Source organism: Candidatus Izimaplasma bacterium HR1, assembly GCA_000755705.1.
Lineage (GTDB): Bacteria > Bacillota_I > Bacilli_A > Izemoplasmatales > Izemoplasmataceae > Xianfuyuplasma.
In genome coordinates this window covers 576,715-692,057 of record CP009415.1, presented here as the reverse complement: position 1 = coordinate 692,057, position 115,343 = coordinate 576,715, and the positions used below count along the sequence as shown (strand labels likewise).

Below are 115,343 nucleotides of genomic sequence, written 5' to 3'. Positions count from 1 at the left end.
TTTTTAAGCATACTATTTCTAAGTGTTACTATGTAACAAATAAATAAAATACTTTAATATTGACAATAGTGTATGCCATACAGTATAATGAAGTTGAGGTGATTGACATGCCAGAAAAAACAGAAATAATTAAAAATCTAAAACTAGAACTTCGTAAAGGCACATTAGTTTTAGCTGTCTTATCACAGCTAAAAAATAAGCATTATGGTTATAGTCTTGTAGAAACCCTTAATAAAAGAGGATTAAAGATAGATCAAAACACCTTATATCCTCTTTTAAGAAGATTAGATAAACAAGGTATTTTAGAAAGCACTTGGGAAGTGGTTGAACCACGTCCCCGAAAATACTACCAGTTAAACGACAATGGTATTGAGATACTTGAAGAGTTAGCTAGTGAATATAAATCAAATTACCAAGTAATAAGTGATTTACTTAAGGAGGATTAAAATGGAATTATTAGATCGATATTTAAAACAAATAGAAAGATACTTACCTTTTAAAGATAGAAAAGAAACAATCAAAGAACTAAGAAGTTTGATTTTAGATCAAGTTGATGAGTTAGTAAGCCAAGGTTTAGACCAAGAGAAAGTGTTATTTAATGTTATAACCGATATGGGAGAACCTCGTGAAGTAGCAAGCAACTATAATGAATCAGGTCCAATGATATCAAAAGAGATGGAACCTATATTGTTACTTGTCTTTAAAATTGTTTCAATAACATTACCACTAGCTGTCTTATTTGCAAATGCATTAGATTTTGTATTTGAATATCCAAACTTTACAATCATGGAATTTTTGTTAGATTCTGCTTATAATATCCCAACAGCGTTATATAGTTTATTAGTTGGGTATGGATTTATCTTTATTATCTTTTATCTAATAGAAAGATTTGTAAAACCCAAGTTTGAAGTTCAAAAAATCGAATTCAACCCAAATCTGTTACCTAAAATACCAGGGAAAGATTTTGAAGTAAGTATTTTTGGAGCGATAATTGGAATCTTAGCAACATGCCTAGCATTATACTTATTCAACTTAAACCCCGGATTGATTGCAATTTACTTTGAAGGAGATAGACTTCCATTATTTAATGATAACTTTGATAAAGTATTAATCTTCATGAACATCGGTTGGTTCACATCTATTATCCTTTATTCTTATTACATATATAAAAGAAGGAAAACAATTACTTCAAAAACAGTAGAATTAATTCACACGATTTATTCTGGAGCAATTATGATTTTACTAGGTTCATCTAATGTCTTTAACACTATAATTGTTGAAGGATATGACTTAACATTTATTCCAAACATATTTAAGATTGTAATGATAATTCTAGGGATAATAGTTATTATAGGTGGTATCGTAGAATTTACAAAAATGTTCATTAATTTGGAAGCAATAGATGAAATCGAAAAAAACAAGTCCTAGCTACGGACTTTTTTTTTAGCGATAAAATGGTAAAATGGAGATAGATGCAAAATAATAAAATATGAGTTTATAACAATTTGCAAACATTTGTACCTATTGGACTAACACCGTATAATGTAGTACTTATGAGCTTTTTTCATACTTTTTGTCTCATAACCGTTCCCGAAAGGGTTTACAGTATTGTAAATCAATACCAGTTCAATGTGCAAACATTTGGTCTTTTGTTTGTACTTCAAATCTTATAAACTAGAGTCAGTGAGGTGTTATTATTGCTTGATTACAAAGACAACTATCTGTTGAACTTATTAATGTCCTCAGATTACAATTTGAACATGTCCGATATCCAAAAATTACTGGGAGTATCACAACGCAGTGCTTACTACAGTATTTCCAAAATTAATGATTTTCTTGAAATGCAAGGTTTACCTAAATTAGTAAACAAACGTCAAGAAGGTATTCATATTGATGCCCTCATCAAAGACAAATTAGCTGATACAGTTAATAAAGGTTTAGGAGATTTATATGTTTGTACTTCACAAGAGAGAATCGTTCTTGAAATACTAGTTTTAATTAGTAAGAAGGATTTTATAAACATTAACTATTTAGAAGAACTGTTTGATGTTAGTCGAAACACAATTGTTAACGACATCAAAGAGATTAGAAAAATGTTAAAGGTTTATAACCTTGCACTAGAGTATGATAACTTCATGGGTTACCAAATTGAAGGATTGCAAATCAGAAAACGATCGGTAATTCTAAATCTAATTTCTAACTACGAGTATTTAGTTAAGATTAAATCATTTGGTTTATATACTGATGAAGTAGTTGCTGAAAATCTTGAGCTTATAAAGATATTGGAGAAAGAACTAAATATTAAGTACGTTAACACAACTCTAAATTATTTAGCTATCGTAATTAGTATTATTAAATTAAATGAATTTGATCCTATTATATTAGGTGAAGAAGATAGAAAAAGTGTTGAAGAATCACAAGAATTTAAAGCTGTTGAGAAAATTGTTGGTGATTACCTTGATGAAAGCGAGTATTACTATTTAGCTCTTCATCTACTAGGATTAAGAATTCAGTTCGCCGAAGAATACGAGCTTGATGAAAATGATTATATTAAAGAAATCGTTGAATTCTTAATTAATGAGTTTTCTAAAACTACACTAATTTATTTTGATGATGATAATGATTTGTTTAATCATTTATATACGCATATGAAACAAGCGATGTTTAGATTAAAATACGGAATAATCTATCAAAACGAATTAAAGGAACAGATTTTAGAATCTTATCCTCAAGTATCACAAGTAACTAGAACAATTTGTCAAAAACTTGAAAAGAAAATTGGGTATCCAATTGGTGATGATGATATATCATTCATCGCAATGCACTTTGGTGGATACTTAAAACGAGAAGAACGAGATATTATCCAGGTAAAAGTATTGTTAGTTTGTTTAAACGGTGTAGCTACTTCGAAACTACTTCGTAAAGAACTAGAGTACTTACTCGGTAATTTAGAAATCATCGATGCTGTAAGTTTAGATGATGTTGGTAAGTATAAAGATGATGTTGATTACATTATCTCAACTATACCTATAAAAGATCGTTCTATTAAAAATAAAACACTACAAGTAAATGCAATACTGACAGAAAAAGATAAGGCTAACTTAATTTCATTTATGGGGTTAGTAAACCCTAGTAAGAGTGAATTTGATTTAAGCGAAAAAATTATAAAAGATATTGTTGATTTTATTCCTCCTGAGAAATTAGAAGAAGTAAGAAAACTTATCCTTAATAGACTAAGTAATAATAGTAAAAAAGTAATCGTTGAAACCGAAGGGAAGAAAAAATATATGCTTAAAGATTTAATTAAAAAAGACAAAATAGTATTTGCACATAGTGTACCAAAATGGGAAGACGCAATTTGGTTAAGTGCAAAACCATTACTAGAAAATAAAACGATAGAAAATAGATATTGTGATAAAGTAATCAGTAACGTTAACGAGTTAGGACCTTATATTTGTATTGCCCCAGAAATTGCAATTTCACACGCAAGACCTGAAGATGGTGCAAATGGTTTAGGTATGACTGTTCTTGTTTTAGAAAAGCCAACGTATTTTGATAAAAAACAAGAACGCCCTGTAAGATTAGTAATTACTCTTGCAGCTCCAGATAATGAACAACACTTACTAGCATTACAACAGTTATCAAGACTTCTTATGGAAGATTTGGAAAACTTACTAAAAGCTACAAGTGAAGATCAAGTATTAAAGTTAGTACAAAAATATTCTGAATAGGGGGTTAATTCATGGAAAAAGTAGTATGTATTTGTGGTAGTGGACTAGGTAGTAGTTTCTTAGTTGAAATGAATGTTAAGACTGTTTTAAAAGACCTAGGTTTATCAGAAATAGAAGTTGAGCACACTGATTTAGGAAGTGCTTGGCCAGGAATCGCAGACTTAATCGTTTGTGGTAATGATTTATATGATAACTTAAAGAAATTCGGAGATACAATTGGTTTAGCTAATATCATGGATAAAGATGAACTAAAAGAAAAATTATCAGTTTATTTAACAGCAAAAGGTGTACTTTAACAAAGGCTAAAAGTTTGTTCTAATTTAGAAGAACATTTTAGATAAAAAAAATTAAACAGAGGAGAGAAAAATTTTATGAGTTCAATTATTCAATTTATTTCAGATTTACTTAGTAGTCCTCAAATCCTTTTAGGGATTATCGTTTTAATCGGGTTACTAGCTCAAAGAAAACCTGCACATGAGGTTATCCGCGGGACATTAAAAGCTGTTCTTGGATTTATCATCATCGGGCAAGGTGCTGGGATCTTAGTTGGTTCGTTAGATTACTTCGGACAATTGTTCCAAGAAGCATTCAATGTAACTGGTGTAGTTCCTAACAATGAGGCAATCGTATCATTAGCATTAAATGATTATGCTACTGCTACAGCTGCAATCATGGTTATCGGGATGGCTGCGAATATCTTAATCGCACGTTTCTCAAGACTTAAATTTATCTTCTTAACAGGTCATCATACTTTATATATGGCTGCATTAATTTCAGTTGTATTAACAGTTGCTGGTTTAGACGGTATCTTATTATTCATCGTTGGTGGTATGGCATTAGGATTAACAATGGTTATTTTCCCTGCTATCGCTCATCCTACAATGAAGAAAATTACTGGATCAGACGAAATTGGTTTCGGTCACTTCTCAAGTATCACTTACTGGTTAAGTGGTGAAGTTGGTAAATTAGTTGGTAAAGGTTCAAAATCAACTGAAGAAATGAACTTCCCTAAATCATTATCATTCTTAAGAGATTCAAGTGTTTCTATCTCATTAACAATGTTATTAATGTATTTAATCGTAACTATCGCTGCTGGACCAGAGTTCGTTAAAACTGGTTTAGGAATCGGAGACAACTACATCGTATTCGCATTCATTCAATCATTAGTATTTGCTGCTGGTGTATATGTAGTATTAGCTGGTGTACGTATGGTTATTAGTGAAATCGTTCCTGCCTTCAAAGGTTGGTCTGACAAAATTGTTCCTAATGCTAAACCTGCATTAGATTGTCCAATCGTATTCCCTTACGCTCCAAACGCAGTATTAATCGGATTCTTAGTTTCATTCTTAGGTGGAATCGTTGGTATGTTAATTTTAATCGCTGCTAATGGTACTGTTATCCTTCCTGGTGTAATTCCTCATTTCTTCGTAGGAGCTACTGCTGGTGTATTCGGTAATGCTACTGGTGGACGTCGTGGTGCTGTTGTTGGTTCATTCGTTAATGGACTTGTAATTACATTCTTACCATTATTATTATTACCTGTATTAGGTAACTTAGAATTTGCTAACACAACATTCAGTGATGCTGACTTTATCGGAGTTGGAATAGTACTTGGTACTGTTGCTGCTTGGGGTAAATGGGCTGTTACTGCAGTAGTTGCTGTAATATTCGCAATTCCATTTATTGATGGATTCCTTGCAAACAAAAAAGCTGCATAATTAAACAACTTTAAAAGGGGAATCTGCTTTTAAGCTTCCCCTTTTATATTGCTTATTTTTACTTAATTGAGAAAATAAAGCTTATATAATAAGCTCTACATAAATTGAAACATAACCAAAAAATCATAAAAAAAATTGGAGAATAACCTATGAGTAAATTCAGTAGTGAAATTAGAATTGAAATTTTGAAAATGTTGAAACAAAGAGGCTTCGGACACTTAGGTGGAAGTATGTCTATCGTTGAAACATTATCTGTATTATACCGAGATATTATGAAAATCGATCCCAAAAACCCCACTTGGGATGATCGTGATTATCTAGTTCTATCCAAAGGCCATGCTGGTCCTGCACTTTATTCCACCCTTGCTTTAAAAGGATACTTTGATAAATCCATTTTATTAACCTTAAATAATAACGGTACGATCCTACCAAGTCATTGTGATCGCAAGCTTACCCCCGGGATCGATATGACAACTGGTAGTTTAGGCCAAGGGATCAGCAGCGCAGTTGGAATTGCGAAAGGGTTAAAAGTCCAAGGTAAAGATAATAAAGTATTTACAGTTATCGGTGATGGAGAATTAAATGAAGGACAATGTTATGAAGCATTAATGTTCTCTTACCATCATCAACTAGATAACTTAATCTTATTTGTCGATGAAAACAAATTACAACTTGATGGTTATACAAAAGACATAGTCGATCAAGGAGATATCGCTAAAAAAATTAGTTCATTCGGATTTAATACTTATCATATAGATGGACATAATGAAGAACTAATTAAAGAAACAATCTTAAAAGCATATGAAGTTAAAAATGTTCCTACATGTATCGTCTTAGATACAGTAAAAGCTAAAGGTTTCGCACCTCTAGTAAATGACATTAGTAACCATCATGCTAGATTCAATGATACATTAAATGCACAAATTGATGCAGTAATTAAAGAACTAGAGGGGGAATTATAATGAGCGTTAAAATATTACCTGAGGCAGTTAATTCACCTGTAGAACTTAGAAACGTATATGCTGAAACATTAAATGAAATTATTGCTGATAACAAAAAAGTAATGGCTTTAGAAGCTGACTTAGTTGGAGCAATTAAAACTGGTCCTGTTGCTGAAAAAAATCCTAACAATTTTATTAACTGTGGGATTATGGAAGCAAACATGGTTGGTGTAGCTAGTGGTTTAAGTGTAAGAGGATTAGTTCCTTATATGCATACATTCGGACCATTCGCAACTAGAAGATGTTACGATCAATTATTCTTATCAATTGGATACAGTGGTTTAAACCTTAAAGTTATCGGTAGTGATGCTGGAGTATCTGCTCAACACAATGGTGGTACACATATGCCATTTGAAGATTTAGGATTAATGAGATTAATTCCTGAAGCTACTGTAATGGTAATGAGTGATCATGTAATGTTTAAAGATATTCTGAAACAAACTTCAAAAATTCATGGTTTACAATATATTAGAATCGTAAGAAAAAATATGGCTCAATTATATGCTGAAGGTTCATCATTTGAAATCGGAAAAGGAATTGTCCTTAAAGAAGGAACTGATGCAACAATCATCGCTAACGGAATCATGTTAGAAGAAGCTTTAGGAGCTAGAGAAATCTTAGCTAAAGAAGGTATTAGTGCTGCTGTTATTGATATGTTTACAATTAAACCTATCGATCAAAGTTTACTATTAGAATATGCTAAAAAAACAAAATTAATTGTAACGGCTGAAAACCATAATGTTATTGGTGGTTTAGGTAGTGCAGTATTAGAAGCATTAGAAACTGAAACAGTTAAAGTTAAACGTATTGGTGTTCAAGATCGATACGGACAAGTAGGTACACAAGATTTCTTACAGAAAGAATATAATCTTACTAAAGAAGATATTGTAAAGGCTGTAAAGGAGAATCTATAATGATTTATATCGTTGATTCAGCTGATACAACATTCATTAAAAAGATGATGGATAAATATGAAATACTAGGTATAACAACCAATCCAACTATCATCACAAAAGAAAATAAGGAGTACATTCCATTACTTGAAGAATTAGATAACTTACTAACAGGAAAAGATCTTCATATTCAACTTGTTGATGAAACTTACGAAGGAATGATTGCTGAAGCTTATAAATTACAAAAAATAATCAAAAGTAAACTTCATATAAAAATCCCTGTATCTGATGCAGGATTTAGAGCAATTAGAACTCTTAGCAAAGATGGTTTCAGTATAACTGCAACTGCTATTTGCTCAGTTAACCAAGGTATTATGGCTGCTATCAATGGCGCTGAATACTTAGCTGTTTACGTAAACCGTATTTCAAATTCAGGGATAGACGGAAATTTAGTAATTAAAGATATCAAAGATACTTTAACTAAATTAAATCTAGACACGAAAGTTGTTGGTGCATCATATAAAAGTGTTCACCAAGTCACTGATTCAATTCGTAATGGAGCAGATCAAGTTACTGTAGGTAAAGACTTATTTGAGAAACTATTCTACTCAGAAATTACCGATAAAAGTATTACACAATTCACAAAAGACTTTAACGACTTATACAACAAATGAGGAGGTAAGTAAAATCGAATCGAAAACTTATATTATAAAAGATGAAGCCGGTTTACATGCTCGCCCTGCATCAATTATTTGTAGTAGAGCTTCAAAGTATCCTGGTGATATTGATATTATTTACAAAGAACAAAGATTCACACTTAAATCAATAATGATTCTTATGTCTTTAGGAGTTCCTCAAGGTGCTGAGATAACTATCGAAGCTAACGGAGAAGGCGAACTAGACATTATTAATGATTTGGATACTATATTAAACGAACACAATTTAGTGTAAATAAAAAGGCGAATTTATTCGCCTTTTTTATTTGTCATAACTTCTTGCCATGATGAACAATAAATCACTTAATCTATTAAGGTATTTACAACTCATTTCTAAATCAGTTCTTTCATTAAGTTCTTTAAACTTAAGAATAGTTCTTTCTACTCTTCTTGCTATAGCTCTTGCTAAATCTAAATAACTACCTTCAACACTTGAATCAGAACCAGGTAAGACAAATACAGGTTTAAGTGGTTTCTTATCAAGGATAGCTTGTTCGATATTTTCTAAATTATTGATATCCTTAATAGCAATTTTGGTTAACTTCTCATATTGTGTAGTATCAAAATTAGTTGCTACCAAAGACATAATATTTTGTAAATCTTTTTGGATGTTTCTTATTTCCATTTTGTATAAATCAGTATGATGGTAACAAACACCTAAACTACTACTTAACTCATCAATGTTACCTAATGTATCAAATAATAAATCAGTCTTTAAGACTGTATCATTTGAGTAGTTTCGCGAATAACCTTTATCACCTGTTTTGGTTGAAATATATTTTAAACTACTAATCTCTTTCATATTATCACTCCTAAATAAAACTACCTACATAATACCATAGGTAGTCTTTTTTTTATATCAAATCGTTACATTCTTTCTAAAATATTCTTAGTTAAAAAGATTAGATCTTTCCTCATTAATTCTTGTTCACGCCATTCTCTTCCATCCCATACTTCTCTAGATAGATCATCTCCACAATATAGAATTTCTGCGAATTCAACATTGCGGTATTGTGCTACAGCACAAAGAGCAGTAAACTCCATTTCGACTGTTAAACAGCCTTCATATAATCTTTGATTAACTTTTTGCTTTGTCTCTCTATAAAAAGCATCAGTTGTCCAAGTTTTCCCAACAATATAATCAATACGCATTTCTGTCATGATATTTTTTACTTTTTCATGAGTATTCTTATTTGCTTTAATAGTTCTAGATGGTTCAACATAATGAAAACTAGTCCCTTCATCTCTAACCCCTTCATTTGGTAGAACTAGGCATCCTAGGTCCTTCTTAATCAATACTCCCGCACCACAACAACATAAGAACTGTCTTCCCCCTAAAGCAATCAATTCTTCAAATAACCCAGCTGCTAAAGGAGCTCCTACACCAAGGGCAAATAAAGCAACATCCTCGTTCATAAACTTATAAACGACATGTTCCCCCATCTCGCTTCTTAATGTGTGTACTTTAGTAGTTTTACAGTCTTCATATAACCTATCCACTTCTTTTTTAAAGAAAGTCAAAACAACCTTTTTGGGCATTTCAGGAAGTTCCTTAATTTGCTCAGAAGGTTCAATCATTGCCCTCTTACTATCGAAGTCTAATAATGGTATCGCTTTCATTTTTACACCACCTCTTTACCTAATTATAAAGAAATAGTCGTTGTTTGAAAAGGATAAATGTAGTTCGCATACTAAAAATAGACCCATAAGGGTCTATTCGTAATAAGTATCTTCTGTTTTTTTATTTGATTCTTTCTTAACTTTACTAACTACTTTTTTAGTTTGCTTAGTGACTTCATCAACTACTTTATCAATGGTGTCATCAATCTTATTACCAGCATTTCTAATTTTATCCATTGTTCCATCAGATTCTAGTTTTTGCTTAACTTCACCAAATTTGTTGACACCCTTTTGAACAAATTCACCAGTTTTCTTACCGATTTTTTTTCCTTGTTCTTCAAAGTTCTTTTCTATTTTGGTTCTTTCATCAACTACTTCTTCTTGTTTTTTCTTTCTTTTGAAAAGTCCCATTATATCACCTCAATTACTATTTTACTAAATAGATGTGTATTAATTATGAATAATTGTAAATCTCAAATTGTCTTCTATTATAAAACCTTACTCTAATCACAGATTCACCCATTCCAAATGATATGTACAAGTCTTTACCATCCACTTCATAATGGTGATCATTATATTTTCTTGCACCTTCTACATTATAGATATCCCCGATAATAGGTAATCTTATTTGTCCTCCATGACTGTGTCCACTAAACATCGCAACACAATCTGTGTTTAATATACTATCAAACGTGTCTGGTTCATGTGATAGAACGAAGTTAATTGCGTTCTCATCAACTTCTCCCAGTACATCAGAATAATTGCTGTCGCCCATCATTAAGTCGTCAAAACCTATAAAATTAAAGGTCTGGTCGTTAATTACGTACGTAATTGATTCATTTATTAGCACAGTAAATCCTGAGTCTTCTAAAATTGTGATTATTCTATTTGTTAATGTAGTACTACCGAAGTAATCATGATTACCAAGAACCGCTAGTTTATAATCAGCGTTTATCTCACTTAGTAAACTTGTTATACTTTCTTCTAGTTCTAAACTAACATCAGTTATTTGAAACATGTCTCCGGTAAATATGAGAAGATCTACTTCTTCATCATTTACTGTGTCAACCATAACATTATAATCTTCTCTAACATACTTGTTATCAAAATGAGTATCTGAGAATTGGGCTATCTTCAAGTCAAAATCTTTATCTATTTCATGGTAGTTAACTTGAATTCCCTGCGATGTCATAAATCCAACAACCACAAATATTATTCCTGATAGGATAATACTTGAAGCAATAATCAATATTCTTTTCCTATTCACTATAACTTAGACTTCGATAACTTCCATACACTTAATAAGTAAAAAACTACCATGAATATAACTAGAGATAAAACCATATGTAAAGTTGTCATTTGATATTCTCCGATAACTACCTCAATACCATTAAACTCAGCATAATCGTCATATACCGATTGTGGTACTCCAGAGAATAGTTTATCAATTGCCCCAGCCATATATACTTTTCTAACCAATGCCACTGCATGAGCAGTTGGCAAACTGTTCATCACCTTACCAAAGAAGCCTTCAAAGAAACCGATTGGCAAGTAGATTCCTCCGAGGAATCCAATAAACGTCCCAACTAGAGTCGATAACATTCCATATGCATTTCTTGTTCTAATGAATAATGATAAGAAGAAAAAGAATGAACTAAATGCCATAATACATAGCAAGACTAAACCAATAAGTTCGAGATATCCTATTAAACTAAGAAATTCTCCACCTTGAGATAAAACATATACTTGTCCAATAACAAGATTAATCATTACCATTATAAAACCAATAACCCAAGCGCTTATTAAATAGCTAAGAGCTAAAGTATTTCTACCTATTGGTGAAGTATAAAAATCATTTAATAAACCATCAGCACGATCATCAATTAAATTACCTACAGCTCCAAGAGGAACTGTAACAGTACTTACAGTAAGAATACCAGCCATAATCCAACTACTAACAAGCCAGTCTCCTCCATCCAAATTTAGAATCTCAACAGGTAAATTACTTCTTGTCATTTTACCTAAGAAAATTATATACAATGCGAGAATGATTATTACACTTAAGAAACTAAAAAATACAGCAGCTTTATCTCGAAGATAAAGTCTGATGTTTCTGAGTACTAATTGATATAAGACTTCCATTATTCATCACCTAACTTTCGACCAGTAATGTTTAAGAATACATCATCCATATCCCCACGTAAAATCTCAAATTCTCTTATATATTTCTCATATTTATTAATTATAGTTAACCCATCAAAACATGAATCTAACTCAATGTTGATGGTATCATTAATAATATAAAAATCTACTTTATCATCTTCCAGTACTTCTACTAAACCATTATTAGGAATAATCTTAACACGATCACTTGAGTACTTAAGCCTTAGTTCCTCACTACTACCTTCAGCAACAATTTTGCCTTGATCTATAACAACTATTTTATTAGCATCAACAACTTCTTCCATATAATGAGTTGTTAAAAATATAGTAATTTCTTTAATCTCTCTAAGTTTTGCTATAAGCATCCAGATATCTTTTCTACTTTTTGGATCTAATCCTGTAGTTGGTTCATCTAAAATTAGCAGTTCTGGCCAGTTTAAAAGCGCTCTGGCAATATCTGCTTTTCGTTTCTGTCCACCACTTAAATCCCCATATCTTTGATCAAAAAATGGCAATACTTCTAAATACTCATTTATTTCCTCAATACGATTATAAAAATCATTTTTTTCTATTCCGTAGAAAGAAGCTCTTACCAGTAAGTTTTCTTTTACAGTCAATAATTTATCCAACATACTGTTTTGAAAAACTACACCGATTCTATTCCTAATTAGATTGTCTTCTTCGCCTAATTTATGACCGAGGACGGTTACTTCACCACTATTCTGTTCTAACAATGTTGAGATAATATTTATTGTAGTACTCTTTCCTGCACCATTAGGTCCTAGAAATGCAAAAAACGAATCTTTTTCAACTGTAAAAGATATCTTCTTTACAGCTTCAATGTCATCATAAGTTTTAATTAAATTCTTTACTTCAATCGCATTCATCCTAGTCACTCCTTTATATTCTTTATAAACTACAAATCAATTATACTACTTTAGGTGTATATACTTCAAGAATATTATTTTATATTATTTATAATTATTTAAACTTTTGAAAAGAGTTCTACAAACGTAGTACTCTTTTACATTCATTATCTCATAATAGTTATCTTGATCGCTCTGTTTATAATTCTTTCAGCTTTTTCATCACATGTTTATATTATACTAAATCACATGAAAATAAAAAACGAAGTACATTTGTACTTCGTTTAAACTAATGGAGACATTATACCAATAAATCCTTCAAATAAACGTTGAACTCTACTTCGTTTCTTCCATTTACTATATAAAACTTCTTTTGATTTTGTTAAATCAATTTTAAAATCTTTAACTAATTCCTTTACACCAGTATTATATAAAAGAGCTGTAACTTCAAAGTTAATTCTAGCACTTCTGTTATCTAGATTATAAGTACCGCATGAAGCAATCATGTCGTCAATAATGAAGACTTTGGCGTGACAAAATGTATTAGTGTAAGTATATATCTTAACACCCTCTTCTAAAAGGTCATTAAAGAAACTTTTCGTAACTTCATAAACTGACTTTTTATCAGGGGTACCTGGGACAATTATCTCAACATTAACTCCACCTCTAGCTGCAATCATTAATGAAGTTACCATTTCACGATCAAGTGCTAAATATGGAGTAATAATTTTGATTGAAACTTTTGCATTGTTGATCATTTTTACATATGTGTTTCTAATTGGTGGATATTTATAATCTGGACCACTTGGAATTATTTCTACCATTCCTTGCGATTCTACTTTTTCAGCGCAGTAATATTTCTTATCTGTTATGAAGTCATTAGTTATATAGTACCAATCTCTAAGGAATAGAGCAGTTAAGGAGTTTATTGCCTTACCTGTTACAGCAATCTGGGTGTCTCTAAATCTTGGGAATCTTTTGCTTCTAGCTTTATTTTGATATTCATCTGCTAAATTCATTCCACCTGTAAACGCTACTTTTCCATCAATTATTACATTCTTACGGTGATTACGGTAATTCATCTTTGTGTCAAAGAATGCAAAGAAGACAGGATCAAATTCCTTAATTTCTACACCGCACTCTTCTATTTTCTTTAAATATCTTTGATTTAAGAATACACTACCAATCGCATCGTATTGAACTTTCACTTCGATACCTTCTAGTGCTTTTTCTTTTAATAAGTCTAATATCATTCTTCCAGTTTTATCTGTTCTTATGATATAGAACTGAAGGAATATAAACTTTTTTGCATTCTTGATTTCCTCTGCTAATCTTATAAAGAAATCTTCTCCGTTATTTATTACTTCAACTTTGGAATCATAAAGATAAGCATGATGCTTTGTCATATTATGTGAGGTCTTATATATATCGGTGATTTCTGAATCTATTGCTTTATATGTTGCTTTATTAAAATTAGTATCAGGTTCATGGGTTAAATACTTACCATTATGGATTTTTGAGTGTCTTCTATAACGAGAACTTTCTCGATAATCTCTACCAAATGTAAGAAATATTGTTAGACCAGTTAACGGCTCAATAATAAGGATAAGCATCCAGGGTAATTTTGATATAGAATAATCACTCTTACCTATAATATGGATAAAAACGATTATCGACATAAACGTTATAAAGTATCTCGCTACTATATTAAATGACTCAGCAAAAGTTACTTCAAGCTCGAATAATCTCAAAGCGTATTCAAATCCATATCTTATTAGAAGCATTACAATAATTATGATTACAACCCAAATATTTCTTTTCAAATTAAATCTCATACAATCACCTACAGTTATTATACTAAAAAAGAACTCTTATTGTAAGAGTTCTTTTAATGTTAAATGTTTGAAATGTCTTCTTGTAATTTCTTATTGATTACTTGAATTGATTCTTTTAGTTTATGATCAGCTTCTTTTATAATGTGTTTTTCCGTAGCTTCTAATTTATCATTTTCCTGAGATATTTTTTTACTTAACTCATTCAAATCATGTTTGAACTCCGACTCTTGTTTTTTAAGATTGTCTTCAAGTTCATTTTGCTTCTCATGATGTTTTTGATTAATAGCCTGATTATTCTTAGAAGTTTTATGTGATTCTTCTTCTAATAATTTATCTGCTTCTTTTTGAATATCATGTTTGCTATTTTCAACATTTTGCTTAAATGATTCTAAATTGCTTTCTTGTTCACTTAGTTTGTTAGTAGCCTCGTTCAATGCAGTTTCTTTTTCCTCTTCTAAGCTTTTTAAAGTTTTATTGTATGAATTGTTAGTAGCTTCTTTTAATTGCTCAAATCTAGAATTTTCCTCATTTACGATATGTTGTTCATATGCTATTTCTGCATCTAAGTATGCTTGGTTTTCTTCTGTGTTCAATGTATTTCTTGAAGCAGCTTTAGTATTGAAGTCTTGAACAGCTGATTCAGTTGATTGATGACGATATTTTGCATCGTCAAGTTCAACAATTTTATTTGAGTTAAGCATATCGATTGCTTTGCTAATGTTTTCTTTCTCATTAACAAATAACTCTTCAGCTTCTACTAATGCAGTTTGATTACGATTCACTGCATAATCAAGTGCTTTTTGATATACTTTAGTTTCTTCATTAATATGTGCTTCTTTTCTTTTTCTATCAAATTCAAAATTCTCTTTAACGCTTGTCAATTTATCTTCGAGTTCAGTTCTTTCACGACGGTCTTTTCGCTCTGTTAGTGGCGCAATTTTATCATTAAGTTCTTGAACTTCTAGATTAAAAGTTTCTTCTAATTGTTCTAATTCCGTTTTTAAATCACCAGCAATTGAATTAATGATTTTTTCAAATGGCGCTCTTTCAACTTCTAGAACAGCGTTGATTTTACCTTTGATAACTTCATAATCTTGTTCAACTAAAACAAGTTGTTTTTCTAAGTATCCTAACTTGATTTGATAACGGTTAGTCAATTCTTGTTCTTCAAATTTAAACATTTCAGAAGCACGAGTCTTGAATAATGGCTCTAAAGCAGATTGATAAGTATAGAACTCATTTTTATTTGCATTTAATCTTTGATTTTCTGCTTTATGGTTTTCAATTTTTTCTTGAAGTTTAAATACTTCTAAATCTCGAGCTTGTTCGTAGTTAAGAATTCCTTGTTCGTTGTTAAGAGTTGATAAATCAACATCTAGAGTATCTTTAGAGATCATTTCATCTTTTTCCTTAATAATAGAAACATCTCTTAAATCTTTCTCTTTTACTTCATTATTCTCATTATGTTTTTGCTCATTGAATTTATTATCTTTATTAAACTCAATTTCCAATTTAATTTGTTTTGCTTCTTCTAACTCAACTTCTAATTCCTGGTCTTTAATAGCTTCTTCTTGTTTTTCTCTAACATCATTAAATGATTTATTATAGTTATCTGTTTCCTCAGCTATTTGCTTCTCAAAATCTAGTTTTGTGTTATCAATATTATTTACAAGTACCGCTTTAAGAACATCAATATCTTTTTGCTTCTCATGTTCGTAATCAGCGAAATCTCTTTCGTAATCTGCTAATTTTTCTAAATTATCTTTTACAAAATTCAGGCGGTAAACAGTTGCTTGTTCACTATCTGTTTTATATGTTTTAGAGAGTAATACTAAATCTCTTTCTGCTTCTTTTCTAAATTTTTCAATATCTTTTTTATGTTGTTTTGCTGAACGATTGTCGTTATCTTTAAGTGCTCTTTGTAAATGTTTTTCTCTAACTACAATCCTTTGGTCTGCAGAAGAACGAATACTTTCCTTTTTAGCATTGAACTCATCATTTTTTTCTTGAATATTTTCTTCAATTTCTTCCAATTCTTCTTCATAGACAGGTTTCAATTGGGCTAGTTTTGTATCTATTTTCTGGCGTTCCTCAGCTAAAATTTCTTCTTGCTTACTCACTTCTTTATTAGAAGCTTCTTCTAACTTAGAAATTTTATCTTGTTCTTTCCTACTTAGTTCAGATACTTTTGCATCTTGTTTTACTTTTATGTCTTCAATTTTTTTGGTTAGAATTGCTTGATCTTTTTCACCCTTTTCATTAATTGAAGTTATTGCTTTTGTAGATGCTTCAACATCTTTTGTGTAATTCTCTAATACTTCATTTATCAAAGTATCATTGTCCAAAGATAACTGAGCGATTTCTTCATTTAATCTCGCTAGTTCTTTTTGAAATGAATCCTCAATTGATTTAATAGCAGATTCATACGTTTTATTAACTTTGGTTTTATTTGCCTCAATTTTGGCATTCTTCTCTTTGGTTGTAGCGTTAATATCTGATACTTTTTTTACAAAGTCAGTTTTTACAGTCTTTTGTTCATCTTGTAATTCTTCTAGTTCAGTTTTTAGGTTTGCACCTAAATCTTTTATTGATTTTGTGAATACTTTATTAACCTCTACATTTTTGTCATAAACACCTAATTCAGCAACTTGTACGGCTTGATAATTCTTTTCTAATAACTTTTGTACTTCTTCTTTAGTTTTTGACATGACACTTCCTCCTTTAATTCCACCTATTATTATAATATCACTTATATGGTTTTTTTATAACAAAATCTTATAAATATATATATATGAAAAGAAAAGTAGTCAAAAAAAAAGAAAAGGAACATGTCCTTTTCTAATTTCAAACAAGAATACCACTCCGATACTTATTCAGGAATCCCCGAATTCTCATATCGTTTAGAGGTGGGGTAAAGTAGTACCCTTGAATCAAATCTGGTTTTAGCTCTTTTGCAATTTCTAATTGGTATTTATTTTCAATACCTTTTGACATAACTTTATAACCCATTAGCCTAGAAAATTTGATCAATGATTCATAAAGATGGTATTCGGTTTCATTACTATCATTGGTAGGTAAACTAGTCCTAGAAAGTTTTAGAGTATCAAAGCCAATATTGATTAGTGATCTTAAGTTTGAGGAACTAGCATAGAAAGCATCGATAGATACTTTATAACCAGCAGCCTTTATTTTTGATATTGCAAGTAATGTTTGATCACTAACAAGGTCTTGTTCACTAATATCAAACTCAATATATTTTCGCTTAATTTTATACTTGTCTGTAAGCGAAATCAACTCATTGATTTGAATTGATTCAAGACTTTGTTTTGCAAGGTTAATTGTCAAAGTAAAGTCTGAATCTATTAGATCTTTTTGCAACCATGATTGATACGATTTAAATGATTTTTCTAGAATAATTCTATCGATAGTTCCAAAGAGATTCTTTTCATTAGCAATATCTTTGAACTTAGCGGCTTCAATGATTCTATATTCATTCTTTTCCCATCTTAGTAAACTTTCGCAACCTACTATTTTCATTTTATTAGTATCAAATATCGGAAGAAAATGAGGGTTAAATTCGTCAAATTCAATACCTTTTTCGATTTCTTGATTAAAGGAATCAATGTCCTCTTTTATTATCCTTGTTTCTTCTGTAGCTACTAAAAGATCTTTATTTTCTTTTTTAGCTTTTAGCATTGAGAAGTGGGCAAGTTTAATAATTGATTCAATAGTAGTTAGTTGATCTCTCATCCCGTTGCTTCCTGTTCCCCCAATAACCTTTGCTTGATAGTATTCTAAGTTGTTGTTTGGGCTGAACCTTAATCGGTTTATGTAGTTGAGTATTTTTTTTGTTTTTTCGATTTGTTCATTTGTTCTAAGCAATTGATTAATTACAGTTTTGTTTTCAAATTCGTTAATGATAACTATTTGATCTGCTGAGTATAAGAAGACATTATTATGAAGTCTCTTTTTAAGTAATTTGTAGGTTTTTTCCATAATATAGTCACTTAAATTAATATCATAAAACTGACTGTAGGTAGATAAGTTTGTGATTTGTAAGAATACGACAAAATAGTTATTTACATCCTTGTTGTTGTATTTTCGATTGATTGCGTTTTTTGCAATAACTAATTTAACGTCTTCATTAACTCGCAGCTGATAAGTTATTAATCCAATCCCAAAAGCACTAAGAAAGGTTACTATATAATCATGCTGAAAAATTGATGATATGATGCTTAGTGCTAATAGAAGGATAATACCAATGTAGATTTGTTTACTTCTAGCCACAGATTAATCTACTGGTTTAACGTAATAGTTTCCGCGGTTTTGAAGTAATACTTTTGTTCCTTCTACGATAGCAGTAAGTGGATTTTTAGCAATGTGTACGTCTAATCCGATTTCTTTAAATAAGAACTCGTCTACACCATCAACTAAAGCACAACCACCGTTTATTAACATACCACTTTGAATGATGTCAGCACTTAATTCTGGAGGTGTGTTTTGTAATACTTTAAGTATTGCGTTAGAGATTGATTTGAAAGGCTCTATAAAGATCTCTCTGATGTCTTCTTGAGCTACTTTTATCTTACGTGGTAATCCTGATACAATGTCCCTTCCGTTGGCGTATGTAAATACGTTTCCTGGTAAGTTTTCTCTAACCGTACCAATCTCTTCTTTAATTCTTTGTGCGGTTTTCTTACCAATAAGAATCCCGTGTTGATATTGTAAGTAGTTAATAATTTCCTGATCAAGATAATTACCAGCGATTCTAATAGATTCACTAACAACGATATCACCAAGTGATAATACACCGATGTCGGTACTACCTCCACCTATATCAATTACCATACTACCTTTTGAATCATAAATATCTAATCCTGCACCGATACCTCCGGCTTTAACTTCTTCTTCAATAAAGACATCTGGGACACCTAAATGATGTGCAAGATCAATCATTGCATCTCTTTCGATTTGGGTAACTTCACTAGGACAACAGATTAGTAAAGTTGAAGCTCTTAAATTAACATCAATTGCTTCTCCTTTTCTTACTGCAATTTCAATTAATTTCTTTGCAGCATCCATATCACTAATTACACCTTGGTTTAATGGACTAACGATTTTGATGCCGTGATGTCCTCTACCAATCATTTTTGCAGCATTAAATCCAACTGCAATTACATCGTTTGTTTCATATTCCATAGCAATTACGCTAGGTTCATTAAAGATAATTCCTTCACCATCAACATATACTAATAAATTTGCCGTACCTAAATCGATTCCAATTTTTATTAGTTTGTGATTGTTTTTCATTTTTCGATCATTTGCCATATTTTTCACCTCTTTATAATTTCAAAGGATTTACTAAATAATCGCCACGATTTTTTAATAAATATTTTGACCCTTCTGCAACACATGTAAGTGGGTTGCTAACTACTTTAACAGGTACTTTGATACGGCTAGATATGAATTCTTCAACACCTTTAATTAATGCTCCACCACCGGTTAATAAAATTCCGTGTTGATATATATCAGCACTTAATTCAGGTGGAGTATCTTTTAATACTGCTGCGATAAGTTTTACAACTTCTTCATATGTTGGGGTAATTACATTATTTACATCTGTACTAGAGATATCTACCCATTTAGGTATACCTTTGACGATGTCTCTACCAGCGTATCTATTCACTTTAACTTTTGCATCTTTTCTTAAATCAGCAAGCTCCATTTTACATCTTTCACTTGTTAATTCTCCGATTTCAACTTTTTCATTTTGCTTAACTTGTTTTGCTAATTCCTTATCTATAAAATTACCAGCCATGCGGATAGTTCTTGATAATACAATGTCTCCAAATGATAGAACACCAACATCTGTTGTTCCTCCACCTATATCAACAATCATTACACCTTTTGATTTAAAGATATCAACATTCGCTCCAAGAGCACCTGCTTTGATTTCTTCATCAATTAGTACATCACTAATTCCCATGTTTACTGCTAATTCTGTAATAATATCTCTCTCTATAGTTGTAACCTCACTAGGACAACACATAACACAAGAGGTATTTGTTAGTTCTTTTTTTGTTAAATTTTCTACTGTTTCTAATACATATTGAAGTAAAGCTTTAGCGGCTTTCATGTCACTAATAACTCCATTTCGTAATGGTTTTATAACACTAATTTTATCGTGGACTTTCCCAAGCATTTTATGTGCATCTTTTCCAGCAGCAACAATTTTACCACTTTCACGATCAAATGCTATTACACTTGGTTCATTAAAGATAATTCCTTTTTTCTCAAGATATACAAGAAGGTTCGCCGTACCTAAATCAATACCTAATCCAATTTTTTCTGCCATAATATCCTCCTAAAACTCTCCAAAATAATGATTTTTGCTCATTTTTAATAGACGTTTAGTACCTTCTACTACTGCAGTCATTGGCGAATGCGAAACATGTACATCTACATGAGTGACTTCTTCTATGTACTCTTTAATACCTTTAATTTGTGCTCCTCCACCTGTTACGATGATACCATTATCTACTAAATCACCAGCTAATTCTGGTGGTGTTGCTTCTAATGTAGCGATTAAAGTAGCTTTAATCGATTCAAAAGAATCTGTCATAATCTTACGTATTTCCTTACCTTTTAGAACTACCATATGTGGTAATCCACTAACTAGATCTCTACCCATTGCATTGAAAGTGATGGCCTTGCCTTCTTCATCTTTCGGGAGTTCTCCAGTTAAACTAGCTAAAGCAACTTTAGCCTTTTCAGCAGTTTGAGGTCCGATTTCCAATTTATGTTCTTCTTTTACATAGTCCATAATTTGCTTATCGAAATAATCTCCTGCAACTTTAATACTTTTAGATAATACTACGTCACCTAGTGATAATACACCAAAGTCTGTAGTACCTCCTCCGATATCAACAACTAAATGTCCACTTGGAGTATAAATATCTACTCCGCTTCCAATTGCTGCTGCTTTTATCTCTTCATCAATTTTGGTATCTTCAATACCCAATTCTGCTCCGAGTTGTAAAATTGCTGCCTTTTCAGTTTCTGTAATCTCACTAGGAATACAGATTAATAATTTGTTGATTTGTTGTGTATTATCCACGAATAATTTATCAAACGTGAACATTAACAGTTCTCTAATCATTGAAATGTCAGAGATGACACCACCTTGTAGTGGTTTAACAACTTTAACTTTGTCGTGTACTTTACCTACTAATTCCGCTGCATCTAAACCAACAGACACTATTTTGCCACTTGCTTTATCTACCGCAATGTATGAAGGTTCATCGAAGATTGTTCCTCGGCCTTCTACATAAATTAGGAGATTTGATGTTCCAAGATCCACGCCGACGTTAAATGTTCCTTTTGGCTTTTCACCCATAAAATCCTCCTTATAAATTTAGTAGTATAAAATAAATAAAAAACGCCCTAAATAGGGCGTTCACGCTTTTCACAATATATTTTTTAGGTTGCAAAAGAGATGTTTTTTGTGCAATTACAAAAAAACTCTTTTAAAATATTGCGGTCCAGCCAGCATGGGATTTCTCCTGTAGCTCTGTGACTTTGCGTCTATATGTTTCCATATATTTGCCCTTTGAATATTTACCTTATACACAATAAATCTATCACAACAAAAATTGCATTGCAAGACATTTTTTGTTAATTTATTCTGAAGTATCTAACCAATTTAGAATAAATTGATAAGTCTCTAATTTATTTGTTTCATTCAAAACTTCATGTTTTGCTTCCTCAACTATTTTGAGTGTAAGTTGTGAATATCCATGTCCATTAAATTGACGATGAACTAACTTAACACCTTCACCTTTTTCACCAACTGGATCTTCAGAACCAGATATAAATAATATAGGTATATGTTTAGTTTGAGAAATAAAATTCGATTTGTTACAAGCAACAATTCCTTTAAAGAACTCAAAATAGAATTGTGGTGTATACGCATACCCACATAATGGGTCTTCTATATATTTATCAACAATTTCATTATCTCTTGATAACCAATCAAATTCAGTACGAGGCATTCCATATTTAGGTTGTAATCTTTTGTTTGTCATATTACCTAGGAATGTACTACGCTTAGCTCCAGAAAACAATCTTAAGACACGGGCTAATAATATTGGAGCAATAGCTGCGGTCAATGACATTGGAGGGAGTGTTCCCATTAAAATTGCTTTTTTTGCAACTAGTGGATACTCGCCTAAGAATCCTCGTGCAATAATACTACCCATAGAATGTCCCAATATGTAAATTTCTTTACCTGGTAAATCCTTTAAAATTCTTCTGCTAACAAAATAAGCATCATCTATTACATCATGCCAAGTATCCTCTTTTACCCACATTCCATGTTCACCTTCATTAAACACACTAGCACCATGTTTACGATGATCGTGGATATATACTGCATAACCATTATCTGCTAAGAACTCCATGAATGGGATATATCTCTCTTTTTTCTCTCCCATACCGTGAAAAATCTGAACAATTGCCTTAGGTTCTTTTTTAGGCAATACTTTTAAGCAAGCTAATTCTAAACTATGTCTACCCTTAATCTTAAATTCCATAACTTCCATTTGTACCCTACCTTTCTCTTTCTAAAGAACTGCTTTTATAATCTCTATTACTCCCTGATAAATTATTTCAATTGGTAATGAAAAGACATCTACATTTGGTTTTGATTCATCTGAATACGGTACATGGACAAATCCTGCTTTTATATTCAGATTATTTTGGTCAATGTAATTCAATACTTTATACATAATATTATTGCACACATACAAACCTGCTGAATTACTAATTTTAACTGGAATATTATAAATCTTTAGATTCTTTTCGATTTCACGTAAAGGCAAACCAGAAAAGAATGCATTTTTGCCATTTATATCTATAATTTCATCTACTGGCATATATCCAATATTATCAGGGCCAGTAGTATCTTTCATATTGATAGCCACTCTTTCAGGAGTAATCGCTTTTCTACCTCCTGCTAAACCTAACATAATAATTACATCTGGATCAATATCTACAATAAACGGTTTTAAATAATCAAAACACTCGTCGAAAATAACTGGTAATTCAATCGGAAATATCTCATTTCCTAAAATAGTTTTAGGTAATAATTTTAATATGTCTTTCGTTGGGTTATTCTCATTATCTAGAAATCTACCAAACCCAGTAACAATAATCTTCATCATCTCACCAAGACTTTCTAGTTCTATTATAGCATAAGCGTAAAAATTCCAAAATAAAAAGAGACAATTGTATCAAATAATTATCTCTTCAATGTTATTAAATATTTTTATACCATTTATTTCTTTTGAGTTCGAGATATCAATAACCTCAGATTCGTTTATATATTTAAGGATTTTGTATGGTTCACCCTTAAATACAATAATCTTATTAGGTAACTCATTAAACCCTTTCATATCTATTAAATTCTTACTTGAAGTTTTAAAATTTATGCCAGATATTCTACCCGTTTTAACTTCCCAAACATATTTTGAGTTAATTGATAAGATGCTGTTTTCATTTACTTGTAGTGTTTTAATATAATAATCTTTATCATCATTACTTAATAAATAATCATAAGGCTTAAAAAATCCTTTGGAAGCTTTCCCATTCGGGAAATATGATTGCAATTTCTTTTTACTCATTAAACAATAATTGTGAAATAATAAATTAGTGTTAGCAGAGCACCGAGTAAAGTACCTGTAAGAGCTTCAATAGGTTCATGGCCAAGTAGTTCTTTTAATTTCGATTCAACTACTTTATCATCACGTTTTCTACCTTTTGATACCTCTTTAACTAATAAATCAAATTCCTCTTTCATTTGGTTTAACACAGTAGCATGCTTTCCTGCTTCTCTTCTAATACCTACAGCATCATGAATAATAACACTAGCGAAAACAAAACTAATTGCGAAGAAAGGACTTGTTACACCCTCTGTCAAAGCAAATGCAAGAGTTAAAGCTGTAACAAAAGCACTATGACTTGAAGGCATTCCACCTGTCGAAAAGATAATAGATGGTGTCCATTTTTTATCAATAATTCTCTGTATTGGTAATTTTACCAATTGAGCAATAATCATTGATATCAAAGCTATTTCTAATGGGAAATTAAATAACATAAAATCACTCCTAAACAAATTAAATATAACATACTATAAAATTAAATCAAAAAAATATCAAGATATCCCTGATATTCTATTTTTTGAATAAGCTTAATAATAATCCTAATGCAATTCCTAAGACCGCAGCAAAGATAACTCGGTATTCAAAAGGAAGCATAAATGTAATGGTATGAGCAGGTATCCAGAATAACGGTAATGTTCTTAGTAAAACAATCTTATAAAAATGAACCCAATTAACTTCTTTAACTGCTGATTCTATTGAATCACTACCATTTAAGTACTGATCACTAACTCTGTGGAAAGCCATCATAGTAGGTGCAAAAATTACGTTCATAAATATTGAAGTAAAGAGCGCTGTAGCAAACAACACATCTTCAAAAGGTAAAATACCTTTTGCCTGTAATTCAATAACACCTGTATTAAATATTGTAAATACTAAAACAATTACAGAACCAATAAGTCCCCATATTGTAGCTTTAAAGAATATTTTTTTAGGCACTTGCCAAAAACTTTGTTTTAAACGTAACCCTATAAAATCTCCTATACTTGCCAAGAAGAAGAATTTTACAAATCCACCAATAATCTTATATTCATCTACAAAACCAAGGAAGAAACTTCTTGTAAAAACAAACACAAATATCACCGTGAGTATTAATACTCCCAGTGATATTACTTTATCATTTTTTTTAGCAAAGTCCATTGATTTTACAAATATCTACTATATATTTTTTATGACTTACAAAAATAACTATGGCTTCTTTTAATAGTTGATATTCTCCTTTATGAAGGTAATAACCATTATGACTTAGATTTTCTACAAATCCTTTTTTAAGCACTTCGTATGACGCATCAGAAATATGTTCTAAAGCACTCTTACCATCTTCTTCAAAATAGTAATCCCACTCATATGTCTTCTCGTCATCAGTGTATTTTAATTCTAAACAATCTTGTTCACTGTCAAAACCTTCGATAATAGTATAGAAAATATGCCCTCTATCCTTGTAACGTAAGCTTTCAGTAACTGATCTATTTCTCATAAAAACACATCCTCTCTTGTTATTTATATTATACTATAAAAAAGTTATATCTCAAAAATTATGAACTATTTTTTAAGTTGATTCAGAAAGTTAACTAAATCATTACCCTCAATATACATTTCCCCTACAACACCATGCTTTGTATCATGTGGAATACCATGATAATCACTACCTGCTGTAATTATTAGATTCTTAGCTTTTGCAATACTACGATACTTGTCTTCATCACCCGATTTATTACGGTAATAGACTGCTTCCAACCCATCGAAATCATGGTTAATAACAGAATCATGAATATTCTCTCTTAATAAAGTCGGGTGTGCTAAAACTACTACACAATTGTTTCTTCTTAAAAGATTGATTCCCTCTTCTACACTAAGTTCACAACTAGGGACATAAGCTTTTGAACTATCTCCAATAAAATTATCAAAAACATAATCATGTCCAAATTCAGGATATTTTACCGTTATCGCCTTCGCTATATGTGGTCTAGCAATAATCCCGTTTGAATATTTAAACACGTCTTGATAAGTTATTTCAATGTTGAAATAACACTTCAAATTCTCAATAAATTTTCGGGCTCTATTTTCTCTATTTTCTTTGATTTCCTTATAGTATGAAGTTAATTCATCAGAATAATAACTATCATCTTTGAAGTAACCTAAAACATGAACAGGTTTCCCTTCATTTACTGTTGATAATTCAATCCCAGGAATATACTTAATTCCATACTTAATCGAATCCTCTTTGTTTTTCTCTACATCCTTAACAATATCATGATCGGTAATTGCGATTATATCGACTTTATTTTTTTTAGCTAGTCTAAATAATTCTTCTGTTGTTTTCAAACCATCAGAATATGTTGAATGCATATGCAAATCTGCCTTCATGTCCTCCACCTCTAATCCATTATAATTATAACAAAGTATCTATTCTATGCAAATTAAATGTTCTTAATATTTCAACAAAAAAAGGAAGTAAAAACTTCCTATAAAATCACATATGTAATAAAGAATTGTAGTACTCCGATAAACATACCCAGAAATAAACCAATAATTTCTACAAAACGTAATTCCTGACTCATTAAGCCAAAGATGATTTTCTCAAATTCAACAAAATCTAATGAATCAATTCTCTCTTTTACAATTTCTCTGATGTTTAAATCATCTAAACCTTTACCTTTAATATCCTCAACTAATCCATCCAAAATACTGTCTCCTTCTTTATCAACAATATTTTTAATAAACTCGTCTGGATTACTCCCTAGAAACATTTTAACCATTGGTGGAATTACATCACCAATTCGAGAAACTAGCGAATCCTTAACCAAAATTTTCAGTTCCTCTATTTTTTCATCATTTAATATTTTATCCATAATGACTTCTTTACTAAGTAGTTCTTTTTCAATTGTATCAGCTAAACTAATAGCCATTTGGTCTTTACGTTTAGGAAAAACACCTTGAATAGTAAAGAATAAAATTTTGATTGGGTTTACTGGTCTAAATAGCATTTTAATCGCGATACGATTAGTTAAATAACCAATTAATCCACCAATAACAACCATTAATAAGAGTCTAATAATATTATCATACATGTAAAACACATCCTTCAGTAAAATATTATATCATATTAAAATAATTCTTTGTCTTCTTTTTTTATAAACTCTTGAATTTCAAAATCATATCCTTCAAAGTCCTTAAAGAAAAACGATTTTAATGGAATCCTTTCAATAATACTCAGTTCACTTATATAGGGTAAATCATATCCTTTAAACTGATTATACAAGTCTTCAACATCATCAACAGTTAAACTAATTAAAGCCCCACCTCTATTTGTTGAATCAATACTTCCTTCGTGTTTCTTCACACAACCAACGAAGGCATTGTCATTTATCTTGTAAACTTTTGCGAACCCTTGATCCATAACTAATTCTAATTCAAGGATATCCTCATAAACCATTTTTGCTTTTTGGAAATCTTTATAGTAAAGAAAGGTAATCAATGAGCTATATTTTTTCATAATATCATCTCCTACCTATATTATACCAAAAAAAAAGAGTAATCGTTATCGATCACTCCTACGTCTTTTATGATTTTTATTTTTTGCCTTATCTAAATACATATTATTGTCAGCTGTTGTAATGATAGATTCCATTGTCCATGATTCAAAGTTTTCGCAAAAAGCAACTCCATAACTGAATTTTTGCGCTTGAGCATAGACACTCTCACTATTTATTAATGCTTGTTCAATCTTGCGGCGGTATAACTGCATATCTCCATCGCTACTACCTTCAACAACAACGAGAAATTCATCACCACCATATCTAGAAACAACTGCTTTATTGACAAATACACTTTTTAGAATTTTTGTCATCTCTATTAACATATCATCCCCGACATGATGACCAAATGTATCATTAATTACTTTGAAGTCATCTAAATCGATCATAACAACTGCAAATTTTCTTCTTCTCTTAAGTAAGGTCTTTATAAATTCTTCTGCTCTCATCCTCGTGTAGGCACCTGTTAAGAAATCTCGACTTGAGGACGTTGTCTCAAATATTAAGTATGAAAAGATTAAAGCTACTGCAGTCGCAGGCCAAATCACTAGCAATCCATAGAACCACAATTGAAACAAAGTAGCAATCATTGGTAACAATAGAAAAATCAATACTCCGTATAGAACATTACTGTTCAAATATCGTCGATTTCTAATAACTATATATAAAGCGTAAATATATAAAATAAATGTCATAGTAATTGAAATCCAGATAAATGGTAGTCTCGAATACACATTTTGATCACTAATCTCAAATAGTACTGGTGTAAAAATATTTACTATACTTAAAATAAAAACAATGATAAATGGTTGAAAGTAATACCATCTTCTTCTAAGTCTTTCCTTATTTTCATAGACGATATAATCAATATAACTAGCCCACAAACATACAACAACAGTATTTAATGCTGTAAAGAAGAAATTAAATGTAAAGTTAAGAATATAAGCGTTTCTAGTCTCTACTCCATCAAACACCCAACTGAATATCTCTAATGCTAGCATAATAATTGTAACTATAATAATCCATCTAAATATTTTTCCTTTAAGCGTAATTAGCTCTTGTTTAAAAAGGACTACTAGTAAAAGCGCAACTAAAAGAACAATCGCAAATATATTTAAATCAAATCGCAATACAAAATTCATAATAATCCTCCTTATCTATATTAGTATTTACTTTGGATAACTCTTAAGAATGAGGTAACGTATTGTTCTACCTTAATTAAGTAATGTTTGTCTTTATAGTTAATGTTGAAGTTTCTTCTTAAAGTTACAATAGGATTTTTTATATCATCAAATGGCATTGTAAGATTAATTGCCCCTGATACAATAAATTTCCTATCTTCATATTTTAATGTAACATTGCCTAAAAACTCGCGAGATAAATTTTCATCGTTAACATCATAGATTGAAGCAGGTGATTCGATAATTTGATTTAGTAAAGCATCATCAAATTTTCTTTGCCAATTATCCCAATCAACAGTATTATCAAATTTCATACCTTCAATAAAGCCATAATCATTAACTTTACCTTTTGCATTACAATGTGAGCAATAAATATGATCGCCTTTAGTACTTAAAGTTCCAAAACTCTCACATTCAGGACAGATATATAATATATTCTCTAGACCTTCTGCCTTGTTTTTCCCCGGATGCTTAATCATTACTTCTTTCTGGTATTCATAATCATTATTGTATAATTCACGATTCACTATTTCATTAATCTCTTCTACAGATAAATCCTTAACTTCATCTTTTCCAATAATAATCTTATATGTGTATTTAGCACTTCTATTTCTTCTTTTACCAGTTGCCCAACGTGGTTTAGATAAATAACCACCTTGTACTTTACAAGCTACAACGTCAATCTTTAATTTCTTAATCAACTTCATAGTTGATTCTTCAATATAGTTTGTTTCACCATTAAAAGTAGTGTTTCCTTCTGGGAAGATACAAATAGGATACCCTCTTCTAACTGCGCCGATAAGATCTTTAGCAGTTCTAATATCACTAGTCCCTTTCGATTTAGGAATAGCATGAGCTACTTCTTCTAATAAAAACTTTAAAGGTTGTTTTGTAAAAAGGTTCTTGTTAGCAACGATAAAAGGAGATCTTCTAAGTCTTAAAGGTACGTGAACTACGTCAAAAACAAATGTATGGTTCGCTAATAAGACATAAGGTTCTTTTCTTTTTCTATCAAAGCCATCTTCAAAGATATATTCACTTCGTCCATCAAAGAACATCCATATCTTAGCAAATTGTCTAATAATCGAAAGAAAAAAATCCTTTCTTTTATCTTTTCTTGTTCTTTTCATATGCTCACCTCGTTATTATGATACTTCAATTGTATCACAGATTATTTTTTATTGTAATAATCACTGATAGCTTTTACATGATCAATGGCATCAATATTTGGTAAATCATGCATATTAAACCATTTCAAGTCTAAAGTTTCTTTCCCATCAATTACCATTTCACCAGAAATAATAACTCCTTGATATATGAAGCATATAATATGTGCTTCATCTCCTCCAGGCCATGATTTATTGAAATTATGGTAATCTCCTAGATAATCAGTAATTTCAATATTATAACCTGTTTCTTCAAATGCCTCTCTTATTGCAGTTTCATTAGGTTTTTCTCCTATTTCCATGATACCTCCTGGCAATCCCCAAAAGTGATCATCACCACGGTGTTGCAGCAAAATCTCATCCTTATCATTATAAATTATGACTGCCCCGGCAGTCATAATTATTTTTTTATTACCAACAAGACTTCTAATGTATTTTACATAATCCATTATAATCTTTCCTTACCAGTTAGATGTTCGATATCTATCTTAACTAATGTTGTTGTATCAAAACTTTTTGCGACATAGTCTTTCCCACTCTTCAAGAACTCTGGGGAGTATTTCTTAATCAACTCCATAAGAATCTTTTTATTTCCAGGTAATAAAGTAGCTTTCCCAAATAAAGTTACACTTTGATATTTAGTTGTGAATTTTTCTTCAATAATCCTAACATTATCATAAACAGTGAAAGAAACTTTAGGATTGTTTATGATATTGTCTATCTTATGTCCTTCTTTAGCACTATGGAAATAAACCTCGTTATTATACAAGACATAATTAACAACTACGGTATATGGATAACCATTACTTGATATTGTACCTAGAACACCTTCCCGGCAGTTCTTTAGTAACTCAATTGCAGATTCATGGTTCATTTGGTTCTTAACTCTTTTTAAGTCTTTAAACATATTATCACCTACAAATTCATTAAATCTTCTCGTAGTGGATCTTCGATATGTTCAAGGGCATATCTAAAGATTAATCTATCGAGATTTCTTACATTATCTCTTAAGTACTGTTCTAGTCTTTCAGGGTATTTAAAATAAGAGCATTTCAAAACCCAACCTACTGCTTTTCTAACATGAATATCTTCATCATTTTTCAGTTTTTCAACTAGAAAAATCATTTTATCAAAATCGTACTCTAATACTAATTTATTCGAAGATTTTATCATTGATACTAATGAGGCTCTTCTAACGTCTTTATTCTCTGAATCGCTCCATTTAAGTAAGTAATCATAATATTCTTCTTTTAATGCAATCATGTAGTTTAGAACACGATAGCAATATTGATCTACTTGATCCCACTCGTTAATATAATTGAATAGGATATCTTCAAAAAATTCCATATTTTCTTCTTTAATAACTTCGGTTCTTCTTTTTAAGAATAATGTGCCAATGCTGAAATAACCTCTTGTATCACACATTAGAAGAATCTTACAAACATTCAAGAAATCTGCTTCATCGTTTGGTAAATAACGATGAAGTTTAGATGCAATCTTTGACACTAATATAGCAGACATCTTATAATGTGTTTTATATTCTATATCAATAAGTTTTAAAGTATCACTAACTGGACTTATTAAATACTCATGTTGAATATCATATGGTTCTAGCGCAAGTAACTCTTTATTAATGTTTTCTGTAATTCTACAACCTCTAGCTAGGTAGAACATTTGAGATTCTTTAGCTGGATGAGTACTAATATACAGTTTCTTAGCACCTCTTTTATATGCCTCTTGTGAGATTAAGTAGAATAAGTAGCTCCCTATCCCATAACCACGATAACCTTTACTAGAGTGAATATACGGTACATTCATATATTCATCAAAGAACATTTTTGTATCTAGAACAGCAAAACCAATAATTTGCTTTTGATCATAAGCTGCGTATAATACTCCACCATTCTTTACTGCGTCCTTTAGGGTTCTACTAACATTGATAAGTTTTTCCTGATCCCAATCTTCTAGAAAGTTATTATTCTTCAGTTTCATTTCATTATCTTCTACATAGTAAACTTCTGTAGTTTCTTGGAATCTGATATATCCATTTAGGAAATGATCTGAAATATGTTTATAATTGATTTTCTTGTAAGTTATCTTATTCATTATTATCACCATATAAATAATATAGTAAAACTGCCAAAGTCTTTGAGTCGGTTATCTTTCCAGAGTTAACTAAAGTTTTCGCTTCAGTTTTCGTAACCTCTAGTAACTCGATGAATTCATCATCGTCTCCGCTTTTAGGATTTTCTAATTTCACACAATCGTGTGCTATGAAAAGTTCTATCATCTCACTACTATAACCAACACAACTGTGGAAATCTTGGAATTTCACTACATTGTTACTGGTATATCCAGTTTCTTCTTCTAACTCTCTAAGAGCACAAACAAGACCATCCTCATGTTTCTCATCCTTTTTACCAGCTGGTATTTCAATAGAAACACCGCTGATTGGATATCGGTATTGTTTAATCAAAACAAGTTTACCTTCTTTTGTAATTGGTAACACCGCGCTAGCACCATCATGCTTAATATAAATCCTTGTGCTAGTTTTGTCATTTGGAAGTAAAACTTTATCCTCGTATAAAGTCATAAAGAAACACTCATAAAGCTTCTTACTATCTAATTTTTTCTCAATCAATTTCATAAATATCACCTCAAAAATTAACCTCATAAATCAGGTATTTATCTATGAAAAATTATAACATAAATCACTTTATTTGTGAATGAAACATGTTTTAGATATAATAATATTAAAGAGGTGATATTCTTATGGAAATCAAAAAAGGAAATAATAAATTTTATATCGGTGAAACTGAAGATAATATGATAGCGAGAATTACTTGGAAAAATGGTGGAAGCAATATTATCGTTATCGATCATACAATAGTTGATCCAAGTTTAAGAGGCCAAGGCATAGCTGGATTACTAATCAAAAAAGTTGTAGAAATGGCGAGACAAGAAAACCTTAAAATTGTTCCTGTATGTTCTTATGCAGTTGCTAAATTGACAAGAACAAATGAATATGAAGATGTTCTTCATAAAGTCTAACTTATGAATTATATATATGTTTTAACACTAATTGAACGATTGATTTCAAAAGATAACTGGACTGCAGAAGACAATGATATAGTTAAGGAACATTTCAATAACCTAGTTAAACTTAAAAAAGAAGGCAAATTGTTACTGGCTGGTAAAACAGCAGGGCAAGATAAAGATACTATGGGCATAGTTATCTTTAAAGCTACTTCCTTTGAAGAAGCAAATGTTCTTATGATCAATGATCCTGCAATTAAAAAGGGTATTATGACAGGTAAACTTTGGGAATATGATATTGCTTTATTAAACTCTGAATATAAAAATGACTAACAAATTGTTAGTCATTTTTTTCATTTCTTAAACTTACTGAATCTTTGCATACCTTTTTCATATGGGGGAGGATTTTCTCCCTCAATTAGAGGTAACGCATACTGGATAAATTCATCTGTAACTCCATTACCATCTTTATTAATCATTGATTTAGGAATTACTCTTTCAATATTGGCTACTTGTTCTAGAGGTTGTTTACCATATTTCACTTTATATGTTTCTCCTTCAAGTCTCTCTATTGTAACCATAACTCCATGTTGTCCTTTAAGGGCATATTGAACAGCTTTTCGTCCAACTTCAATTGCTTCAGTAACATCTGTTAAACTTTGCAAATGTGATGCCGCTCTTTGTGTAGTACCCAACTCAATAGTACGTGAAGAAATTCTCATTTCACTATTCAAGATATTAGCTAATTTACTACTAACTCCACCTAATTGGAAATGTCCAAAGGCATCTCTTAACCCACTACTACTACCGATTAAGATTCCTTCTTCGTCTTTTAGACCTTCACTTACAGCAATTAAACATTGACGATTAGAACCATATGAACTACGAACATCCATTTTAAATTTTTCAATACTAAATGGTACTTCAGGTAAATATATTAAGTCTGGACCATGTCCACTTAAACTTGCTAAACTAGCTGCTGCAGTTAACCATCCAGCATGACGTCCCATAATTTCAACTATTGTTACTTTCCCTTTAGGATAAGCAATCATATCATAAGCAACTTCTTGCATTGTGTTAGCAACATATTTAGCTGCACTACCAAATCCTGGTGTATGATCAGTAAATGGTAAATCATTATCAATAGTTTTTGGGACTCCTACAACTCTAATTTCATATCCGACATGTGCCATATAATCAGCTATCTTATTACAAGTATCCATTGAATCATTACCACCGTTGAACAAAAAGTAACGGATATTATACTTTCTAAAGATATATAATAAGCGGATATAATCAGTTTCATCTTCTCTAAAGTTTGGCATTTTATATCTCACAGTACCAAAAGCACTACCGGGAGAATGTTTAAGTAACTCAATCTCTTCTTTGTCCTGAATACTCATCTGGAAAAAGTCTTCATTTAATGCTCCTTGAATACCATGATGCATTACATAGACTTCTTCAATAATATCTTTATTGCTCAAAGCCTCAGTAATAACTCCATAAGCTGAAGCATTAATAACACTTGTGGGACCTCCACTTTGTCCATATACTAAATTTCCTACTAATTTTTCCATGATTTCAACTCCTATTGAAAATATCTCTATATTTATATTATCACAAATAATGGTGATTATTTCGAATTTTTTTATAGATAAACATTATTTCACAAAAAAAGAGGATTAACTCCTCTTTCTCAAATTATAGATTTCACCAGCTTCACTGAACCCTAACTTTATGGCTAATTTATGCGAGGACTCGTTGGTTCTTTCACAACGCCAAATGATATTTCTCTTAACTTCATTCAAGATTGTTTTACAAACACTTTCGGCATAACCTAATCCTCTATACTCAGGACGAGTAAGGACTCCGATATCACTGAGGTTATCACCCCAGTGCCATAATGAAGCAACACATATTAATTTATTACCTTCGTAACACCCATATACTGTTGGGTCTGCTAAGCTTACCATACCCTGTTCTTTATCTTTATTTGGACAAGATTTATGGAACTCCATAAACTTGTAACTATCTTCTTCAGTTAATTGTCTACAACCATCATGATGTAAAATGTCAGTGAAAAGATGGTCTTCTCGGAACATTACTATAGTTGGATCCAATTTCTGATATAAATCAACATCTTCAACTCTTATATCAGGATGATTATCAGGCATTAAAATCCACTTAAATTCGTCGAAGTCATATAAAACCACTGATTTTCTATCTTGTTTAATTACACTAAATTTACGGATTAGTTCTTCTTTTGATTGAAAGCTGAATAAATCTTCAATCTCGGTTTTGAACATATAATTCCCCCTATTCCATAATATAGATATTGACCATTGTTCTCTATAGAATAATTTTATCACAAAAATATCGAATTATTAATACTTTTCTCAAATTAATTTGAAATTAATAAAAGCCTTTATTAAACAATTTTAGTAAACATAATCCTATTCCAAATACTATGACTGTAAAAATTGACTAATTTTCCAATTATAAATTCAACTCATAATATCTTAAAGTTGACCCCCAATGTTCGACAACTTTGATAAACTTATACCCTATCTTTTCTAAGACTTTTTGACTAGGAATGTTATTTATATCTGCAAGTCCTACTAAATGGTTCAAGCCAAGTGTTTGAGCCACTTCTTTCATCTTAAAAGCAATTTCGGTAGCGTATTTATTTCCAAAAAACTGAGGTTTTAAGAAATACTCAATCTCATTGCAATCATATTCCTTAATATAGCTACATCCCGAATACCCAATAACAGTGTTACTTCCTTTTATTTTGACAATATAGTGAAGGTTCTTTTTTTCAACAATAAAAGTCTTTATGAAGTAATTTAAGATACTCTTTACTTGTCCACTTGAATAAACTTTTTCTCCAGGTAAATACTCACATACTATCTCATTTCCCAAAATATCAAGTAAATCTTGGTAATCATCTTCTTTAAAAGAACTAAATTCTAATCGATCCGATTCTAATCTTTCTATCATAAGTTCTACCTCCTCGATATCTACTTTAACTATATAGTAAGGCTAAAACGCCATCAATATCTATATTTTATAAAAATGTCATAATCTATGATAAAATATTTAAGTAGTAGTACTTAGTAATAAATAAGAATATCACTATATTATTACGGTGTAAATTGTAGTCATTATATTGATTAAATTACGTTGTATTAGCAGCATGAAATGGGGAACTTATATGATTAGCAATTTCAAGAAGCAAGCAAAAGAGAGTTTAAAAGGCAACTGGGGAAATGCAATTGTTGTATTTCTTGGGATATATTTTCTGGGTTCATTCATTAGCAGTATTCCACAGTACTTTGTTATGCCTAGTTATATCAGTATGTTATCAGAATTTGAAAATTTAGAAGTTTTTAATATTGAAGAATTGCTTAGAATTATGGGTGCTTTTATGTCAATTATATTTGCTCTTTCAATGGTAACCTCAATATTTGTTGTAGCAATCTTACAACTAGGACAAAACAGATTCTCAATCAAACTCGCAAGAACTGGAGTCGCAGATGTAGATTGTATGTTTGATGGATTTAAAAAGAATTACTTTTTGAATGTGAAGAGTCTATTTATGGTTGGTATATATTCATTCCTATGGATGATTCCATTTATAGTTTTCACTTTCGGATGGATGTATACTTTTTCAAAAGGGAGCGAAATATATATTTTATTTATAATCTTAAGTTTCGCAGCACAAATATTTGCATATATTAAAATATTAGGCTATTCAGTGCTAAATTATCTTTTAATGGATGATGAGGTTGAGTTCAATACTTCAACAGAATATATAAACGAATCAAAAAGATTAATGAAAGGTAGCAAATGGCAACTAGTATTACTTGGCTTATCATTTATATTATGGATTTTCGTAGTTGTGATTACATTTGGATTCGCAATGATTTACTTAGGACCGTACATGAGCCAATCAATTACTAATTTCTACAACCATATTAGAGAAGAAAAAAACATCGCTTATGAATAGCGATGTTTTTTTTATCCTTTTTTAAGAAATTTCTTATATGTTAAATCAATTCCAATAGCTCCAAGTGGAGCAGTAACAATTATAGCTAAGACTGCTAATGCTAAGATTAACTCCCCATGTTCAACCCCCATTGCTAATGGTATTGCACCAATAGCTGCTTGGACTGTTGCTTTTGGAATATAGCTGATTCCAGTAAAGATTCTTTCTTTTTGATTTAACTTAGTTCCAATTAAGCAGAGTTGAACTCCAGTTATTCTAAACATCAATTCAACCGCTAGAAGAACAAGAGCAAACAATCCAGCATCTAAAGCGATACTGACATCTACGGCTGCCCCAACTAATACAAATAGTACTAGTTCAGCAAAAACCCAAACTTTATCAAATTTATCTCTTAATCTCAATGCTCTTTCTTCACTTTGATTTAAGAAAGTAATACCGATAACCATAACACTTAATAAAGCACTCATCGGAATGAAATCATTAATGAACTCTTCAAACGACAAAACAAAGAATGATACAGCTAATATAATTAGAACTTTGATCGTATCTCTAACTCTAAATACTTTGAAGAATCTACTTAGTATGAATCCAAGTAATGCCCCAACAATAATACCAACTAATATTGCAACAGGTACTAACGCAATAGAACCTAAATTTACCTCTCCTGATTGATACATTGCGATAAACGAGGTAAACAATACAATCACATAAATGTCATCAACACTAGCACTAGCCATAACTAAATGAGGTATTCGTTTTTCATGCCCCCATTTTTCTTTCATTAATTTAATCATTTTAGGTACAACAACTGCTGGACTAACGGCAGCTAATACACTACCTAAAATAGCAGCTTCTATATAACTAATCCCAAACAGCATTGGAGCAAATATAACTACAGCAATAATTTCCAATGTAGCTGGAATAAATGACATCAATATAGCTGGTCTACCAATTTTCTTTAAATCAGATATATCTAGACTAAGACCTGCTCTTAATAAAATAACTACTAAAGCAATTGTCCGTAATTCACTTGATACATTTAGAATATCATCACTAATTAAGCCCAGGACAAATGGTCCAAGGACAATCCCTGTAATAATCATTCCTAAAAATCTTGGTAGTTTAATCTTTCCAAAAATCTCTCCTAATATTAACCCAACAGTAAATATTAGCGCTAAACTCAGTAACATAAAATCTCCTCCTAGAAATAAAAAAGCTGATGGCTACGTCAAAAAATAACGTAGAAGTCATCAGCTTATAGCGGTTTTAGTAAAAATACTAAGGGAGTACTTCATTCCCTAAAAATAATTATACATCAAATCCCATATTATGCAAGTTTGTTTTTGCTCTTAGGTAGCACAAAATAAAACAATATAAGCATAACGCTAACACCAACAACAACACTTAAAAGATAAACTAAGATATTATTTATCGTAAACAAACCAGGTACTGAAACCAATAAACTTGTGTTTTTTAACCCCATAACACTAGCTAATGCACTACCTACAACACTACCAATAATTAATATAGGTAAAACTTTTAAAGGTCTTCTATATCCTACTACAAGTGCCCCTTCAGTTAACCCAAATAAAGAACCAAACAAGGCAATTTTTCTCGACTTGTGATCAATATCATTAAATCTATCTTTAAGTAATAACAATCCAAGAAAAACTCCAAGTGGAGGTAACATTACACTCACTAATACAGGTCCAGTTATATGGAATAAACCTTCAGTATAAAACTGAATGATAAACCCATATGCTATTTTATTAAATGGTCCACCTAAATCTAAAGTAGTAAATAAGGCTAATAAGATAACAATTAATACCGTTTCAGATGGTGAAATACTACTTATCAAATTACTAACACTATCAAGAATTAGTAGTATCCCAGGTTTTGCCATATATAACATCGCAAAGTAAGTAACGATAAATCCTAATATACCTAAACCAAGATACCCAATTACTAAACAAAGTTTTTCATTTTCTATTTTTATCTTAGATGAAATACATCTTACTAAATAACCTAATAATAATCCACCAAGAATACCCCCAAGATATCCAAGTCCCCAAACCCCAAAGAAATAACCCAAGATAAGTCCTGGCACAAATGTGTTCTTCGGACTAATACTATGTGCTATAAAAGCAGTGAGTATTGGCACTAAAACAATAAAGACATACTCGTTAACATCAAAATTTCCAACATTAATATACCCTGCGCCTACAAGCGCACTAAATACTGAATAGATAACAATTAATGGAATTGTATATTTAATCCCATTAACAATATGTTCTCCCATTTCACTTAAAATCTTTTTCATAATAATCCCTTATGTAATCATCAATAGTAATAACTTTGATGTTACTTTCTCTTAATAGTTTTGTTGTTCTACCTTCACCTTTTATTAACTTACCACTAAATGTCCCATCATATATTTCTTTACTCCCACAAGAAGGACTTCTTGCTTGTAGGATAGCTATTTTTATATCATTATCAAGAGCAGTCTTTAAAGTACTATCTGCACCTTTGATATATTCAATTGTTACATCAATACCTTCTTTATTAATCACTTTATCTTTAACAATCTCAGCTGGTACTCTTGGTGTATCTAGTCCTCCTAATACCTCAGGACAAACACTTATAGCTAAACCTTTATCAAATAAAGCTTTAGCAATTTTATCAAAATTATTACCACCATTATACTTACAATTATCACCGATTAAACATGAACTAATTAAATATTTCATTTTACCCTCCTATTAAAAACAGGATTACTCCTGTTTAAAAAACAAAGATTCCAATAACACCTGCAATCACAATATAGAATATTGGATGATGTTTCCATTTATTGGATGCATATAAAAATACTAAGAACATAATGATCTCTTTTATATTAAATACTTTAAAGAAATCCTCGATTCCATTATAAACACTTAAATCAACTAAACTTACTAATGCAATACTTGCTGCTGCTGCTAAAATAATCCCTGTAACAGCTGGTCTTAAACCATAAAATACACCATTAACATATTTATTATCACGATAATGTAATACATATCGTGCAACTAACATAATGATAATAATACTAGGAGCAACTAAACCAATAGTAGCGACAATACTACCTAAAATACCAAATTGCGAGTAACCTACATAAGTAGCAATATTAACCCCAATTGGTCCAGGTGTGGATTCACTTACAGCAATCATATCTGCGAACTGTTGATTAGTTAACCATTCTCTTAATAATACTTCTTCTTGAAGTAAAGGGATCGCAGCTAAACCACCACCGATAGTAAATAATCCTACTTTAAAGAAAATAAAGAATAACTTAATATATTCTACTATCATTCTTTAGCACCTTCTTTCAGAACACTAACAACAATACCAAGTGTCCCTGAAATTACAACGACTAAGAATGCTGGAATTAATTTAAACGCTATTAAAACAAATGCCCCGATAAAGATTAAAACATGTAACCAGTTCTTAAGTGACTTTTTACCCATTCTAATAACTGCATTTAATATCAATACAACTACAACAACTCTTATTCCTGTAAATGCATTTGCAACATATGGATTTTCACTAAACGCTTCAAAGAATTTAGCGATTGATATAATAATAATCCATGATGGTGTAACCATACCTAAAGTCGAGAATAACCCCCCAATAATTCCACCTTTTTTAAAACCAATAAAGGTTGAAGTATTAATAGCGATAATCCCTGGAGTACTTTGCCCAATTGCAAAATAATCGAGCATTTCTTCGTCAGTTGCCCAACCATGTTTTTCAACTACTTCTTTACGTAACATTGGAAGCATTGCATACCCGCCACCGATGGTAAATATACCAACACGGAAAAACGCAACAAATAACTGTAAATAGATGCTTCCTTTTATTCTTTCTGCCATATATAAAACTCCTTATTACAAACTCATAAATATATTATACTATTTACTATTAAATAGCAAACTTCCATTTGTCTAAAATCCACTTATTATAGTACTTCATGACCATTCCACTAGAAACCAAAGTGATCACTGTCCCTACTCCAATATCAGTAATACCACCAGCAAGTAAACCGAAAACTATCGCAAAACAAAATCCAATAGAATAAGCTAAATATGTTCCCTTACTAATACTATGTAATTTCGTCTGTAAAACAGACAAGAATATATCCATAGGATGAACAAAACGGTGCAATCTAATATGTACTGCGATACTAAACATTAAAACAAGCATTCCAAGTATATTGATTAAAAGTAATAAAACAGAACCAAGATTACTTAAATCAGGCATCAAAGTAATAAAGTAATCAGCTAGGAAACTAAATGCAAGCAAGAATACTGTTGATTCCATCATTTCTTTAAGAATGAACTTTCTTCTAAGAAACGTTGCCAAAACATAAAAAATAATCGACAAAACAATAAAGGCTTGTCCAATTGTTAAATTAAAGAAACTAGCTGTATTAGAAGCCCCACTACCCCATGCCGTCATTCCGAGGTTAGTTTCTGCCATAATTGCTGTCCCTAGTGCGTTACCTAAAATTGCTATAAGTAAATAAATAATAGTTCTCATACATATCACCATAACAATATTATACAAGTTTTTGAAAAACATAAAAACAATAATTTTTCAAAAAAAATATCATAAAGATAATGCTTCTAAATTAAAATATAACTAGTGGCAGTTTTTTGTTTTAAATTGGCAAAATCGTTTAACTAGTTTATAATTAAGGTAATATGATTAGGCTACAAACTTTATCTAATTACTAAAAAGAGGAGAATTATAACTATGGACGTAATTAAATTTAACAAATTAACTAAGTTTTATGGTGATGTTAAAGGTTGTGAAAACATTGATTTTAGTGTTAAACAAGGAGAAATAATGGGTTTTATTGGTCCTAATGGAGCCGGTAAAAGTACAACCATTCGAACAATGCTATCTCTAATTTATCCAACAAGTGGAAACACATTGGTCTTTGGAAAGGATTCAATTGAGTTTGGACCTGAGGTAAGAAAAGAAATTGGTTATTTACCAAGTGAAATTTTCTACTACGATAAAATGAAAGTTATTGATTTATTAAAATATAGTGCTAGTTTCTATGGTAAGAATTGTGATGATAGAATTATTGAACTAGCTAAAGTAATGGAATTAGACTTAAATCGTAAGATTCAAGACCTATCTTTAGGTAACAAGAAAAAAGTTGGAATTGTTCAAGGATTATTACATAGTCCTAAGCTAATTGTATTAGATGAACCAACAAGTGGTTTAGATCCGTTAATGCAACAAAAATTCTTTAACCTAATTAGAGAAGAAAATAAAAAAGGTGCTACTGTTTTATTTAGTTCGCACATTTTGGGAGAAGTTCAACAATTGTGTGATCGTGTAGCAATAATTAAAAACGGTGAGATTATAAAAATCCAAGAAATCAAGTCACTACGAGAAGACACATATAAAAAATTCATTATCAAAGGACAAAATCTTAATCATGGAAAATTCAATATTGAGGGTGTTACTAACTTAGAACAAAAAGAAACTGAAGTTAAATTTTTATTTAGAGGTGATGTTAATGACATCATCAAAATAGTTTCATCGTTAAAACTAAAAGACTTGCTAGTAGAAGAACCTTCATTAGAAGAAATCTTCATGCATTATTACGAGTAGGTGATTTTATGAATATGTATAAATTCGAATTAAAGATGTTTAAAAGATCAATCCTTATTTGGGGTTCTGCAATTTCATTTGGGTTAATATTTTATATGATGTTCTTCCCTCTAATTATGGTTGAAAATGATGCTATGGACCAAGTTATGCAAAGTTTCCCTGAAGAGTTCTTAGCATTTTTTGGAATGAATGCTAGTTTAACATTTACCAATGTCATGGGTTATTTTGGTTTAACAATGTCATTCATTTATATCCCAGTAGCTATTCAAGCTGCATTATACGGTATTAGTATCTTAAGTGTAGAAGAACGCGAATTCACTGCTGATTTCTTATTATCCAAACCTGTTTCAAGATCACAAATTTACATTAGTAAATTCTTAGCTGCCTTAACAGCATTAGTTATCGTAAACATAGTTGTCTGGATATCAGGATACTTATCACTCCTATTTTTCAGTTCCGGTTTAGAAGTTGATTATCTAGGTGCTACTCTAGTTCTTTGCTCTCTTATCTTCATCCAGTTATTCTTTTTGACACTTGCGATGCTAATCAGCGTTGTAGTTAAGAAAGTAACTAGCGTTATTGGTTATGCTATGGGTTTAGGTTTTGGGATGTTTATCCTATCTTCATTTGGCCAAATGCTAAGTCTTGACATCTTAAAGTTATTTACTCCGTACAGTCATTTTGAACCAATTTCAATTCTAGTTGATAAAACATTTAATTTCCCTATTGTATTAATAAGTGTTGCAGTAATAATAATTTCTTTTAGTTTAGGTTTCTATCTATACCAAAGAAAAAATATAAAGGCGCTTTAGGAGGTACTTATGAATATTATTATTAGAGAACTAAAAGCAAATTTTAAAGCATTTCTTATTTGGGGCTTATCACTAGTAGGAATTTATTTTATAGCAAGTATTGAGTTTGGAGCATTTGCAGGTGATTTAGCTATTGCTGAAGCCATGGAAAGATTTGAAGCATTGTTTACTGCTTTAGGATCAGCTTCTTCTGATATGACAACAGCTGAAGGATTCCTAAGTATTTTATCAATCTATATTTATCTACCCTTAGCAATCTATTCAGGATTACTTGGTAGTGGTATTATTAGTAAAGAAGAAAAAGATCGAACTGCAGAATACCTATTTACTTTACCCATATCAAGAAAGAAAGTAATTTCATATAAGTTAATTGTAGCGATTTTCTATTCAGTATTAATTAATATTATTGTTATTCTAGGCTGTTACTTTGCATTTAGTAGATTCGACCCAGATCCAGTATTCTATACCTTCTTAAGAAATATGAGTATAGGGGTACTCCTTACACAGTTAATCTTTCTAAGTATAGGTGTTGCTTTATCAAGTATCTTAAGACAGTATAAACTTTCTGGTTCAATTACTATCGCCTTGTTAATCTCAACATTTATGTTAAATATCTTAATCGGATTTGTTGATGAATTAGATTTCCTAAAATACTTTAGTCCTTTCAACTATTTTAACAGCGAGAAAATGTTAATAACTAGTTTTGAGTTTCCATTCTTATTAATCACCTTTGTTATAGTAAGTTTAGGAATTGGTTCATTACTTATATACTATCCAAAAAGAGATTTATATATCTAAATAAAAAAGCGATCAAATCAGATCGCTTTTATTTTGGTTTATTTCTTTTCTAAACTAGTTACCTTCTTTATTTACAACACAATTCTTTCCTTGTGATTTTGCTTGATACAATGCTTCATCTGCACGACTTATAAGTTTCTTGTTAGTATCACCTTCACAAAAGCTAGTGACACCTATACTTACTGTTATCTTAACATTATTGCGTAAATCTAAATTCTCAACATGAAGTCTTATTCTTTCAGCTATTACAATACTATCCTCAGGATTTAGGTGAGAAACAATTACACAGAATTCTTCTCCTCCATAACGAGATATAACATCGTAGTCTCTAGTTGTCTTATTGATTTGTTGTGCTACTTTCCTCAATACTTCATCACCAAATAAATGGCCATGTTCATCATTAACTTTCTTAAAATCATCAAGATCTATCATCATTACATGGAAGAGTTTTTTGTATGTATCATAGTGTTTTATTTCACTGTCTATAACTTCCATAAAATATCTTCTATTGTAAACCCCAGTTAATTGGTCTTTAATTGATAATTCTTTTAACTTATCATTTTGTGTTTCTAATTCCTTCATTAATGAAAAAGTTTTCTCGTGTTCTTTGGTATAACCTCTAAATGTAGAATTTGAAATAACACTAATAACAAGAGAGACACTAATTACTGCAACTATATAATCAATTAATCTTGAGATTTCATCAATATAAGCTACTGGTATATTTGGGTTTTGAAACCCAAATATCATTATCGTTACATAGTAAATTACAAAAAGACTGTTAGTAATAATTAACCTTTTACCTTCCATATAAAATGCCATATAAGCAACAATCATCACAAAGTATATAGGTGTTGGGCCGTAATTTCCTCCACTAGTATAATAGATATACGGAAAATATAAGATACCAACTACATATAGAGCGTATAGCGTTATTTTATCTAAATCATCGGCTAATAACGGGATAATCAAACACATTAACATAACCAATATATTAGGAATAACGTACCAATAAGGCTGAGACATAAATACTGTTGTTAGGAAACCAACTAATGATAAAATGAATCCTGTTAATAAGAAGATTACTGACAATCGACTCCGCAAGTCTTTTTCTTGTAACCTAAAATTCTTTAGTCGATATTTAATATCTCCTCGAACCCTTTCAATCATAAAACCACTCCAGTTATCTTTGTTTTATTAATTCATCAACAATCCCTAGTAATTTTGGAAATTGGATTAAGTCGTTTGTTTTTTCTACTAATGGATAAATTCTTGTTTCCTTAATAATTTTCACACTATCATATTCTCCTATTAAGCTATCTAATAAAAGAAAGTATAGATGGACATATCTATTATCTGAACCATCAAAATTCTTAATATATACATCAAGAATTAGTTGATTATTATCAATTTCCCATTTGAAGTATATATCAAAATAGTCCATCGTTATTCCATCTAAATCAATAATCTGATTCTTTTGATGAAGTCTCGGTCTAAAGGCAACAATATCCCAGGTGGGGATAACTGGTGCACTTTCTACTAATTCTTCAACTATTGGAAATAAAACTTCATCACCATCAGCTGATAATATAAGTATTCTTTTTTCTTTAACCAATTCAAAAGGTATTTCAAATTCTATATCCTCATGAACCTTTTTAACGTGCTCGGTTATTTCTAAAGCAATATCATCAACATTTGTTTCTAATTGGGCATAGATATACTCACTTCTACTAAGAAACCATTCCCAAAATTTTAAATATTTATTCAATAGTTTCTCGTTTTGGACGTGGTCCGTAATATTGGTAATACCATGTTTCGATACGACCATTGTATAGTTTTCTTTTACGATCTGCTTCTTCATGGAAAGCTTTCTCAAATTCTTTATATGAAGTTATGAAGTACTTACTCCATGTATCCATATTTTTAAATTTGTAACTTAGATTGTGATATATCTTTCGCACCCCAGCTTCATCTTCTAATCTTTCTCCGTATGGAGGATTACTAATGATAATACTGTAGTCATTCTCTAACCACATATCTTTGAAGTCACTTACTTTAAAGGTAATGCAATCTTCAACCCCAGCTTCTTGAGCATTTTCTTCAGCACATCTTAAGTTGTTTTCATCTATGTCAGAGGCGAATATCTTTATTTCAGCGTCATGATCAATTGCTTGATATGCTTTTCTAGTTTCTTCTTTCCAAACTTCATTTGGAATTATATCCCAGTGTTTAGAAGCGAAATCACGGTTTAAACCAGGTGCGATATTTCGTCCAATCATTGCTGCTTCGATAGGAATTGTACCACTACCACAAAATAGGTCATATAAGACTCTATCTTTATTCCAGAAACTTAGTAAAATCAACGAAGCTGCTAAAGTTTCTTTTAAAGGTGCAGTAACTGATTTTACACGATAACCTCTTTTATGAAGAGCTCCACCTGATGTATCGATTGTTATTGTTGCGATATCTTTTAGTAATGAAACTTGGCAAGTATAATCTGCTCCTGTTTCTTCTAACCAATCAACACTATATGTTTCTTTTAAACTTTCAACTATTGCCTTTTTAACAATTCTTTGCGAATCAGAGATACTAAATAGTTTAGATTTAATACTCTTACCATTTACAACAAACTTACCATTTTCGGGGATGATTTCACCCCATGGTAAAGCTTTTGTTTGATCAAATAACTCATCAAAAGTAACAGCGCTAAATTCACCTACTTGAATTAGGACTCTGTCCGCTGTTCTTAGCCATAAATTAGCTCTTACTATTCCTTCAACATCGCTTAGAAAAGTAACTTTTCCATTTTCTGTTTTAATAACTTTATATCCTAGAGCTATTAATTCTCTTTTACAGATTGCTTCAATTCCAAATGTTGTTGTTGCTATCATTGTAAATTGTTCCATATTAATCACCTTTGTTTTCTTATTTTTTCCAATCATGACATAACTTAATCATGTGGCCAATATTACCCTCACCCGCGAATTTCTCATAATCAAAGAAATTCTCCTCAATATCTATCCAAAATAACTCGTGTACCTCATCAACTAATTGCACATCATGTTTTAATACTCCAGAAAAGACTTTCATTTCCATATTTATCGGATGCCATGCAAAGTCCATAAATGGCTCCAATGTTATATCTTCTGCTGTAATCCCTGATTCTTCAAAGAGTTCTCGATAAGCACTTTCTAAATAATCTTCCCCGTTTTCAATCTTACCTCCTAAAAGGTTATATTTTCCTTTATAAGGGTTTTTTGACCGAAAACACATTAGTACTCGCTTTTCATCTTTGTCGAAGACTAAGACTAAATTATAGGTCATCTCCATCTCTATTCACTTCCAGTTTATAAAGTTCTTCCACTGCTAGGTGGAATTTAGTAACACTATATGTTTGATCTTTTGGATATATGTAGTATGTATCTTCTAAAGTAGAGAAGCTTACACAATCACCTTTCCCAAAGTAATCATACTCTATATGAACCCCGTAATTAGCAAGAATGCTTTTTTCTAATCTAAAGTCAGGATTCTTTAGAACAAAGCCATTTTTATCATGATTTAGAGTACCATCTTCTAAACGATAAAAGCCTGTACTATTCGGTAACGACTCAATTATAACATCTAACTTAACATTATATTCACCTTTTTTGATTTCTTCTCTTACTTTAGATCTTTGCCATTCAAACCAGTCAGGAATATGGGAAAATAGGGCTTTACCATCCTCTTTGAACAATTGTCCATATTCATTCATTTTGTGAACTGTATTACAATTTTCACACCAAATTATGTTTTTATCGCTTTTCATCTTAAATTCTGTCAAGCAATCTGGACATTGATATAAAGCCTTATGCAAACCTTTAGCACGATCCTCAAAATCAATTTCAATCTTATTATCAAGTTGATATTTATAGTCATCATAAACAAAATTTTCTCTAATGATTTGATTAATTTCATTATATGATTTATCTTTTATCTCTTCTTTAGTAAGAATTTGATTTATTGTAGATTTCGAATTCACTTTCCTCTTAGTTAAATTCCAGAAGGGTTGTCTTAGATGATGACCTTCGGAGATTAATGTAACAACAGGGTATTTTAGCACTTTTACTAGTTTACCTAAACTATCTGGGAGAATAGAGTTAGTTCCAACTAGAGAATAACGAGCTTCGGGATATATTTCACAAATACTTTTATTAACTTCTAAGCAATGTTTAACTTGTCTAAATGTATAAGGATCACTTATGAATTTTCTTTTACCAATTCCCCCGACATTTCTTAAAAGCCATTCTCTACCTATATAGCCATCAACCGCGACAATATAATTAGCTCTTCGTGGAAATATTGCTTTAGTAGCAACTTTGAAATCAAGAAAACTATTGTGATTACACAACAAAATATAAGGTCCTTTTAGACCTTTCATCCTAATTCTAGTAATCTTTGATTTAACTTGGAAGGTTTCTGGGAAACTTAAAATCCAAGACAATAATTGGAGATACCACCGTGCTTTTATTGGTGATTTTTCTAAATCAAATCGAGGCATACAAGATATCTCCTCGTTTGATATCGGTGCAATATCACTAATCTTCATAAATCCGCCTTTCTACTTATCCGCTCCCATAACTTTATTATACAGTAATTACTTATATAGGAATTACTAAAACTTATTATTACATTTGGTTAATATAAAGGGTAAATGCTTCAATAGCTAACTGTCTTTGATCAACTGTGAACAACTCAAGATTAGCATCTTCAATAACATTTTTAACAATACCCTCATTGACAAAGGTATTTAGATAGCCAACAATCACCATATTTTGATATGCTAGTAAAGTACTTATTTGGTTTAAGGAAACACCTTTAACCTTGAACATTAGATTCTGTGACAACTCATAGTACATGTCATGAATCTTTTGATTATTCCTTAAAGCAAAATTATAAGTTTGATTTTCGTCAAGTATAGTACTTTTTATCTTAAGTAAGCGCATAAAAGGAATTCTATGATTTAGCATTCGTTTAAAATAATTTATCATAAACTCTCTAAATTCATCTTTTGTCATTTCATTGTGTTTAATTATTTTCTTATCTAAGTCTTGAAATAGCTTTTCATATTCAATTTCTAACATTTTTAAGAACAACATTTCCTTTGATTCAAAGTACTTAAAAACAATACCTTTTGACATTTTACATAACTTTGCAAGATCATCCATTCTAAAAGCTCTAAAGGACTTACCTTCAAAGAGTTCAAATGCCTTGCCAATAATGGATAGTTCCTTTAATCTTTTTTCATCTTCTGTCAATGCTCTTGGCATAAAATCACCCCACAATGCTTTATAGTCTAATACTATCATTATTATGACTGTAAGTCAATACAGTAATATATCATATTGACTAAAGGTCACTACATAAAAAACTAACTAATAAATCGCTTTATTAGTTAGTTTTAGTTACTTTTATGTTCTTATAGAAATATATATGCTTAGTTATTACTAATACTATGATTAATAATTTTATCACCATGTTTTGTATGCTAACAAATGAAATTAACAACATTAGGTCGACTAGTATAAGTAATGTCCATTTTTGTCTTCTTGTCATTGATTTATGCTCGATAAAATCTTTTAAATACTTAGTGTATAGTTTTGTTCCTTTAAACCAATTTGCATATTTCTCAGATCCTTTAGCAAACAAGAAACCTGTCAAGATTAGAAAAGGTGTTGTAGGAAGGACTGGTAGGATTATTCCTACTACTCCAATCCCAAGTGATAGAAATCCGGAAACAATGAAAAATATTTTCATTATTTAGCGAGTAATCGCTTTTCTCCTTCCAAATCTCTAATTGGTTTAATATTTTGTGATACTTCTAAAGTTCCTAAGAAACTACCTTCTTTGTCTCTAACTGCATAATATCTGATGTGAACAAACATTGGTCCCATTTGAATCCAGAAATCTTCATGTTCTTTTTCTCCAGATTTGAATGATTCAACAATTTCTTCAACTATATGAACGCTTTGTGGTGGATGGCACATGTTTACGTGTCTTCCTAATACTGTATGAGGACGATCAAAGATTCTTTCCTTACCTTGTGTGAAGTATTTAACATTACCGTCTTTATCAACAAAAGTCATATCAACTGGTACTGTATTTAAGATTGCATTAACTTCAATATTTGTAAGTGTCCCAGCATCAAAAGGAATTTCTCCATTGATAATTTCATCTTGTTTCTCTTCTTTATGGTTTTCTTTAGTAGTCCATGAAGCTTTAGGTGCATCTAAGAAATAACCTACTTCATCACTACCTTCATCAGCTAGAATCCAATCATATAAAGATAACTTATCTAATAGCATTGGAATCAAGATGTTATTTTCTTTAGTAATCATATCTATTACTTTAGTTAAGGCTTGATCTAATACTCTATGTGCACTTTCTAAATCATTGTCAATACTATCTAGATTAGCTTTAACACCTTTTAGCATTTTTCTAATCTCGTCATCTACTCCCCACATAACTTTAGGAATTGAAGTTATCCCTCTTTTTTCTAAACCGGGAAAGAATAAATTTTCTTTTCGTTTGTAATGCTTGTCAATTTCTAGTAATCTTTCGACACCGATACGAATCATTAAGTGCGACGATTTATCTAGTTTATTTAAATAGGGGTTTATCTCTTTCTCGATAAGTTCCATTATTTTACTGTTCTCATCGATAAACACCTTCGCAGGATGCCCTTCAATTTGTGTTTGATCTTTAGTTGTATGGATATCACTTATACTACCATCAAAAACAGCAGCATGAACATCACATAAGCTTTGAACTTCTTCTAAAGGCATACCTTCTTCGATTAATGATTGTTCCATTGAAGTGATTTCCTCTGTAGTAACTGATTCAAAATGTTTCTTAAATAAAGCTTTTGCCTCGTCTAAAGGCATACCTTTATGGATTTCCTTAATAATTGCTTTTAATTGCTCTTGTCTATTGTTTATTAGTTCACTCATTATAATTCCTCCTAATTTGAATTCATCCCTATTATTACATATAAAACAAAAACCGTATGTGACTAGAATCACATACGGTTAAATTTATAAATATTTTTATTGATCTCAATCAAATTATCTTTTTGCATACTAGTTAGTCTTCGAGATAACGTTTCTCTTCTAATCCCTACAATACTAGCTAAAGTAGTTTTTGAGAAAGGTAGTTTTAATGTTAATAAATCCCCAGTTGATTTTCCAAATTTAGTTGATAAATACTTTAAAACCTGAAGAATTCTTTCTTCAATATCACTATTTGTGGAGTTGAATAGTTGTGATTGAAATAGATTTGTTCTTGTCATGGCACATGACATGCAAATATCTTTAAACTTGTTGTTAGAACGATAAGCCTGTATAACATCATCTTTCCTTAGCAAATTTAGTTTGACTTCAGTTAAACAAGTTGCAGTAGCGATATATTTATCATCTTCTTTTAACATTGATACTAATGCAATAAAATCATCAGGTCCAAAAATATCAAATATCTTCTCTTCACCATTAATCGTTATTTTACTAATCTTTACAAGTCCTTCAACAATCATAAAACTATAAAGCAATTCGTCTCCTTCTAAGAAGATTACATCCTTCTCGTGGAGTTGTATAGTCTTTGTTGGAAGAGTTGAATAAATACAGGTATTACAGTACTGTTTCATACAATCACCACTTTCAAAGAATATTATAACAACTATTAGTATCCAAACAATTAATATGGTAATTTTTACAAATAAGCACAACGACAAAAAAATATTAAATGTTTATTTTGTAATAAAAATAAAACTGTTATAATGTTTCTAGAGAGAAAGGAATGATTTTATGCCAAAATTAGAACTATTAAAAAAATTCGCTAAACTAGCTGTAGAAACAGGTGCTAATGTTCAAAAAGATCAATTAGTATGGGTTAGAAGTAGCGTTGAATCAAAAGATTTAGCAAGATTAATCGTAGAAGCAGCATACAAAGCTGGAGCAAAAGAAGTTCAAGTACAATGGAACGACCCTTATGTTTCACGTACTGGATATGATTATATGACAGCAGAAACTCTTGAAGAAGTACCTGAGTGGAGTGTTGATAAAGTCAAAGAATTCATAGCAAAAGGTGGATGTGCAATAAGTATTACTTCTCCTGTTCCTGGTTTAAACGCAGGTGTTGATCCTAATAAACTACAAAGAGAAGGAAAAGCAAGATCTAAAAAACTTAAATTCTATAGTGATCATATGATGGGTAACCATACCCAATGGAGTATCGTTGCAGCTCCTAACCAAGTATGGGCAGAAAAAGTATTCCCTGAATTAAAAGGTGAAGAAGCTGTTGAAGCATTATGGGATGCAATCTTAAGTGCATCAAGAGTAACTGAAGATAACAATCCAGTTCAAGAATGGGCTGATCATAATAAAGGTTTATTATCACATAATAAAATATTAAATGATAATAACTTTGAATCACTACATTTTAAAAACAGTTTAGGAACAGATTTAGTTGTTAAACTCGTTGATAACCATGTGTGGGCTGGTGGAGGAGAAAACACTACTAAAGGCGTTTACTTCAATCCAAATATCCCTACAGAAGAGAATTTTACTATGCCCCATAAATATGGCGTAGAAGGACGTGTAGTAGCGACAAAACCTTTAAACTATAATGGTAACCTAATTGAAGATTTCTATTTAGATTTCGAAGAAGGCAAAGTTGTTAGTTATGATGCTAAAAAAGCAAAAGAAACTTTAAAATCATTAATTGAGTTTGATGAAGGTAGTAACCGTTTAGGTGAAGTTGCTTTAATTAGCCATAATTCACCAATTAGTAACTCTGGTATCTTATTCTACAATACTCTGTTTGACGAAAATGCATCTTGTCATTTAGCTCTAGGTAGATCATATCCAATGAATCTAAAAGGTGGAACTACAATGAGCCAAGATGAATTAGATAAAGCTAATTCAAATAATTCAATGGCACATGTTGATTTTATGTTTGGTAGTAAAGATATGAATATCATTGGTACTAAGAAAGATGGTACTACAGTTCAAATCTTTAAAGATGGAGATTTCATTATCTAAAACAAAAAGAGGTTAGCAAACCTCTTTTTTTTATAGCTCAATATCTAGTACTATTGGGCAATGATCACTACCCATAATGTCATTTAGTATTTCTGCTTCTACTACTTTGGCTTTTATATCATTTGATACAACAAAGTAATCAATTCTCCATCCAGAGTTATTCTTTCTCGCATTAAACATATAACTCCACCATGAGTATTTTATTACTTCTGGATAAAGATATCTAAATGTATCTGTAAATCCACTATCTAATAGTTTAGTGAACTTAGTTCTTTCTTCAATAGTAAAACCTGCGTTTCTTTTATTGCTTTTAGGATTCTTTAAATCTATCTCAGTATGAGCTACATTTAAATCACCACATAATATAACTGGTTTAGATTCATTCAACTCCTTATAATATTCTCTAACTCTATCTTCATATACTTGACGATAATCTAAACGAAGTAATTCTCTTTTTGAGTTAGGAACATAAGTATTAACTAAATAGAAGTCATTATACTCTAAAGTAATAATACGACCTTCATCGTTATATCCATCATCAGGTAAACCGTAAATTACATTTAATGGTTCATATTTCGCATAAATCAATGTTCCTGAATAACCTTTTTTTTCAGCATCATTCCAGTATTCACGATATCCTTCAAAAGCAAATTCTTTTTGATTTTCTTGCATTTTAGTTTCTTGGATGCTGAAGAAATCAGCATCTACTTCTCTAAAGAACTCAGCAAACCCTTTTTTCATGCAAGCTCTTAGACCATTTACATTCCATGAGACAAATTTCATCTTACTCTCCTTTATATTCGAAACATACATATACAGTACTGTTTGGATTAGAATGATTAAATTCAGGTGGGTACTCTTCATAATCAAACTCAAAGGCTACAGGTATGTTATTTTCTTGTATATACTTATAAACCTTAGGAATAAATCCTTTAGTTAACTCAACAAATGTTGTTTCAAATCTAATGTATTTACCTGCTTTTAAACGGATAACTCTATTCTGATTTAATCCTTCAGTACTATTAATAGGCATTAGAGCTGAATATGTGAATTTTCTAATCTCTAAAAAGTTATATGGATAAATCTCTAACCCAATGGCAGACCATTCAGGATTAAAATACTTCATATCAAACATCTTAGCTGTTTTATCCCAAATATCTCCAAAAGGAGTGTTTTCATCACTGTTTAAATCGATAACTTCACTAATCCCGTAATATACTCTAGACGGTTCTTCTTTTATATCATATTTCATCTAATCACCTCTATCTTTAGTTTACCATATCTTAGATACCTAGTTTTTAACAATTTTAAAAATAATATATGTTATACTTATTATAGTTTACAGATTCGGGAGGGAAACAAATGAAGATTAAATTTATATACATCTATCTATTAATACTACTGCCAACTACTTTCTTTTTTATCATCGGTACAATTGACAGTATTATGCTTGATGGTGATATCAGAATAAATGAGTATTCTGCAGACATCATTTTTGATAATGATGGTGACATGCATGTTTTTGAAACATGGGATATGAGATATGGTGATGATTATAATGTTAGATTTAGGGATATTGAATATGATAAGTTCCCAAGTAATTATCCATTGCCTTATAATTCAAATAATATAGCTACATTCAACACAGAAACATACAGTGCTGAAATATATAAAGATGGAGTTAATCGTACTGAAGATGCCAGAGTAGGTTATTCATTTAATAATGATCTAGATGAAAGATTTGATCGAGTAGCTTGTCCTAGTGATGCAAGCAGAAACTGTGAGTCATTCTTTATAAATGCAACTTATATTGGTGGTTTAGATGGCCAAACAAAATTTAAATATGAGTATATTATAGAAGATGTTATTACTGAATATTCTGACATTAGTGAACTAAACTGGGTTCTATTTGAGTATGCAGAAGGAAATGTATATGATGGTGAAATCAATATAGTATTACCTAACAATATTTCTGAGTATGATATATTTACCCCAAACATTAGAAATAATGAAGTAACGTTTAATGGTACTAATACAATAACAATAAATTTTGAGAACATGACTAAAAACGATTCTTTAGCTTTTAGACTGTTAGTTCCTACAACTACTTTTTCTGATGTTGCTGAAGTTAATAAATACCTAGAAGCAGATATGAACAAACAAGTAATACTAGATTTTGAGAATAACCTGATTGAAGAGAATAAAATAATAGATTATTTAAGTATCTCCCTATATATAGTTGCAATAGTATTATCATTGCTATCTATTGGAGCTATCAAAGTAGTCAAAAAAGTTTACTTTAAACCTCCAAAAACAGATATAGATGATAAAAATATAGTATCACCACCAACAGATCATTCACCTGCAGTTGTTGGTTACTTGTATCGTGGTATGAAGTTATCATCCGAAGATATAAGTGCAACATTGTTAGATTTAATATACAGGAATTACTTGATAGTTGATGATTCAAAAATATTTGATAGTATCAATTATTCAGTAAAAGACCTAATTGAAGGCGAAAAGGAAAGATTAAACAACGAGAAAAATGCCCTTACAAAATATGATGACTACTCAAATTATTCAAATGATGAGTATAAGAAGTTTGAGGATACTTTTGATATTGATTTAATCTTGAATCAAGAAAAAGACCTTAATGAGTTAAAAGACTTTGAAAAACACTTAATCGATTGGTATATCGATGAAATTGGTGATGGTACAAAGGTTTCCCTAAAAGATTTTGATGACCTTTCAAAAACTACTTTAGAAGCATCTAAATTTGTCAAAAATGAAAATGACTTTGAAAGACAGGTACGTTCTGAAGCTAGAAAATTTAAATTCTATGATAAGTCACAATATTCAAAAAGAAGAAAAGCACAGATAGCTTATATAATTCCAGGATTAGGGTTCACTTTAATTCTTATAGGATTTTTAACAACAAACTATATAAATATGTTTCATTTTGCTCCGTTACTTCTTGGTTTATTCTATTTAATAACAGAAATACCTAAATTAAAACTTAGATCTATCGAAGGACAAGAATTCTATTTATCATGGACTAAGTATAGAGATAACTTAGAAAACTTAAATGTTGTAAAAGATGCTGATATAAATGCTGTAGAATTTTGGGATCACAACTTAATCTATGCTACGGTATTTGGTTTCGCAGATAAAGTATTAGATCAATTACAAGTTAAACTAGCAGATAATAATGAATATCAAACTCAAACTAGTAGATACAATGGGCGACAATACAACTACTATCGTCATAGTTACTTTGTAAGAAGGTTAAGTCACTCTCATAGTGATAACTTCCATAAAGCTAATAACCGTGTTATCCAAAGCAGACGTAGTTCTTCTGGAGGAGGATTCAGCGGTGGTGGAAGCTTCGGTGGTGGTGGTGGCGGTGGCCGCAGCCGCTAAACCTTATATTTTAAAAATACTAATAACCGTGTATAATTAAATTATAAGGAGGAAACAAAATGTATGAAGTAAAGTTTATTAATAGTATGGATGAGTTTTTAGATGCGACACAAATTATATTATTACTTAAAGACCAAATGGAATATATTGGTTCTCCCAAAACGAATGAACAGTTAATGAAGACAATTCAATTAGCTTTCAAACAAGAAAATGCTTATTTACTTGTAATAAGCGATAATTCACATGTTATCGGTTTTGCTTTCTTTAATATCGCTATTGGAATGGAAAGCGCTGGTAAATACTTATGGCTCAATGAAATGCATATACATAAAAACTATCGTTCAAAGGGATATGGAAAAATACTCTTTGAGGAAATGCGCAAATGGTGTGAAGAAAACCAAGTCGTTAGAATTATGGGTATGGCGGATGATAGTGAAGAAAGAACAAAGAATTTCTATAAACAACAAGGTGCAGAAATATATAAACAAGATATAATCTCATTTAAATTAAAAAAATAGGCAAAATTTGCCTATTTTTTATTGGTCTGATAACTGTTCCTTAATTCTTAATCCTAAATTGAGTATATTTGAGAAGTACTTATAGTACTCTTTAAACACTTCATAAGTGAACTCATCATACTTCATAAATTTTGGCGGATGATACCCAAAATGAATCTCTTTTAGATTAGAACCTAAATATACTTTCTTTTTAGATAACTCAATACTATTTAATGAAGACTCAAATATGTTTATATAGTAACTATCAATAATTTCGTTTGATTCAAATGGAACAAATTCACTATATAGTTCACCTTCTTGTTTCGAAAACTTAACACCCTTTAGTTTAGGTCTACCTTTGGTACGCAGTTGAAATGTTTTACTACACATTTTCTTATAGATCATATATATCCCATCAAAGTGAACTGTTGAACTTTTCCCATTACTTGTTACTAGTGTACAGTTCATTATATTGATATCTTCACCAATAATTTGAAATCTAGTAGAAACACTAGCAAGTCTAGTAAACAAACCCATCTCTTTGTTAAAGTTGTTTCTTACTTTAATTTTATCTAAGTAATCGAAATTAGTACTATTCTCGTAATTATAAAGGTTAATTACTTCTTTATTTACAACTTCCTTTACTAACTTACCTTTGTAAACACTAGGTACAATTAAGTGTGTTAATAAAGTAATCAGTGACCCAACACCTATAGGTATAGCATAAAAACCTACTTTCGCAGTAGACAGATACATAATAAGACAAGCAAATAAAGCTGATAAGAAAGCAAAAAGTTCGATACCTCTAATCACTTTTTTGGACTTCGTAATTAATTCACCTTGTTTTTCAACAATATTTCTTAATGCCCCTTGATGACTGGCTCCATTATCATAATAATCCATAGTATCACTCCTGACATAATAATTATATATATCCTAAAGAAAAAAAGCAACCGCAGTTGCTTTTTCATGAAATACAAAAGAGAGAAGACCTGATCAAGGTTTACACAAATACTTTTTCCTTTAATAAATACTAGGTATCTATCAACAGAATTTCTGACTGATCACGTCATTAAGTGTCTTTAGATTTTTATTATAGCTCCGACACTTAATAGATAAATCTATTTAATGATTTGCTAATTTTATTTATTCTAATTTCTCTTATTTCTTTAATCTTTTTACTTTTCTGTTTTCAAGAAGCGAATATAAGTGTGTTTCTTCTCTCCGTATATTAATTAAAACACTTTAATGTGCTAAAGTCAACGATTCTGGAGAAGGTTTTTATCCACATAGTTTTCCACATTTGGAGCGGTCATTAGTTTAATCCCTACGTAGAGAATAGAAAATAGTTTGGAAATTAAACTGGTCGTGGATAACTAATTCATTATTGTGGATAACTAAATAAAAAAGGAGTTTTCACTCCTTTTTGTAGTCTTTAAAGCTTATCTTTACAAAAATAAGTCCTAATACTGAAATGAAACTCATAAGTAAAAAGATTGATCTTAAACCTAGACTCTCCACTAAATACCCACCTATAGAATTACCGAAGATAGCCCCTACACCGTATGCAGTGTACATTAAACCAAAGTTTTTAGAATAGTCTTTTTTACCGAATAATTCAATTGTAGTACTTGGTGCTAGACTCAACCAGCCACCGAAGTTTAGATAGAATAAGATAAAACTAACTATAAAGATAAAATAACTAGTACTAAATGTGTAATGTAGTAACGTTGCGAATATCAAAGTAATAAAAGATATAATAGCACTTTTTTTAAACCCTATACGATCGTGAAGATAACCAAAAAGTGGTCTTCCCAAGCCATTAAATATGGCAAACAACCCGAGTAGAATCGCGATTGCATTTTGATCTATACCTATTAGTTCTTTTCCTATATTACCTGTAAAGCCAATAAATGTTAAACCAATAAATGTCCCTAAAAAGAATAAGATGTAAAGACTTATAAACTTCTTGTTTTTGATTATACTATATTCTAATCTATCTTTATTCTTTGGTTGAGTATCACGACTAGAAAGAACAAGTATAAGAGGAATTGTTAATATCAAATAAGATATACCTAAATAGAGAAAAGTAACGCTTAATCCTTGATTAATGATAAGGGAATTTATAAGTGGTGCAAATACCAAGGGTGAAAGTCCAAATCCTAGTAAGACTATCCCTGTTAATAGTCCAGTATTATGATAATCTAGCTGTGGAACTATTCTTAATGGTAACCCATATAAAATACCAACACCAGTTCCAACAATAACTCCGTAGGTAATAGTTATTAAGAAAATCGAATTAACTTGTGATGATAAAACAAAACCTAAAGAAATTAAAATAACACCAATACTAGCAATTAGTCTCGTGTTAAATCTACTATAAAGTATTCCTCCTATAGCCATAAATAAACTAAAAAAGAATAATGCGATCATATAAGGGACCCCACTAGCAAACTTAGAAATATTTAAAGTGGTTTCTAGCTCTAGCCGAAACATACTGTAACTATATACGATTCCTAGTAACAGCATTAACATTGTTCCAATTACAACATATTGTAGTTGTTTTTTAAGCATATTATCATTCCTATCAAGTAAAAAGTATTCCTTATATATATTATAATAATATACTTTGAACTTCAAGATAAATGAATAAAAATAAAGAACTGATTTCTCAGTTCTTATTTATGTCCTTCTGTCGGGACGATACAAATAAACTTAAATTGACTTTCTCCAGTATTTCTAAATTGGTGAAGTTTGTCGTTTGGTACAAATGCATATGACCCAGATTCTACAGGATAAAATGTATCTTCAATTAAGATTTCACCTTTTCCTTCAATAATATAATTTATATGTGGCCAAGGATGAGAATGCTTAGGTGTGTATCCACCTGGTTCTACTTCTACAACTCTCATAACATGAGAGTCCCAACCTTCTTTTCCTGATACTAATACTTTCATTGCAGCGTCTTTAGCGCTAGGATGATTTACTACATTACCTTGTAAATCCTTAATATTACCAACAACCATTTTTAGCCTCCTATTTAAGTAAATCTCTAATATTTCTCATTTCTTTGTTTGGATCTGTGTACCAATTAGAAGCAAAGACACGGTATAGTTTCCAATTTCTTACTTCTAAGTATTTTTCTTGATGGAAAAGATCTCTTCTTGCGTCTAAATCAATTGGATTAGAAACATCACAAATGATACCAAGACTATAAGCTTTTGTCTCTTCGTTATAAATAGCTAGATTAATACTATAGTTACCAATCCCAATTGATGTTTCTACTTTGTAGTTGTTTCTCTCTAAACGTTTTTGGATATCTTTAACTAGTTCAGGAATGTTATTCTCATCGTCATTAGCCTCTCTAGTGTGAAGTTGATTTAAAACTTCTTTAGCTAAATGAGGTTTTTTATTTGATACATAGTAACAGTATCTCATATAATCTTTCAGTAATTTAGGTCCAGTGCTTTTTAAATCTTCTACTTTGAGTTCTTCTGGGAATAAACTTGAGACAAAGTAGATTTTTCTTTTAGCTCTACTTATAGCTACATTAAGTCTGTTTTGTCCACCATCATTGTTTAACCAACCAAATCTACGACGGACAAACCCTTCTGGGTCTCTTGCATACCCCATTGAGAATATGATTATATCTCGTTCATCACCTTGAACATTTTCAATATTTTTAACAAAGAGACTTTTATCTTCGCCTTCTTCGGTTCTAAATAATTCACTTTCAAATTCTTTTTGATATCTACTTCTTTTAAATAGTTCTTCATCAATGAGATTTTCAATACTATCTCTTTGGGTACTATTAAAAGTAATAACACCGATTGTTTCATTGTTTTCTCGTTCTCTAAAGACTTTTTTAATTAACTTAATAACCGCCTTAGCTTCTTCAGGATTACGTCTATTTTCAAAGACTCCATCTTTGACGTGAACATATTCAATTGGTGGTTTAACACTACTTGTTTGATTAGGGGAAACAATTAGTTTACCCTCGTAAAAAGCATGGTTACTAAATGCTATAAGTTCCTCATATTGGGAACGATAGTGGTAATTAAGAATCGTCTCTTGATACTTATATCTCGCTAAGTCTAAAAGACTTTTCGCATCCATAGAAACATCTCTTAGAACTTGATCTTCATAGAACTCATCTTCATCTTCTAAACGTCCAATACCTAAACTTGAAGGTCTTAACTGTTTTGTGTCACCAGCAATTACAACCTTATTAGCTCTGTAGATACATGGAATACCTTTTTCTACGTACATTTGTGAAGCTTCATCGAATATAACTAGGTCAAACATACCGTATACAAGAGGAATAATTGCACTAACTACTTCAGGTGTCATCATCCAAACTCTAACATTACTCATTAACTCTAACTGGAAGATATCAATAAACGCTTTAACACTTGGTTTTCTAGTGTTTTCTAAGACACGTTTTATATCCATAATACGTTTTGTATTAGCAAAATTAAATGCGTGTTTGTATAATTCCATCTCAAATGATTCAACAGTTACTTGTTTTTTCTCATTCATTAAACCATCTAGTTCGATTAATTTTTCACGATACTTATCAAAGATGTATAAATGTTTTTGATTTTTTGCCTTAAACTCTTCTAAATACCCAGTATAAAATGCATCAAATAAATACTTACGATATTTAGCAATATCATTAAAATCTCTGACTAAACTATGGTTTGCCAACATATGCAAGAAACTATGTTCTGGTTCTGTTAACTTGCTATAAATATTTCTTACTTTATTAAGCTTATTAATATTCTCTAAGATATAATAATGAAGTGTATCATCATCTAGTAATAAACGTAAGTATTTACTCTCTGTAAAGCTCTTCTTAGTTAGAAATAATAAACGTTTCTTATTTTTTTCAATGAACTGTTTTTTTAAGCGGTATCGCTTAATAAACCAAGCATGCTTAGTTTTTTCTTTATATGTTTTATATTCATTTGAAAATTCTTCAAAATCAATAATATTAGATCTACTTATTTTGGTTTCTAATTTACCTAAAACGGGATAGTTAGAAAGCATTTTATCATATATAAGTATATCGGTTAGATTTTGCTTTTTGGTAAATGTTTTTTCAATAGCATCTAAGACTTTAAAATCTGGTTTCTTAAATGTATTTCTAAACATTATATGAACTTTCTTAGGTGTTAGCTCTTTGATAATTTCCTTATCTTTAACGTATCTTCTATACAGTAAACTCATAGGAACATCTTGAATAGATGTATGGTATAACAGTTCTAAAGAACGATCCATAGCAAATAAAATATCTCTTATCTCTTCTTCTAATTTAAAGATATCATTATTTAGAGTTCTTTCTGGTGGAGAAGGTGTTACAAATTCTTTTAGTTTATGATAGAAATCTTGTTTGTTTTCAGCGTCATCAATAAACATAGAATACTTAGATGCACCTTTTAGACGAGAATAGATAACATCAAGTGCTACTTTTTTCTCACTTACTACAAGAACATTTTCTCCTTTTAAAACGCTACTAGCTATTAAACTAGTAATTGTTTGAGATTTACCTGTTCCTGGTGGACCCCAGATAACCAGTTTTTTCTCTTTGTTTAGTAAATCAATTACTTTTTCTTGAGCATAGTTAATCTCATTGATATAAGATAAACGTTTCTCTTCTACTTTATTAGGTTCGATAGCGAAGATAACATCTTTTTCATCCTCATAAAGGTTACTCTCATCGATTAAGCCTTCAAGTAATTCATTATATTTATTTTGATCTAAAATTTTACTCATGTCTTTTTGAATCATTGATGAATATAGCTTATATCTACCAATAGTTATGTTCTCACTAATCTCAAAAACACCAGTTCTTCTTTTTACAAATTTATCTTTAAGTTGCGGTTTAAATAGATCAAAGTCAAAATTGATTTGATTATCAGCGATATTAATTCCATTATTAGCGTAAAAGGGAATTACAATATCTTTTAAAGTTTTAATACTAAAATCATTTATATATGGAGCGTTAGAATCAATATCTGATTGCTCCATTTTAGACGTAGCTAATAATAAGTCACGGTTATATATTATATCTTTGTCTTTATCTTTTTTAATACTGAAATTCCTTTTACTTCTCTCTAGTTTAACAGGGAAGTAAAGCAAAGGAGCACGAATAGCAAAACGGTCTTTTTTGAAGACACCTTCAACATAAGGATAAGCAATATATAAGTCGTAAGATCCTGTTTCTTTCTCTTCTTTATTTGTTTCTCGGTATAAAGTAGTAATGTGTCTTTCTAAGTTTTCACCACTTAAAGTAGATGCAAATTCTAACCTTAATGTAGATACTCTTTTATTAGTTAAAAATTTAATCAGATTGATATCTTGATTTAAGGAAGCTAAATCAAAACTAGATCTTTTGACAGTTTTACCCATATAGAGATTTGGGTTTCTTCTTGAAATATTAGTTAATCTATCTTTGTAATGATCTAATACTTTATATGCATTTTTTGAAACTGTAACTTCTCTTACATTAGCTGTCTGATGTTTCATAACAACTTTTAAAAACTTTGTCGCGTAGTTATCTAGAAATTGACGATTTAATCCGGATATCGCTAAAAAATCGCTTATTTTAAGCGGTTTCTTATTTGATATTTCTTCTAATACATCATCAGTACAAATAATCGGAGCTATTCCTTTTACTTGTTTTTCTTCTTCTCTAATATTCTCTCTTAGAATATATAGGTCTTCTAGTAATTTAGTTTTCCAAAGAGCCATTTTGTTCACCCCATTAAGTCTATTAATAGTTTACCAAAAAATAGTAAAAAAACATAGTTTTAGTTTGTTATTAATTGATTAAATAGGAGTATAATATAAGTATAGATAACAAGAGGGTGATTTGATGAAAGATTTAAGTTGGATAAGAGATGGGTATTTTGCTCATAGAGGATTACATAACAAAGAAATACCAGAAAATACAATGACTGCTTTTTCTAATGCCGTTAGTCATGGCTTTGACATTGAACTGGATATCAGAATGACTAAGGATAAAGAAATAATTGTATTTCATGATAGTTCGTTAGCGAGGTTATGTGGGGAAGAAGTCAAAGTGGATGAATCAAATTATTCTGATATTGAAAATATTAGAGTTCTTAATTCAGATGAAACTATTCCATTACTGAAAAACGTCTTAACGCTACTACCAAACAAGACAGAGTATTTGATTGAGTTAAAACCTAGTATTCACTATAAAGAGTTTGTTAAGTTGTTTATAGAGTTGATGAGTAACTACCAAATAAAGTATGCCATCCACTCATTTGACCCTCGCATAGTTAATGAATTTAGGAAGCAAAGTCCTAATATCATTAGAGGGCAAATAGCTAGTACATTTCCAAATAGGAAAGGATTAATGCGTAAAGCAATAAAACACCTATTAACCAATATATATACAAAACCCGATTTTACAAATTATAATTTCAAAGATTTACCTAGAAAGAAACTAGATAAATTATATAAGAAAGGACATATGGTAATTTCCTATGTAGTTAGAAGCAAAGAAGATCTAGCATTTGTAAGAAAACACTATGATAATGCTGTATTTGAAAACTTTATTCCTGAAATAAAAAAAGAGATGTGAAATCACATCTCTTTTATTCTATACCTCATTTTTATTTCTTCTTTATCCTGATCGTATTTAGTGAATCCGAATTTCAAATATGAGTGATATGCACTTAAGTTCCCTTCCTCTACAGCCAGAAACACATAGTCCTTATTGTACTTGTATTCTCTAACCATAAAGTTAATACCTTCACAAATATACTCATTACTCAATCCTTTTCCAACAAACTTAGGATTGATCGCAAGACCAATTTCAATACCATCATCTTTCAGATAATACTCAAACAACCCAAACAACTCGTCATTTCTAAATACGGCAAAACCATCACAATTTAGAGGTCCTCTCATGTCACCAGTTAAATCATCATAATTGTCAAAATAAGGTTTCATATAAACACCTTTCATAAACCCATCATATTTCCAATTTGCGATTTCACTTGCATAATGTAGTCTCATTCGTTTGAATCTATACATGGAATCACCTCTTTTTGATATTATACCATATAAGGAAAAAAGGCCGCAGCCCTTTTTAATTAAATAGAAGTTATCTTCTAGACATTTTTCTTGAGATCATTTCAGCAGCTTTAATTAGTGGATAAGCGGCCGGAGATGCTGTTAACATTGGTTGTGTTCCAATTTGCGAACATAATAAATCAGTTATTGTCATTTTATTTTGAATGATGAATCCTAATACATTAGTTAATTCACCAGCACTAACACCGCCAATTACTTCACCACCCATAATTAACCCTGATGCTTTATTAGCAACAAGTTTAATACTTTGGTAATGAGGATTATTTAATTTTCCTGGATGTCTATCAATTCCTTTAAATGTTGCACTTAAGATATTGAATCCTTCAGCTTTTGCTCTTTTTTCTGTTAACCCTGCAACTCCGAAAGTTGTTTCTCCAATATTAGTAGAATAGATACTGATAGTTCCATTAAAAGTTTTGATTGTAGCTAAGTCATAAAGATTTAACGCAGCAACTCTAGCTTCAGCACATGCTGTTGAAGCTAACATGATAGGAACAATTCTTCCTGTTATAAAGTCGCGTTTTTGAGCGCAGTCTCCACATGCAAAGATATCTTTTTGATGAGTTCTCATATAAGCATCTACTTTAATAGATCCTTGACTATTTACACTTATACCTGAAGCTTTAGCTAATCCAACGTTTGATGTGTAACCGATTGACAATACTACTGCATCAACATCAATACTTGAACCATCTTTAAATACTAATTTTTCAGCTTTACCATTACCTTCAATAGCAGTGACAGCAACACCGTTTAACATTTTAACTCCACGATTAGTTAAAATGTCTTGAGCTACTAAACTAGTATCATCGTCAAATGCATTTCCTAAAATCGTTTCTTGTAACTCAACTAAAGTTACTTCTTTACCTATTTTATTCAATTCATCTGATAATTCAACACCGATGAATCCTGCTCCCACGACTGCTATTTTTTTACAGTCTTTCAATTTGTCATAAAACGTATCTAGATAGACTTTGTTTTTAGGTACTGTAAATACATTTTCTAAATCAGTTCCTTTTATGCTCTTTGGTACAAATGGTGTAGACCCAGTAGCGACAATTAATTTTTCATAAGAAATAACTGAACCATCTTCTGTTTCTAAAGTGTGTTCCTCTTTATTAATTCTTTCAACAGTATCAACTTTTATATTCACTCCTAAATTAACAAGACCACCATCAGGAAGAATATTACTGTCTGAAGTTCCTAGAGTTCCAAAAATATAAGGGATACCACAAGGAATCATTACTTTTTCTTCTTTTCTTAAAACCATTACATCTTTTTCAGGATAATTTGATTTAGCAGTCATAGCAGCAACTAATCCTGCTGCACTACCACCAATAACTACTATATCCATATCGATTTTCTTCATATATATAATTTCCTTTCATATATAATTTTCACCCTCATTATAGTACTCAAAAATGGGATTTCAAGTAAAATTGCTCTAATTATAAACAGCGACATACCAGAATAAATTAGATTCAGCTACATGATTAGATTTTCTGTTTTTCTTTACACGTTCATTGACATATTCATCAAGAAGTATTAGAGTAATTACAGGAGGTGTATTTATGTATAGATTAAAGAAATTACCTTATAAAAAAGACTATATCACTGTCGATATATATAGATTCTTAAGTAACGCTAATTACACCTTAGGTGAACTAAAAGGGGTTTTAGATTCTACACCCTACTTAGAAGTTATTCTTCGGTTACTAAACATCTATGAAGCAAAAACTTCATCTGAGATAGAAGGGGTAAAATCATCCTTCGAAGACGTCTTCTTGCAAAGTGTAACATCCTTAAAAAAGAATCCACATACTAATGAAGTTATAAATCATCTTCGGGCTATAAATATTATTTATAGAGATATATTAACAAAAAATAAACTATATCTAGAAGACATTAATCGGATACAGGAATTAATTGCACCTGAGCAAAAAGGGATAAGAAGGATTAGAGGGCACAAGATTTATAATAAACTTACTAATAAAGTTATATATATTCCCCCGCAAAACCAGAATGCTATTCTAGATTACCTAGAAAATCTATTAGAATATATTAACCTAAATCACGATAGATATGATCCTTTAATAAGAATGGCTATCATCCATTATCAATTTGAATGCATTCATCCTTATAGAGATGGTAATGGTAGAATTGGTAGGATTATCAATTCTATGTCATTAGTATTATCAAGAAGACTAAATTATCCAATATTAAATTTGAGTAGTTATTTAAATAATACTAAAGAAACATACTTTAAATTACTAGAAAAGTGTCATAATGATATTAATTACTTAGATGAATTTATTATATATATGCTTAAAGGTATAAATGAGACTGGTAAATTCACAGTCACGTTTATAAATCAAATCACAAGATTGATTAATAACTATAAACAGGAAATGCTAAGTAAGTTACCAAAAATATATTCTGAGAGATTATTAGTACACCTATTTAAGTATCCTTATACTAAAAATGAATTGCTAAGAATCGAACTTAATACATCAAGAACAACTTCAACTAAATACTTAAAACTTTTAGAGGAAGCCGGATTTATTGAAAGTTTTAAATATGGCAAAGAAGTAGTTTACAAAAACACTCAACTTATCAACATATTCTTATAAAGTGTTTTCTAGATATAATTTGATATACAATATACTATGGAGGTGTATTTATGAACGTAGCTATATATGGTGCTGGTGGTATGGGAACCGTTCTGGGTGCTTATATAACCAAAGCTGGATATGAAATCGATTTAATAAATCGTAACAAAGATCATATCAAAGTACTTAAAGCAAAAGGTGCTAAGATTATAGGTAAGGTAAATCTTACACAAAAAGTAACGGCGTTATTACCAGAAGAAATGACAAAAAAGTATGACATAATCCTTTTAATGACAAAGCAAAGATTCAACAAGGAGATTGTTGAATTCTTGGTTCCATTCTTAAGTGAGGATGGAGTTATTTGTACAATGCAAAATGGTCTTCCTGAACTTAGTGTTGCAAATATCATTGGTGATGACAGAACAATCGGTTGTACTATGAGCTGGGGTGCAACATTCCTTGGTAAAGGCGTAGTAGAATTAACTAGTGAGCCTTCTAGAGATGTATTAACTTATAGTATTGGTATGTATGGTGAAAATGATCAAAAGCATTTTGATCATATTGTAGAATTATTAGATACTATGGGAGATGTCAAAATCGAAAATAATTTTGTAGGAGCTAGATGGTCCAAACTTCTAGTAAACGCCGCATTTAGTGGTTTGAGTGTTGTAACAAATGCACGTTTTGGTGTAATAACTAAAAATAAAAAGACTAGATTACTAGCCTTAAAAGCAATAAAGGAATGTATTGATGTAGCTAAAGCTTCTAACATTACTATTGAACCTATTCAGGGAAAAGATGTTGTTAAACTAATGGATTACAACAATAAGTTTAGAAGATCAATAAGTATGTTTATTATACCTATAGCAATGAGAAAACATAAGCAAATAAAATCAAGTATGCTCAGAGATATCGAACGTAATAAGAAAACAGAAGTATACGCTATTAACGGTGTTGTGTGTGAACATGGTGATAAAGTTAATATCGATACACCCATAAATGATATGATTGTTAGTATTGTAGAAAAAATCGAGAATAAAGAATTAGAGCCTTGTTGGGATAATCTAAAATATTTTGATAAATTTAAAGGATGACAAATATTGTCATCCTTTTCTTTTAAAATAATTTAACTTTGAAACTTTCATATTCTATACTATTACTCAAATCAGAAATGATAAACTTAGAAATATTTCCTGGAGTGTTTTCTTTAATATGTTCAATAAATGCTGCTAGTACTTCTTCTTCTCCTTGGATAACCACTTGAACAAACCCATTGTACAAGTTTCTAACATATCCAGTTATTGGAAATTTTTTTGCAGCTCTATCTATTGTGAATCTCATTCCAACACCTTGAACTCTTCCTTCAAGAGTTAGCTGCATTGTTTTTTTCAATATGAACACCATCCTTTGATATGATTAATACATACTTATTATATCAAAAAAACACTTCTAAAAATAGAAGTGTTTAATATACGATTTTTTCAGCTAAAACTCCGGTCTCTAATTTATTTAGACACACTCTTAATTCTTTGAAGAAATCTTTGATATAGTTGCTATCACTATAGGTTTCATTAAATCTACTAGTGAATCTTTTACGGTACTTTAATGCTGTAATTTTAAATCGTTCTTTTAATAACTTATTTAAGTATTTCACATCACTAAACCCAGCCATATCGGAAATACTAAGTACACTTAGATTTGTTTCTCTTAATAATCTAAGAGCATACTCAAATCTAATATTAAACAGATATTCTCTAAAGGAAATACCAAACATTTCTTTCATTAGATGTGAAAGCCTAAATGTGCTTATACTTACTTGCTTAGCTACATCGTTTAAGGAAATTTTTTGTAGAAAATTATTATTTATATAATCGATTATTCGGTTTTGACGTTCAATATGAAAGGGAACGTCTTTTTTCTTGATATCTAAGTACTTCTCTTTTAATAACATTGTATATAACTCATAAATAAGCATATTGTAATAGCCGATAATTTTATATCTAATCAATATCGTTTGATTAGGAGATATTAAGAGTTTTATCAATTGGGATATTAAAAGTGGGACTTCTTTATATTTTTTAACTAGTTCCTCCAGTGTGTATACCCTATTAATAAACGCTAAACCTTTGTGCATTTCCACATATTCCTTAATATGTTCTTTTTTAAACCTATATGTGATAATCATCGTTTCAGCAGATGATTTCAATGAATGCATTTGATAAGGGTTTATCATGAATAATGTTTGAGGTGTTAGATCATATTGGATATTATCACAAACTATTGATGCATTACCTCTTAAAACCCAAATAAGTTCAGTTTCATCATGAACTTGAAATTTACTATCAACTTCTTTATTGAAGTATGTTTCGAATGGTAAAGTATAGTGAGAAAAAACGTCAGTACTTGTTTGATTCATAGTATCACCTCTTATTTATAATACCCTTTAAAAGTAGTTTATTCAACTTTTTATGACAATTATGCTATTTAGGTAATAAAGTAATCAACTTATATGACAAACATGCTAAAAACAATGTATTTTTGATATTGCAAAGGTTACACAATCTCCTTAATATAGTAATAGAGATTACAAATTAGGAGGTTTTATCAATGTTAACAACAGTATTAAGTTTTATCGTATCAATGAGTGTTTATATATTATTTTTATTCCTATTTTTAGAGTATACAAGAGAAAAGCAGAGTTTTTATAAATGGTTTTTCATCCTAGCATTAGCTACATTACCATTATGGTTCTATAACTTAGACTCATGGTTTAGATGGGCAAAATCATTTAGTGTTTTAATACCAATCTGTTTTGTGTCATTTGTCAGAATTTCTAATGATGGTAGCCACAAAGATGTCATGATGTCTTTAAAGAAAAAATGGCCTTTATGGATTTTATATTTAGTATTGAATTTAAATATCTTAGAAGCTACAATGCATGATTTTGAGGTAGGAAACATCTTCAATGCAATTTGTGGTTTAATTCTATGTATTACTATCCCACTTCCAACTAAACATTGGAGAATTGGTAAGAATGATGGGAAAAACTCATTCGCTGAGTTAATCGCAGATTTACCACTTGCATGGTGTTTATTATATGTCACTTGGAATGCAGCATTCGTGTATGGAGAAAATACAACTTTCGTTGCTTCAAGTATTTGTATTCTAATTGCACCTGAAATATGGATGTTAGTTAAAAGAAGAACAGATTTATGGTTAATGGGTCGTATTTACACATTAGCTATTCATATCCTAATTAGAGCAAGTTACGATATCTTTACACCTTTAATGGATTCAACATTATGGTTTAATGAATCAGTCCTTTATTATTGGGGACTAGTTAACCTTATATTACATGGGGGATACTTAATCTACTGGGCACTTAAATTAATGAACAAACCTTATGTAATAAAACATTCAGCTGAAGCATATGGTTATTAAAGGAGCATATTAATGAGTATAAAAATTATTGAAATTCAAAAAAGAGTCTATGCAAATAACGATGCTAAAGCAGAAGTTCTTCGAAATGAATTAAAAAGTAACCAAACATTTATGATTAACTTAATGAGTAGTCCTGGTAGTGGTAAAACAACATTTGTTGTTAGTACAATTAACCTGCTAAAAGAAGAATTAAATATTGGTGTTATCGAAGCTGATATTGATAGTGACGTTGATGCTATAACCGTTCAAAAAAGTGGTGCTAGAGTAATGCAACTTCATAGTGGTGGAATGTGTCATATCGACGCAGGAATGACCTCTGAAGGCTTAGAAGCACTAGATTATGAAGATTTAGACTTTGTTATATTGGAAAACATAGGAAATCTTATTTGTCCTGCAAGTTATGATTTAGGACAAGCAAAGAATGTAATGATTTTAAGTGTCCCAGAAGGACATGACAAACCATTGAAATACCCAAAAATGTTTACCAAAGTAGATGCTTTGATAATTAGTAAAGTTGATACAGTAAGTTTATTTGATTTTGATTTTGAAAAAGTTACCGAATACGCTAAAAGCTTAAATCCAGAAATTAACATCTTCCCACTTTCAGCCAAAACAGGTGAGGGTATGGATGCATGGATTAAATATATCAAAAACGAAATTATGGGATGGAGAACATAAACATGGCACAAGTTAAACTACTAGAATTTATCAATATGGTATCTGGTACAAAAATGAAGTCTAAGAAGGGTATTGGGTATGATGATCCAAGGTTCTTACTATTAGAAAAAGTTGTAACTGAAGAAATGGCTGAAGTAGCCTTATGTTTAAAATATCGTGATCACCAAACAATCGAGCAAATAGCTAATAAAGCTGGTAAAGATTTTGATACAACTAAAAAGTTATTATGGGATTTATGTATCGCTGGAGCTGCCAATATTAAACGTGAAGGTGAAATTAATACGTTTTGGTACGAAACATGGGTACCTGGAATCTTCGAAATGGTTGTTAATAATAAAGAAAATGTTCAAAAATATCCTCAAATAGCAAAAGCATTTGATGATTATGGACATTTAAGAAACCCTGTTGCTGCAGGTAACTTTCCAATTGGTACTGGGGTAATGAGAGTTATTCCAATTCAAAGTGCAGTTGATGGAAATACCAAAACAGTACCAAGTGAAGAAATATCTACATATGTAGAAAGCGCATCTTTATTTAGTGTTTCTGATTGTAGTTGTCGTACTTCTCGAGAAGAAAACGGTGAAGGTTGCGGACATTTAAAAGAAGACATGTGTATTCAACTAGATGATGCTGCTGAATATTACATTCGTACAGGTAGAGGTAAAGAAATCACAAAAGAAGAAGCATACGATATTTTAGATAGAGCTGAAAAAGATGGTCTTATGCATCAAATTCCTAATACTGAAGGAGATGGACATACCCATGCAATTTGTAACTGTTGTGGTTGTTCATGTTATGCATTAAGAGCAGCTAGTATGTATCTAAACCCTGATATGGTTAGATCAAACTATGTTTCTAAAGTAGATAAAGACTTATGTACTGGTTGCGGTGAATGTATTGATGTTTGTCCAACTAATGCCATAAAACTAGGTCAAAAACTATGTGTAAAAAATGAAATAGAAATTCCTGTTAGAACTGAATTTCCTCAAGATATGGAGTGGGGTGAAGAACACTGGAATCCTGATTATAGAGATAATAGAAAAGAAACACTTGAAAGTGGTACTTCTCCTTGTAAGACAGAATGTCCATCACATATAAGTATTCCTGCTTATATTAAACTTGCATCTCAAGGTAGATACCACGAAGCATTAGAACTTATAAAAAAAGACAATCCATTCCCTGCTGTTTGCGGAAGAGTTTGTCCTGCATTATGTGAAAGTGCATGTACTCGTGGTGATTTAGATGAAGCTGTTGCAATTGATGAAATCAAAAAATTTATTGCTGAGCAAGACTTAAATGAAGAGAATCGTTTTATCCCTAATATAAAGCATGCCTACGATAAAAACATCGCAATCATCGGTGGTGGTCCATCAGGACTAAGTTGTGCTTACTACTTAGCAATAGAAGGATACAAAGTAACTGTCTTCGAAAAAGAAAAAGCACTAGGTGGAATGTTAACATTTGGTATTCCTAACTTTAGATTAGAGAAAAATGTTATAAATGCTGAAATCGCTATTCTAGGTGAAATGGGTGTTAAGTTCAATTTAGGTGTTGAAGTTGGTACTGATATTACAGTAGAAGAAATGAAAAATAATGGATTTGATGCTTTCTATATTGCTATTGGTGCACAAAAAGGTAGAGCATTAGGAATTAAAAACGAAGATAAAACTAATGTCATTACTGGTGTTGACTTCTTAAGAAATGTAGCCTTAGATAATCAAGAAGATGTTCATGGAAACATTGTTATTATCGGTGGTGGAAATGTTGCAATTGATGTTGCTAGAACTGCAGTACGTAAAGGTGGCAGAAACGTTCAAATGTTCTGTTTAGAGGACAGAGACAACATGCCTGCATTACAGGATGAAGTTCATGAAGCACTAGAAGAAAATATTTCTATCAACAACAGTTATGGTCCAAAAGAATTTATTGTTAAAGATGGAAAAGTTACTCAAGTTGTCTTCCACAAATGCTTAAGTGTCCAAGATGAATCGGGTAGATTTAATCCAAAGTTTGATGAAACAGATTCTATGACAATAGATGCTGATTTTATCTTAACAGCTGTAGGACAACAAATTGATTTCAATAAACTACTAACAGGATTAAACATAGAATTAAACACAAACAATACTATCAAAGTGGATTCACTAACTTTGCAGTCTAGTGAAAAAAATATCTTTGCTGGTGGAGATGTTGTGACTGGACCTAAATATGCAATTGATGCGATTGCCTTGGGTAAAGAGGCAGCTATCAGTATTCATAGATATGTAAACAAAGGCCAAAGCTTAACTTATGGCCGTAAACGTAACTATTATAAAGCCCTAGATAAAAACAATGTAGAATACAAAGGTTACGACTTAACTCAAAGACAAGTATCTAAAGTAGATCATATCAAAAACTTAAAAGGTTCATTTGATGATCCTCGTGGTGTTCTAACTGAAGAGCAAATAAAAATTGAAACATCAAGATGTTTAAGTTGTGGTGTTACAATAGTTGATGAATTCCTATGTGTTGGTTGTGGAGCTTGTACAACAAGATGTAAATTTGATGCTATTAAACTAGAAAAAGTTCATGAGGGATATGGTGTAGATTTCCCAGATCTAAAACCAATAATTATAAAAGCTGCTCTAAAAAGAAAAGCAAGAATCTTCTTCAAAAATATTGGTAAGAAGTTTAAAGTAAGAGGTTAATATGCATGAATTAGGTATAGTTTTAGAAATAGTAAAGCAAGTTGAAGAATACAAAATAAGTAATAGTATTGAAGACATTGAAGCATTAGTTCTCCAAATTGGAGAACTAAGCGGAGTTGTTCCTAGATATATTGAAGATGTATATCCAATGGCTATAGAAAACACATCTCTAAGCAAAACAAAACTAATAATTCAAATAGAACCAGGTATTGGAAAATGCAAGGAATGTGGTTTGAGTTTCAACTTAGTTCAAAATGACAATATATGTCCCTTATGTGGACATACCAAATGGGATATATTAATGGGTACAGAGTTACTCATTAAAGAAATACATGCCAAAGAATAAAGGACTCAATTATTGAGTCCTTTTTTTTGTAATACTAGCAAATTTATCATATTTTACTTTCCACTGATTCTAACTACTAGTTTACGATTTCTAGGTCCATCAAATTCCATAAAGTAAATTGCCTGCCAAATCCCTAGAATCATTTCTCGTTTTGATATCAGTATTGTTTTTTCAACACCAATAACACTAGATTTAATATGTGCGTGCGAGTTTCCTTCGTTATGGATATAATCTTTATCTCTTGGAAAAGTTCTTCTAAGGCCTAATAACATGTCATCCTTAACATCTGGATCAGCATTCTCATTTATAGTAATTGCTGCAGTTGTATGTGGTACAAACAAAATAACTTCTCCCTCGGTAACACCCGAATCTTGAATTAGTCTAGAAACTCTACTTGTTATGTTTATCATCTCATCTTCATTATCACTTCTAACATCTATTATGTGAGTTTTACAAATCATATTAGCACCTGCTTTCCATATATATTATAACACAAGGAAATAACCAAACTTAGCAAATTTAAATAGCATTTCCTTATTTTTATGTTAAGATAGTATATGATATTGCATACATCAAAACAGCAAAGGGGGATGCATTATGAACCACTTAAATCTTATTTCAACTATATGTTTATTACTGTGGATTATCTACATAGTAGTAATGTTAAAGAAATCTGAGAAAATAGTAGATTTGTTCCTTAAAATTCAACTACTAATAGTCCTACTATATAATACAGGAATTATCATTGTTTTCCCTTATAAAGTGCCTGTAGAGTTTTCAACATTGTCTTACTTTGTTGTACCGTTTATAGTTTTATTAAATGTAAAGGAACTACGAATTTGGGCAGCGTATACTGCTCTACTATCAGGTGCAGGATATTATATATCAATGGTCCTGTATGGTAATGATCTTTTTGGTCACTTCCCAGTTTACAGCGTAGTGACTTCACTATTTAATCATGGATCATTATTAGCATACTCAATTATCGTGATTCTAACTTATAACATCAAGAAAAGAGATAAATATATTTTATTGGGTGGAGTGTTTTTCAATATTGTTTGGGCTTTATCTTTAAGACAATTTGTTTTACATCCAGGAAGAATATTTATTTATGAAATATTAGATGCTTATCTTGTTAAGGCTTATTTTCCTAATAGTAATTTTACTGGTGTAATAATATACTTCATAATAGTTTTTTCTCTACTATTCTTATCAATGAAATTAGTATATGTAGCCAATCATATCTATAAGCAAAAAGTATTAATAAAAACGAAATAGATTACTTGTGAAAAATTGTACTTTTTAGATTAATTTATCACATTTATGACCATTCCAGTATATACTGGAAATAGTTAAAAAGGGGTGTTACAAATGGCAAATTATGGTGTAATAATAGATAGTACTGTGTACATGCCAAAACACATTATTGAAGAAAGCAAAATCGAAGTTGTATCTTTAAATGTAACTGTTGAAAATGAAGATACCTATTTAGAAAAAAATATCGATAGAGAATTCATTATCAAAAAAAGAAGTGAAGGAAAAACTTTTAAAACAAGTGCTCCTGGTCCAGGTAAATTCCACGAGAGATATGAGCAGTTACTAGAAACTAATGATCATGTATTTGTAATTGGTTTAAGTAAAGTGTTAAGTGGTACTTATCAAAGTAGTACTGTTGGAAGAACAATGCTAGAAGATCCGGAACAAGTTACAGTGTTTGATACAAATCATTCAGCCTATGGAAATGAAATGCTTGTTTATGAGTTGTTAGATATGATTAAAGCAGATAAATCTGTAAAAAAAATCGAATCTAGAATTAATAAATTAATCAATCAATCGAAACTAATATTTACTTGTGAGAACTTATTTAGTCTTGTTGCAGGTGGTAGACTATCTCCTGCTAAAGCAATGATTGGAACTATTCTTAGAATGAAACCAATAGTTGAAATGATCGATGGAAAACTAATTTTAGTTAAAACAGAAAGAACATATAAAAAAGTATTCGCACTTATTGAGCAAAAAGTAAGAGAAACCACAGAAGGTTTTAAAAATATAAATTTTTATATCACACAGACATATAGTCAAAAAAGTGGCGATGCACTTAAAAGTTTCATTGAAACAACTTTCCCAGAAGCTTCAATTAGATACACCGATTTACTTGGTCCTGTTATGACAGTACACGTTGGTGATAAAGGCTTTGGAATTTCTTGGTTCTACGAATAAAAGTAAAAAGGATTTTTTAATCCTTTTTTTATTTACCTTTAAAAGTACAAATAATCTCTATAAAAAAGAGAAGAAAAATCTTCTCTTATTCTGTTAAGAAATTAGTAATAATCTCGACAACCATATCTTGCTGGATAATGGTTTCTAGTTCAGCATCTCCATCACCCTTTTGCGGACCATACCAACCAAACTGTGCATGGTTTCCACCAACAATATTCACTATTTGATTTTCATCATTCACATATTCTAAACTATCATTAAATGCTTCAGGATCCATACCTAAATCATGTTCTGCAGTAATTAGGAGAGTATCTTTATCACTTATGTCCTTTATAGGGTAACTACCTAGTAAGACAAATGCACTTACTTTATCATTACCATTAAATACCATCGATGCTGTTACACCACCTAAACTATGGCCGATCACTACATTCTCTAAACTATCACTAAGGAACTCTTTTCCAATCCAGGGATTTAGTATTGCCAAATTGAATGGCGCTTTAGCTATAACTACATCATAACCTCTCAAAGCAAGATTAATGGCTAAATACTTATAACTGTCAGGAGTAACAAGTCCTCCAGGTATAAAGATTATATTTAACAAAGGATCAGTTACACTATACCTGATTTCATTATTATCTTCATGAAAGGTAACACTACTATCATCTATCATATTAATAGCGTCATCCATTTCCTCTAAAGCGGTATATGAATTTGATGAATAGATAGTTAATGCAATAACAAGTAGTAATAAAACAGCTATAAACATTAGACCTATTCTTTTTAATATTTTCTTCATTTTAACACCTCATGTTTGTAATTATTTATTATGCAGTTCAAAGACTAATCCTTCAACATTATTCATAACCCTTATAAATCCTATTTTTTCTAGTAATCTTATAGAAGGAATATTTTCTACATCAGTCTCTGCAACAATCTTAACATCTGGATACTTCTCAAATATATATTTGATGAATGCACTTACTATCTCATAGATAAAACCCTTACGAGCATATTTAGGATGAATAGAATATCCAATAAACATCTCTAATTCACTTTTTTCAACATATAAATCACCAATCAATTCATCAGTTTCCTTTAAGCAAAAAGCAAGTTGTGACCCATGATCTATATAAAAAGGAGTAAGAAGAATGTCTCGATATTCTTCTTTTGTTTTACCCTTAAAAGTTTGGTAAATCATCCATTCCTCATTATTCCTATACTCTGTAAAAGTATCTAAATCCTTCTCTTTAAAGTATCTTAATACCAGCCGATTAGTTTCTAAAATTTTACTGTCCATAGTATCACCCGTAATCATTATAACAAATAAAAAGGGTTGGCAAAAGCCAACCCTAAATTATTATAAATTATTTGCTTCTATAACTTCTTGATAACATGGTAAATCAATATACAGTTCTTGTTTTAATGGATTACGTTTAGTTCTTCTAATAGTGATAATTTCATATACTAGAACACCAACATTGAACAGAATAGCAGCAATTGCTAAAACATATTTTGGTGCAGCTGCATGTGTACTAACGATATCAAAATATTGTGTGTTTGAGTAATTAGGAAATGTTAAAGAAAACATTGCCCATAAAGCTAAAGTTTGTGCCCTGTGTTGTAGCCAAAGTCCTTTTGTTCCAACAAAAGCTGCAACCGTACAACTAAAGATTAACGCTACACCTGCATAGAATGCTCTATCAGGAATGCAATTGTAAACATATGACATATTCCATATCCCATATGCAATAATCCAAAACCATAGTTGATCAGCCCATACCATATCTTTTGATTTCGAATTGGCTATCTTGATTCCAACCCAACCTGTTATTGTAATAATACTGATTATTCCCGCAATACCATTAATGATATTCCAAGGTCCACCTTGTAGAAATAAACCATTTTCAATAACTCCAGCTTTTGAGTATACCTCAAAATCTCTGAATACTGCTTCTAGGATATTAACACTCAATATAAGTGCTGGGAATAGTAGAGCCCATTTGTTTGTTTGTAATTTTTTAAAGTATCTGATAGCCATAAAGCCAACAACTCCAGCTAATGCGCTATAAGTCTTAACCCAGGCAAACCAATTTCCATCAGTGTTTTCAGATTCTCCTTTACCCCACAGAAATAAAGTAAACGTTAAAGGAATAGCAATATAGAATACTATAGACAAAATCTTACTTCTTCTTGTTCCCTCATTAATTAGTAATAACCCAAATAAAACTAGTAAAAATATTAAAACATTTGTAATTGTATAATTCTCAAAGAAAAACATACTTTATACTTCCTTTCATTATTGATCTCTCTAGATTCAACTATACTCCTAGTTTTATGTTATTTCTATACTAACTTTAATCTTTCATTAGCAACATTGTCATAAAACAAAAAAGAAGAGCCAATGGCTCTTCTTTACAGTTTTTTGCTCATTAATATAAGACTATAATATTCTCCTGATATTTTTATAGTATCGGGTTCTATACCATACTTAACAAATCCCAGTTTTTGATAAAGAATAAAGGCTTTTTCATTTGAATTAACAACTGATAAATTCATTCTGAAGATACCTTTTCCTTTCGCGGCCTCTTCTGCATGGATAATTAGTTGCCTGCCAATACCTTCGCCACGATGATTCTTCTTTACATACATGCTATGTAATGATGCTATATGTTTAAGTTTACTACGTGGATTAAATACTACAACGCAGATACCTATCATCTCTTCATTGATAAAGGCTCCTATGGTTGTAACATTCTCTTTATCTAAGCGATATTTCCAAAGTTTATCTTCAAATAAACTTTCTTCTTCAAAACTTGAACCAAAGCTTAATGTTTCGTTTTCTAATAATTCTAATCTAATTTTCTTGTAAAGCAAATAATCATCTTGTGTGAGTTCACGAATAATCATAAATACCTCCTAGAAATTTCGATACTTCTCAATCATACTATTTTTTACATCCCATAGTTTTTGAGATAAATCTATATAATACTTATGTGGGAAAGAGAATCTTCTTAATTCAGACCAAAGTTCTTTCAAGTTTTCTTGAGCATAACTCTTAACTTCTTCTAAAGTAGGGATATCGTACACTAGTTTTCCTGCTTTGAAAATTTGAACTTGCATTTCTTTTAGAGTATATTCAGTTACCTCTTTACGTTTCCATGTATGGATTGGATCAAATAGTAGTAGTGGTTTTGAAGTATCAATCACTTCATTGTAAAGAGCTATGTAATCAGCTATAGGTCTTTCTTCCTTACTAAACACACGATAAACCTTTTTATAATGTGGTGTGGTAATTTTTGCCGGATTATCACTAATCTTTATAATTGGTTTAATCGTTCCATCTTCTTCTTTTGCAACGATTTTATAAACAGCTCCAAAAACAGGATCACTTTTCGCTGTAATTAATCTTTCACCAACACCAAAAATATCAATTGGTGCTTTTTGGTTTAATAATGTTTTAATTAAATGTTCATCAAGAGAGTTACTAACAACGATTTTACATTTCTCCACTCCGGCTTCATCTAACATAATTCTTGCTTTCTTAGATAAATATGCTAAATCCCCACTATCAATTCTAATAGCGTAATTCGCTTCAGGATTTTCAATCAATACTTCCTTTATAACTTTAATAGCATTAGGTAATCCACTTTTCAATGTGTTATAAGTATCAACTAAGAGTGTTGTGTTTTCTGGATATGTTTCAGCATAAGATCTAAAAGCTTCATACTCAGTATCAAAAGACTGAACCCATGAATGTGCCATAGTCCCACCAGAAGGAATACCATATAATTGATCTCCTATCACGTTACTAGAACTATCAATACCAGCGATATATGCTGCTCTAGTACCCTCTAAACTACTTGTTAACCCGTGTGCTCTACGAGCACCCATTTCAATAACCATTTTCTCTCCAGCTGCGTATTTAATACGAGCAGCTTTAGTAGCGATTAAACTTTGATGATTGATTATTTGCAGCAAGTACGTTTCAACAAGTTGTGCCTCTAAAAGAGTAGCTCTAATTGTCATTATTGGTTCATTAGGAAATATTACACAACCTTCTCTAAAGGTATAAACATCTCCTGTAAATTTAAATGTTTTTAATATTTCTAAGAATCCATCACTAAAAGTGTTTTTACTTCTTAAAAATTCTATATCCTTATCAGTAAAATGTAAGTCCTTTATATATTCGATTATATGATACAAACCAGCAAATAAGCTAAATCCAGCTTTATCAGGATTAGAACGATAGAAAACATCAAAATAGACTATTTCATTATGCTTTCCTTCTTCAAAATATCCATTAGCCATTGTAAGTTCATAAAAATCTATTAACATTGCACGATTTATTGTATACATCTGTTTAATACCTCCACATGTAATCCTTCTAAAACATCCATTGCTTTTTCATGAAGGATTGGATCAAATGATTTTGTTGCTAGATTATCGACTATGATATGAGCATTTGGTAAAGCACTTTTTGCTATAACAGCATTACTTACAACACAAATATTTGATACTAAACCGCATAACTCAATAACCTCATAATCTTTAGTTTCTAAATAGTTCCCTAGTTCTAATGATGGGAAAGAGTATTTTATAAATTGCTTATCCTCTTCTTTTATTAAAGCTTTAACCTCATCTTTAATCTGATGCCCTTTACTTCCCTCTACACAATGAACAACCGGAAGGTTCTTACCTTCTTCTGTTTCTAAATAATCAGTTTTATGGGTATCTAAAGTGTAAATAACATCATTACCTTCTTGTTTATATTGATTTATTTTAGTTATAATATTCTCAGTGATTTCACTCGCAGTATCAAAACCTAAAGTGCCATCAATAAAATCATTTTGAAAATCTACAACGATTAAACACTTCTTCATACAACCACCTCGCATATATTATAACACCTTTCTATTTTTTTTATGAAAAAATGTTTAATAACAAAGTTTCCCACTTTAGTAAATATTTTCATTTTTATGTGCATCCTTTCTATTCTTGATAGTTATCTATGTAATCAAGTATATTAGTAAGCTGTTAAAAGCAAAATAATAAGTTATTGACAAAATGACAGGGTGTCAACTATAATAAGAAAGTATGCTAGGAGATGATTAACATGAGAAAGTACACAAATACTATATTTACCCATAAGAGAATTTTGTTTGTCCTATTTATAATAATTAACATCTTTGCTTTACTAGGAGTTATCCAAATAAAGCTAGATACAGATTTTGCGAGTTTCTCTCCAGATGAATCTATCTATAAAGATCGATTGGAAGAAATCGAAGATATCTTTGGTGAATTAAATCAACTTATAGTTATAGTCGAAGTAGATGATATCAACCGAGAAAGTCTTGATGACATGAAGGAACTTCAAAGTACATTAAGTTCAATTGATGATATTACATACGTTCAAGGAGCAGCTCCAGAGCAATTAATTATCAACGGAAACGTTATTGAGTATAACGACATACCAGCAGATACTGTAATTAATTACTATTCTAACTTTGGTGATTTTTCACCAATTAAGGAACATATAGAGACAAACTATTTTGTCTTTACATTATTTATAGATAAAGACTTTAGCAACTCTAGCATTACCGATATCGAGGATAGTTTAAATGCCAATGACTATCAATCATATATTTCAGGAGATTCTTATAATCAGTTAAAAATTACTGATTATATTATTAGAATATTATTAATCTTACCACCCTTAGCTATCATTGTAATCTTCTTAGTATTTAGATGGCAAATGGGAGCCATTAAACCAACATTGCTTAGTGTACTACCTGCAGGAATAGGTTCTTTATGGACATTTGGTTTGATTGGTTGGATTGGAAATGAAGTTTCAATCTTAACTGCTGTAGTACCGATATTTATTATCGTTATTGGTAGCGCTGACGGATTACACTTCATGTCCCATTATCAGGATTCCAAAGCAGAAGGAAAAAGCAACCATGAATCCCTTGTTAGTACTTTAAGATTAGTAGGGATACCAATGATTGTGACAACATTAACATCAATGGCTGGTTTCTTATCATTATTAACAATTAGCACTTCAAGTATAAAAGATCTCAGTCTTTACTCAGCAATAGGTATTCTTCTAGCAGGTGTAGCTACTTGGTATGTATTACCATTAATCTTATCTAACGATATGAATGTAGCGAGAAAAAAAGCTGCTAGCAAAAAAATTGATATTGCCAAAGGTTTAAGAAAACTATCGGGTATTCCGAGTATTATACTAGCAGTTCTCATAGTAGTAGTTTCAATTATTAGTTATCCTAAAATTAATACTGAATTCAATATGTTAATGGTTTATAAAGAAAGTACAATAGTTTCAATAAATGCAGAAAAAGCTACTGAAGTAAATGGTGGGAGTATTCCATTATATGTAACCTTAGCTAAAAATGATAATATAATCTCATTAGACACGATGGATGAAGTAGAAACTATAATCAATGAGCTAAATAATTTAGATGAAGTAAATAAAGTAATAAACCCATTTGAATTAATGAATATTGTTTATTCTAATCAGTTTCTAGGTGAAATTCCAAATGATATGGTTCTAAACAATATCTATAATAATCTAAGTAGCGATCCAAATAGTACAATACATGACCTAATATCATATGATGATAACACTGTCAGATTGCTTATATTTCCAAGTGATTTAAATAATGACACTTTGGGTACAATTGAAGAAGCAATTGATAATTTAAATTTAGAAACTAGTGTTACTGGAGTTCAATATTTAATGAAAGACTTAAATGATTCAATTTCACAAATGCAATTGAACAGTATAATTCTGGCTTTAGGAATCGTCTTAATCATGTTAGTGATTACTCTCAAAAGCTTTAAAATTGCCTTCTATAGTTTAATTCCAATCCTAATAACAGTAATTAGTTTATATGGTTTCCTTGGCATTAGCCAAATACCTTTAAATATAACCACAGTTATTATTTTCAGTATTACAATTGGTGTGGGTATAGATTATGCAGTTCATTTCAGTAGTGTATATAAATACTACTTAAAAGAAACAAATAACAATGAAATGGCAATTGATAAAGCTTATAGTAATTCTTCTCGTCCAATCATTGCTAATGCTCTTGGAATTTCTTTAGGATTATCAATAATGGTTTTATCACCACTAACAATTCATTTCAATGTAAGTATGTTAATGTGGGTAAGTATGATTGTTAGTGTTGTCTTAACATTAACTTTATTACCATTCATATTCAAAAAAAGAGGAGGTAAGAAGAATGCCTAAGAAAATGTTTTTTAACATTAAAGAAGATAAGAGAAACATGTTTCTTGATGTCGCTGTTGAAGAGTTTACTACAAAATCGTTTGAGCAAGTTAGTGTTAACACTATAATAAAAAAAGCAAATATATCTAGAGGTTCATTCTATACCTACTTTGATGACCTAGAAGCATTATTTAACTACATAATAAAGGAAGTTATTAATAACCGTTTTGAGTATGCTAAAAAGTTACTACAGAATTGCAATGGTGATTATTTCCTATTTATTAAATCATTATTTGAATACGACTTTGATAGCTATAGCACGTCAGGAAAGTATAGTCTTTTTAGAAACTATATCCATTATATTCAAAGTTCAAAAAAAAGTTCACTTAAAGATGCAATCATTGCAAAGTCACTCCTTGGACTCATTGAGAACAATGACATAAAATCAGTATTCAATTTTGATGAATTAAAAATAAATGAACAAGAATTTATTGATTTACTAGAGATTGTAGTTATCTTGATGATTAACACATTCTTAAAATCAGAAAATGAGAACTTGTCAAAAAAAGAAACAATAAGATTATTTAATAAAAGACTAAGTTTTATTGAATACGGAGTTAGGAAGGAAAATATAGAATGATTACAATACCATTTATTTTAATACTATCTGTATTAGCAATCTACAAAGGAAATTTTATTAGAAAGCACAATGTTAAATTATATATAGGAGCAATAATCTTTGGTATAATAGTATTTGCATTGAGAAACAAAGTTCAGATTACAGAACCATTCAATCAAGGTTATTTAGGATTATCATTCCTTTACATAGTAATGATGACAGGAGCTTTAAGAAATAAATCAAACTTGAGAAAAAAACTTATGAGTGTAAGAAGAGAATATTCAATTATTGGGTTTATTCTAGTTTCACCTCATGCATTAAAGTATATAGTAGAATTTCTACAAGGAGTAAGATCATTTGAATGGCTAGGAGTTATTCCATATGCAATAATGATTCCGTTATTCATCACTTCGTTCATGATTGTTAGGAAAAAATTCAGTTTTGCAACTTGGAAGAAACTTCAACAATTTGCATATATTGTTTATATCTTAATCTTCGTACATTTAATCATTGTTGCCAAAATGCCAAACCTACTTGTCTATATTGTTTTATTTGTACCTTATATAGTAGTGAAACTAAAAAAAGAGTATTTAATATTCAAAAGTAAAAAATAAAAAAAGCATATTTCTGAAATGAACCCAAAAAAGTAGACACTTTAAAAAAAGAGGTCTACTTTTTATTTAACCTACGACGTTTAGTGTTGTAGAAATGTATCCATTCATGTACTAATTGTATATATTCATCTAGTGTTGTGATAGTATTATTATATAGAGTTTCTTTCTTCAGTATTGAATGAAAACTCTCTATAACTGCGTTATCAAGAGGAGTGCCTTTCCTACTCATGGAAGTGACAATACCGTTTGATGCACAGATTATTTTAAATTCAGTTGTAAGATACTGAAAGCCTTGATCTGAATGGAGGATGAGTCCATTCAGATCTTTTGTTTTGGTTATTGCTTTGTTCAACGTATCCATAACTAGCTTTTTATCATTACTTTTACTGATTTGATAGGCTACCACATCTCTTGTTTCTAAATCTATTATTGTACTTAAGTATGCTTTCTTACCGTTCTTAATTAGATGTAAATACGTAATATCTGTAACCCATCCTCTTTGATTAAAGTTTCGTTTTAATAAATCAATACTTGCTTCCTCTTCCGTATATTGATTCACGTAATTCCTTTTTTGCTTTTTAATATACTCCGCTACCACACTGTACTTTTTCATAATCCTTGCTACTTTTTTGTGGTTTATTACTAGTCCATACTCGTCTGTTAATACAGCGTATATTCTTCTGTATCCATATGTTTTCTTGTTCTCATCAAAGATTTCTTTAATCATTATGTAATCATCGTAATCCGGATCCTTTGTCTTCCTGTATTTGTAATATGTTGATGTGCTTATTTCTAGAACTTCACACATCAATTTAATTTTATACTGATTTCGGTATTTCTCGATAAAAGCTATTTTTTCTCGCGATCTACCTCCTCTAAGAATTCCTGGAACTTCTTTAAGATTTCATATTTCTCTTTGTAATTTACCTCTTCATCTTGTACAGGTCTGCCTTTCTTCTGTACGTCTAAAGACCCATCTCTTTTGAAAATTCTCACCCATGTTGCTATTGTTCTCCACTTTACTCCATACTGTTTTTCTAAAAACGCATAACTCTTTCCTTCGTTAATCTTCTCATTTACTATTTGTAGTCTTAATTTGATATCATACTTCTTAAACTTTTGTCCTTTCTTTGCCATACAAAAAACACCTCCATACTATTATTATAGTACAAAGGTGTTTATCTTCTTTTTTTAAAGTGTCCACTAAATGGGGTTCACTCTATTTCTATGCTTTTTTATTTTAGTTTACTTTGATTAGGTCTAATATTTTATGAGTTACTCTGATACCATCTATCGCAGCAGATACAATTCCACCAGCATATCCAGCACCTTCACCGACAGGATATAATCCTTTTGTTGAAAGACTTTCAAATGATTCTTTGTCTCTGACAATTCTTACAGGTGATGAAGATCTTGATTCAACACCAGTTAATAGTGCGTCATCACTATTAAATCCTTTAAGTTTATTACCCATTTTTTCAAATGCTTCTATAAAGGCATCGTTAATTTTTTCTGTGAATACATTTCTTAAATTTGAAAAATTATACCCAATTGAATAACTTGGTAAAACACTACCTAGTTCAGTTGTAGTTTTATTATTGATAAAATCTCCAACTGTTTGGATTGGTGCTTTATAATTACTACCACCAAGTTCAAATGCTTTTCTTTCTAGATTACGCTGGAATTTAATTCCAGCTAAAGGATGAGAACTTTCAAAATCTTTTTCATCAACTGTAATTAGTAATGCACTATTACCATTTACTTTATCTCTTGAGTATTCACTCATTCCGTTAGTAACAACCATACCTTCTTCTGAGGAAGCTGGTACAACTAAACCACCAGGGCACATACAGAATGTATAAACACCTTTACCATCTTTAGTTTGGTGGGTAAGTTTATACTCGGCAGAACCAAGTTTTGGATGATTATGATTTGGACCAAATTGCGCTTTATTAATCATTTCTTGTTTATGTTCGATTCTAAATCCAACCGCAAATGGTTTTTGAACTATATTACATTTGTTGTTATATAACATTTCAATTGTATCTCTACTACTATGTCCAATTGCTAATATTACATAGTCAAAATATTCTACATCTTCGCCTATAGTAATATTTAGACCTTTTTTGTGAGGAAGTATATTTGATACTTTAGAATTAAACTTAATCGTTGAACCAAGTTCAATGATTTCTTTTCTAATATTCTTTACTACTTCAACTAATCTATCTGTTCCAATATGTGGATTGTGGACATAAAGTATTTCTTCAGGTGCTCCTGCTTTTACTAATTCACTAAAAAGCCATTTACCTAGTGGATCTTTTTTTCTATTAGTAAGTTTACCATCAGAGAAAGTACCTGCACCACCTTCACCAAATTGAATATTTGATTCAGTGTTCAAAATTTGGCTCGTACTGAACTCTTCAATTGTTTTGATTCTCTTATCAACTTCTTCACCACGCTCGAATACAGTGACATTTACCCCCGCTTGTGCGAATTTTAAAGCACTAAACATACCTGCAGGTCCAAAACCGATGACAGCAACCTTTTTATCTTTAGCATAATTTAATTTCGTGTAATCAACATCACTGTGTTTAAATACTTGTTTAGAGACATTGGGAATGTTTTTAGAAAGAATTCTTTTCTCTCCCTTAACTTTTACCGATAAAGTATATACAAAAAAGATCATATCTTTTTTTCTAGCATCAACCGATCTTCTTTCAATACGGTAATCTAGAACATCTTCAATACTTACTCTTAATAATTTTGATAATAAAGGCTTAAAATCCTCTATATTATCGCTTATTTCTACTTTTACTTGGTTAACTAACAACATAATTATTCCTCTTTTTTATTAGACATTTGTTTAACTAATTTTTATACAAAGTAAGTATAACACAGAACTAAGTACAATGCTTTTAGATATGGCATTAAAAAAAGAAAGTGTTTTTATAACACTTTCTTTAATTTTTATTCGTTTCCTTGTTTAATTGATTCTACTTCAGTAACTTCTTCAGCATCTTCATCAACTTCTACTTCTTCTTTTGGAGTTGAGATTGATACAACTACATTTTCCATATCTTCTAATATTTTAACACCTTTAGGTGCTTTAATATCGCTTACTAATAATGTATCGTTTGCTTCTAATCCTGTTACATCTAATTCTAACTTAGAAATCCCAGAACCTACATTGTATTCAACTTCAATAGTACTCATAACAGTTTGAACGATTAATCCACGTTTTTCTACTTCACCATGATTTAAGAATACTAAGTTGATTTTTGATGTCATTGTATCATCTTTAGCCACTTTAACTATATCAAAGTGTTTCTTTATATTGTGGTTTTCATAAGTTGATTGAGTTTCTTTAATATAAACAATGTGTTTTTTACCTTCTAAAGTTACTTCAAATGTTTTTGAAGTTCCTTTTGATTTGTACATCTTGTGAAATTCAACAGAATTTGCTTGAACAGGTACCGCTTCAATTCCTTTACCATATAAAACACCAGCTACTAAATTAGTGTTTTTAAGTTTACTGCCTTTAATTGATCTTGGTTCTAATTTCATCTTGCACCATCCTTAATTTCATTTTGTATATATATATTATACCACAAGTTTGAATAGATACAATAAATGGGTAAATCCTCGATACCTCTTACATAAAAATCAGTTATGCATAAAAAAAAATAAGACAAGAATTTCTTGTCTTATTATATTTTTCCTTGTGCCCATTCTTTCATAAATGTATATAGTTCTTCAAACCGAGGGCTTTTTGCATTTCTAACATAGAATCCTGATGTAGACATCCCTGTTAATAATGCTTGATCAGGTTTTAAACCAAGTAATAACCCTAACATAAATCCTGCATTAAAATTATCTCCAGCACCTGTTGACAACTTTGGTTTAGAAATATATGGACCTTCTTCCATATAAAACTCACCATTAACAACACAACATGATCGATCAACTGGATGGATAACTACACAATCTATTCCCAGGAACTTTTGAAGTTCGATATTTAAATCTTCAAGAGGTACTTGCATATTCTTTAATGAAGCATCCTCGAATAAATCCAAAACATTAGCAACGTCGTAAGCTTCCTTTTTATTTAGTCCTAAAACTACAAAAAACTTCTCACTATATTTTCGCAAGATTCCAAGAGCTTTCTTAATTTCCTCATCTTCTCTTTTCTCAGGATCTGCTAAATCAACAAAGAAGTAAGGTTTATTATCTTTTTGCGGAAGAATTGGTAAAATGTCTTTTGCCATTTTTTCCCATAAATCTGTTAAGTTAGGTAACATACTCCAGTTAACGTTGGCAAATAAATTAGTGTTTTTTAGTAAATTAATAAACTCTTCTTTTCCAACCGCTTCTAATAAGTTCTCATAAGTAACATCGTTTAGTGATTGCATCTTCCCAAGCATTAATTTACCATCATCAAATTCTAAAGCATCAGTATGGCCATTTGTTGCAAAAGAATATAGTTTAACTTTATCCTCCATAACCTTAAATACATCATCTATTGAAGGACTACCTAATGCACCCATATAAGTTAAATCAGGATCATGCTTCGCAAGAGCATTACACATGATAGGACCATTACCACCAATCTTTTTAATTGTTGGAACAAGTTCAATATTGGTTGATAACCCACTAGCTTTAACAATACGGTTCCCTAATGCTTCTATAGTATCAATTCGTTTAAAGTTCTCGCTATCTATTCTTTTATCTACTACATGAATAATCTCATCAACGAATCCGTCAAATCCAACAATTATCTTTAATTCTTTGGGATTCTTCTTACTTAGAATTCCTGATGTTTCAATTCGTTTATCCATTTATATACACCTCTTTTTTTATTCTATTACTATTCTATCATATTATAATAAAAAAAAAGAATAAAGTCTGGATGACTTTACTCTTTTAACTTATATTATCCAATCATTATTTCTTCATCAGGGTAAGCCAGATTAGTAGGCATTTGATGACGTTGTGCTAAAGCCATAAACAGTGTTAATGGTCCAATACGCCCAACAAACATTGTAATTGTAAGAACTATTCTACCAATAGTACTTAGTTGTGTAGTAATTCCAAGTGATAACCCAACTGTACCAAATGCACTTACAACTTCAAACAAGATTGTCATAAAGTCTGCATTTTCAGTAATTGATAAAATAAATGTTACCATAATAACCCACATCGCTGCTATACTCAAAATCGCTAAGGCTTTATTAACTAAACCTCGTGGGATTTTACGTTTAAAGCTCTCTGTTTCTTTTCTTCCTTTTAAAGTCGAAACTATCGTTGCAATAATAACACCTACAGTTGTGATTTTTACTCCACCAGCTGTACCTGCACTCCCTGCACCAATAAACATAAAGAGGATTGTTATCACAATTGTCCCCATCATTAGTTGATTCATAGGTAATGTATTAAACCCTGCAGTACGAGGAGTTACAGAGTGGAAAAATCCACTAAGTAATTTACCACCAAATGATAAGTTACCCATTGTATCTGGATTATTAAATTCTAAAGCCATTACAACAATAAATCCAAATACTAATAAGAACGCTGTTAATGATAACGTAATTTTAGAATGTAGGCTTAATCTTTTTAAGTTCTTTTTCTCTAACAGTTCAAATATTACAACAAACCCTAATCCACCAACAATAACTAATAATGCTACTGTTAAAACGATGATAGGATCTTGAACAAACGGTGTTAAACTTTGGAAATTTCCAATCAAATCAAAACCAGCATTACAAAATGCACTAATTGAATGGAATACGCTAAACCATATTCCCTTTCCTAAACCATAAATTGGAATAAATCTTGAAGATAGAATTACTGCTCCTATCCCTTCAACGATAAAGGTCAAGATTAGAATTGATTTAGCTAAACGAACTACACCATTAGCAGTTATTTTATTCATTGCTTCTTTCATTATAACTCTACGACCAAATGTAATTTTACGACCTAAGAGTAAGGCAAATAAGGTTCCCATTGTAATGAACCCTAAACCCCCAATTTGAATTAACATGAGAATTACTACTTGTCCAAATGTGCTCCAGTGAGTAGCAGTGTCAACAACTACAAGTCCTGTAACCGCAACTGCGCTAGCAGCTGTAAATAAAGCATCAACAAAACCAACACTAACTCCACTTTTACTAGCAAATGGTAAAACAAGTAATATTGCACCTATAAATATTACTGCAGCAAAACCAATAGCTATGATTTCAGCAGCATTAAAATGTATTCTTCTTTTTTTACGTATTCTGTCCATATTATGTTCCTCTCTCTTCAGTTAAGGTATAACATACGAAGATTATACGCTTTTTAAGTCATTTTGTCAAAATTAGAAATACTTTGTATTATAGCCCTTAAATAGCCTATATTCTCTTAGCTTCAACAATGCAATAGAATGGCTCTTTTTCAAGTTTTTCGCCAAATAGATTCATATTTATCATTTTTAAGTTACATTCCTCTAAAAATGATGCAACTTTATATCTTGGGTTATCTTTCATATCTAACGCGAACTTCCATGGTTCGCCTTGTTTTGCTATCATATTCATATTTTTAATAGCTATTTTCGATATACTTCCATCTAGAAAAGCTTTTGAATAAAAGTCTTGAGCAATGATACTACCTTTTGTACATAAAGCGGACATTTTCTTTAATGTCTCTTCGACAATTGATCTATCTAAATAAAGTGAAACGCTTTGCCATATAAATAATGTCTTCTTTGTTTTATCAAAACCAGCACTAATTAATTTCTCATCCCAAGATTCTTTATCATAATTTACTGGAATATAAGTAATCCAATCGTAATCAATTTGTGCTTTCTTAAGAGTATCTAACTTCACGTTTAGAGTCTTCTCTTGATCAAGTTCAAATACTTTGACATCTTTATCTTTAGTATACCTTTGAGCTATTAGATCAAAACCAGATCCAGGAAGAACGATTTGATCTACTTCATCAATATATTTTTCAAAAATATAATCAAACTCTAAAACTCTTCTACCTGCTGTAGAATCTAATGTCTCAAACCCGGGTTCAACCAGGTTTCCCAATCTCGTTCTAAAACTAAAAAGTTTTTGAGTAATAATAAACGGTCCCATTACTGCCCATAACCCAAAGTGTGATTCACAAGGAAAATTCTTTGTAAAAGCAACAGATATAGGATCATGTCTAGTCTCAAAATAATGCATTATCCATCGATATTGAAGTGCTTGTACTGCAGAAAATGAAACTTCTAATCTCTTACTTATCACCATTTCTTTATACAATCCAAGACCTAGACCTAGAATTGCGAAAGGGATAAAAACAATTTGAATAGGTATATATATTATAATTTGAAATAATCTGATCAAAAACCTAACAATGATAAATTGTTGTTTTTTATTATATTCATTCATTTTGATACCCTCCTTACCAATTACCCATAGTTCATTATATCATGTAGAGCATTATTTTCGCATATAAAAAAAGGCATTACCTTGAACGGCAATACCTTTACTTAAATGTCTTAACTAGTAATTATACGTTGATTCTTCACTATTAAAAATCTAAAGGTTTTAATAACTTAATCTGTCTTTCCATTCCTGCACCTTCATTTGAAAGGTAATCTGATTTCTTTAAGTCTTTTAAATAACCTCTAATTTTAGCTTCTCCTAGTTCATTACCAAATACAGCTTTACTTATTTCTGAATGTTTAGGATTACAGTATTCTTTACTAGAATCCGCTATTAAATTCTCAATAAACTTATATGTCTTTGCGACATTATCTCGGTAACCACCCAGTATCTTTTCATCTCTTTGTTTACGTAACATATCTAGATTATCTGAAATGTATTTTTTACCCATGATCATTCTCCTTTTACAATTAAATTCTGTCAAGAAGTGTCATATCGAAAACTCCTAATACTTCTTGTACTCCTATACTATACTTATTTTCAAACGCTGTCTATATTTGATTCTAAAGATTTATTCTTTTTTAGATGTATCATCACAGAAATAACTGCTGTTACAACATAAAGAACTAATAACGAAATAAGTAATTCTAAGACTTGTCCAATAAAGAAAGTAACTGTGAAGTTGAAGAGAAAATGCATCCAAAATGCGATAAATAAATTATTGCATTTTTTCATTACTACTCCGATAATTATTGAAAATGATAAGATCAAAGTTAAGAATACTACAATATAGGTAACTAAGTCTATACCACTAAACTCACCTGTTATAAACCATAAAGGTAGATGCCAAAATCCCCATACTAGACCTAAATATATATTACCACGTAGAAAGCCGTACTTAGTTTCCATCTTAGGAAGCAAATAACCTCTCCAGCCAGATTCTTCTCCAGTAGCCCCTTGAATAATTGTAAAGAAGAGATTACCAAATAGTAGTGCTGGTAGAAACTCAATTTGCATTGATAATTCTGTACCCGTAACAATTGCTACTAGTAAAGCAGCAAGAATAAATAATCCAGCCATCACAACTGTAATCATAATTAGTAACTGTATATTAATTTTTTTCTTGAAAGCATTCTTATAAAACTTTTTTATTGTCATTCCTGGGTTTAACTTTTTAAACATAACCAATAAAACAATAGTTGGCGACCAACTACATAAAGCAATGACAAAACGCATAGTTAAATCAGATGCATTAAGAACAATGCTAGCAACTGCGCCAATTCCTAAGACCATTACCCAAAATACAAGATATGTAATGACTACATATTTCCAAATCATACCTTTCTTTTCACTCATAATAATCCCCCTTATTAATATTTTTCTTATCTAATTTCAATTTTATCATTATATAGTTTTAAAATGAAACTTTTTTTTAATTGTACCCTATCCATAAAAAAAAGCCCATAGGGCTTATTTTTTTCGCTTCTCCTTAACCAAGTGCTACATCTAGCATCATCATTACTGTAAATCCAATCATAGCTCCAATTGTTGCTATTTTTGTTGTTTCCAGCATTTGTGATTCTGGGATTAACTCTTCAATTACAACATAGATCATAGCTCCTGCTGCAAAACTTAAACTAAATGGTAATATGCTTTGCATTGTTATTGCTAAAACAGCACCAATCACACCAGCAATAGGTTCTACCATACCACTAAATTGGCCGATAAAGAATGCCTTTCTTCTAGACATACCTTCTCTTCTTAAAGGAATACTTACCGCAGCACCTTCTGGGAAGTTTTGAAGTCCGATCCCAATAGCGAGTGCAATAGCTCCACCGATAGCTGCAGTTGCAGCAACACTACCTTGAGCCAGTGTTGCAGCATAACCAAATGCTACCCCAACTGCTAAACCTTCAGGTATATTATGAAGTGTTATTGCTAAAACTAATAATACACTTCGATGCCATGACGACTTAACACCTTCTTGATGTTTTGTCATTACATGCATATGTGGTAAATATTTATCAATTAATAGAATAAACAATCCTCCACTTAAAAACCCTATTGAAGCTTGCATCCATGGGTTCATACCCATTGATTCAGCTAACTCAATTCCTGGATTTAACAAACTCCAAAACGATGCTGCAATCATAACTCCAGCACTAAAACCTAACATCATATTGAACCATTTTTTTGGTACTTTCTTAAATGGGAATACCAATGCAGCTCCAAGAGCAGTTATGGCCCATGTAAATAATGTTCCTAATAATCCAGCTAATACAGGATTAGCATAAATCCAATCATACATAAAATCACCCTTTCGATAAAGATTTATTTAACATATAAATTATATCACAAGTCACTAAATAACATTGCGAATACACTACGATATTAACCAAAATCACTATAATCAAAAGTCCTTTTAACTATACAATTATAAGGTCTTATCTACCTTTCTTTATTTTTTAAACTTATTTTAATGGGGAAAGTTTACAATCGCTTTTTTATTAGTAGTATAGAAAGAGTGAGTTCAATAATTTAAGAACGAGGTGGTATTATGGATTTTTTATTAGATGAAAGACATCTATTACTAAGAAAGCTCTTTAGAGAGTTTAGTATTAATGATGTGAAGCCTCTTGCAAAAGAGGTTGACGAGTTAGAAAGGTTTCCCTTAGAAACCGTAGAGAAGATGAAAGAATTAAGGATGTTTGGAATTTCTGTAGCTAAAGAATTTAGTGGAAGTGGTGCTGATTACCTAAGTTATATATTAGCTATTATTGAGCTAAGTAAACAATGCGCAACTACCGGAGTAATTCTTAGCGCCCACACTAGTCTGTGTGTAGATCCAATTGCGAAATTCGGAAGTAAGGATCAAAAAGAGAGATATCTACATAAATTAGCAACTGGCGAATACCTAGGAGCTTTTGCTCTTACAGAACCAGATGCTGGTACTGATGCTTCTAGTCAAAAGACAACCGCTATTGATAAAGGTGATTTCTATGAAATCACTGGTAGTAAGATATTTATTACAAATGCAGGATATGCTGATGTATATATCATATTTGCTCTTACAGAACCTAGTTTAGGTACAAAGGGAATTAGTGCATTCATTATTGAAAAAGATATGCCTGGATTCACTATAGGAAAAAAGGAACTTAAAATGGGTATCAAAGGAAGTGCAACTTGTGAATTGCATTTTGAAAAAGTTAAAGTGTCAAAAGAGAATCTATTAGGTAAACTCAATAAAGGATTTGGTGTAGCTCTTACCACTCTTGATGGTGGAAGAATTGGAATTGCAGCTCAGGCAATTGGAATTGCCTTGGGGGCAATTGATGAAACTGTTAAGTACGTCAAAGAAAGAAAGCAATTCGGAAGAAGTATTTCTAAGTTCCAAAATACACAATTTGTTTTGGCAGACTTAAGAACTAAAACAGAAGCTGCTTATCTTCTAGTTCTTAGAGCGGCAATCTTAAAACAAGAAGGTAAACCTTTCTCCAAAGAAAGCGCAATGGCAAAACTAAATGCAGCTGAAGTCGCAATGGAAGTTACTACAAAATGCCTTCAATTATTTGGTGGGTACGGATATACAAGAGAGTATCCCATTGAACGAATGATGCGTGATGCTAAAATCACAGAAATATATGAAGGAACTAGTGAAGTCCAAAAAATGGTTATTAGTTCTTACATGTTGAAGTAGGTGAAGAAATGAATATTATAGTATTGGCTAAACAAGTGCCAAACACAACAGAAATTAAGATCAATAAGGAAACCGGAACTTTAATAAGAGATGGTGTCGAATCAATTATCAATCCTGATGATCTTGCAGGGATTGAAGAAGCATTAAAAATAAAGGATAAACTAGGCGGTTCTATTACAGTAATTACAATGGGTCCTAAAAAAGCTGAATCAATGTTAAGAGAAATATATGGTATGGGTGTAGATAGATGTGTTCTTGTATCAGATAGAGTATTTGCTGGTAGTGATACTTTAGCTACTTCAACAATACTTGCTGAGGCAATCAAACAATTCGAATTTGATTTAATTATTGCTGGTAGACAAGCTATTGATGGAGACACTGCCCAAGTAGGTCCGCAAATAGCTGAACTTCTAGAAGTATCTCAAGTTACTTATATTGAAGAGATTAATCATATCACAGAGAACACAATTACTGTTACCAAGCAAAATGAGGAATACTCATACATTATTGAATGTAAGTTACCTTGTTTAATTACTACTTTAACTGATGCGAACAAACCTCGATATCAGAATGTAACTGATTTATGGGCTAGTTTTGATAAGGATATTATTTCATTATCAAATATAGATCTAAACATCCCCTTAAGTATTATTGGATTAAAAGGATCACCAACAAGAGTAAAGAAAACTTTTACAAAACCTATCACAAAGAAAACTCCAAAACAAGAATTAAATGCTCAAGATGCTGCAAAGGTAATTATTGATGCATTAAATCCACACATGTGAGGTACTCAAATGAATAATGATATATATGTATATATAGAACATGAAAACAACCAAATAAAAGATGTTTCTTTAGAACTTCTTGCCAAAGCAGAAATTCTAAAAGAATCAAGAAAAGACTTTGAAATAAAAGTAACTGCAATATTAATTGGTAAGTCCATTAAAAATCTTGCTAACGAATGTATTTATTTTGGAGCAGACAGAGTAATAACATATCAAAATGAAATTTTAGAAACATATAATACTGCTAATTATGCAAAAGTTGTCTCAGAGATAATCAAAACCTATCAACCTGAAGCATTTCTAATTGGTGGTACGACCACCGGTAGAGACTTAGCACCGAGAATTAGTGCAAAAGTAAAAACAGGATTAACTGCAGATGCTACAAGCATTGAGTTTAACCCAGAAGATACATTGTCAAAAGAACTATGGATTACCAGACCGGCTTTTGGTGGAAACTTATTCGCAACAATCGTATGTCCAAGTCATCGCCCTCAAATGGCGACAATTCGTTCTAATGTATTTGATAAGAATATTAAAAACATGAATCGATTAGGTGAAATTGTTAACTTTGAATATGAGTTCGTACCAAATAATGATATTACATATGTAAAAAGAATATCAAAGAACATAAAAACACAAGACATCACAAAAGCTAGAATTATCGTCTCTGGTGGACGAGGTGTATCAAAAGACCTAACACTACTAGAAGAGACAGCAACGATACTAAAAGGCGAAATAGCTGTTTCTAGAGCACTTGTTGATGAAGGTCTTGCTCCTAAAACCTGTCAAGTTGGACAAACTGGGAAAACAGTAAGACCAATTATATATTTAGCTTGTGGTATATCAGGAGCTGTACAACATACAGCTGGAATGGATAAATCAGAAATGATTATCGCAATAAATAGCGATAAGAATGCCCCAATATTTGATATTGCAGACATTAGTATCGTTGGTTCAGCACAACAAATACTAAGTGAACTAAATACTCAGTTAAGATAAATACATAAAGTTTTATATTATACAAAAAAGAGAAAAATGAGGTAATCATCTTTCTCTTTTTTTAGTTTATTTTTTTATACCCTACTCATATTTACTGATTTCATGTCAATAATTTGAAGACTATCTTTTGTAGTTTTCTCTTTTGCTTCTAGTGCATATTTTTTTACTGACATAGCATCTTTTTTTCGATGAGTTGTTGAACCTGGTCCAGAGATGCAACCACCATGACATACCATTCCTTCTAAGAAATTTCCGGCCATTTTTTTATTCTTGGCAAGTGTCATTTGCTTAATGCAATCTTTAGCACCATTTGCTGCAACAGGATTATATTCTACTGCTATATCTTCACTCTCGATATAATTTTTAATTGAACTTGATACTCCTCCATGAATGGCGAACATCCTACCGTAGTAAGAAGCATTATTTAATGGATCTACCTCAATAGTTTTTAGGTCTATTTCTTTTGCACCAAGTAGTGATCGCAGTTCTTCAAATGTAAGTACATAATCAATAGCATCTTTTACAGGTGTTCTTCTCATTTCCTCTTTTTTAGCCATACACGGACCGATAAAGACATTTGTAGATTCCTGATGCAGTTGTTTAATGAATCTTCCCAATGCGACCATAGGTGAGACTGTTGTAGATATATTTGTAGTTTCCGTAGGGAATTTTTTTTCTACAAGATTAACAAATGATGGACAACATGATGTTGTCATATAATTAGCGTTTTTAATATGATTCTTAAACTCTTTTGTTTCTTCTTGGATTACCATATCTGCTCCTAGTGCTACTTCAATTACATCAGTAAAGCCAATTTGCTTTAAAGCATGGGTAATTTGTCCAATTGTAACAGAATCAAATTGGCTACTTATTGAAGGGGCTATAAGAGCATACATGTTTTTATTTTGTGATAATTTTTCAGCAATACTTTTAATATAAGTTACATCAGTAATTGCTCCAAATGGACAGTTGTATGCACATTGTCCACAAGAAATACATTTTTCATAATCAATTTTTGCAATCTTATTTTCATCCATATCAATCGCATCTACAGGACATGATCTTTTACAGGGTCTTTTTGTATCACTTATTGCATTAAATTGGCAGGCCTCTTCACATCTACCACACTCTACACATTTCTCTTGATTAATATACGCTCGTCCTTGAACAATGCAAATTGCATTTACAGGACAAGCATTTTGACAAGAACGAGCAATACATCCTCGACATGAATTAGTTATTGTATATCTATCAATGGGACATTGATCACAAGCTGGTTCAATAACTTTAATGATGTGTTCATCGTCTTTTTCATTCAATGCATATAGAAGTCTTTCTTTGATGATTGTTCTCTCTTTATATATACAACATCTAAATGTTGGTTTAGGACCGGGGATAATTCCTTCAGCAATTTCATCTCTATTTATATTTTGATTATCGCTAAAGCCAACTAAAGCAGCTTGCTTTAGTACTTCATATTTTAGTTTTTGGATATCCGACTCAAATTTGTAATTCATATTATTCACCTAGTATTTTTTTATTTCTACTGTCTTTCCTAAACTTTCTACTGCTTTAATAAGTGCAGTTGTTGATTTCCACTTAATATTTAGCTCATCAGGGAAAAAGGGGTTTTGATGAGCGGGATTAATTGAGTTTCCAATTAGTATATCTAAGTGTGTACAATCATTGATAATTAACTTGGCAAGTTTACTTGCTCCATTGTCGCGATCAAGTACTCTCGAATCAAATTCAGTTTTGTTTGATTCATTCAGGATTCTAATTGCCTCATTTATCGTTAGAACACCCTCTGTAACTAAATCGATTCCATCGATTTTTGCATACGGTGGAATGCTAGGATCAAAGTATTCAAAGTTTGTTTCTATTTCCTTATTCATTTCACGAGCACATATATTTGCTGCTGTTCCTCCACATATAACTTTTTTTCCTTGTGAATAGACTAAATCATGTATTAAATCACGATCTTTCTCTTTGTCTTTAGGTGGACCTGAGAATAATGATATTTTTTCGATATCACGTATTCTAATAACAACACAAGTTGTGTCATCACCAGGTTCGTAATCACTAAATGTATTACATATATCAATAATTGCTTTTGAAATAGGTTTAGCAGATTTTGATTTTCTAGAAGTTGTCTTAAGTACTTTTACAACCTCTTCCCATTGCCAACCTAAATATATGTATTTCCCAATTCCAGTATGAACTACACCATCACTAAAGATTGATAGTGTGTCGCCTTTTTTATATGTCGTAAACGATTGAATTACTTCTTTTTCCTTAAAGATAATTCTTTGTTCTTCTAGTTTTAGTAATTCCCCATCTCTTATATATACAATGCGTGGATTCCCGTATTCTATTATTTGAACTCTCTTGTCATGATATATTTGAATTATAGAAAATGTAGAATAAGCCAACTCCCTTACTTTACAGATAGGTAGAGTCTTCTCTAACGTCTCTAGTACTTCAATGATATTACTACCTAGTCTGAGCATTGTTGAACAAATATTAGAGGTGAGTGTAGCTAATATGTTAGCTTTTACCCCACTTCCTAAGCCGTCACTTAAAACAATGATTTTTGAGTATTCATTTTCGGTTATTTCAACATGATCTCCACATAATTCCTCTTTATACTTGTTTAATGAATCAACAGCAATATCAATATAATCAAAGTTCTTATACTTGCTCATCAAATAACCTCTTCAATTTTGAAAGTGTAACTTTTGTTTCCGCTGTTGTTTCTCCTAGTAAAGAGGCAATTTCGTGGGCAACCCGCATCTGTTTATCAATAACATTCTGTGCCATATCAAGTGCATCAATACTCATTTCTTTGTGTTTTCTTTTTTGGATTTCCTGTTGTGTTATATCTTTGAATATACCTAGATATAATTTATGGTTTTTGATGTACTTCATCGTCATTATTACTGTCTTCCCTGATTTCTTTAGGGTTTTTGTTAGAGCTGTACTTGGTTTATCATGTCTAACATATCCAAAAACATTTTCACCAATTACTTCTTCAACATGCTTATGCATTGCATTCATTTTTGAAATCATAAAAAGGTTAACACTTGAAGGATTAAACTCCACTATTTGATACTCTTTATCAGCAACAATGATCCCATTTGGTGTGTTTTCAATAATAACAGAACTTACTGCCTCGTTCTTCATTCTCATATATGGTAAACACATTTCTATTTCTGCCATATTGTTTAAAACAGCTTCTGCTTTACTACGACAAGTATTATAACCACAAGCTCCACAATTCAACTCATCCTCTTTTGTATATTTACCTGTTTTATGGAGGATAGATTGAATCTCAGAATCTGAATATTCAGTTTTACTGACTGGATTAAATGTTGTATAGTCAAAAAATGTATCAACTTCAACATAATCATAACTGTTTTGTGTTTCATGATTTATGTAATTGATTACTGTATCTATTTTTTTATGTAGTTTTAATGGACTTTGAGAGTTTCCAAATCCATTAATACATCCTTCTTTACATGCATTCATTTCAATCCATGTATTTGATTCTAGTTCATCTAGACAGTCTAGAAGTTCTACACAAGCTTCCATACCGTCAACTTTCAATACTCTTCTTTCAGATGTATCCTCATTTAAAGAAGCTTTTTCTACTCCCCCACTTAAAGGGTACCATCTTGACAAACTTGGAGAGACAAAATCAAAGTTTGAAGGTTCAAGTTCATTAATATTGATATTCTCTTCAGTTAACCAAAATCTGATGTCATCAAAAGTAATTACTGCATCAATACATGAATCCTTTGAATAGCAAATACTAGTTTCTTCTTTTTTGGATATACATGGTCCGATGAATACTGTGTATACATCATCTTCACGTTTTCTGATGATATTATTGTGCGCCATCATTGGAGATATACATTCACTTAGATATTTTGCTAAATGGGGATAGTATTTTGTTACCATGGTATTTACTGTCGGACAACTTGTTGTAATGATGTGCTTTTTCTCACCATAGTAGTCTTCTCTATATTTTTTTGATACGTTTACTGCTCCGATTGTCGTCTCTTCAATTTGATCAAACCCTAATTCACGTAGGGCACTAATAAACTGTAGAGGATTATCCATTTTGTCATAACTTGGAAACGATGGTGCTAATGATACAACAACTTTTTTGTTTGTTTTGAGCATATCTTTGACAAACTCAACATCTGTTTTTACACTTTTTGCGTTTTGAGGGCAAATGTCAAAACATTCGCCACACCCAACGCATAAATCTGGAACTATTTTTGCTTGTTTATCGTCTATTTTAATTGCCTTTACTTTGCATGTTCTAATACACTTATAACAATTTTGACAATTAGCCTCTTGGAAATTTAAATATTCCATTTGTTTTCTTCCGCCACTTTTTTAAGTAGTGATTTAACTTTATCAACATTCATTGAGATAACTTCTCCATCATTTATTTTTGTCGAAACTGCTTCTGTACAATGATTTAGACAAAATGCTCCTTTAAGGGTGATTTTATCCTCTAATTTGTATTCCTTTAAAAGCTCTTGAAATTCTTTGATTACATCATACGAACCCTTTAAATGACATGCGCTACCAATGCAAACACTTATATCCATTTTACTTATAAGCCTTTACTAGAATCTCTTTTAGTTCTTTGATTAATGGATAACGGGGATTTGTAGTTGTGCATTGATCTTCAAAAGCATTAGTTGCTAATTGAGTTAATCTTTCATTAAATACTGATTCGTCAACACCGGCTTTTTGAAGAGTTCTTGGGATATTTACTTCTTCTAGTAGTTCCTCAACTTTTTTCACTAAAGAGTTTACTCCTTCTTCAACTGTATTAGCTTTTAATCCTAAATATTTTGCTATTTGACAATATTTCTCGTCTGCAATGAATGTTTTATATTTAGGGAAGGCAGCAAATTTAGTTGGCTTTTGGGAATTGTATCTTATTACATAAGGAAGAATTATGGCATTTGCACGACCATGTGGAATATGGAATTCTCCGCCTAGTTTATGTGCTAAAGAATGGTTAATTCCTAGGAAAGCATTCGTAAATGCCATTCCTGCAATTGCTGATGCATTATGCATTTTTTCTCTTGCTTCAAAATCTGTAGCTCCATACTTATATGCACGTGGTAAATAGTTAAAGACCAGTTCGATAGCCTTTAGCGCTAAAGCATCTGTGAAATCACTTGCTAATATTGACACATAAGCTTCAATTGCATGAGTTAATACATCAACACCTGTATCACCTGTTATGTCTTTTGGCATTGTTAGACAGAATTGAGGATCAATAATGGCTACATCAGGTGTTAACTCGTAATCTGCTAATGGGTATTTTATATTATTATTCTCTTTATCCGTAATAACGCTGAATGCTGTTACTTCACTACCTGTACCAGAAGTTGTTGGAACAGCGACAAATTTTGCTTTTTTTCCTAATTTTGGATATGGGAATGATCTTTTTCTAATATCTAGGAACTTAAGTTTAAGACCATCAAACGATGTATTTTCATGTTCATAGAATAACCACATACCTTTCGCAGCGTCAATAACACTACCTCCACCAAGAGCAAGGATACAATCAGGGTTGAATCTTTTCATATCTTCTACCCCTTTGTAGATTGTTTTTGTACTTGGATCTGGTTCTACATCGCTAAATATTTCAATTGCAATTGGATTCTCTCTTTTTCTTAAATAATATAATGCTTTATCAACATATCCTAAGTTAAGCATTACTGGATCAGTAACTATGAAGACTCTTTTGATATCTCTCATTTTTTCAAGATATTGAATTGAGTTATTTTCGAAATAGATTTTTGGTGGTACTTTGAACCATTGCATATTTGTTCTTCTTTTCGCAATTCTTTTTTTATTTATTAGATTTACACTACTAACATTTGATGTAGTAGAATTACGTCCGTAACTCCCACAACCAAGTGTAAGTGATGGCATATTAGTATTGTAAATGTCACCGATTGCTCCTTGAGATGATGGTGAATTAATAATAATTCTTCCTACTTTCATTTCCTCACCATATTTTGTGTATAAAGCTTCATTACTTGTGTGGATTACTGCAGAATGCCCTAATCCACCAATATCTAACATCGTTCTTGCTGCTTTAAAACCTTCTTCAAGTGAGTTCGAAATATAATATGCTAGTACAGGAGATAGCTTCTCCTTTGATAAGGGAGCTTCGTTCCCAAATTTTGTTAGTTTTGCGATAAGAATTTTAGTGTCCTCATCAACTTTAAATCCTGCTTCTTTTGCAATATTATGAGCTGTCATACCGACAACTTTACTATTTAAGTGTTTAGTAGGTAATGGGAACATATACTCTGAAAGTTTTTTTGTTTCATCTTTATTTAAGAAATGACAATTATTTTCTTTCATAAAGTTCTCAAAATCACTCTTGATTTCCTTATCTACAATTACTGCTTGTTCACTAGCACATATCATTCCATTATCAAAGGTTTTTGATAGCATTAAATCTGTACACGCTCTTTTTAAATCTGCTGTCTTCTCGATATAACATGGAACATTTCCTGGTCCTACTCCTAGAGCTGGTTTACCAGCACTATATGCTGCTTTTACCATTGAACTACCTCCAGTTGCTAAGATTAATGATACACTTGGATGATTCATTAATTGGCTAGTTGCTTCAATTGATGGTAACGTAACCCATTGGATGCAATTTTCTGGTGCTCCTTTTTCAAGAGCTGCCTCATAAAGCACTCTTGCTGATTCACTTGAGCAATGTTGTGCTGAAGGATGAAACGCAAAAATGATGGGATTTCTTGTTTTAGCGCTAATTAATGCTTTAAACATTGTTGTTGATGTTGGATTAGTAACAGGTGTTACTCCTGCTACTACTCCAATTGGTTCTGCAATTTCTTCATAGTCTTCTAATTCATTAGTTTCAATTACACCAACAGTCTTTTGTTTCTTTATAGAATGCCAAATATACTCCGTGGCAAATATATTTTTTATTACTTTATCTTCAAACACACCACGTTTTGTTTCCTTAATAGCCTCTTGTGCCAAATACATGTGATTATCGACACCAGCCAGTGTCATTTCGTGAACGATTTCGTCTACACTTTTTTGGTCTAAAAGCATATACTCCTCTAGTGCTTTCTCTGCATTTTTTACTAATTTATTGATCATATTTAAAACTTTTTTATCTTCCATAAATGATGCCTCCTTTTTAAGTTCCCTCACAGTCTACATTATGTAAAACAAGTAAACAATGAAACATTTCCTAATGAAAACGGTTATATTATTTTCATCTCATTTTAGAAAATAAAAAAAGCATAATTAAATGCTTAGTATAGGGCTTTATCTAGAATAAAGAAAATATAAAATCTGTTATAGGAATCTGTCTTTTATTAGAATGGAAATGAGTTTATTTTATTTTTTTAAGTTTTTTTAAAATAAATAATTTGCAACCGTTATATATTAGTATATACTGTATGAGGTGATAAAATGAAACCTTACGATAATACAGATTTACCGGTTAATTTCAAGTTTGATATTGAGATGATGAAACTACTTGTAAAAGCTAGAGAACTTTATACAAAATACAATACAATTATTACTTATCAGGAGATTGATTCGAAACTTATTCTTAAACCCTTTATCCTTCAGGAAAGTTATAAAAGTTGTGAACTTGCTGGTAATCCAGTTTCTCATTCCTCTTTATACTATATCAAATGTCAACCTGATAATATTTATGCAAAGGAAATCCTTAACTATAACTCGATATTGGATAATATTGGGAACTATTTATCTAGTAGTTTTAAATTATCTGTCTGGTACTTAAATAATATCCATAAAGATTTATTTAAGCATCTACCTATTCATCCTTCTAAACTAGGAAAGTACCGTGATGAAGTAACCTGGATTGGCCCTAGAGGTAGTTCAATATATGATGCTGAGTATATTCCCTCTCATCCATTAGATATTCCTGTTCTAATGAGCAATTATATAAAACACTTCAATAAGTCTTATAGTTTAGATAAATTGATTGAGATGGCTATTTCACATGCTCAGTTTGAAAATATTCATCCTTATAAAGATGCAAATGGAAGAATCGGAAGAATTCTTGTACCTATTCAAGCATTCATTGAGACAAATACTCATGTTAGTGTTTTTGTTAGTGAAGTAATTAAGGACAATGAGTATATGTATTACCGAAAGCTTCAAGATACAAGAAATGATAAATGGGAAGGTTATATCAAGTTCTTCTTGGAAATTGTGATTGAGCAGTTGCAAAGAAATATCAAAAGGATAGATGAAATGCTTCTTGTGTATAAGAAAGACCTTCCAAAAGTTATCGCTTTACTAAAAGAGAAAAATGGTAAAAGAGTATACGAATACTTGTTCAGTAATATCACTTCTACTATTAAAGATGCTAGTGATGATCTCCATATCGATTATCAGACAATTAGAAATTACTTTACTCGTTTATTTGATACTGGTTTGATTGCTAAACACAAGATAAATAAAGGGGAATATGTTTACACTTACGTAAAGATGTATAATATTCATGTTCCAGTTAATTGGATATAAAAAAAGCCAAATTAAATTTTGGCTTTTTTATTTACAAATTGATATTTGCTTATACTTCTTCTCTTACGAATACAACTCGGCAAATTCCTTCATCATACGAAATCTCGCACGAATCAAGCAATGTACCTAATGTGTATAAATCAAGCACATGATCTGATTCACCCATTAACTCCCAGCCATATTCCTCTAATCCGGCATCTCTACCACAAACTATATCCTCTTTTAGTTCTTCAACCAAACTAGAGTTATCTGTATATATTTCTATATGAAAGATTGATTCATTTTCTAATGCCTCTAACAATACTGAAACCTTGTGGTATCCTCTATCTAATAAATATACATAAATTTCCTCAATAATCTTTGCATTCTTCGCATTTCTATGTAGAGACATATGAATCACTCCTTCTTATTGTCGATATTATTGTTGTAACTATTACCGCTGTAAATGCAGCGGCAAATCCATTACTATATAAAAGTACACCACCGTGTAACTCTGAAAGTCCTATTGCAACAGGTAGATGTAACATACCTGTCAATATTCCAATAATAAATCCATACTCACCAGAAATTGGTGCTAGACCACTGGCGAATAATATTGCAAGTACTACTGGGATACTTAACTCAACCCCAAATATCCAAGTTACTAACATTACTCCTATCATTGGGGGAAGTACATTTCTTACATGTTTCCCAAAGGCACTGAATCCGATAATAGTTAATAACCCTCCAATAACTGGTCCATTCATATGAACTCCAAGTAATAGGATTAATACTAAAGATGATAGACCAGTAAGACCAATATTAATCATTGTAATTGGTTGATTACTTCTTCGTGTGAAATCGGTAATTGCCTTCCCACTTCTTCTTAATATTGAGTTATACCCTTTTATAGTTCCATCGTTCAAATAGATTCCTATAAGTAAGTACACAACACATATGGCAATAAATATATATGTAAGTAATGCATAATCAGTATTTGTGTATAGAAGGTTTGTCGAGTAATCAACTCCTATCAGTCGAAAAATGCTAAAATAAGCAAAGGACAATATCCCACTCGCAAAACCAACATTATATAAATCATATCCTCGATGAAATGTCATTACATGAGAAGCTAATTCTACTAAGAAGAATCCTGATAAAACTCCAATTAAAATCCCTATTGGTATGCTATATAATAACGGAATTCCCACTCCAAACATAATTAAACTTGATACAGGACTAAGTCCTGTTGAAAAGAAGAAAACAACGATAACACTTTTTAGTTTAATCTTCTTATATTTTGCATAAAGTAACACCCCGGAATAAATAATTGTAACATTGATTAGATTCTTTCCAAAGAATGCAAATCCACCGATAGTTAGTATTCCAGCAAATATTGAACCGGTTACTTTCAACCCAAGTTTCCTGACAATAGCATAAGCTATAAGCATTAGAGTCCCTGAATTAAACAATGCAGGTCCTAATCCTCCAACATGTACATAATCAGTTAACAATATACTCTCACTAAGGAGGATTTCCTTATACCCTTCAAAAAAGACTGAGAGAGGTTGTAAAAATAAAGATATAATAATAAATGCTATAGCTAAATATGGAACTAACATGTTCTCCCGTAATCTGGTTTTCATTCTATCACTCCTTTTGTCAACATTATCATTATACTAGATATTTGAATTAATCAAACTGTTGTTTTAATATATAGCGAGTTTCTTAACTAGCTAAAACTCCATATCAATTAAATGAGAAATTGCTAACCTTTAATCTATAATAAAGCCCCAAAGTTAGATTTGACTTTGGGGCTTTATATTTTATTTATAATACTTGTGATATAGTTCGTTGTACTTCTTTTAGTTGCAACTTTATATGAAATACATGTCAAAAGACAAAAGACCGATTGATTCGGTCTTTTCATTTATGATACGGCTCGTCGTAACACTTTTAGTTGCAACTTATTATATGATTTATATCAAATAGTATTTATAATATTTTCGTAAAATTCATACCTCGAATATCAGTTGACATTTGATACACATCAATTCTATTTCTTGATGCAATTTGCATTAATCTTTTCTTATCAACTTCACTAATTCTACTTCCCATGTAAACTGCACTTGCTTTTACAGTGATTGGAATTCTTTCATCATCATCTGGGTGAGTTGTCATGATTCTCCATTCCTTCTCATAACTCCAATCTGGCTTCTTGAAAATATTAACATATTCTGCTTCTTGTGGCAAAAGTGTATTACTTGCTATTACAGCTCTTACTTCTGCATTAACATGATCCACATCTTGTAATAAATTCTCAAAATATACGTCTATTAGTTTTACAAACAGTTGACTGAAATCAATTACTACATCTTCATAAATAATTGGAAATATAGCTGCGCTTTGTGACTGAATGAGTTGATATGTATCTGTATAATCATATTCAACAATATATCCTTTATAAGTGTCTCCATAATGAGCCCACATTAATTCTGAATTCTTACTCTCTGATAAACAAGAAGCATATATATTTTCCCTATTAGCATTAAAATTCAACTTTATTATCTCTTCAACTGATTCCTTTGTTAGAAATTTACTATACTTACTTTGAGAAATGACTTCTTCAGTAAAGTATTCAAATCTTCCTTCCCATAGATCATTAAATGAACTAATTCTGTTAAGTGATATTAGCCCTTCTTTAAGATTGTCAAAATTGTAGTCCTTACAACTTCTATACTGATACAATTTCCCACCGTTTTTTATGACTCTCTGCCAGCTTGCTCTGATTGATTTCTTAATTTCCTCGATATTCATTTACGGTTGTCCCTCAACATCTTTTATTTCAAATCCACCCTCAATAATGAATTTTCTAAGGAACTCATCCAACTTCATATGAATTCTTGGAGGTGATAGTTTCTTCGATTCCAAGTTTTCAAAATAACTTCTAGTTAGTTTAAAATCAATTGTATTTTTCAAATCATCAAATCTACCATACTCATTTATAGATTCCATAGTAATTCTATTTGTCATAAAAAATCTAAGTTTTACCTCATCAAGTCCAAATATAGAAGCACATAGTGATATCTGATCATTTTTTGCTTTCACTTGATATTCTGTAATATATTCACGTAAATTTTTACCTTCTATTACTTTTACATCACCACGTTCAATATCATGCAGGAAGATATATGCATACTTCTGTTCCTCTTGTGATAATGAAGAAAAAGAACTATGTAATTCATCGAGTGTATTCTTAACATCCTTTTCATTTCCAGTATCTAGTGCTTTTAGATATTTATTAAAATTAGAGTTCATATAATTAGTATCAATCAATCCTGTAGGGATTTCAGTCAAATATCCTTCTATTTCATATGGAGTATCTCCTGATCCCGAACCGTTTGTAGAACCTGATAATTCTTTATATCTTAACGCTAATGTAAGATAGTTTGTTTCATCAAACTTAATTATTAAGTCATCCTTAGATATCTCGTTTGCGACTTTAACATCTTCCCATTTAAATCTCTGTATTTTGGCAGCTTCTAAGCTTTCATTTAATTGTCTGAAAAGTTTAGAAAATTTTGCTTTTGATGCTGGATCATCCGGTAGTTTTGAAAAGTCAAAGTCACCATTACTATTAAATAAGGATTCTATTTGAGTGTAAACAGAATTCATTTTATCTAAATTATCTTTTAATTTCGGAACAAACAGTCCTAGTGGTTTATCCCCCGAGTATAGTTTGATTGAAGTCCTAATATTTCTTTCCATTGTATGTGGTTTTCTGTAATACTTAACCGTACCAAATGGTTTATCTGGTCCAAACAGTCTATTTGTTCTAGAGAAAGCTTGAACTATATGTTCATATTTCATTAGTTTATCAACATATAATGTATTGATCCATTTAGAGTCGTATCCAGTTAACATTTGATCAACAACAATTAGTAAATCGACTTGCTTATCTGGAGTTTTCTCAATACTAATATAAGGTGTTTTATGCGCTAATCTAGATGCAATATCCTTCTTATATTTTCCCCAGTTACCAATAGTGAAAGATTGAGAGTATCTCTCATTATAGTCTTCAAGTAGTTCTACAAGACCATCTTCTTTAAAAGCAGCTCCTCCAACATTATCGATACTCGGATCAAAAAGTCCAACAACTTTCAAGTCCAAATCCAAAACCTTAAACAATCTATAATAGATAATGGCCTCATTAATACTACTAGTAGCTAATATTGAATGAAACTTATAGTTACGACTTAATGTTACCCAATTATCTACTATGTCATTAACAACTTTTGATCTATGTTCATTATTGTCATATTGAACCATTGGGATATAATCTTCAATTCCCTTTATATACTTTCCTGAATCATTATAACTTCCAACCATTGGAACATTATTCATATATTCATAATATTTTATACTTTTAATAGGATCAGATATTGCTTCTGATACGTCTTTTGATTTCGCTTTCTCCAAAGCAACTGCTTGTCTTAAGTCCTTATCTTTAAAAGTAGAAACTTTATATGGATCAAATCCTAATACATTTTTGTCTCTTATTCCATCAGCTATACTATAACGATGGAGTTCATTTCCAAACACATCAGCTGTAGTGCTGTCTTTATGCTCGTTTTCTTCGTGAATAGGAGTTCCTGTGAACCCAAAGAAAATAGCTTGTGAAAAAGTGTTTTTAATAGTATAAAGCATATCTCCAAAAGTGGAACGATGTGCTTCATCAACAATAAAAACAACTCTTTTTGATTTCATTAATTCAATATCTTTTGTTCTTAATCCCTCTTCATCTTCACTGATATTACTCATCTTTTGAATTGATGTAACAATCAATGTATCTTTAGGATTCGTACTTTTTAGTTTTGTAGCTAGTACTTTTGAATTTTCTGTAGCTTGTACATCTTCATTTTCATTAGCGAAATTTCTATATGCTTTTAGTGATTGCGTTCCTAATTCTATTCTATCCACTAAAAAGATTACTTTATCCGCATCTTTTGAAGATGATATTAATTGTGCCGCCTTAAAGCTTGTCATTGTTTTTCCAGATCCAGTAGTATGCCAAATATAACCACCTAGGTTATTTTGAGCACTCCAATCTGTTTTAGCTACTTTATTAGAGATTGAACGAACTGCATAATATTGATAGCTTCTTAGCGCTTTTAGTAATCCATCATTGCTATCAGCAACAGTATAAAATCCAATTAACTGATGTGCCATAGGAATTGAAAGTAATGTTGAAGTTACTATTTTCCAATCATTTATGTGTTCATTATTAAAGTCAGCCCAATGAAAATAATAGTCTGAATTGAACTTGTTATTTTCTCCAGGATTAGCAAAGTAAATTGCATCTTCAGGATTCATAGCAACAAATATTTGAACAAGTGAAAATAATCCTCTAAACACTCCTGCTCGAGAATAGTTTTCAATTTGGTATGCTGCTTGACTTACAGGAATACCAGATTTCTTTAACTCAATATGAATTACAGGCATCCCGTTTATTAGGAGCATGATATCTCCGCGCCTATCATTCAATACACCTGATGTTTTGAATCTAGGTTGACTAACTATTTGATATCTACTTTGTCCTGCTGCTATTTCCATTCTATCGTATATCTTTAAACTTATTTCCTTACCTAAATGAATTGGATCGTTTGGATTATCTCTTTTTATAGAAACAGTTTTACCATTAATGAATCCATTCAATTTAACAGGAGTTCTTAATGTATTGATTTGTTCTAGAATTTGTTGCAGCTCCGAATCAGTTAAAGGTTGATTGTTTAATCGATCTAATTCACGATTATTATCAAATAGAATACCAGCCCAATTTTTTAGTAAATCCTCTTCAGTAGGATTCTTGATTATTTCTTTCTCCCAACCATGATGAGATAATAAGGTTATAAGTTCTTTTTCAAAGGCTAGTTCATTATCAAATGCCATTAATACTCCTCCTTCCTATACAAACATTTTTTCAAGCAATGCTTTTTTTACTTTAATCAAAATATCATATTCTTTTTGGTAATTTGTGATAAGGTGATCCAAACTGAACAACAAAGCGCTTACTTTGACTTGCTCTTCAGTTTCCTTGGGTAGAGTAATTTCTAGTTTTGATATTATTTTCGCATTATAGCTCTGTTGTTTTGTTCCTTGTGTGTATTTCAAACCATACTCCTCACTATTTCGTCTATACCATTGAAATAAAAAGTTATTATCTAGTTTGTAGGGATTATTATAAATTGCCATACATGATTGATTAACAGTTGTATCGATACTCAAAATACCACAATTACCTCTTGTTCCTTTCGCTTCTAATCCAGTAATTGCCATAATAAATGTACCATTAGGAACTATTCTCAAATTTGCATCAATTCTACCTGCTTCGGTTATTTTATCAATTGTAGATGACACTATTCCTCTGTTCAATTCTCCACTGGTTAACCAGTTCAACTCACCATTCCAAAATGACTTATTAAATGTAGCGGGTGTTTGTCCGTTGTACATACCAGTAATTACACTTCCAAGTTGAGTTTGTTCCCATGTATCATTAAATCCTTTAAAACGGATTTTAGGTATATCTGAATCTTTCTCTGGAAACATTTTACATAAAAGTGATTTCTTGATGTTGGTTAGTTTGTTATGTTTTTGCTGAGAAGATGTTATAATGTTATCTAAATTTCTGAAAATTTCTCCTATTTTCTCTTGTTCTTCATTTTTTGGAACACTTAATTCTGTTTTCTTTAAATTCTCACTATTAATAGATGCAAATGTTGAGCCTGTAGATAATTTATTCCAAAACCCAATTTCTTCCAATCTAATTAAGCTCTGAAAAACAAACTCATTTCCCCTAATTGAAGCTACACCTCTTCCTAAAACTACCTTATATGCTGTTTTACCAACGGTTCCAGCAGGAGCCCTGACACTCATTATAATATCACCAGGATTTGCTGTTTTTATAATTTCAGTTGTCCAAACTCGAGGAACAACCCATCCTTTCGACATGTCAGCATTTCCTTGGACTAAAATATGGTCTTCAGGGTTTCTAGTATAGTTAGTACCACTCGGTGATTGTCCCATAGTGATTTTAGCAATAACATCTAATTTAAGTTTCTCCCAATGATAAGTATATCCTTTGAATCTTAGTGAAGGTTTCTCTGAGCTAATTCGCATCTCATTTACCTCTTAATAGCGACTTCAATTCACTTAGACCCTTCATATCAGATTCATTACCTTCTAATTCTTCTATTATTAATGACAGGTTCTTTTGTTCTTTTTCAATTTCATTATCTATTTCTGAAAAAGTTACACTATATTTATCTTTAAATGATTTAATCTTACTTACAAGCTTATTTAATGTCTTCTGAGGAAGTTTTTCAATAGATTCTATTAGAGTATCTATCCATTTTAATTCAAGCATATCTTTTGCTTCTTCGTTTGATAGTGATTCTATTACACTCTTTGTTTTTATGTGTAGTTCTGCCTCTTTAGTTTTGATACTTTTCTTCAATGCTTTTTCTTCGTTTTTTAAAGTAGTATATTGAAATAAATTCAACTTAAGAACTTTTTCACTTTCAATCTCTTCATCCAACACTTTGAGTTGTTCCTTAACGCTTTTCGCATCAAAAGCTGTTCCTGCATCATTTAAAATAAGTTCTTTTTCGTCCTCAGTTAAAGAGTCTAATAATCCTTGGAATTCTGATTGGATATTTACTACTCTTTCTTTTTTGACTTTTAGTATTTCCGTTTCTTCATTTATTAAAGCATTTTGAACCAAATCAAAAGGAATAACTCTACCAACCCATCCTTCTTGAACTTCCTCTTCTTTATTATTCTTTTTCTTTAATAT

Annotated in this window: 117 protein-coding genes and 2 riboswitches (1 of these 119 running past the window's edge); of the genes, 34 read left to right on the top strand and 83 right to left on the bottom strand. The window is 30.9% G+C overall.

Annotation, left to right across the window (positions count from 1 at the left end):
- Nucleotides 1–107 precede the first annotated feature (107 nt).
- From KQ51_RS03540 to KQ51_RS03500, 9 genes are all read left to right on the top strand, one after another.
- Nucleotides 108–446, top strand: coding sequence for a PadR family transcriptional regulator (locus KQ51_RS03540; RefSeq protein ID WP_038468980.1), 339 nt, complete (start codon nucleotides 108–110; stop codon nucleotides 444–446).
- Between the two features lies 1 nt (nucleotide 447).
- Entirely contained in the window at nucleotides 448–1,428 is a 981-nt protein-coding gene (locus KQ51_RS03535; RefSeq protein WP_038468977.1) for an HAAS signaling domain-containing protein, read from the top strand.
- Between the two features lie 269 nt (nucleotides 1,429–1,697).
- A complete protein-coding gene (locus tag KQ51_RS03530) occupies nucleotides 1,698–3,731 on the top strand; it encodes a BglG family transcription antiterminator (protein WP_038468975.1) in 2,034 nt (677 codons plus the stop codon).
- Nucleotides 3,732–3,742: 11 nt separating this feature from the next.
- Nucleotides 3,743–4,027, top strand: a complete 285-nt coding sequence (locus KQ51_RS03525) for a PTS sugar transporter subunit IIB (RefSeq protein ID WP_038468973.1) — start codon at nucleotides 3,743–3,745, stop codon at nucleotides 4,025–4,027.
- A gap of 75 nt (nucleotides 4,028–4,102) precedes the next feature.
- Nucleotides 4,103–5,449 (top strand): PTS ascorbate transporter subunit IIC, encoded by a 1,347-nt coding sequence (locus KQ51_RS03520; protein WP_038468970.1) that lies wholly within the window; start codon nucleotides 4,103–4,105, stop codon nucleotides 5,447–5,449.
- A gap of 149 nt (nucleotides 5,450–5,598) precedes the next feature.
- On the top strand, nucleotides 5,599–6,411 hold the full coding sequence (locus tag KQ51_RS03515; RefSeq protein WP_038468967.1) for a transketolase: 813 nt from the start codon (nucleotides 5,599–5,601) through the stop codon (nucleotides 6,409–6,411).
- Complete coding sequence (locus tag KQ51_RS03510) at nucleotides 6,411–7,364, top strand: transketolase family protein (protein WP_052609134.1); 954 nt, start codon at nucleotides 6,411–6,413, stop codon at nucleotides 7,362–7,364. The genes KQ51_RS03515 and KQ51_RS03510 overlap by 1 nt, the downstream gene beginning before the upstream one ends.
- On the top strand, nucleotides 7,364–8,017 hold the full coding sequence (locus KQ51_RS03505) for a transaldolase family protein (protein WP_038468965.1): 654 nt from the start codon (nucleotides 7,364–7,366) through the stop codon (nucleotides 8,015–8,017). Before KQ51_RS03510 ends, KQ51_RS03505 begins: the two co-directional genes overlap by 1 nt.
- Entirely contained in the window at nucleotides 7,935–8,294 is a 360-nt protein-coding gene (locus KQ51_RS03500) for an HPr family phosphocarrier protein (protein WP_096334938.1), read from the top strand. The genes KQ51_RS03505 and KQ51_RS03500 overlap by 83 nt, the downstream gene beginning before the upstream one ends.
- A gap of 27 nt (nucleotides 8,295–8,321) precedes the next feature.
- Here the strand turns inward: KQ51_RS03500 and KQ51_RS03495 are convergent, their stop codons facing one another.
- From KQ51_RS03495 to KQ51_RS03365, 27 genes are all read right to left on the bottom strand, one after another.
- Entirely contained in the window at nucleotides 8,322–8,861 is a 540-nt protein-coding gene (locus KQ51_RS03495) for a cob(I)yrinic acid a,c-diamide adenosyltransferase (protein ID WP_038468963.1), read from the bottom strand.
- A 65-nt stretch (nucleotides 8,862–8,926) separates the two neighbouring features.
- Nucleotides 8,927–9,679, bottom strand: a complete 753-nt coding sequence (locus KQ51_RS03490) for a nucleoside phosphorylase (protein ID WP_038468961.1) — start codon at nucleotides 9,677–9,679, stop codon at nucleotides 8,927–8,929.
- 93 nt (nucleotides 9,680–9,772) lie between these two features.
- Nucleotides 9,773–10,090 carry a hypothetical protein gene (locus KQ51_RS03485; protein ID WP_038468959.1) on the bottom strand — a complete coding sequence of 106 codons (318 nt, stop codon included), beginning with the start codon at nucleotides 10,088–10,090 and terminating at the stop codon, nucleotides 9,773–9,775.
- A gap of 43 nt (nucleotides 10,091–10,133) precedes the next feature.
- Entirely contained in the window at nucleotides 10,134–10,946 is an 813-nt protein-coding gene (locus tag KQ51_RS03480) for a metallophosphoesterase (protein ID WP_144242080.1), read from the bottom strand.
- Nucleotides 10,946–11,821, bottom strand: coding sequence for an ABC transporter permease (locus tag KQ51_RS03475; protein ID WP_052609132.1), 876 nt, complete (start codon nucleotides 11,819–11,821; stop codon nucleotides 10,946–10,948). Before KQ51_RS03475 ends, KQ51_RS03480 begins: the two co-directional genes overlap by 1 nt.
- Entirely contained in the window at nucleotides 11,821–12,729 is a 909-nt protein-coding gene (locus tag KQ51_RS03470; RefSeq protein WP_038468954.1) for an ABC transporter ATP-binding protein, read from the bottom strand. The genes KQ51_RS03475 and KQ51_RS03470 overlap by 1 nt, the downstream gene beginning before the upstream one ends.
- 263 nt (nucleotides 12,730–12,992) lie before the next feature.
- The gene (cls, locus tag KQ51_RS03465) at nucleotides 12,993–14,543 is read right to left on the bottom strand and encodes a cardiolipin synthase (RefSeq protein WP_038468951.1); all 1,551 of its coding nucleotides are present in this window, start codon (nucleotides 14,541–14,543) and stop codon (nucleotides 12,993–12,995) included.
- 59 nt (nucleotides 14,544–14,602) lie between these two features.
- Nucleotides 14,603–17,251 (bottom strand): hypothetical protein, encoded by a 2,649-nt coding sequence (locus KQ51_RS03460; RefSeq protein ID WP_038468949.1) that lies wholly within the window; start codon nucleotides 17,249–17,251, stop codon nucleotides 14,603–14,605.
- A gap of 136 nt (nucleotides 17,252–17,387) precedes the next feature.
- Nucleotides 17,388–18,830: an EAL domain-containing protein gene (locus KQ51_RS03455; protein WP_038468946.1), complete on the bottom strand. Its 1,443-nt coding sequence runs from the start codon at nucleotides 18,828–18,830 to the stop codon at nucleotides 17,388–17,390.
- A 3-nt stretch (nucleotides 18,831–18,833) separates the two neighbouring features.
- Nucleotides 18,834–19,871: a rod shape-determining protein gene (locus tag KQ51_RS03450; protein WP_096334937.1), complete on the bottom strand. Its 1,038-nt coding sequence runs from the start codon at nucleotides 19,869–19,871 to the stop codon at nucleotides 18,834–18,836.
- Between the two features lie 13 nt (nucleotides 19,872–19,884).
- Nucleotides 19,885–20,898 (bottom strand): rod shape-determining protein, encoded by a 1,014-nt coding sequence (locus KQ51_RS03445; RefSeq protein ID WP_038468944.1) that lies wholly within the window; start codon nucleotides 20,896–20,898, stop codon nucleotides 19,885–19,887.
- A gap of 9 nt (nucleotides 20,899–20,907) precedes the next feature.
- Nucleotides 20,908–21,939 carry a rod shape-determining protein gene (locus tag KQ51_RS03440; protein WP_038468941.1) on the bottom strand — a complete coding sequence of 344 codons (1,032 nt, stop codon included), beginning with the start codon at nucleotides 21,937–21,939 and terminating at the stop codon, nucleotides 20,908–20,910.
- Nucleotides 21,940–22,075: 136 nt separating this feature from the next.
- A riboswitch (cyclic di-GMP riboswitch) is annotated at nucleotides 22,076–22,160 on the bottom strand.
- Between the two features lie 62 nt (nucleotides 22,161–22,222).
- Nucleotides 22,223–23,143, bottom strand: a complete 921-nt coding sequence (locus tag KQ51_RS03435; RefSeq protein WP_038468938.1) for an alpha/beta fold hydrolase — start codon at nucleotides 23,141–23,143, stop codon at nucleotides 22,223–22,225.
- A 21-nt stretch (nucleotides 23,144–23,164) separates the two neighbouring features.
- Nucleotides 23,165–23,764, bottom strand: a complete 600-nt coding sequence (locus tag KQ51_RS03430; RefSeq protein WP_081909894.1) for a pyroglutamyl-peptidase I — start codon at nucleotides 23,762–23,764, stop codon at nucleotides 23,165–23,167.
- Nucleotides 23,765–23,833: 69 nt separating this feature from the next.
- Nucleotides 23,834–24,223, bottom strand: coding sequence for a hypothetical protein (locus tag KQ51_RS03425; protein ID WP_144242079.1), 390 nt, complete (start codon nucleotides 24,221–24,223; stop codon nucleotides 23,834–23,836).
- Nucleotides 24,223–24,696 (bottom strand): divergent PAP2 family protein, encoded by a 474-nt coding sequence (locus KQ51_RS03420; RefSeq protein WP_038468930.1) that lies wholly within the window; start codon nucleotides 24,694–24,696, stop codon nucleotides 24,223–24,225. The genes KQ51_RS03425 and KQ51_RS03420 overlap by 1 nt, the downstream gene beginning before the upstream one ends.
- A 76-nt stretch (nucleotides 24,697–24,772) precedes the next feature.
- The gene (locus KQ51_RS03415; protein WP_081909893.1) at nucleotides 24,773–25,333 is read right to left on the bottom strand and encodes a hypothetical protein; all 561 of its coding nucleotides are present in this window, start codon (nucleotides 25,331–25,333) and stop codon (nucleotides 24,773–24,775) included.
- Nucleotides 25,334–25,385: 52 nt separating this feature from the next.
- Complete coding sequence (locus tag KQ51_RS03410) at nucleotides 25,386–25,736, bottom strand: hypothetical protein (protein ID WP_038468924.1); 351 nt, start codon at nucleotides 25,734–25,736, stop codon at nucleotides 25,386–25,388.
- Nucleotides 25,737–25,801: 65 nt separating this feature from the next.
- A complete protein-coding gene (locus KQ51_RS03405; RefSeq protein WP_038468921.1) occupies nucleotides 25,802–26,626 on the bottom strand; it encodes a PHP domain-containing protein in 825 nt (274 codons plus the stop codon).
- Nucleotides 26,627–26,724: 98 nt separating this feature from the next.
- On the bottom strand, nucleotides 26,725–27,330 hold the full coding sequence (locus KQ51_RS03400) for a DUF445 domain-containing protein (protein ID WP_038468919.1): 606 nt from the start codon (nucleotides 27,328–27,330) through the stop codon (nucleotides 26,725–26,727).
- Nucleotides 27,331–27,365: 35 nt separating this feature from the next.
- Nucleotides 27,366–27,755 carry a VOC family protein gene (locus KQ51_RS03395; protein WP_038468916.1) on the bottom strand — a complete coding sequence of 130 codons (390 nt, stop codon included), beginning with the start codon at nucleotides 27,753–27,755 and terminating at the stop codon, nucleotides 27,366–27,368.
- Nucleotides 27,756–27,800: 45 nt separating this feature from the next.
- Nucleotides 27,801–28,937, bottom strand: a complete 1,137-nt coding sequence (locus tag KQ51_RS03390) for a GGDEF domain-containing protein (RefSeq protein ID WP_038468913.1) — start codon at nucleotides 28,935–28,937, stop codon at nucleotides 27,801–27,803.
- A gap of 20 nt (nucleotides 28,938–28,957) precedes the next feature.
- Nucleotides 28,958–30,106 (bottom strand): lysophospholipid acyltransferase family protein, encoded by a 1,149-nt coding sequence (locus KQ51_RS03385; protein WP_038468911.1) that lies wholly within the window; start codon nucleotides 30,104–30,106, stop codon nucleotides 28,958–28,960.
- 41 nt (nucleotides 30,107–30,147) lie between these two features.
- Nucleotides 30,148–30,591 carry an NUDIX domain-containing protein gene (locus KQ51_RS03380; protein WP_052609130.1) on the bottom strand — a complete coding sequence of 148 codons (444 nt, stop codon included), beginning with the start codon at nucleotides 30,589–30,591 and terminating at the stop codon, nucleotides 30,148–30,150.
- Nucleotides 30,591–31,049, bottom strand: coding sequence for a pyridoxamine 5'-phosphate oxidase family protein (locus KQ51_RS03375; RefSeq protein WP_038468905.1), 459 nt, complete (start codon nucleotides 31,047–31,049; stop codon nucleotides 30,591–30,593). The genes KQ51_RS03380 and KQ51_RS03375 overlap by 1 nt, the downstream gene beginning before the upstream one ends.
- A gap of 8 nt (nucleotides 31,050–31,057) precedes the next feature.
- Complete coding sequence (locus tag KQ51_RS03370) at nucleotides 31,058–32,248, bottom strand: GNAT family N-acetyltransferase (RefSeq protein WP_038468902.1); 1,191 nt, start codon at nucleotides 32,246–32,248, stop codon at nucleotides 31,058–31,060.
- Entirely contained in the window at nucleotides 32,241–32,789 is a 549-nt protein-coding gene (locus tag KQ51_RS03365) for an NUDIX domain-containing protein (RefSeq protein ID WP_052609128.1), read from the bottom strand. The genes KQ51_RS03370 and KQ51_RS03365 overlap by 8 nt, the downstream gene beginning before the upstream one ends.
- Before the next feature lie 125 nt (nucleotides 32,790–32,914).
- Between KQ51_RS03365 and KQ51_RS03360 the strand changes: the two genes are divergently transcribed.
- Together KQ51_RS03360 and KQ51_RS03355 are read left to right on the top strand one after the other, a co-directional pair.
- A complete protein-coding gene (locus tag KQ51_RS03360; protein WP_038468899.1) occupies nucleotides 32,915–33,193 on the top strand; it encodes a GNAT family N-acetyltransferase in 279 nt (92 codons plus the stop codon).
- A 3-nt stretch (nucleotides 33,194–33,196) separates the two neighbouring features.
- Nucleotides 33,197–33,511 (top strand): YciI family protein, encoded by a 315-nt coding sequence (locus KQ51_RS03355; protein WP_038468896.1) that lies wholly within the window; start codon nucleotides 33,197–33,199, stop codon nucleotides 33,509–33,511.
- 20 nt (nucleotides 33,512–33,531) lie between these two features.
- On the opposite strand, the gene KQ51_RS03350 is transcribed toward KQ51_RS03355, so the two are convergent.
- The 3 genes from KQ51_RS03350 to KQ51_RS03340 form a co-directional block, all read right to left on the bottom strand.
- Entirely contained in the window at nucleotides 33,532–34,755 is a 1,224-nt protein-coding gene (locus KQ51_RS03350) for a 6-phosphofructokinase (protein ID WP_038468893.1), read from the bottom strand.
- Between the two features lie 105 nt (nucleotides 34,756–34,860).
- Nucleotides 34,861–35,484: a GNAT family N-acetyltransferase gene (locus KQ51_RS03345; RefSeq protein WP_038468890.1), complete on the bottom strand. Its 624-nt coding sequence runs from the start codon at nucleotides 35,482–35,484 to the stop codon at nucleotides 34,861–34,863.
- A gap of 190 nt (nucleotides 35,485–35,674) precedes the next feature.
- Nucleotides 35,675–36,178: a GNAT family N-acetyltransferase gene (locus KQ51_RS03340; protein ID WP_038468888.1), complete on the bottom strand. Its 504-nt coding sequence runs from the start codon at nucleotides 36,176–36,178 to the stop codon at nucleotides 35,675–35,677.
- 214 nt (nucleotides 36,179–36,392) lie between these two features.
- Between KQ51_RS03340 and KQ51_RS03335 the strand changes: the two genes are divergently transcribed.
- Nucleotides 36,393–37,187, top strand: a complete 795-nt coding sequence (locus KQ51_RS03335) for a DUF975 family protein (RefSeq protein WP_038468885.1) — start codon at nucleotides 36,393–36,395, stop codon at nucleotides 37,185–37,187.
- An 11-nt stretch (nucleotides 37,188–37,198) separates the two neighbouring features.
- On the opposite strand, the gene KQ51_RS03330 is transcribed toward KQ51_RS03335, so the two are convergent.
- The 6 genes from KQ51_RS03330 to KQ51_RS03305 form a co-directional block, all read right to left on the bottom strand.
- Complete coding sequence (locus KQ51_RS03330; protein ID WP_038468883.1) at nucleotides 37,199–38,377, bottom strand: cation:proton antiporter; 1,179 nt, start codon at nucleotides 38,375–38,377, stop codon at nucleotides 37,199–37,201.
- A 44-nt stretch (nucleotides 38,378–38,421) separates the two neighbouring features.
- Nucleotides 38,422–38,495: riboswitch (Fluoride riboswitch) on the bottom strand.
- A 19-nt stretch (nucleotides 38,496–38,514) separates the two neighbouring features.
- Nucleotides 38,515–39,507, bottom strand: a complete 993-nt coding sequence (locus tag KQ51_RS03325; RefSeq protein ID WP_038468880.1) for a hypothetical protein — start codon at nucleotides 39,505–39,507, stop codon at nucleotides 38,515–38,517.
- On the bottom strand, nucleotides 39,488–39,934 hold the full coding sequence (locus KQ51_RS03320) for a DUF523 domain-containing protein (RefSeq protein WP_038468877.1): 447 nt from the start codon (nucleotides 39,932–39,934) through the stop codon (nucleotides 39,488–39,490). The genes KQ51_RS03325 and KQ51_RS03320 overlap by 20 nt, the downstream gene beginning before the upstream one ends.
- A gap of 34 nt (nucleotides 39,935–39,968) precedes the next feature.
- Nucleotides 39,969–40,535, bottom strand: a complete 567-nt coding sequence (locus KQ51_RS03315) for a chromate transporter (protein WP_038468875.1) — start codon at nucleotides 40,533–40,535, stop codon at nucleotides 39,969–39,971.
- Entirely contained in the window at nucleotides 40,532–41,095 is a 564-nt protein-coding gene (locus tag KQ51_RS03310) for a chromate transporter (protein ID WP_038468872.1), read from the bottom strand. The genes KQ51_RS03315 and KQ51_RS03310 overlap by 4 nt, the downstream gene beginning before the upstream one ends.
- 49 nt (nucleotides 41,096–41,144) lie before the next feature.
- Nucleotides 41,145–41,762 carry a hypothetical protein gene (locus KQ51_RS03305; RefSeq protein WP_038468870.1) on the bottom strand — a complete coding sequence of 206 codons (618 nt, stop codon included), beginning with the start codon at nucleotides 41,760–41,762 and terminating at the stop codon, nucleotides 41,145–41,147.
- A gap of 216 nt (nucleotides 41,763–41,978) precedes the next feature.
- On the opposite strand from KQ51_RS03305, the gene KQ51_RS03300 reads away from it, so the two are divergent.
- The 3 genes from KQ51_RS03300 to KQ51_RS03290 are packed head-to-tail and all read left to right on the top strand — an operon-like array spanning nucleotide 41,979 to nucleotide 44,461.
- A complete protein-coding gene (locus KQ51_RS03300; RefSeq protein WP_038468867.1) occupies nucleotides 41,979–42,851 on the top strand; it encodes an ABC transporter ATP-binding protein in 873 nt (290 codons plus the stop codon).
- An 8-nt stretch (nucleotides 42,852–42,859) separates the two neighbouring features.
- Nucleotides 42,860–43,663, top strand: a complete 804-nt coding sequence (locus tag KQ51_RS03295) for an ABC transporter permease subunit (protein WP_038468865.1) — start codon at nucleotides 42,860–42,862, stop codon at nucleotides 43,661–43,663.
- A gap of 9 nt (nucleotides 43,664–43,672) precedes the next feature.
- Nucleotides 43,673–44,461 (top strand): ABC transporter permease subunit, encoded by a 789-nt coding sequence (locus tag KQ51_RS03290; protein WP_038468862.1) that lies wholly within the window; start codon nucleotides 43,673–43,675, stop codon nucleotides 44,459–44,461.
- A gap of 54 nt (nucleotides 44,462–44,515) precedes the next feature.
- Here the strand turns inward: KQ51_RS03290 and KQ51_RS09375 are convergent, their stop codons facing one another.
- From KQ51_RS09375 to KQ51_RS03245, 9 genes are all read right to left on the bottom strand, one after another.
- Entirely contained in the window at nucleotides 44,516–45,631 is a 1,116-nt protein-coding gene (locus tag KQ51_RS09375; protein WP_081909889.1) for a GGDEF domain-containing protein, read from the bottom strand.
- Between the two features lie 13 nt (nucleotides 45,632–45,644).
- A complete protein-coding gene (locus KQ51_RS03280) occupies nucleotides 45,645–46,229 on the bottom strand; it encodes a hypothetical protein (protein ID WP_038468860.1) in 585 nt (194 codons plus the stop codon).
- A complete protein-coding gene (locus tag KQ51_RS03275) occupies nucleotides 46,222–47,367 on the bottom strand; it encodes a THUMP domain-containing class I SAM-dependent RNA methyltransferase (protein WP_038468857.1) in 1,146 nt (381 codons plus the stop codon). The genes KQ51_RS03280 and KQ51_RS03275 overlap by 8 nt, the downstream gene beginning before the upstream one ends.
- Nucleotides 47,368–47,386: 19 nt before the next feature.
- Entirely contained in the window at nucleotides 47,387–47,791 is a 405-nt protein-coding gene (locus tag KQ51_RS03270) for an NUDIX hydrolase (RefSeq protein WP_232958015.1), read from the bottom strand.
- Nucleotides 47,775–49,046, bottom strand: coding sequence for a lysophospholipid acyltransferase family protein (locus KQ51_RS03265; RefSeq protein WP_144242077.1), 1,272 nt, complete (start codon nucleotides 49,044–49,046; stop codon nucleotides 47,775–47,777). The genes KQ51_RS03270 and KQ51_RS03265 overlap by 17 nt, the downstream gene beginning before the upstream one ends.
- 79 nt (nucleotides 49,047–49,125) lie before the next feature.
- The gene (locus KQ51_RS03260; protein ID WP_038468855.1) at nucleotides 49,126–49,767 is read right to left on the bottom strand and encodes a TetR/AcrR family transcriptional regulator; all 642 of its coding nucleotides are present in this window, start codon (nucleotides 49,765–49,767) and stop codon (nucleotides 49,126–49,128) included.
- A 121-nt stretch (nucleotides 49,768–49,888) separates the two neighbouring features.
- Nucleotides 49,889–50,254, bottom strand: a complete 366-nt coding sequence (locus tag KQ51_RS03255) for a YbaN family protein (protein ID WP_038468853.1) — start codon at nucleotides 50,252–50,254, stop codon at nucleotides 49,889–49,891.
- A complete protein-coding gene (locus KQ51_RS03250) occupies nucleotides 50,254–51,447 on the bottom strand; it encodes a DUF438 domain-containing protein (protein WP_038468850.1) in 1,194 nt (397 codons plus the stop codon). Before KQ51_RS03250 ends, KQ51_RS03255 begins: the two co-directional genes overlap by 1 nt.
- Before the next feature lie 68 nt (nucleotides 51,448–51,515).
- Nucleotides 51,516–52,136, bottom strand: coding sequence for a Crp/Fnr family transcriptional regulator (locus KQ51_RS03245; RefSeq protein WP_038468847.1), 621 nt, complete (start codon nucleotides 52,134–52,136; stop codon nucleotides 51,516–51,518).
- A gap of 160 nt (nucleotides 52,137–52,296) precedes the next feature.
- Between KQ51_RS03245 and KQ51_RS03240 the strand changes: the two genes are divergently transcribed.
- Entirely contained in the window at nucleotides 52,297–53,532 is a 1,236-nt protein-coding gene (locus KQ51_RS03240) for an aminopeptidase (protein ID WP_038468845.1), read from the top strand.
- Between the two features lie 30 nt (nucleotides 53,533–53,562).
- Here KQ51_RS03240 and KQ51_RS03235 read toward each other — a convergent pair whose 3' ends face one another.
- Together KQ51_RS03235 and KQ51_RS03230 are read right to left on the bottom strand one after the other, a co-directional pair.
- Nucleotides 53,563–54,315 carry an exodeoxyribonuclease III gene (locus tag KQ51_RS03235; RefSeq protein ID WP_038468842.1) on the bottom strand — a complete coding sequence of 251 codons (753 nt, stop codon included), beginning with the start codon at nucleotides 54,313–54,315 and terminating at the stop codon, nucleotides 53,563–53,565.
- Nucleotide 54,316: 1 nt separating this feature from the next.
- The gene (locus tag KQ51_RS03230; protein WP_038468840.1) at nucleotides 54,317–54,784 is read right to left on the bottom strand and encodes a hypothetical protein; all 468 of its coding nucleotides are present in this window, start codon (nucleotides 54,782–54,784) and stop codon (nucleotides 54,317–54,319) included.
- A 110-nt stretch (nucleotides 54,785–54,894) separates the two neighbouring features.
- On the opposite strand from KQ51_RS03230, the gene KQ51_RS03225 reads away from it, so the two are divergent.
- Nucleotides 54,895–56,952, top strand: coding sequence for a DUF2207 domain-containing protein (locus tag KQ51_RS03225; RefSeq protein WP_038468837.1), 2,058 nt, complete (start codon nucleotides 54,895–54,897; stop codon nucleotides 56,950–56,952).
- Between the two features lie 59 nt (nucleotides 56,953–57,011).
- Nucleotides 57,012–57,470 (top strand): GNAT family N-acetyltransferase, encoded by a 459-nt coding sequence (locus tag KQ51_RS03220; protein WP_038468834.1) that lies wholly within the window; start codon nucleotides 57,012–57,014, stop codon nucleotides 57,468–57,470.
- Nucleotides 57,471–57,488: 18 nt separating this feature from the next.
- On the opposite strand, the gene KQ51_RS03215 is transcribed toward KQ51_RS03220, so the two are convergent.
- The 4 genes from KQ51_RS03215 to KQ51_RS03200 form a co-directional block, all read right to left on the bottom strand.
- Nucleotides 57,489–58,352, bottom strand: coding sequence for a hypothetical protein (locus tag KQ51_RS03215; protein ID WP_038468831.1), 864 nt, complete (start codon nucleotides 58,350–58,352; stop codon nucleotides 57,489–57,491).
- Between the two features lie 513 nt (nucleotides 58,353–58,865).
- Nucleotides 58,866–60,023: an OFA family MFS transporter gene (locus KQ51_RS03210; protein WP_052609122.1), complete on the bottom strand. Its 1,158-nt coding sequence runs from the start codon at nucleotides 60,021–60,023 to the stop codon at nucleotides 58,866–58,868.
- 104 nt (nucleotides 60,024–60,127) lie between these two features.
- Complete coding sequence (locus KQ51_RS03205; protein ID WP_038468828.1) at nucleotides 60,128–60,475, bottom strand: cupin domain-containing protein; 348 nt, start codon at nucleotides 60,473–60,475, stop codon at nucleotides 60,128–60,130.
- Between the two features lie 10 nt (nucleotides 60,476–60,485).
- Nucleotides 60,486–64,202 (bottom strand): AAA domain-containing protein, encoded by a 3,717-nt coding sequence (locus KQ51_RS03200; RefSeq protein ID WP_038468824.1) that lies wholly within the window; start codon nucleotides 64,200–64,202, stop codon nucleotides 60,486–60,488.
- Between the two features lie 124 nt (nucleotides 64,203–64,326).
- On the opposite strand from KQ51_RS03200, the gene KQ51_RS03195 reads away from it, so the two are divergent.
- Nucleotides 64,327–65,061 (top strand): glycerophosphodiester phosphodiesterase family protein, encoded by a 735-nt coding sequence (locus KQ51_RS03195; RefSeq protein ID WP_038468821.1) that lies wholly within the window; start codon nucleotides 64,327–64,329, stop codon nucleotides 65,059–65,061.
- 2 nt (nucleotides 65,062–65,063) lie between these two features.
- Here KQ51_RS03195 and KQ51_RS03190 read toward each other — a convergent pair whose 3' ends face one another.
- Nucleotides 65,064–65,516, bottom strand: coding sequence for a GNAT family N-acetyltransferase (locus tag KQ51_RS03190; RefSeq protein ID WP_038468818.1), 453 nt, complete (start codon nucleotides 65,514–65,516; stop codon nucleotides 65,064–65,066).
- 70 nt (nucleotides 65,517–65,586) lie between these two features.
- The gene (locus KQ51_RS03185; protein WP_038468816.1) at nucleotides 65,587–66,945 is read right to left on the bottom strand and encodes an FAD-dependent oxidoreductase; all 1,359 of its coding nucleotides are present in this window, start codon (nucleotides 66,943–66,945) and stop codon (nucleotides 65,587–65,589) included.
- Nucleotides 66,946–67,147: 202 nt separating this feature from the next.
- On the opposite strand from KQ51_RS03185, the gene KQ51_RS03180 reads away from it, so the two are divergent.
- Together KQ51_RS03180 and KQ51_RS03175 are read left to right on the top strand one after the other, a co-directional pair.
- Nucleotides 67,148–68,206 carry a Fic family protein gene (locus KQ51_RS03180; protein WP_038468813.1) on the top strand — a complete coding sequence of 353 codons (1,059 nt, stop codon included), beginning with the start codon at nucleotides 67,148–67,150 and terminating at the stop codon, nucleotides 68,204–68,206.
- 50 nt (nucleotides 68,207–68,256) lie between these two features.
- Nucleotides 68,257–69,279, top strand: a complete 1,023-nt coding sequence (locus KQ51_RS03175; RefSeq protein WP_038468811.1) for a ketopantoate reductase family protein — start codon at nucleotides 68,257–68,259, stop codon at nucleotides 69,277–69,279.
- A 22-nt stretch (nucleotides 69,280–69,301) separates the two neighbouring features.
- On the opposite strand, the gene KQ51_RS03170 is transcribed toward KQ51_RS03175, so the two are convergent.
- Together KQ51_RS03170 and KQ51_RS03165 are read right to left on the bottom strand one after the other, a co-directional pair.
- Entirely contained in the window at nucleotides 69,302–69,577 is a 276-nt protein-coding gene (locus tag KQ51_RS03170; protein WP_038468808.1) for an acylphosphatase, read from the bottom strand.
- Between the two features lie 73 nt (nucleotides 69,578–69,650).
- On the bottom strand, nucleotides 69,651–70,601 hold the full coding sequence (locus KQ51_RS03165) for an AraC family transcriptional regulator (protein ID WP_038468806.1): 951 nt from the start codon (nucleotides 70,599–70,601) through the stop codon (nucleotides 69,651–69,653).
- Nucleotides 70,602–70,792: 191 nt separating this feature from the next.
- Here KQ51_RS03165 and KQ51_RS03160 point away from each other — a divergent pair, with 191 nt between their 5' ends.
- Genes KQ51_RS03160 through KQ51_RS03145 form a run of 4 tightly spaced genes read left to right on the top strand, consistent with a single transcriptional unit; the run spans nucleotide 70,793 to nucleotide 75,337 of the window.
- A complete protein-coding gene (locus tag KQ51_RS03160) occupies nucleotides 70,793–71,626 on the top strand; it encodes a hypothetical protein (protein WP_038468803.1) in 834 nt (277 codons plus the stop codon).
- A gap of 12 nt (nucleotides 71,627–71,638) precedes the next feature.
- The gene (gene hypB, locus KQ51_RS03155) at nucleotides 71,639–72,304 is read left to right on the top strand and encodes a hydrogenase nickel incorporation protein HypB (protein WP_038468800.1); all 666 of its coding nucleotides are present in this window, start codon (nucleotides 71,639–71,641) and stop codon (nucleotides 72,302–72,304) included.
- 2 nt (nucleotides 72,305–72,306) lie between these two features.
- Nucleotides 72,307–74,991 carry an FAD-dependent oxidoreductase gene (locus tag KQ51_RS03150; RefSeq protein WP_038468797.1) on the top strand — a complete coding sequence of 895 codons (2,685 nt, stop codon included), beginning with the start codon at nucleotides 72,307–72,309 and terminating at the stop codon, nucleotides 74,989–74,991.
- Between the two features lies 1 nt (nucleotide 74,992).
- Nucleotides 74,993–75,337 carry a hydrogenase maturation nickel metallochaperone HypA/HybF gene (locus KQ51_RS03145; protein ID WP_038468794.1) on the top strand — a complete coding sequence of 115 codons (345 nt, stop codon included), beginning with the start codon at nucleotides 74,993–74,995 and terminating at the stop codon, nucleotides 75,335–75,337.
- A gap of 53 nt (nucleotides 75,338–75,390) precedes the next feature.
- Here KQ51_RS03145 and KQ51_RS03140 read toward each other — a convergent pair whose 3' ends face one another.
- On the bottom strand, nucleotides 75,391–75,798 hold the full coding sequence (locus KQ51_RS03140) for a secondary thiamine-phosphate synthase enzyme YjbQ (RefSeq protein ID WP_038468792.1): 408 nt from the start codon (nucleotides 75,796–75,798) through the stop codon (nucleotides 75,391–75,393).
- Nucleotides 75,799–75,934: 136 nt separating this feature from the next.
- Here KQ51_RS03140 and KQ51_RS03135 point away from each other — a divergent pair, with 136 nt between their 5' ends.
- On the top strand, nucleotides 75,935–76,615 hold the full coding sequence (locus KQ51_RS03135; RefSeq protein WP_038468789.1) for a hypothetical protein: 681 nt from the start codon (nucleotides 75,935–75,937) through the stop codon (nucleotides 76,613–76,615).
- Nucleotides 76,616–76,708: 93 nt separating this feature from the next.
- Nucleotides 76,709–77,557, top strand: a complete 849-nt coding sequence (locus KQ51_RS03130; protein ID WP_038468787.1) for a DegV family protein — start codon at nucleotides 76,709–76,711, stop codon at nucleotides 77,555–77,557.
- An 85-nt stretch (nucleotides 77,558–77,642) separates the two neighbouring features.
- Here the strand turns inward: KQ51_RS03130 and KQ51_RS03125 are convergent, their stop codons facing one another.
- From KQ51_RS03125 to KQ51_RS03100, 6 genes are all read right to left on the bottom strand, one after another.
- The gene (locus KQ51_RS03125; RefSeq protein WP_052609120.1) at nucleotides 77,643–78,356 is read right to left on the bottom strand and encodes an alpha/beta hydrolase; all 714 of its coding nucleotides are present in this window, start codon (nucleotides 78,354–78,356) and stop codon (nucleotides 77,643–77,645) included.
- Between the two features lie 21 nt (nucleotides 78,357–78,377).
- Entirely contained in the window at nucleotides 78,378–78,857 is a 480-nt protein-coding gene (locus tag KQ51_RS03120) for a GNAT family N-acetyltransferase (protein ID WP_052609119.1), read from the bottom strand.
- A gap of 60 nt (nucleotides 78,858–78,917) precedes the next feature.
- A complete protein-coding gene (locus KQ51_RS03115; protein ID WP_038468784.1) occupies nucleotides 78,918–79,838 on the bottom strand; it encodes a DUF5692 family protein in 921 nt (306 codons plus the stop codon).
- Between the two features lie 134 nt (nucleotides 79,839–79,972).
- A complete protein-coding gene (locus KQ51_RS03110) occupies nucleotides 79,973–80,467 on the bottom strand; it encodes a GNAT family N-acetyltransferase (RefSeq protein WP_052609117.1) in 495 nt (164 codons plus the stop codon).
- 9 nt (nucleotides 80,468–80,476) lie between these two features.
- Nucleotides 80,477–81,916: a nicotinate phosphoribosyltransferase gene (locus KQ51_RS03105; protein WP_038468782.1), complete on the bottom strand. Its 1,440-nt coding sequence runs from the start codon at nucleotides 81,914–81,916 to the stop codon at nucleotides 80,477–80,479.
- Nucleotides 81,904–82,440, bottom strand: coding sequence for a cysteine hydrolase family protein (locus KQ51_RS03100; protein ID WP_038468779.1), 537 nt, complete (start codon nucleotides 82,438–82,440; stop codon nucleotides 81,904–81,906). Before KQ51_RS03100 ends, KQ51_RS03105 begins: the two co-directional genes overlap by 13 nt.
- 233 nt (nucleotides 82,441–82,673) lie before the next feature.
- On the opposite strand from KQ51_RS03100, the gene KQ51_RS03095 reads away from it, so the two are divergent.
- The 3 genes from KQ51_RS03095 to KQ51_RS03085 are packed head-to-tail and all read left to right on the top strand — an operon-like array spanning nucleotide 82,674 to nucleotide 86,039.
- Complete coding sequence (locus tag KQ51_RS03095; RefSeq protein ID WP_038468776.1) at nucleotides 82,674–84,827, top strand: efflux RND transporter permease subunit; 2,154 nt, start codon at nucleotides 82,674–82,676, stop codon at nucleotides 84,825–84,827.
- The gene (locus KQ51_RS09370) at nucleotides 84,820–85,446 is read left to right on the top strand and encodes a TetR/AcrR family transcriptional regulator (protein WP_052609115.1); all 627 of its coding nucleotides are present in this window, start codon (nucleotides 84,820–84,822) and stop codon (nucleotides 85,444–85,446) included. The genes KQ51_RS03095 and KQ51_RS09370 overlap by 8 nt, the downstream gene beginning before the upstream one ends.
- Nucleotides 85,443–86,039, top strand: a complete 597-nt coding sequence (locus KQ51_RS03085; protein WP_038468773.1) for a ferric reductase-like transmembrane domain-containing protein — start codon at nucleotides 85,443–85,445, stop codon at nucleotides 86,037–86,039. Before KQ51_RS09370 ends, KQ51_RS03085 begins: the two co-directional genes overlap by 4 nt.
- 55 nt (nucleotides 86,040–86,094) lie before the next feature.
- Here KQ51_RS03085 and KQ51_RS03080 read toward each other — a convergent pair whose 3' ends face one another.
- The 10 genes from KQ51_RS03080 to KQ51_RS03035 all read right to left on the bottom strand — a co-directional run bounded on the left by KQ51_RS03080 (nucleotide 86,095) and on the right by KQ51_RS03035 (nucleotide 95,756).
- On the bottom strand, nucleotides 86,095–86,883 hold the full coding sequence (locus tag KQ51_RS03080) for an IS3 family transposase (protein ID WP_232958019.1): 789 nt from the start codon (nucleotides 86,881–86,883) through the stop codon (nucleotides 86,095–86,097).
- A gap of 5 nt (nucleotides 86,884–86,888) precedes the next feature.
- Complete coding sequence (locus tag KQ51_RS03075; RefSeq protein WP_038467988.1) at nucleotides 86,889–87,176, bottom strand: helix-turn-helix domain-containing protein; 288 nt, start codon at nucleotides 87,174–87,176, stop codon at nucleotides 86,889–86,891.
- Nucleotides 87,177–87,279: 103 nt separating this feature from the next.
- Nucleotides 87,280–88,872 (bottom strand): NAD(P)/FAD-dependent oxidoreductase, encoded by a 1,593-nt coding sequence (locus tag KQ51_RS03070; protein WP_038468771.1) that lies wholly within the window; start codon nucleotides 88,870–88,872, stop codon nucleotides 87,280–87,282.
- Between the two features lie 134 nt (nucleotides 88,873–89,006).
- Nucleotides 89,007–89,603 carry a 50S ribosomal protein L25 gene (locus tag KQ51_RS03065; RefSeq protein ID WP_038468768.1) on the bottom strand — a complete coding sequence of 199 codons (597 nt, stop codon included), beginning with the start codon at nucleotides 89,601–89,603 and terminating at the stop codon, nucleotides 89,007–89,009.
- A gap of 143 nt (nucleotides 89,604–89,746) precedes the next feature.
- A complete protein-coding gene (locus KQ51_RS03060; protein WP_038468764.1) occupies nucleotides 89,747–90,874 on the bottom strand; it encodes a hypothetical protein in 1,128 nt (375 codons plus the stop codon).
- A gap of 95 nt (nucleotides 90,875–90,969) precedes the next feature.
- Nucleotides 90,970–92,319: a TrkH family potassium uptake protein gene (locus tag KQ51_RS03055; protein ID WP_052609113.1), complete on the bottom strand. Its 1,350-nt coding sequence runs from the start codon at nucleotides 92,317–92,319 to the stop codon at nucleotides 90,970–90,972.
- 106 nt (nucleotides 92,320–92,425) lie between these two features.
- Entirely contained in the window at nucleotides 92,426–93,451 is a 1,026-nt protein-coding gene (locus KQ51_RS03050; protein ID WP_038468761.1) for a class I SAM-dependent methyltransferase, read from the bottom strand.
- A gap of 142 nt (nucleotides 93,452–93,593) precedes the next feature.
- On the bottom strand, nucleotides 93,594–93,899 hold the full coding sequence (locus KQ51_RS03045) for a hypothetical protein (RefSeq protein ID WP_038468759.1): 306 nt from the start codon (nucleotides 93,897–93,899) through the stop codon (nucleotides 93,594–93,596).
- 89 nt (nucleotides 93,900–93,988) lie between these two features.
- Nucleotides 93,989–94,804: a CPBP family intramembrane glutamic endopeptidase gene (locus tag KQ51_RS03040; RefSeq protein ID WP_038468756.1), complete on the bottom strand. Its 816-nt coding sequence runs from the start codon at nucleotides 94,802–94,804 to the stop codon at nucleotides 93,989–93,991.
- Nucleotides 94,805–94,937: 133 nt separating this feature from the next.
- On the bottom strand, nucleotides 94,938–95,756 hold the full coding sequence (locus KQ51_RS03035) for a ZIP family metal transporter (RefSeq protein WP_038468754.1): 819 nt from the start codon (nucleotides 95,754–95,756) through the stop codon (nucleotides 94,938–94,940).
- Nucleotides 95,757–96,005: 249 nt separating this feature from the next.
- On the opposite strand from KQ51_RS03035, the gene KQ51_RS03030 reads away from it, so the two are divergent.
- The 3 genes from KQ51_RS03030 to KQ51_RS03020 are packed head-to-tail and all read left to right on the top strand — an operon-like array spanning nucleotide 96,006 to nucleotide 98,929.
- Entirely contained in the window at nucleotides 96,006–97,145 is a 1,140-nt protein-coding gene (locus tag KQ51_RS03030) for an acyl-CoA dehydrogenase (RefSeq protein WP_038468751.1), read from the top strand.
- A gap of 8 nt (nucleotides 97,146–97,153) precedes the next feature.
- Nucleotides 97,154–97,930 (top strand): electron transfer flavoprotein subunit beta/FixA family protein, encoded by a 777-nt coding sequence (locus tag KQ51_RS03025; protein WP_038468748.1) that lies wholly within the window; start codon nucleotides 97,154–97,156, stop codon nucleotides 97,928–97,930.
- A gap of 9 nt (nucleotides 97,931–97,939) precedes the next feature.
- Entirely contained in the window at nucleotides 97,940–98,929 is a 990-nt protein-coding gene (locus KQ51_RS03020; protein ID WP_038468745.1) for an electron transfer flavoprotein subunit alpha/FixB family protein, read from the top strand.
- A 74-nt stretch (nucleotides 98,930–99,003) separates the two neighbouring features.
- Here KQ51_RS03020 and KQ51_RS03015 read toward each other — a convergent pair whose 3' ends face one another.
- Genes KQ51_RS03015 through adhE form a run of 5 tightly spaced genes read right to left on the bottom strand, consistent with a single transcriptional unit; the run spans nucleotide 99,004 to nucleotide 106,132 of the window.
- Nucleotides 99,004–100,446, bottom strand: coding sequence for a 4Fe-4S dicluster domain-containing protein (locus tag KQ51_RS03015; protein WP_038468743.1), 1,443 nt, complete (start codon nucleotides 100,444–100,446; stop codon nucleotides 99,004–99,006).
- A gap of 9 nt (nucleotides 100,447–100,455) precedes the next feature.
- Nucleotides 100,456–101,634 carry a SpoIIE family protein phosphatase gene (locus KQ51_RS03010; protein ID WP_038468740.1) on the bottom strand — a complete coding sequence of 393 codons (1,179 nt, stop codon included), beginning with the start codon at nucleotides 101,632–101,634 and terminating at the stop codon, nucleotides 100,456–100,458.
- Nucleotides 101,621–103,312 (bottom strand): [Fe-Fe] hydrogenase large subunit C-terminal domain-containing protein, encoded by a 1,692-nt coding sequence (locus KQ51_RS03005; RefSeq protein ID WP_038468738.1) that lies wholly within the window; start codon nucleotides 103,310–103,312, stop codon nucleotides 101,621–101,623. The genes KQ51_RS03010 and KQ51_RS03005 overlap by 14 nt, the downstream gene beginning before the upstream one ends.
- Nucleotides 103,300–103,551: a (2Fe-2S) ferredoxin domain-containing protein gene (locus KQ51_RS03000; protein WP_038468735.1), complete on the bottom strand. Its 252-nt coding sequence runs from the start codon at nucleotides 103,549–103,551 to the stop codon at nucleotides 103,300–103,302. Before KQ51_RS03000 ends, KQ51_RS03005 begins: the two co-directional genes overlap by 13 nt.
- 1 nt (nucleotide 103,552) lies before the next feature.
- A complete protein-coding gene (gene adhE, locus KQ51_RS02995; protein WP_038468732.1) occupies nucleotides 103,553–106,132 on the bottom strand; it encodes a bifunctional acetaldehyde-CoA/alcohol dehydrogenase in 2,580 nt (859 codons plus the stop codon).
- Nucleotides 106,133–106,426: 294 nt separating this feature from the next.
- Here adhE and KQ51_RS02990 point away from each other — a divergent pair, with 294 nt between their 5' ends.
- Nucleotides 106,427–107,512 (top strand): Fic family protein, encoded by a 1,086-nt coding sequence (locus tag KQ51_RS02990; protein WP_038468730.1) that lies wholly within the window; start codon nucleotides 106,427–106,429, stop codon nucleotides 107,510–107,512.
- Between the two features lie 49 nt (nucleotides 107,513–107,561).
- Here KQ51_RS02990 and KQ51_RS02985 read toward each other — a convergent pair whose 3' ends face one another.
- The 6 genes from KQ51_RS02985 to KQ51_RS02960 all read right to left on the bottom strand — a co-directional run.
- On the bottom strand, nucleotides 107,562–107,903 hold the full coding sequence (locus KQ51_RS02985) for a hypothetical protein (RefSeq protein WP_038468727.1): 342 nt from the start codon (nucleotides 107,901–107,903) through the stop codon (nucleotides 107,562–107,564).
- Complete coding sequence (locus tag KQ51_RS02980) at nucleotides 107,890–109,137, bottom strand: DUF1576 domain-containing protein (RefSeq protein ID WP_052609111.1); 1,248 nt, start codon at nucleotides 109,135–109,137, stop codon at nucleotides 107,890–107,892. Before KQ51_RS02980 ends, KQ51_RS02985 begins: the two co-directional genes overlap by 14 nt.
- Before the next feature lie 349 nt (nucleotides 109,138–109,486).
- A complete protein-coding gene (locus tag KQ51_RS02975) occupies nucleotides 109,487–110,308 on the bottom strand; it encodes a DUF2971 domain-containing protein (RefSeq protein WP_038468724.1) in 822 nt (273 codons plus the stop codon).
- The gene (locus KQ51_RS02970; protein WP_038468719.1) at nucleotides 110,309–113,440 is read right to left on the bottom strand and encodes a type I restriction endonuclease subunit R, EcoR124 family; all 3,132 of its coding nucleotides are present in this window, start codon (nucleotides 113,438–113,440) and stop codon (nucleotides 110,309–110,311) included.
- 15 nt (nucleotides 113,441–113,455) lie between these two features.
- The gene (locus KQ51_RS09735) at nucleotides 113,456–114,667 is read right to left on the bottom strand and encodes a restriction endonuclease subunit S (RefSeq protein WP_038468716.1); all 1,212 of its coding nucleotides are present in this window, start codon (nucleotides 114,665–114,667) and stop codon (nucleotides 113,456–113,458) included.
- Between the two features lies 1 nt (nucleotide 114,668).
- On the bottom strand, nucleotides 114,669–115,343 hold the 3' end of the coding sequence (locus tag KQ51_RS02960; protein ID WP_038468713.1) for a type I restriction-modification system subunit M. It continues 1,890 nt past the right edge of the window; the window shows 675 of its 2,565 coding nt (coding positions 1,891–2,565); the start codon falls outside the window, past its right edge; it ends in the stop codon at nucleotides 114,669–114,671.

Coding starts and splice junctions, on each gene's coding strand:
- KQ51_RS03370 (WP_038468902.1), bottom strand. CDS start 32,248: ATGAATAAGATAACTTACAAGAAAATCAATTATAAACATATTTCAGAT.
- KQ51_RS03335 (WP_038468885.1), top strand. CDS start 36,393: ATGATTAGCAATTTCAAGAAGCAAGCAAAAGAGAGTTTAAAAGGCAAC.
- KQ51_RS03075 (WP_038467988.1), bottom strand. CDS start 87,176: ATGGCAAAGAAAGGACAAAAGTTTAAGAAGTATGATATCAAATTAAGA.
- KQ51_RS03065 (WP_038468768.1), bottom strand. CDS start 89,603: ATGAAATTAGAACCAAGATCAATTAAAGGCAGTAAACTTAAAAACACT.
- KQ51_RS03265 (WP_144242077.1), bottom strand. CDS start 49,046: ATGAAGATTAGTGATATTGCACCGATATCAAACGAGGAGATATCTTGT.
- KQ51_RS03295 (WP_038468865.1), top strand. CDS start 42,860: ATGAATATGTATAAATTCGAATTAAAGATGTTTAAAAGATCAATCCTT.
- KQ51_RS03340 (WP_038468888.1), bottom strand. CDS start 36,178: ATGATAGAAAGATTAGAATCGGATCGATTAGAATTTAGTTCTTTTAAA.
- KQ51_RS03445 (WP_038468944.1), bottom strand. CDS start 20,898: ATGGCAGAAAAAATTGGATTAGGTATTGATTTAGGTACGGCGAACCTT.
- KQ51_RS09370 (WP_052609115.1), top strand. CDS start 84,820: ATGCCTAAGAAAATGTTTTTTAACATTAAAGAAGATAAGAGAAACATG.
- KQ51_RS03215 (WP_038468831.1), bottom strand. CDS start 58,352: ATGGATTATTATGATAATGGAGCCAGTCATCAAGGGGCATTAAGAAAT.
- KQ51_RS03100 (WP_038468779.1), bottom strand. CDS start 82,440: ATGAAGAAGTGTTTAATCGTTGTAGATTTTCAAAATGATTTTATTGAT.
- KQ51_RS03135 (WP_038468789.1), top strand. CDS start 75,935: ATGAACCACTTAAATCTTATTTCAACTATATGTTTATTACTGTGGATT.
- KQ51_RS03515 (WP_038468967.1), top strand. CDS start 5,599: ATGAGTAAATTCAGTAGTGAAATTAGAATTGAAATTTTGAAAATGTTG.
- KQ51_RS03195 (WP_038468821.1), top strand. CDS start 64,327: ATGAAAGATTTAAGTTGGATAAGAGATGGGTATTTTGCTCATAGAGGA.
- KQ51_RS03460 (WP_038468949.1), bottom strand. CDS start 17,251: ATGTCAAAAACTAAAGAAGAAGTACAAAAGTTATTAGAAAAGAATTAT.
- KQ51_RS03200 (WP_038468824.1), bottom strand. CDS start 64,202: ATGGCTCTTTGGAAAACTAAATTACTAGAAGACCTATATATTCTAAGA.
- KQ51_RS03035 (WP_038468754.1), bottom strand. CDS start 95,756: ATGTATGATTGGATTTATGCTAATCCTGTATTAGCTGGATTATTAGGA.
- KQ51_RS03380 (WP_052609130.1), bottom strand. CDS start 30,591: ATGGATTATGTAAAATACATTAGAAGTCTTGTTGGTAATAAAAAAATA.
- KQ51_RS03120 (WP_052609119.1), bottom strand. CDS start 78,857: ATGGACAGTAAAATTTTAGAAACTAATCGGCTGGTATTAAGATACTTT.
- KQ51_RS03520 (WP_038468970.1), top strand. CDS start 4,103: ATGAGTTCAATTATTCAATTTATTTCAGATTTACTTAGTAGTCCTCAA.
- KQ51_RS03310 (WP_038468872.1), bottom strand. CDS start 41,095: ATGGCAGAAAGAATAAAAGGAAGCATCTATTTACAGTTATTTGTTGCG.
- KQ51_RS03300 (WP_038468867.1), top strand. CDS start 41,979: ATGGACGTAATTAAATTTAACAAATTAACTAAGTTTTATGGTGATGTT.
- KQ51_RS03385 (WP_038468911.1), bottom strand. CDS start 30,106: ATGAAAAGAACAAGAAAAGATAAAAGAAAGGATTTTTTTCTTTCGATT.
- KQ51_RS03130 (WP_038468787.1), top strand. CDS start 76,709: ATGGCAAATTATGGTGTAATAATAGATAGTACTGTGTACATGCCAAAA.
- KQ51_RS03250 (WP_038468850.1), bottom strand. CDS start 51,447: ATGAGTGAACTAATAAACAATAGACAAGAGCAATTAAAAGCAATTATT.
- KQ51_RS03260 (WP_038468855.1), bottom strand. CDS start 49,767: ATGCCAAGAGCATTGACAGAAGATGAAAAAAGATTAAAGGAACTATCC.
- KQ51_RS03430 (WP_081909894.1), bottom strand. CDS start 23,764: ATGATGAAGATTATTGTTACTGGGTTTGGTAGATTTCTAGATAATGAG.
- KQ51_RS03015 (WP_038468743.1), bottom strand. CDS start 100,446: ATGAATTACAAATTTGAGTCGGATATCCAAAAACTAAAATATGAAGTA.
- KQ51_RS03000 (WP_038468735.1), bottom strand. CDS start 103,551: ATGGATATAAGTGTTTGCATTGGTAGCGCATGTCATTTAAAGGGTTCG.
- KQ51_RS03425 (WP_144242079.1), bottom strand. CDS start 24,223: ATGAGTAAAAAGAAATTGCAATCATATTTCCCGAATGGGAAAGCTTCC.
- KQ51_RS03420 (WP_038468930.1), bottom strand. CDS start 24,696: ATGTTATTTAATTTCCCATTAGAAATAGCTTTGATATCAATGATTATT.
- KQ51_RS03005 (WP_038468738.1), bottom strand. CDS start 103,312: ATGGAATATTTAAATTTCCAAGAGGCTAATTGTCAAAATTGTTATAAG.
- KQ51_RS03390 (WP_038468913.1), bottom strand. CDS start 28,937: ATGAATTTTGTATTGCGATTTGATTTAAATATATTTGCGATTGTTCTT.
- KQ51_RS02980 (WP_052609111.1), bottom strand. CDS start 109,137: ATGAAAACCAGATTACGGGAGAACATGTTAGTTCCATATTTAGCTATA.
- KQ51_RS03105 (WP_038468782.1), bottom strand. CDS start 81,916: ATGTATACAATAAATCGTGCAATGTTAATAGATTTTTATGAACTTACA.
- KQ51_RS03320 (WP_038468877.1), bottom strand. CDS start 39,934: ATGAAATATTTAATTAGTTCATGTTTAATCGGTGATAATTGTAAGTAT.
- KQ51_RS09735 (WP_038468716.1), bottom strand. CDS start 114,667: ATGCGAATTAGCTCAGAGAAACCTTCACTAAGATTCAAAGGATATACT.
- KQ51_RS03435 (WP_038468938.1), bottom strand. CDS start 23,143: ATGGAAGTTATGGAATTTAAGATTAAGGGTAGACATAGTTTAGAATTA.
- KQ51_RS03180 (WP_038468813.1), top strand. CDS start 67,148: ATGTATAGATTAAAGAAATTACCTTATAAAAAAGACTATATCACTGTC.
- KQ51_RS03210 (WP_052609122.1), bottom strand. CDS start 60,023: ATGCTTAAAAAACAACTACAATATGTTGTAATTGGAACAATGTTAATG.
- KQ51_RS03030 (WP_038468751.1), top strand. CDS start 96,006: ATGGATTTTTTATTAGATGAAAGACATCTATTACTAAGAAAGCTCTTT.
- KQ51_RS03490 (WP_038468961.1), bottom strand. CDS start 9,679: ATGAAAGCGATACCATTATTAGACTTCGATAGTAAGAGGGCAATGATT.
- KQ51_RS03325 (WP_038468880.1), bottom strand. CDS start 39,507: ATGAAAAAGATTTTAAGTGAAATGGGAGAACATATTGTTAATGGGATT.
- KQ51_RS03395 (WP_038468916.1), bottom strand. CDS start 27,755: ATGAAAAAATATAGCTCATTGATTACCTTTCTTTACTATAAAGATTTC.
- KQ51_RS03470 (WP_038468954.1), bottom strand. CDS start 12,729: ATGAATGCGATTGAAGTAAAGAATTTAATTAAAACTTATGATGACATT.
- KQ51_RS03085 (WP_038468773.1), top strand. CDS start 85,443: ATGATTACAATACCATTTATTTTAATACTATCTGTATTAGCAATCTAC.
- KQ51_RS02975 (WP_038468724.1), bottom strand. CDS start 110,308: ATGAATATCGAGGAAATTAAGAAATCAATCAGAGCAAGCTGGCAGAGA.
- KQ51_RS03345 (WP_038468890.1), bottom strand. CDS start 35,484: ATGTTCAAAACCGAGATTGAAGATTTATTCAGCTTTCAATCAAAAGAA.
- KQ51_RS02990 (WP_038468730.1), top strand. CDS start 106,427: ATGAAACCTTACGATAATACAGATTTACCGGTTAATTTCAAGTTTGAT.
- KQ51_RS03510 (WP_052609134.1), top strand. CDS start 6,411: ATGAGCGTTAAAATATTACCTGAGGCAGTTAATTCACCTGTAGAACTT.
- KQ51_RS03115 (WP_038468784.1), bottom strand. CDS start 79,838: ATGTTTTTCTTTGAGAATTATACAATTACAAATGTTTTAATATTTTTA.
- KQ51_RS09375 (WP_081909889.1), bottom strand. CDS start 45,631: ATGATTGAAAGGGTTCGAGGAGATATTAAATATCGACTAAAGAATTTT.
- KQ51_RS03235 (WP_038468842.1), bottom strand. CDS start 54,315: ATGAAATTTGTCTCATGGAATGTAAATGGTCTAAGAGCTTGCATGAAA.
- KQ51_RS03505 (WP_038468965.1), top strand. CDS start 7,364: ATGATTTATATCGTTGATTCAGCTGATACAACATTCATTAAAAAGATG.
- KQ51_RS03145 (WP_038468794.1), top strand. CDS start 74,993: ATGCATGAATTAGGTATAGTTTTAGAAATAGTAAAGCAAGTTGAAGAA.
- KQ51_RS02985 (WP_038468727.1), bottom strand. CDS start 107,903: ATGTCTCTACATAGAAATGCGAAGAATGCAAAGATTATTGAGGAAATT.
- KQ51_RS03375 (WP_038468905.1), bottom strand. CDS start 31,049: ATGTTTAAAGACTTAAAAAGAGTTAAGAACCAAATGAACCATGAATCT.
- KQ51_RS03535 (WP_038468977.1), top strand. CDS start 448: ATGGAATTATTAGATCGATATTTAAAACAAATAGAAAGATACTTACCT.
- KQ51_RS03205 (WP_038468828.1), bottom strand. CDS start 60,475: ATGGTTGTTGGTAATATTAAGGATTTACAAGGTAATGTAGTAAATCAT.
- KQ51_RS03475 (WP_052609132.1), bottom strand. CDS start 11,821: ATGGAAGTCTTATATCAATTAGTACTCAGAAACATCAGACTTTATCTT.
- KQ51_RS03275 (WP_038468857.1), bottom strand. CDS start 47,367: ATGGAACAATTTACAATGATAGCAACAACAACATTTGGAATTGAAGCA.
- KQ51_RS03025 (WP_038468748.1), top strand. CDS start 97,154: ATGAATATTATAGTATTGGCTAAACAAGTGCCAAACACAACAGAAATT.
- KQ51_RS03400 (WP_038468919.1), bottom strand. CDS start 27,330: ATGTATGATAATATTATTAGACTCTTATTAATGGTTGTTATTGGTGGA.
- KQ51_RS03315 (WP_038468875.1), bottom strand. CDS start 40,535: ATGATAGTAGAATATATTAAGTTATTCTTTATTTTCTTTAAAGTAGGA.
- KQ51_RS03160 (WP_038468803.1), top strand. CDS start 70,793: ATGTTAACAACAGTATTAAGTTTTATCGTATCAATGAGTGTTTATATA.
- KQ51_RS03150 (WP_038468797.1), top strand. CDS start 72,307: ATGGCACAAGTTAAACTACTAGAATTTATCAATATGGTATCTGGTACA.
- KQ51_RS03355 (WP_038468896.1), top strand. CDS start 33,197: ATGAATTATATATATGTTTTAACACTAATTGAACGATTGATTTCAAAA.
- KQ51_RS03190 (WP_038468818.1), bottom strand. CDS start 65,516: ATGTATAGATTCAAACGAATGAGACTACATTATGCAAGTGAAATCGCA.
- KQ51_RS02970 (WP_038468719.1), bottom strand. CDS start 113,440: ATGGCATTTGATAATGAACTAGCCTTTGAAAAAGAACTTATAACCTTA.
- KQ51_RS03240 (WP_038468845.1), top strand. CDS start 52,297: ATGCCAAAATTAGAACTATTAAAAAAATTCGCTAAACTAGCTGTAGAA.
- KQ51_RS03220 (WP_038468834.1), top strand. CDS start 57,012: ATGTATGAAGTAAAGTTTATTAATAGTATGGATGAGTTTTTAGATGCG.
- KQ51_RS03070 (WP_038468771.1), bottom strand. CDS start 88,872: ATGTTGTTAGTTAACCAAGTAAAAGTAGAAATAAGCGATAATATAGAG.
- KQ51_RS03270 (WP_232958015.1), bottom strand. CDS start 47,791: ATGGAGATGACCTATAATTTAGTCTTAGTCTTCGACAAAGATGAAAAG.
- KQ51_RS03165 (WP_038468806.1), bottom strand. CDS start 70,601: ATGAATCAAACAAGTACTGACGTTTTTTCTCACTATACTTTACCATTC.
- KQ51_RS03010 (WP_038468740.1), bottom strand. CDS start 101,634: ATGAGCAAGTATAAGAACTTTGATTATATTGATATTGCTGTTGATTCA.
- KQ51_RS03410 (WP_038468924.1), bottom strand. CDS start 25,736: ATGAGAAATAGATCAGTTACTGAAAGCTTACGTTACAAGGATAGAGGG.
- KQ51_RS03055 (WP_052609113.1), bottom strand. CDS start 92,319: ATGGACAGAATACGTAAAAAAAGAAGAATACATTTTAATGCTGCTGAA.
- KQ51_RS03255 (WP_038468853.1), bottom strand. CDS start 50,254: ATGAAAATATTTTTCATTGTTTCCGGATTTCTATCACTTGGGATTGGA.
- KQ51_RS03140 (WP_038468792.1), bottom strand. CDS start 75,798: ATGATTTGTAAAACTCACATAATAGATGTTAGAAGTGATAATGAAGAT.
- KQ51_RS03050 (WP_038468761.1), bottom strand. CDS start 93,451: ATGAATGAATATAATAAAAAACAACAATTTATCATTGTTAGGTTTTTG.
- KQ51_RS03185 (WP_038468816.1), bottom strand. CDS start 66,945: ATGAAGAAAATCGATATGGATATAGTAGTTATTGGTGGTAGTGCAGCA.
- KQ51_RS03405 (WP_038468921.1), bottom strand. CDS start 26,626: ATGAAGGCAGATTTGCATATGCATTCAACATATTCTGATGGTTTGAAA.
- KQ51_RS03125 (WP_052609120.1), bottom strand. CDS start 78,356: ATGAAGAAAATATTAAAAAGAATAGGTCTAATGTTTATAGCTGTTTTA.
- KQ51_RS03360 (WP_038468899.1), top strand. CDS start 32,915: ATGGAAATCAAAAAAGGAAATAATAAATTTTATATCGGTGAAACTGAA.
- KQ51_RS03365 (WP_052609128.1), bottom strand. CDS start 32,789: ATGAAATTGATTGAGAAAAAATTAGATAGTAAGAAGCTTTATGAGTGT.
- KQ51_RS03450 (WP_096334937.1), bottom strand. CDS start 19,871: ATGGCAAATGATCGAAAAATGAAAAACAATCACAAACTAATAAAAATT.
- KQ51_RS03095 (WP_038468776.1), top strand. CDS start 82,674: ATGAGAAAGTACACAAATACTATATTTACCCATAAGAGAATTTTGTTT.
- KQ51_RS03110 (WP_052609117.1), bottom strand. CDS start 80,467: ATGATTATTCGTGAACTCACACAAGATGATTATTTGCTTTACAAGAAA.
- KQ51_RS03060 (WP_038468764.1), bottom strand. CDS start 90,874: ATGGATAAACGAATTGAAACATCAGGAATTCTAAGTAAGAAGAATCCC.
- KQ51_RS03020 (WP_038468745.1), top strand. CDS start 97,940: ATGAATAATGATATATATGTATATATAGAACATGAAAACAACCAAATA.
- adhE (WP_038468732.1), bottom strand. CDS start 106,132: ATGGAAGATAAAAAAGTTTTAAATATGATCAATAAATTAGTAAAAAAT.
- hypB (WP_038468800.1), top strand. CDS start 71,639: ATGAGTATAAAAATTATTGAAATTCAAAAAAGAGTCTATGCAAATAAC.
- KQ51_RS03350 (WP_038468893.1), bottom strand. CDS start 34,755: ATGGAAAAATTAGTAGGAAATTTAGTATATGGACAAAGTGGAGGTCCC.
- KQ51_RS03040 (WP_038468756.1), bottom strand. CDS start 94,804: ATGAGTGAAAAGAAAGGTATGATTTGGAAATATGTAGTCATTACATAT.
- KQ51_RS03045 (WP_038468759.1), bottom strand. CDS start 93,899: ATGGGTAAAAAATACATTTCAGATAATCTAGATATGTTACGTAAACAA.
- KQ51_RS03330 (WP_038468883.1), bottom strand. CDS start 38,377: ATGTTACTGAGTTTAGCGCTAATATTTACTGTTGGGTTAATATTAGGA.
- KQ51_RS03525 (WP_038468973.1), top strand. CDS start 3,743: ATGGAAAAAGTAGTATGTATTTGTGGTAGTGGACTAGGTAGTAGTTTC.
- KQ51_RS03305 (WP_038468870.1), bottom strand. CDS start 41,762: ATGAGAACTATTATTTATTTACTTATAGCAATTTTAGGTAACGCACTA.
- KQ51_RS03485 (WP_038468959.1), bottom strand. CDS start 10,090: ATGGGACTTTTCAAAAGAAAGAAAAAACAAGAAGAAGTAGTTGATGAA.
- KQ51_RS03495 (WP_038468963.1), bottom strand. CDS start 8,861: ATGAAAGAGATTAGTAGTTTAAAATATATTTCAACCAAAACAGGTGAT.
- KQ51_RS03175 (WP_038468811.1), top strand. CDS start 68,257: ATGAACGTAGCTATATATGGTGCTGGTGGTATGGGAACCGTTCTGGGT.
- KQ51_RS03290 (WP_038468862.1), top strand. CDS start 43,673: ATGAATATTATTATTAGAGAACTAAAAGCAAATTTTAAAGCATTTCTT.
- KQ51_RS03225 (WP_038468837.1), top strand. CDS start 54,895: ATGAAGATTAAATTTATATACATCTATCTATTAATACTACTGCCAACT.
- KQ51_RS03230 (WP_038468840.1), bottom strand. CDS start 54,784: ATGAAATATGATATAAAAGAAGAACCGTCTAGAGTATATTACGGGATT.
- KQ51_RS03245 (WP_038468847.1), bottom strand. CDS start 52,136: ATGAAACAGTACTGTAATACCTGTATTTATTCAACTCTTCCAACAAAG.
- KQ51_RS03540 (WP_038468980.1), top strand. CDS start 108: ATGCCAGAAAAAACAGAAATAATTAAAAATCTAAAACTAGAACTTCGT.
- cls (WP_038468951.1), bottom strand. CDS start 14,543: ATGAGATTTAATTTGAAAAGAAATATTTGGGTTGTAATCATAATTATT.
- KQ51_RS03440 (WP_038468941.1), bottom strand. CDS start 21,939: ATGGGTGAAAAGCCAAAAGGAACATTTAACGTCGGCGTGGATCTTGGA.